The organism is Tritonibacter multivorans (assembly GCF_001458415.1).
GTDB classification, from domain to species: Bacteria; Pseudomonadota; Alphaproteobacteria; order Rhodobacterales; family Rhodobacteraceae; genus Epibacterium; species Epibacterium multivorans.
Genome location: NZ_CYSD01000043.1, coordinates 1 through 114431 on the forward strand (window position 1 = coordinate 1; position 114431 = coordinate 114431).

The 114431-nt window shown below is 59.1% G+C and carries 103 protein-coding genes, 4 tRNA genes and 1 other RNA gene (1 of these 108 running past the window's edge); 60 read left to right on the plus strand and 48 right to left on the minus strand.

What is annotated here, in order from left to right; genetic code table 11:
- Positions 1-437, minus strand: a 437-nt coding sequence (locus tag TRM7557_RS18120) for an IS110 family RNA-guided transposase (RefSeq protein WP_110620099.1), incomplete at its 3' end; no start/stop codon positions are given.
- Positions 438-794: 357 nt separating this feature from the next.
- A complete protein-coding gene (locus tag TRM7557_RS18125) occupies positions 795-1820 on the minus strand; it encodes an AAA family ATPase (protein WP_131727573.1) in 1026 nt (341 codons plus the stop codon).
- A gap of 207 nt (positions 1821-2027) precedes the next feature.
- Between TRM7557_RS18125 and TRM7557_RS19675 the strand changes: the two genes are divergently transcribed.
- The 3 genes from TRM7557_RS19675 (at position 2028) to TRM7557_RS18140 (ending at position 3619) form a co-directional block, all read left to right on the plus strand.
- Positions 2028-2195: a helix-turn-helix domain-containing protein gene (locus tag TRM7557_RS19675; protein ID WP_082626654.1), complete on the plus strand. Its 168-nt coding sequence runs from the start codon at positions 2028-2030 to the stop codon at positions 2193-2195.
- Between the two features lie 302 nt (positions 2196-2497).
- On the plus strand, positions 2498-2815 hold the full coding sequence (locus TRM7557_RS18135; RefSeq protein WP_058291652.1) for a hypothetical protein: 318 nt from the start codon (positions 2498-2500) through the stop codon (positions 2813-2815).
- A gap of 138 nt (positions 2816-2953) precedes the next feature.
- Complete coding sequence (locus TRM7557_RS18140; RefSeq protein WP_074941925.1) at positions 2954-3619, plus strand: hypothetical protein; 666 nt, start codon at positions 2954-2956, stop codon at positions 3617-3619.
- A gap of 350 nt (positions 3620-3969) precedes the next feature.
- Here TRM7557_RS18140 and TRM7557_RS18145 read toward each other — a convergent pair whose 3' ends face one another.
- Positions 3970-5298, minus strand: coding sequence for an ATP-binding protein (locus tag TRM7557_RS18145; RefSeq protein ID WP_058291654.1), 1329 nt, complete (start codon positions 5296-5298; stop codon positions 3970-3972).
- 93 nt (positions 5299-5391) lie between these two features.
- Between TRM7557_RS18145 and TRM7557_RS18150 the strand changes: the two genes are divergently transcribed.
- Together TRM7557_RS18150 and TRM7557_RS18155 are read left to right on the plus strand one after the other, a co-directional pair.
- Entirely contained in the window at positions 5392-6294 is a 903-nt protein-coding gene (locus TRM7557_RS18150; protein WP_058291887.1) for an MBL fold metallo-hydrolase, read from the plus strand.
- Positions 6295-6363: 69 nt separating this feature from the next.
- A tRNA-Asn gene (locus TRM7557_RS18155) sits at positions 6364-6438 on the plus strand.
- Positions 6439-6688: 250 nt separating this feature from the next.
- On the opposite strand, the gene TRM7557_RS18160 is transcribed toward TRM7557_RS18155, so the two are convergent.
- Both TRM7557_RS18160 and TRM7557_RS18165 read right to left on the minus strand, forming a co-directional pair.
- Entirely contained in the window at positions 6689-7018 is a 330-nt protein-coding gene (locus TRM7557_RS18160) for a DUF2322 family protein (protein ID WP_058291888.1), read from the minus strand.
- A gap of 383 nt (positions 7019-7401) precedes the next feature.
- On the minus strand, positions 7402-9090 hold the full coding sequence (locus tag TRM7557_RS18165) for a peroxidase family protein (protein WP_074941927.1): 1689 nt from the start codon (positions 9088-9090) through the stop codon (positions 7402-7404).
- A 393-nt stretch (positions 9091-9483) separates the two neighbouring features.
- Between TRM7557_RS18165 and TRM7557_RS18170 the strand changes: the two genes are divergently transcribed.
- Positions 9484-9954 carry a hypothetical protein gene (locus TRM7557_RS18170; protein ID WP_131727574.1) on the plus strand — a complete coding sequence of 157 codons (471 nt, stop codon included), beginning with the start codon at positions 9484-9486 and terminating at the stop codon, positions 9952-9954.
- Between the two features lie 36 nt (positions 9955-9990).
- On the opposite strand, the gene TRM7557_RS18175 is transcribed toward TRM7557_RS18170, so the two are convergent.
- Positions 9991-11898: a S8/S53 family peptidase gene (locus TRM7557_RS18175; protein WP_058291657.1), complete on the minus strand. Its 1908-nt coding sequence runs from the start codon at positions 11896-11898 to the stop codon at positions 9991-9993.
- 23 nt (positions 11899-11921) lie between these two features.
- Positions 11922-12998, minus strand: a complete 1077-nt coding sequence (locus tag TRM7557_RS20205) for a phosphatase PAP2 family protein (protein ID WP_082626656.1) — start codon at positions 12996-12998, stop codon at positions 11922-11924.
- Positions 12999-13156: 158 nt separating this feature from the next.
- Here TRM7557_RS20205 and TRM7557_RS18185 point away from each other — a divergent pair, with 158 nt between their 5' ends.
- Both TRM7557_RS18185 and TRM7557_RS18190 read left to right on the plus strand, forming a co-directional pair.
- The gene (locus TRM7557_RS18185; protein WP_058291659.1) at positions 13157-14794 is read left to right on the plus strand and encodes a hypothetical protein; all 1638 of its coding nucleotides are present in this window, start codon (positions 13157-13159) and stop codon (positions 14792-14794) included.
- Positions 14795-15040: 246 nt separating this feature from the next.
- Positions 15041-15853 (plus strand): hypothetical protein, encoded by an 813-nt coding sequence (locus TRM7557_RS18190; RefSeq protein ID WP_165592480.1) that lies wholly within the window; start codon positions 15041-15043, stop codon positions 15851-15853.
- Here the strand turns inward: TRM7557_RS18190 and TRM7557_RS18195 are convergent.
- On the minus strand, positions 15845-16759 hold the full coding sequence (locus tag TRM7557_RS18195) for a DUF5666 domain-containing protein (protein WP_058291661.1): 915 nt from the start codon (positions 16757-16759) through the stop codon (positions 15845-15847). The two genes, TRM7557_RS18190 and TRM7557_RS18195, sit on opposite strands and share 9 nt — an antisense overlap.
- A gap of 7 nt (positions 16760-16766) precedes the next feature.
- Positions 16767-17510, minus strand: coding sequence for a DUF6502 family protein (locus TRM7557_RS18200; protein WP_165592481.1), 744 nt, complete (start codon positions 17508-17510; stop codon positions 16767-16769).
- 207 nt (positions 17511-17717) lie between these two features.
- Here TRM7557_RS18200 and TRM7557_RS18205 point away from each other — a divergent pair, with 207 nt between their 5' ends.
- Positions 17718-19742 carry a fasciclin domain-containing protein gene (locus TRM7557_RS18205; protein ID WP_058291663.1) on the plus strand — a complete coding sequence of 675 codons (2025 nt, stop codon included), beginning with the start codon at positions 17718-17720 and terminating at the stop codon, positions 19740-19742.
- Between the two features lie 108 nt (positions 19743-19850).
- On the opposite strand, the gene TRM7557_RS18210 is transcribed toward TRM7557_RS18205, so the two are convergent.
- From TRM7557_RS18210 to TRM7557_RS18220, 3 genes are read right to left on the minus strand one after another with little or no spacing between them, the layout of a single operon-like run.
- Positions 19851-20903, minus strand: a complete 1053-nt coding sequence (locus tag TRM7557_RS18210; RefSeq protein WP_058291664.1) for a YeeE/YedE family protein — start codon at positions 20901-20903, stop codon at positions 19851-19853.
- Between the two features lie 50 nt (positions 20904-20953).
- Entirely contained in the window at positions 20954-21325 is a 372-nt protein-coding gene (locus TRM7557_RS18215; RefSeq protein WP_082626668.1) for an ArsR/SmtB family transcription factor, read from the minus strand.
- A gap of 18 nt (positions 21326-21343) precedes the next feature.
- A complete protein-coding gene (locus TRM7557_RS18220; protein ID WP_058291666.1) occupies positions 21344-21706 on the minus strand; it encodes a thioredoxin domain-containing protein in 363 nt (120 codons plus the stop codon).
- Positions 21707-21790: 84 nt separating this feature from the next.
- Here TRM7557_RS18220 and TRM7557_RS18225 point away from each other — a divergent pair, with 84 nt between their 5' ends.
- The 12 genes from TRM7557_RS18225 to TRM7557_RS18280 all read left to right on the plus strand — a co-directional run bounded on the left by TRM7557_RS18225 (position 21791) and on the right by TRM7557_RS18280 (position 32354).
- Positions 21791-22531, plus strand: a complete 741-nt coding sequence (locus TRM7557_RS18225; RefSeq protein WP_058291667.1) for a cytochrome c biogenesis CcdA family protein — start codon at positions 21791-21793, stop codon at positions 22529-22531.
- 22 nt (positions 22532-22553) lie between these two features.
- A complete protein-coding gene (locus tag TRM7557_RS18230; RefSeq protein WP_058291668.1) occupies positions 22554-23132 on the plus strand; it encodes a thioredoxin family protein in 579 nt (192 codons plus the stop codon).
- Positions 23133-23282: 150 nt separating this feature from the next.
- Positions 23283-23759 carry a sulfur oxidation c-type cytochrome SoxX gene (gene soxX, locus TRM7557_RS18235; RefSeq protein WP_058291669.1) on the plus strand — a complete coding sequence of 159 codons (477 nt, stop codon included), beginning with the start codon at positions 23283-23285 and terminating at the stop codon, positions 23757-23759.
- A 23-nt stretch (positions 23760-23782) separates the two neighbouring features.
- A complete protein-coding gene (gene soxY / locus TRM7557_RS18240; RefSeq protein ID WP_058291670.1) occupies positions 23783-24205 on the plus strand; it encodes a thiosulfate oxidation carrier protein SoxY in 423 nt (140 codons plus the stop codon).
- A gap of 26 nt (positions 24206-24231) precedes the next feature.
- Entirely contained in the window at positions 24232-24561 is a 330-nt protein-coding gene (soxZ, locus tag TRM7557_RS18245) for a thiosulfate oxidation carrier complex protein SoxZ (RefSeq protein WP_058291671.1), read from the plus strand.
- Between the two features lie 111 nt (positions 24562-24672).
- Positions 24673-25476 carry a sulfur oxidation c-type cytochrome SoxA gene (soxA, locus tag TRM7557_RS18250; RefSeq protein ID WP_058291889.1) on the plus strand — a complete coding sequence of 268 codons (804 nt, stop codon included), beginning with the start codon at positions 24673-24675 and terminating at the stop codon, positions 25474-25476.
- Between the two features lie 85 nt (positions 25477-25561).
- On the plus strand, positions 25562-27259 hold the full coding sequence (gene soxB / locus TRM7557_RS18255) for a thiosulfohydrolase SoxB (RefSeq protein ID WP_058291672.1): 1698 nt from the start codon (positions 25562-25564) through the stop codon (positions 27257-27259).
- A gap of 21 nt (positions 27260-27280) precedes the next feature.
- Positions 27281-28543: a sulfite dehydrogenase gene (gene soxC, locus TRM7557_RS18260; RefSeq protein ID WP_058291673.1), complete on the plus strand. Its 1263-nt coding sequence runs from the start codon at positions 27281-27283 to the stop codon at positions 28541-28543.
- Positions 28527-29852: a c-type cytochrome gene (locus tag TRM7557_RS18265; protein WP_058291674.1), complete on the plus strand. Its 1326-nt coding sequence runs from the start codon at positions 28527-28529 to the stop codon at positions 29850-29852. Before soxC ends, TRM7557_RS18265 begins: the two co-directional genes overlap by 17 nt.
- Positions 29853-29855: 3 nt before the next feature.
- Entirely contained in the window at positions 29856-30566 is a 711-nt protein-coding gene (locus TRM7557_RS18270) for a c-type cytochrome (protein WP_058291675.1), read from the plus strand.
- Positions 30567-30585: 19 nt separating this feature from the next.
- Entirely contained in the window at positions 30586-31845 is a 1260-nt protein-coding gene (locus TRM7557_RS18275; protein ID WP_058291676.1) for an NAD(P)/FAD-dependent oxidoreductase, read from the plus strand.
- 104 nt (positions 31846-31949) lie between these two features.
- A complete protein-coding gene (locus TRM7557_RS18280; RefSeq protein ID WP_165592482.1) occupies positions 31950-32354 on the plus strand; it encodes a methyltransferase family protein in 405 nt (134 codons plus the stop codon).
- On the opposite strand, the gene TRM7557_RS18285 is transcribed toward TRM7557_RS18280, so the two are convergent.
- The 4 genes from TRM7557_RS18285 to TRM7557_RS18300 form a co-directional block, all read right to left on the minus strand.
- Complete coding sequence (locus TRM7557_RS18285) at positions 32338-33375, minus strand: YeeE/YedE thiosulfate transporter family protein (protein WP_058291678.1); 1038 nt, start codon at positions 33373-33375, stop codon at positions 32338-32340. The two genes, TRM7557_RS18280 and TRM7557_RS18285, sit on opposite strands and share 17 nt — an antisense overlap.
- Positions 33376-33584: 209 nt before the next feature.
- The gene (locus tag TRM7557_RS18290; RefSeq protein WP_058291890.1) at positions 33585-34538 is read right to left on the minus strand and encodes an MBL fold metallo-hydrolase; all 954 of its coding nucleotides are present in this window, start codon (positions 34536-34538) and stop codon (positions 33585-33587) included.
- 2 nt (positions 34539-34540) lie between these two features.
- Positions 34541-35290 carry an MBL fold metallo-hydrolase gene (locus TRM7557_RS18295; protein WP_235811513.1) on the minus strand — a complete coding sequence of 250 codons (750 nt, stop codon included), beginning with the start codon at positions 35288-35290 and terminating at the stop codon, positions 34541-34543.
- 396 nt (positions 35291-35686) lie between these two features.
- A tRNA-Ile gene (locus TRM7557_RS18300) sits at positions 35687-35762 on the minus strand.
- Between the two features lie 221 nt (positions 35763-35983).
- Between TRM7557_RS18300 and purM the strand changes: the two genes are divergently transcribed.
- The 3 genes from purM (at position 35984) to rnd (ending at position 38886) form a co-directional block, all read left to right on the plus strand.
- Positions 35984-37030 carry a phosphoribosylformylglycinamidine cyclo-ligase gene (gene purM, locus TRM7557_RS18305; protein ID WP_058291680.1) on the plus strand — a complete coding sequence of 349 codons (1047 nt, stop codon included), beginning with the start codon at positions 35984-35986 and terminating at the stop codon, positions 37028-37030.
- Entirely contained in the window at positions 37027-37623 is a 597-nt protein-coding gene (gene purN / locus TRM7557_RS18310) for a phosphoribosylglycinamide formyltransferase (RefSeq protein ID WP_058291681.1), read from the plus strand. The genes purM and purN overlap by 4 nt, the downstream gene beginning before the upstream one ends.
- A 102-nt stretch (positions 37624-37725) precedes the next feature.
- Positions 37726-38886, plus strand: coding sequence for a ribonuclease D (rnd, locus tag TRM7557_RS18315; protein WP_058291682.1), 1161 nt, complete (start codon positions 37726-37728; stop codon positions 38884-38886).
- Positions 38887-38974: 88 nt separating this feature from the next.
- Here rnd and TRM7557_RS18320 read toward each other — a convergent pair whose 3' ends face one another.
- Complete coding sequence (locus TRM7557_RS18320) at positions 38975-39505, minus strand: hypothetical protein (RefSeq protein ID WP_058291683.1); 531 nt, start codon at positions 39503-39505, stop codon at positions 38975-38977.
- Between the two features lie 151 nt (positions 39506-39656).
- On the opposite strand from TRM7557_RS18320, the gene TRM7557_RS18325 reads away from it, so the two are divergent.
- Positions 39657-40067, plus strand: a complete 411-nt coding sequence (locus TRM7557_RS18325) for a SufE family protein (protein ID WP_058291684.1) — start codon at positions 39657-39659, stop codon at positions 40065-40067.
- A gap of 80 nt (positions 40068-40147) precedes the next feature.
- Here TRM7557_RS18325 and TRM7557_RS18330 read toward each other — a convergent pair whose 3' ends face one another.
- Both TRM7557_RS18330 and TRM7557_RS18335 read right to left on the minus strand, forming a co-directional pair.
- Positions 40148-40882 (minus strand): DUF1638 domain-containing protein, encoded by a 735-nt coding sequence (locus TRM7557_RS18330; RefSeq protein WP_058291685.1) that lies wholly within the window; start codon positions 40880-40882, stop codon positions 40148-40150.
- Between the two features lies 1 nt (position 40883).
- Entirely contained in the window at positions 40884-41582 is a 699-nt protein-coding gene (locus tag TRM7557_RS18335) for a corrinoid protein (protein ID WP_058291686.1), read from the minus strand.
- A 227-nt stretch (positions 41583-41809) separates the two neighbouring features.
- On the opposite strand from TRM7557_RS18335, the gene TRM7557_RS18340 reads away from it, so the two are divergent.
- A complete protein-coding gene (locus TRM7557_RS18340; RefSeq protein WP_413081167.1) occupies positions 41810-42877 on the plus strand; it encodes a PA0069 family radical SAM protein in 1068 nt (355 codons plus the stop codon).
- Between the two features lie 65 nt (positions 42878-42942).
- Here the strand turns inward: TRM7557_RS18340 and bmt are convergent, their stop codons facing one another.
- From bmt to TRM7557_RS18355, 3 genes are all read right to left on the minus strand, one after another.
- Positions 42943-43983, minus strand: coding sequence for a betaine--homocysteine S-methyltransferase (gene bmt, locus TRM7557_RS18345; protein ID WP_058291688.1), 1041 nt, complete (start codon positions 43981-43983; stop codon positions 42943-42945).
- 70 nt (positions 43984-44053) lie between these two features.
- Positions 44054-45991: a phosphatidylglycerol lysyltransferase domain-containing protein gene (locus TRM7557_RS18350; protein WP_074941949.1), complete on the minus strand. Its 1938-nt coding sequence runs from the start codon at positions 45989-45991 to the stop codon at positions 44054-44056.
- A 114-nt stretch (positions 45992-46105) separates the two neighbouring features.
- Positions 46106-46423 carry a DUF1476 domain-containing protein gene (locus TRM7557_RS18355; RefSeq protein ID WP_058291689.1) on the minus strand — a complete coding sequence of 106 codons (318 nt, stop codon included), beginning with the start codon at positions 46421-46423 and terminating at the stop codon, positions 46106-46108.
- Between the two features lie 379 nt (positions 46424-46802).
- Here TRM7557_RS18355 and purC point away from each other — a divergent pair, with 379 nt between their 5' ends.
- From purC to TRM7557_RS18385, 6 genes are all read left to right on the plus strand, one after another.
- Entirely contained in the window at positions 46803-47564 is a 762-nt protein-coding gene (purC, locus tag TRM7557_RS18360) for a phosphoribosylaminoimidazolesuccinocarboxamide synthase (RefSeq protein ID WP_058291690.1), read from the plus strand.
- A gap of 109 nt (positions 47565-47673) precedes the next feature.
- The gene (gene purS, locus TRM7557_RS18365) at positions 47674-47904 is read left to right on the plus strand and encodes a phosphoribosylformylglycinamidine synthase subunit PurS (protein ID WP_058291691.1); all 231 of its coding nucleotides are present in this window, start codon (positions 47674-47676) and stop codon (positions 47902-47904) included.
- Positions 47904-48572, plus strand: coding sequence for a phosphoribosylformylglycinamidine synthase subunit PurQ (purQ, locus tag TRM7557_RS18370; RefSeq protein WP_058291891.1), 669 nt, complete (start codon positions 47904-47906; stop codon positions 48570-48572). The genes purS and purQ overlap by 1 nt, the downstream gene beginning before the upstream one ends.
- A gap of 180 nt (positions 48573-48752) precedes the next feature.
- Entirely contained in the window at positions 48753-50432 is a 1680-nt protein-coding gene (locus tag TRM7557_RS18375; protein WP_413081168.1) for a sensor histidine kinase, read from the plus strand.
- 25 nt (positions 50433-50457) lie between these two features.
- A complete protein-coding gene (locus TRM7557_RS18380) occupies positions 50458-51795 on the plus strand; it encodes a sigma-54-dependent transcriptional regulator (RefSeq protein WP_058291693.1) in 1338 nt (445 codons plus the stop codon).
- A 559-nt stretch (positions 51796-52354) separates the two neighbouring features.
- Entirely contained in the window at positions 52355-55450 is a 3096-nt protein-coding gene (locus tag TRM7557_RS18385) for an Rne/Rng family ribonuclease (protein ID WP_058291694.1), read from the plus strand.
- 79 nt (positions 55451-55529) lie between these two features.
- On the opposite strand, the gene TRM7557_RS18390 is transcribed toward TRM7557_RS18385, so the two are convergent.
- The gene (locus tag TRM7557_RS18390) at positions 55530-55763 is read right to left on the minus strand and encodes a sulfurtransferase TusA family protein (RefSeq protein WP_058291695.1); all 234 of its coding nucleotides are present in this window, start codon (positions 55761-55763) and stop codon (positions 55530-55532) included.
- Between the two features lie 95 nt (positions 55764-55858).
- On the opposite strand from TRM7557_RS18390, the gene TRM7557_RS18395 reads away from it, so the two are divergent.
- From TRM7557_RS18395 to TRM7557_RS18405, 3 genes are all read left to right on the plus strand, one after another.
- Positions 55859-56611 (plus strand): cytochrome c biogenesis CcdA family protein, encoded by a 753-nt coding sequence (locus TRM7557_RS18395; RefSeq protein WP_058291696.1) that lies wholly within the window; start codon positions 55859-55861, stop codon positions 56609-56611.
- A gap of 91 nt (positions 56612-56702) precedes the next feature.
- On the plus strand, positions 56703-57941 hold the full coding sequence (locus TRM7557_RS18400; RefSeq protein WP_058291697.1) for a hypothetical protein: 1239 nt from the start codon (positions 56703-56705) through the stop codon (positions 57939-57941).
- Positions 57938-59290 carry a cytochrome P450 gene (locus tag TRM7557_RS18405; protein ID WP_058291698.1) on the plus strand — a complete coding sequence of 451 codons (1353 nt, stop codon included), beginning with the start codon at positions 57938-57940 and terminating at the stop codon, positions 59288-59290. Before TRM7557_RS18400 ends, TRM7557_RS18405 begins: the two co-directional genes overlap by 4 nt.
- Here TRM7557_RS18405 and TRM7557_RS18410 read toward each other — a convergent pair.
- From TRM7557_RS18410 to fumC, 3 genes are all read right to left on the minus strand, one after another.
- Positions 59277-59510 carry a ribbon-helix-helix domain-containing protein gene (locus TRM7557_RS18410; RefSeq protein ID WP_058291699.1) on the minus strand — a complete coding sequence of 78 codons (234 nt, stop codon included), beginning with the start codon at positions 59508-59510 and terminating at the stop codon, positions 59277-59279. The two genes, TRM7557_RS18405 and TRM7557_RS18410, sit on opposite strands and share 14 nt — an antisense overlap.
- On the minus strand, positions 59510-59686 hold the full coding sequence (locus TRM7557_RS18415) for a DUF4169 family protein (RefSeq protein ID WP_058291700.1): 177 nt from the start codon (positions 59684-59686) through the stop codon (positions 59510-59512). The genes TRM7557_RS18410 and TRM7557_RS18415 overlap by 1 nt, the downstream gene beginning before the upstream one ends.
- Before the next feature lie 115 nt (positions 59687-59801).
- On the minus strand, positions 59802-61196 hold the full coding sequence (gene fumC / locus TRM7557_RS18420) for a class II fumarate hydratase (protein WP_058291701.1): 1395 nt from the start codon (positions 61194-61196) through the stop codon (positions 59802-59804).
- A gap of 245 nt (positions 61197-61441) precedes the next feature.
- Between fumC and TRM7557_RS18425 the strand changes: the two genes are divergently transcribed.
- A complete protein-coding gene (locus TRM7557_RS18425) occupies positions 61442-62044 on the plus strand; it encodes a hypothetical protein (RefSeq protein WP_074941932.1) in 603 nt (200 codons plus the stop codon).
- 78 nt (positions 62045-62122) lie between these two features.
- Here the strand turns inward: TRM7557_RS18425 and TRM7557_RS18430 are convergent, their stop codons facing one another.
- The 5 genes from TRM7557_RS18430 to TRM7557_RS18445 all read right to left on the minus strand — a co-directional run bounded on the left by TRM7557_RS18430 (position 62123) and on the right by TRM7557_RS18445 (position 65951).
- Positions 62123-62602 (minus strand): SspB family protein, encoded by a 480-nt coding sequence (locus tag TRM7557_RS18430; protein ID WP_058291702.1) that lies wholly within the window; start codon positions 62600-62602, stop codon positions 62123-62125.
- Between the two features lie 124 nt (positions 62603-62726).
- Entirely contained in the window at positions 62727-63953 is a 1227-nt protein-coding gene (gene chrA / locus TRM7557_RS18435; RefSeq protein WP_082626669.1) for a chromate efflux transporter, read from the minus strand.
- Positions 63954-64114: 161 nt separating this feature from the next.
- Positions 64115-64549 carry an ester cyclase gene (locus TRM7557_RS18440; RefSeq protein ID WP_058291704.1) on the minus strand — a complete coding sequence of 145 codons (435 nt, stop codon included), beginning with the start codon at positions 64547-64549 and terminating at the stop codon, positions 64115-64117.
- Between the two features lie 230 nt (positions 64550-64779).
- Positions 64780-65132, minus strand: a transfer-messenger RNA (tmRNA) gene (ssrA, locus tag TRM7557_RS19680).
- Positions 65133-65213: 81 nt separating this feature from the next.
- Entirely contained in the window at positions 65214-65951 is a 738-nt protein-coding gene (locus TRM7557_RS18445) for a FadR/GntR family transcriptional regulator (protein WP_058291893.1), read from the minus strand.
- A 198-nt stretch (positions 65952-66149) separates the two neighbouring features.
- Here TRM7557_RS18445 and TRM7557_RS18450 point away from each other — a divergent pair, with 198 nt between their 5' ends.
- The 8 genes from TRM7557_RS18450 (at position 66150) to TRM7557_RS18485 (ending at position 74554) form a co-directional block, all read left to right on the plus strand.
- A complete protein-coding gene (locus TRM7557_RS18450; protein WP_058291705.1) occupies positions 66150-67145 on the plus strand; it encodes an MDR family oxidoreductase in 996 nt (331 codons plus the stop codon).
- A gap of 109 nt (positions 67146-67254) precedes the next feature.
- Positions 67255-68697: a cryptochrome/photolyase family protein gene (locus TRM7557_RS18455; RefSeq protein WP_058291706.1), complete on the plus strand. Its 1443-nt coding sequence runs from the start codon at positions 67255-67257 to the stop codon at positions 68695-68697.
- Positions 68698-68809: 112 nt separating this feature from the next.
- Positions 68810-69250, plus strand: coding sequence for a TrgA family protein (locus TRM7557_RS18460; RefSeq protein WP_058291707.1), 441 nt, complete (start codon positions 68810-68812; stop codon positions 69248-69250).
- Positions 69251-69290: 40 nt separating this feature from the next.
- On the plus strand, positions 69291-70388 hold the full coding sequence (locus TRM7557_RS20445; protein ID WP_058291708.1) for an NUDIX domain-containing protein: 1098 nt from the start codon (positions 69291-69293) through the stop codon (positions 70386-70388).
- 80 nt (positions 70389-70468) lie between these two features.
- The gene (locus TRM7557_RS18470; RefSeq protein ID WP_058291709.1) at positions 70469-71503 is read left to right on the plus strand and encodes a cysteine synthase A; all 1035 of its coding nucleotides are present in this window, start codon (positions 70469-70471) and stop codon (positions 71501-71503) included.
- Positions 71504-71709: 206 nt separating this feature from the next.
- Positions 71710-74001, plus strand: coding sequence for a DUF3772 domain-containing protein (locus TRM7557_RS18475; protein WP_082626671.1), 2292 nt, complete (start codon positions 71710-71712; stop codon positions 73999-74001).
- A 182-nt stretch (positions 74002-74183) separates the two neighbouring features.
- A tRNA-Ser gene (locus TRM7557_RS18480) sits at positions 74184-74273 on the plus strand.
- A gap of 191 nt (positions 74274-74464) precedes the next feature.
- A tRNA-Ser gene (locus tag TRM7557_RS18485) sits at positions 74465-74554 on the plus strand.
- A gap of 42 nt (positions 74555-74596) precedes the next feature.
- Here TRM7557_RS18485 and pdxR read toward each other — a convergent pair.
- Positions 74597-76009, minus strand: coding sequence for a MocR-like pyridoxine biosynthesis transcription factor PdxR (gene pdxR / locus TRM7557_RS18490; RefSeq protein ID WP_058291711.1), 1413 nt, complete (start codon positions 76007-76009; stop codon positions 74597-74599).
- Positions 76010-76194: 185 nt separating this feature from the next.
- Entirely contained in the window at positions 76195-76980 is a 786-nt protein-coding gene (locus TRM7557_RS18495; protein ID WP_058291712.1) for a helix-turn-helix transcriptional regulator, read from the minus strand.
- A gap of 958 nt (positions 76981-77938) precedes the next feature.
- On the opposite strand from TRM7557_RS18495, the gene TRM7557_RS18500 reads away from it, so the two are divergent.
- The 3 genes from TRM7557_RS18500 (at position 77939) to TRM7557_RS18510 (ending at position 81089) form a co-directional block, all read left to right on the plus strand.
- Positions 77939-78916 (plus strand): helix-turn-helix transcriptional regulator, encoded by a 978-nt coding sequence (locus TRM7557_RS18500; protein ID WP_165592483.1) that lies wholly within the window; start codon positions 77939-77941, stop codon positions 78914-78916.
- 205 nt (positions 78917-79121) lie between these two features.
- Positions 79122-79946, plus strand: a complete 825-nt coding sequence (locus TRM7557_RS18505) for an inositol monophosphatase family protein (RefSeq protein WP_058291714.1) — start codon at positions 79122-79124, stop codon at positions 79944-79946.
- 486 nt (positions 79947-80432) lie between these two features.
- Entirely contained in the window at positions 80433-81089 is a 657-nt protein-coding gene (locus TRM7557_RS18510; RefSeq protein WP_058291894.1) for a Hint domain-containing protein, read from the plus strand.
- 16 nt (positions 81090-81105) lie between these two features.
- Here TRM7557_RS18510 and TRM7557_RS18515 read toward each other — a convergent pair whose 3' ends face one another.
- From TRM7557_RS18515 to TRM7557_RS20130, 7 genes are all read right to left on the minus strand, one after another.
- Positions 81106-82002, minus strand: coding sequence for a nucleotidyltransferase family protein (locus TRM7557_RS18515; protein ID WP_328586558.1), 897 nt, complete (start codon positions 82000-82002; stop codon positions 81106-81108).
- A gap of 6 nt (positions 82003-82008) precedes the next feature.
- Positions 82009-84423, minus strand: coding sequence for a GcvT family protein (locus tag TRM7557_RS18520; protein WP_058291715.1), 2415 nt, complete (start codon positions 84421-84423; stop codon positions 82009-82011).
- Positions 84424-84520: 97 nt separating this feature from the next.
- Complete coding sequence (locus tag TRM7557_RS18525; protein WP_082626661.1) at positions 84521-85282, minus strand: substrate-binding periplasmic protein; 762 nt, start codon at positions 85280-85282, stop codon at positions 84521-84523.
- 387 nt (positions 85283-85669) lie between these two features.
- Positions 85670-86980, minus strand: a complete 1311-nt coding sequence (locus TRM7557_RS18530) for an HlyC/CorC family transporter (protein ID WP_058291717.1) — start codon at positions 86978-86980, stop codon at positions 85670-85672.
- Between the two features lie 108 nt (positions 86981-87088).
- A complete protein-coding gene (locus TRM7557_RS18535; protein ID WP_058291718.1) occupies positions 87089-88051 on the minus strand; it encodes a site-specific tyrosine recombinase XerD in 963 nt (320 codons plus the stop codon).
- 1 nt (position 88052) lies between these two features.
- Positions 88053-89519 (minus strand): hypothetical protein, encoded by a 1467-nt coding sequence (locus TRM7557_RS18540; RefSeq protein WP_058291896.1) that lies wholly within the window; start codon positions 89517-89519, stop codon positions 88053-88055.
- Positions 89520-89655: 136 nt separating this feature from the next.
- On the minus strand, positions 89656-89805 hold the full coding sequence (locus TRM7557_RS20130; RefSeq protein WP_165592485.1) for a hypothetical protein: 150 nt from the start codon (positions 89803-89805) through the stop codon (positions 89656-89658).
- Positions 89806-89887: 82 nt separating this feature from the next.
- Here TRM7557_RS20130 and TRM7557_RS18545 point away from each other — a divergent pair, with 82 nt between their 5' ends.
- A complete protein-coding gene (locus TRM7557_RS18545) occupies positions 89888-90523 on the plus strand; it encodes a shikimate kinase (RefSeq protein ID WP_074941935.1) in 636 nt (211 codons plus the stop codon).
- Entirely contained in the window at positions 90523-91629 is a 1107-nt protein-coding gene (gene aroB / locus TRM7557_RS18550; protein WP_058291719.1) for a 3-dehydroquinate synthase, read from the plus strand. Before TRM7557_RS18545 ends, aroB begins: the two co-directional genes overlap by 1 nt.
- A gap of 78 nt (positions 91630-91707) precedes the next feature.
- On the opposite strand, the gene TRM7557_RS18555 is transcribed toward aroB, so the two are convergent.
- Both TRM7557_RS18555 and ssb read right to left on the minus strand, forming a co-directional pair.
- Positions 91708-93846, minus strand: coding sequence for a methyl-accepting chemotaxis protein (locus TRM7557_RS18555; RefSeq protein WP_058291720.1), 2139 nt, complete (start codon positions 93844-93846; stop codon positions 91708-91710).
- Between the two features lie 241 nt (positions 93847-94087).
- Complete coding sequence (gene ssb / locus TRM7557_RS18560; protein WP_058291721.1) at positions 94088-94630, minus strand: single-stranded DNA-binding protein; 543 nt, start codon at positions 94628-94630, stop codon at positions 94088-94090.
- A gap of 268 nt (positions 94631-94898) precedes the next feature.
- Between ssb and TRM7557_RS18565 the strand changes: the two genes are divergently transcribed.
- The 3 genes from TRM7557_RS18565 (at position 94899) to TRM7557_RS18575 (ending at position 97611) form a co-directional block, all read left to right on the plus strand.
- Positions 94899-95513 (plus strand): lytic transglycosylase domain-containing protein, encoded by a 615-nt coding sequence (locus TRM7557_RS18565; protein ID WP_082626662.1) that lies wholly within the window; start codon positions 94899-94901, stop codon positions 95511-95513.
- 115 nt (positions 95514-95628) lie between these two features.
- The gene (locus tag TRM7557_RS18570; protein WP_074941936.1) at positions 95629-95997 is read left to right on the plus strand and encodes a hypothetical protein; all 369 of its coding nucleotides are present in this window, start codon (positions 95629-95631) and stop codon (positions 95995-95997) included.
- Positions 95998-96171: 174 nt separating this feature from the next.
- Entirely contained in the window at positions 96172-97611 is a 1440-nt protein-coding gene (locus TRM7557_RS18575; RefSeq protein WP_058291723.1) for a tetratricopeptide repeat-containing sulfotransferase family protein, read from the plus strand.
- A 215-nt stretch (positions 97612-97826) separates the two neighbouring features.
- On the opposite strand, the gene TRM7557_RS18580 is transcribed toward TRM7557_RS18575, so the two are convergent.
- From TRM7557_RS18580 to miaA, 6 genes are all read right to left on the minus strand, one after another.
- Complete coding sequence (locus TRM7557_RS18580) at positions 97827-99914, minus strand: dipeptide ABC transporter ATP-binding protein (protein ID WP_058291724.1); 2088 nt, start codon at positions 99912-99914, stop codon at positions 97827-97829.
- 102 nt (positions 99915-100016) lie between these two features.
- Entirely contained in the window at positions 100017-101453 is a 1437-nt protein-coding gene (locus tag TRM7557_RS18585) for an ABC transporter permease (RefSeq protein WP_058291725.1), read from the minus strand.
- 15 nt (positions 101454-101468) lie between these two features.
- Complete coding sequence (locus tag TRM7557_RS18590; RefSeq protein ID WP_058291726.1) at positions 101469-102521, minus strand: ABC transporter permease; 1053 nt, start codon at positions 102519-102521, stop codon at positions 101469-101471.
- A 158-nt stretch (positions 102522-102679) separates the two neighbouring features.
- A complete protein-coding gene (locus TRM7557_RS18595; RefSeq protein WP_058291727.1) occupies positions 102680-104347 on the minus strand; it encodes an ABC transporter substrate-binding protein in 1668 nt (555 codons plus the stop codon).
- Between the two features lie 354 nt (positions 104348-104701).
- The gene (locus TRM7557_RS18600; RefSeq protein ID WP_058291728.1) at positions 104702-105514 is read right to left on the minus strand and encodes a helix-turn-helix transcriptional regulator; all 813 of its coding nucleotides are present in this window, start codon (positions 105512-105514) and stop codon (positions 104702-104704) included.
- Between the two features lie 147 nt (positions 105515-105661).
- Complete coding sequence (gene miaA / locus TRM7557_RS18605; protein WP_058291729.1) at positions 105662-106522, minus strand: tRNA (adenosine(37)-N6)-dimethylallyltransferase MiaA; 861 nt, start codon at positions 106520-106522, stop codon at positions 105662-105664.
- A 149-nt stretch (positions 106523-106671) separates the two neighbouring features.
- On the opposite strand from miaA, the gene pyrH reads away from it, so the two are divergent.
- The 8 genes from pyrH to bamA form a co-directional block, all read left to right on the plus strand.
- Complete coding sequence (pyrH, locus tag TRM7557_RS18610; RefSeq protein WP_058291730.1) at positions 106672-107421, plus strand: UMP kinase; 750 nt, start codon at positions 106672-106674, stop codon at positions 107419-107421.
- A gap of 203 nt (positions 107422-107624) precedes the next feature.
- Positions 107625-108188 carry a ribosome recycling factor gene (frr, locus tag TRM7557_RS18615; protein WP_058291731.1) on the plus strand — a complete coding sequence of 188 codons (564 nt, stop codon included), beginning with the start codon at positions 107625-107627 and terminating at the stop codon, positions 108186-108188.
- A gap of 9 nt (positions 108189-108197) precedes the next feature.
- The gene (locus TRM7557_RS18620) at positions 108198-108950 is read left to right on the plus strand and encodes an isoprenyl transferase (RefSeq protein ID WP_058291732.1); all 753 of its coding nucleotides are present in this window, start codon (positions 108198-108200) and stop codon (positions 108948-108950) included.
- Positions 108947-109729: a phosphatidate cytidylyltransferase gene (locus TRM7557_RS18625; RefSeq protein WP_058291733.1), complete on the plus strand. Its 783-nt coding sequence runs from the start codon at positions 108947-108949 to the stop codon at positions 109727-109729. Before TRM7557_RS18620 ends, TRM7557_RS18625 begins: the two co-directional genes overlap by 4 nt.
- A 34-nt stretch (positions 109730-109763) precedes the next feature.
- Entirely contained in the window at positions 109764-110936 is a 1173-nt protein-coding gene (gene dxr / locus TRM7557_RS18630) for a 1-deoxy-D-xylulose-5-phosphate reductoisomerase (RefSeq protein ID WP_058291734.1), read from the plus strand.
- Between the two features lie 46 nt (positions 110937-110982).
- A complete protein-coding gene (gene rseP / locus TRM7557_RS18635; RefSeq protein WP_058291735.1) occupies positions 110983-112332 on the plus strand; it encodes an RIP metalloprotease RseP in 1350 nt (449 codons plus the stop codon).
- A 139-nt stretch (positions 112333-112471) separates the two neighbouring features.
- The gene (locus tag TRM7557_RS20135; protein WP_165592486.1) at positions 112472-112612 is read left to right on the plus strand and encodes a hypothetical protein; all 141 of its coding nucleotides are present in this window, start codon (positions 112472-112474) and stop codon (positions 112610-112612) included.
- Positions 112613-112788: 176 nt separating this feature from the next.
- Positions 112789-114431, plus strand: partial view of an outer membrane protein assembly factor BamA gene (gene bamA, locus TRM7557_RS18640; protein ID WP_058291736.1) — the 5' portion only. It continues 742 nt past the right edge of the window; the window shows 1643 of its 2385 coding nt (coding positions 1-1643); it begins with the start codon at positions 112789-112791; its stop codon lies off the right edge, out of view.

Consider the following 114431-nt stretch of genomic DNA (forward strand, 5'->3'; position numbering starts at 1 on the left):
AACTCACGCAGAAGACCACGGATCACATTCAACATCTGGGTCTTCTGGCGAACGACAAGCTGGCGCACCCGGTGGATGGTCAGTAGGGCCTGCTGCTCTTTCGACTTCACAGCGACAAACCGCATCGTTGGTCGTGTGACGGCCTCGCAAATCGCCTCAGCATCAACGGCGTCTGTCTTGCCGCGTTTAACATACGGCTTAACGTAGGTGGCAGGCATCAACCGTACATCATGACCGATCGCAGTCAACTCACTTGCCCAATGATGCGCAGATCCGCAGGCTTCAATACCAACCAGACAACGCGGCAACGCTTCGAAGAACTTGAGCAATTGTCGCCGCCGGATCGAACGATTGAAGGCAACCGTGCCGTCAGCTGTGACACCGTGAACTTGGAAAACGTCCTTCCCAAGATCCAATCCTATTGTCGTAACTTCCATGATGGGGCTCCTTTCCTGACAGAAGATGACTTCTGCAGTGTGCCGCAAAATGCGACGCTTGGTGCAGACGCCATCCACCCCATCCGCACCTTTCTCATTCGGAGATGAGTGACCAGTGCTCGTATGACGAAGGGCGACTTCTACCACGCGCACGTTCAGCATGGCTTTTGCTGTGCTGCTGGATGCCTGAGCCACGAAAAACTCGCTCCATGTGCGTGGGGCATGTCGGGATGCTGCGCTGGGGTTTGAAAACCGCAGTGTCCAAATACAGGCCTGGATGGGCCTGTGAGGCTTGGGGCTACTTACTAGCGAGCTCAAGCTTAACACCCGGCCTCAATTATTTGAGGCCGGTTCTATTCAATGCACTCGCGGTTTTGTTTGCATGGCCGCGGCGCGCTCTAAAATCCGATCTACGGATCGTAAATCGAACCTTCTGCCATCGGACCACAGTCTTTCCACCACGTCTTTCACGGAGTGTTTTGCGGGGGTGGACAGCTGGCGGGCTTGGGCTTGGCGGTCGATGAACGTCAGGAGTTGGCTTTTCGACAGCCCGGAAAGCGCGATGACCTTGCAACGACTAAGCAAGGGGGCTGGAAGTGTGTCCAGGCTGTTGGCGGTGAGGACCCAGTTCACGCGTGAGGTATCAAATTGCACCTGAAAGTACGGACACTGCCACTCAGCAGCTGTCGCAGGCTCCAACAAGGGAAGGAGCGAATTTGAGAGGTTGTATTGCGTGCCGGTGTTGCTGCGGCTGTCCCCGGCTTTTTCGACCTCGTCAATGATGACCAAAGGATCTGCTCTTTGGTGGGCGAGAATTCCGTTCATCAATTTGCCGGGCTGCGCGGATGACCAGCCCTTTTGCGAACCCACAAGGGCGAAACTGGCGGGCTCGCCTGTTGCGTCAATCGGGATTTTTGGCGCGCCAATAAGTTTGGCGAGAAGGCGCGCCCAATGGCTTTTCCCTATCCCGCGTGGGCCCACGAGAAGGACTGGGGGAATGGACATGCCTGTTCCCCCGCAGTTTTGCCTTGAGCGAAGCGCGTTCCAGACGTGCTCCGTCGCGTCTGCCATCCAAGGCATCTCCTGATGAAGCGCTGCGGCGATTTCATCCGCCTCGTGGTCATTGACCAATCGGGCAGTCTTGATGCCGCCTTCCAAAACAGCCAGCTTTTGCTGATCTTCTTCGCTCAGATGCGCCATGCCAGACGACGCCTTGTGGCGTTCGCAGAACAAAATTGCCCGGCGCCTGATTTTCAGAAGGTCTCTGTCCTGCAGGTATTTCAGATTGTAGGCAGGGTGAAATTCGGTGTCTGAGGCTGCGTCACTGCGTGCAAAACGCCGTTGAGCCAGAAACGTCTCCAGTCTCTTTTCAATCGTGCGCACGTTCGGCGTTGGGCCCAGAAACTTGATTGAGCGAGTGATTCTAACGGGGTGAAGCTGTGGCACGCGGACCTCGGGTATGAAGCTGGGGAAATGACGTGTTCGAGGGGTGCTCTCACACGTGCATTTCCGCTTTTATCAGAGGGCTACGCGTACAGAGGCGTCGATGATTTCCGCGCGTGGTCTTGACGTTTCCCATTCGGAAACTGTGTGCAAAAGGCGGCCTCACGTCTTGGCTGTCAGCAGTCCTTGGTCGCACGTATTGAATCCGGGCAGCGTCGCGTTGATGTTGTGGAGGTGATCCGGTGGGCCCGTGCGTTGGGCTGCGACCCTCACACGTATGTAGGCGTGGTCATGGAGGCAGAGGCCAACCCGTAAGCCAGGTCTCCAGTTGAGGGTCGCCGTAACGGAATGAACACTGGATCCAGCTGCCTGACTTCATCAAAAAATATGGTCGCACTTTAACTGGGTTTCCAAAGGGGCGTCGCGCCCTTGGCTTGGGGTTTCAAAAGGGGGCAGCGCAGCCCCTTTGCCGGAGAGCCGTAACCATCCCCCACGGAGTGGCGGGGTGGTTACGGCTAGTAGGTTACAAATCGAAAAATTATGATCGTATAAAACCGATTTTCGATTTTCACGAACCAGGCGGACAATGGGGGCACCCATAAAACAGAAGCCCAACCATGTCCGCCACAGAGCCGTCCAAAGCGATTTCCATCCGCGTCAAACACGCGCATCGATCCAGATATAAGACCCAGCGCCGCCACGATCTGCGAATTGGCCATCAACCGGGATATGTGGATGCGGGGCGTCTGGATCTAAACCGCGTGATTGTCGATCTTCCGATGCCCGTGCGGATCACACAACGGGCCAAGGCATTGCGAGAAAGGACCAAACCCAGCCGCGCGATGCGCGCGGATGCCGCTGTGGCAACGATCGGGATCATCACCTTTGGCCATGCGGCGCAGCCGATTTTTGAGGCGTTGACACCCGCCCAATAAGACACCGCTTATCTGGAGGTCGCCGAGCGCATCGCAGAGGAATACGGCACAACCCTGCGCGGGTTGGTTGTCCATGCCGACGAGACCGCGCCCCACGCCCATGTGGTTTGGGACTGCCGCGATCACCAGGGCACCCCAATGTCGCGCGTTATGAAGGGATCCCGGTTACAGGATATTGCCGCCGAGGTGATCGCAAAACACGCGCCCGAGATTGTGCGTGGCATGCGCAAATCCGACCGGATCGCACGCGGTGACACACCTAGCCAGATCTACAATCGTTCGGTCCAGCAACTGCATCAAGCTCTGCCTGCTGAGATTGCAGCCAAAGCGCAAGAGTTGGAAATGCTGACGGACAGGGTGGACGAAATGCAAGCCCGTGTCGCGAAACTGGAGGCAAAGGAGGAATTGAACGTCAAAGAAACCAAACGCTTGGCGACCTACCGCAATCGCCTTGCTGCGCGGGTGAAGGACTATAACGAAGCCAAGGCCGCGCTCGATGCGAAGGCGCAGAAAACCGCGCAGCACGAGGCTGTTCTGGAGGTTAAGGAGCAGGCTCTCAAATCCGCCGTGGACCAGCTTGAGGAGCAAGCAGGCCGTCTGAGCCGTCGAGGTGAGGAACTGCACCAACGAGAACAGGACGTAAGCCGCCGCGAAAGAATTCTGGACCGGCTTGCTGAGGACATTGGAAAAATGGTCAGCGAAATTGCAGAACGCCTTGGAGTTGCCAATTCGCTCCGGGCGATCCGAGATCGCCTGAAATCGGCACGCGAAGAACTGCGCGATGATGGGCCGTCGTTTGGGTAGGCAGTTGCCCAATCATGGAGCCGCCATCTTGTTTGTGACCCAGCCCTACCGTTCCGAGCGATCAGCCGTAAGGTTATCGAGCATAGGAATAGGCTTGAGCAAGGCCCCGCGCTGCCATAAAGTTGTGGCACCAGACTGTGACACCACCACAGGATGGGCGCTTTGATAAGCCTTGTAGAACATGGACTTATGAGATGCAGATAGATGGCTCCGATCCCTGCCGCCGGAGCCAACCTCCCTCTAAGGGGTTGGATATAAAGACAAAAAGCGCTCCTTTTCGGGGGCGTTTTTGTTTTTCCTGAGGAGCCTGTGCCACCCCGTTGGAAGGGGCAGCCAGGGCGTTTGGTTCCTTAGAGCGCGATAATAATGTCAGCGCAGAGACCGCCCAGCTCGTGACTTGTGCCAAGACGCAATGTGCCTCCATGCGCGCGTGCGATGTCCGCGACAATGGCCAGGCCCAGACCAACGCCAGACCCCTTGTCCTGATTGCGGGCGGGGTCCAGGCGGACAAAGGGCCGAAGGGCATCACCGCGCATGTCCGCAGGAATCCCGGGCCCGTCGTCTTCGACGCGGATTCGCAGGGATTTCTGTTTGATGACCAACGATACCTTTGCCCGCGTCCCATAGCGCACTGCATTGGAAATCAGGTTGTCGACCCCGCGCTGGACCGCGGCTTTGCGCAGCATTACGGCGCGATTGCCTTCGGGTTCGGCCAAAGCGACGTGTTTTCCCTGACGTCGCCAACGCTGGACAATGTCGTCCAGCATGGTCTGCACGTCACAGGATTCTGAATCCGCCGTGGCAACCCCACGCGAGAAATCGAGGAACGAGTCGACCAGATCCTCCATTTCTTTCACATCCCGCAGCATATCTTCTGCGCCTTCGTCCTCCGAAAGCGATAGTCCCAGTTTAAGCCGCGTGAGAGGGGTGCGCAGGTCATGGCTGACACCTGACAACATCAAGGTACGCTGTTCGATCTGCCGCTCGATCCGGGCCCGCATACTGACAAAGGCGCTGCCTGCTGCGCGTACTTCGGTCGCGCCGCGCGGCGTATAAGGGATCATCCGCCCCCGGCCAAAGGCCTCGGCCGCTTCGGCGAGGCGTTTGATCGGACGGAGCTGATTGCGCATGTAGACGGTTGAAACGCCGATCACCAGAAAGCCTGACAGCACCAGCGTGACGATCAATTGGTGGGGCGTCGCCGGAGAGACCCGACGGCGGCTAAAGGAGACCTCTGTGGGGCCAAAAGCGCTTTCGAACACCACAATGGCTTGTTTGTTGGTGGGCAGCTGCAAAGACAGAAACGACGGGAAATACTGCCGGATCCGCGCGCGAACCACGTAACCGGTCAATTCACTCCAGCGCAGGTGATCTTCGGGGATGGCGGCGTCTTCGGGCAGGATACGGAGGGTCATGTTCAGCGGTTCCAGAAAGGGAGCCAGCCGCGTCTGCGCCTCTGCGAGGCTGCTGGCCCTGTCTAGCTCTGTGTTGATCAGCTGTAGTTCGCGGACCATGGTGATGGTCATCTGTGTGGTGATGTCTTCCAGGTCACGCTGGATGAAGATGACCGACACCAAAAGCTGGAGGAAAACCACAGGCAGAATCAGGATCAGAGCAGCCCGGCCATAAAGACCGCGCGGCAGCAGTGGCATATAGTGTTTGAGGCGATTGCGTTTCATGGGCTAAGCCTAAACCGGTGGCCGGCAATATAAAACCGGTCCCGACAACGGAGGTGAAACTTGGTGGACAATTCCAGTCGCAAGGTCGCAGACATGCCGCGCGCAGGCGAAGCCCGGACGCTGGAGCCCGGTGTGCGCGTCATCCTCGCCCCCAACCCGTCCCCGATGACATTCTGGGGCACCAATACCTATCTTGTGGGGCAGGGACGGGACGTGGCGGTGATTGACCCCGGTCCCGCGCAAGAGGCGCATCTGGCGGCTATTCTCGCCGCGCTCGCCCCGGGACAGCGGGTCAGCCACATTGTTGTCACCCACAGTCATCTTGACCACTCACCGTTGGCGCGGCAGCTGGCGCAACAGACCGGGGCGCCGGTGCTGGCCTTTGGGGCCTCCGATGCCGGAAAGAGCCCGGTCATGCAGGCCTTGTCGGACGCCGGGCTTGCCGGTGGGGGCGAAGGCGTGGATGCTGGGTTCACCTGTGACCAAACCCTGTCGCATCAAGACACCCTGGCGGGCGAGGGCTGGACGCTGAGGTGCCTGCATACGCCGGGTCATATGGGCAATCACATTTGCCTTGCTTTGGGCGATGCAGTGTTCAGCGGCGATCATGTTATGGGATGGGCCAGCTCGCTGGTGTCGCCGCCGGATGGTGATCTGACCGATTTCATGGCCTCCTGTCGGCTTTTGCAGCGCGACACATGGCGCGTCTTCTACCCGGCCCATGGGGCCCCGATCTCGGCCCCCAACGAACGGCTTGCGTGGTTGATCGACCACCGGCTGTCCCGCGAGGCTGAGATTTTGGCCGCAACCCAAGCCGGTGCGCCCACCGTCGAGGAGATCACCAAAGTGGTCTATCAGGACACGCCCACAGCCCTGCTACCCGCGGCAGAGCGCAATGTCTTTGCTCACCTGGTGGATCTGGTTGGACGCGGTCGCATTCAGGCCATGCCACGTCTCGAACTGAACGCGAAATTCACTGTGATACCGGGAGCATAACTTTTTTCCCTTCTTGATGCATTTTCCTCTGGACGCCCCCGAACACTCAGCCTATACGACGCCTCACATTCCGGCGTAGCTCAGCGGTAGAGCAGTTGACTGTTAATCAATTGGTCGTAGGTTCGATCCCTACCGCCGGAGCCAACCTCCCTTCAAGAGGTTGGAAAGAATGTCAAAGCGCTCCTTTTGGGGCGCTTTTGTCGTTTTGGGTGTGCGGTTTGCAAGACCGTTCTGCTGCGTCCCGGTGACGGTTCAGCTTTGACTGTCTGCAGCTAATTTCGCCCACAGAGAACGCTGTGTGCGCTGTTCATTTCTGGCTCGGACGAAAAGACGCGGCCCCATGTGAGACTGCGCCTAAGGTGGGCTGCGAAACAGCGAAAGGCAAAATAGCGCCTCAGGCGGGCTGCAGGCGGATCTCCAGCGGGGCGGCACCGTCGACGATTTCGAGCAGGCGATCGATATTGGGATGCGCGCCGGGGCGGTTCTTGGCGTCTTCGGTGTGTTCAGCAAAAACCAAAAGCGCATGGGCTGCGGCCTTCGCGTCCAAGGCACCGAAGGACTGCTGCAGGTATTGATAGACAGCCAAAGACCCCTGTTTGCCGGGTTGGTTTTCGATGGTCGCAACCGCGGCGCCTGCGGCATCGATCAGGTCGATGCGGGCAAGGCCTTCGATGGAGGGAAGTAGCTGCAGGTTTTCTTTGAAAGAGGCGGTGGGCTGGATCATGGCCAAATCCTTTTGGTGTGGCAGATTTTGCCGCTCTTTAGCAGGATCAAAGGAGCGCAGCCAAGATGGGAAAGCGGCCTCTTCCCAGCCATCCGCCATTTCACGAGGGTGCCCTATTCACAAAAAAGCGCCCCCGCCCGAGCACCAGCCTCGGACGGGAGCACATCCGGGCCATCCGAGAGATACCCGGCACGGTCACACCAAAGGGTCGTCCAGGGGACCCTATTGGCTTGGACCGCGTCCTGATCTTTGGCGGCAGGACCACCAACACATCCTGCATGTGACGTTCTCCGGTCCCCACTGCGGCAGAACACACACGCCGCCGATGCTGAAGAGGAAGCAAAGAAACAAAGGGAAAGGAAAACGTCAGGTCGCACCATCGATCAGGATTCCAACAATAAGGCTGCGCGAAACAGGTTGGGCAGGCTGTCGACCAGTTGCCCCGATGCACGAACGCCATCCACGGGGTGCCAGCGACCTTCGTGAGAGCCTTCGGTGTTCCAGTATGACTGCGGGTCGTGGAGGATCAGCCCAGCGATTGTGCCTGCTACAATATGTGTCCCAAACGCGCCCAACCGTTGCCCGGCCTGGCGGGTCTCGGCTTCTTTGAGCACATAGAACCAGATCGGCGTATTCGCGGTATAGTCCGCTTTCTGCAAGGCATCACCGGTGCGGCCGCTGGTCAGTTCAGTCTGGGTCAGGGGGCGCAGATCAAACCCATAGGCGGCGTTGAGCGCATCAATGGACGGCTGCGCGCCCGGCACATTCATCCGCACACCGCGCTTCAGATTGCGCGCGGCGAGGTTGTTTTCGTCAAACTTGGCGGGTTCGTTCAGCATGGTCTTGAGGGGCAGCGCGACATTGGTGTCGATCCGCCGGGTGCTGCGAATGGCGAACTCGGAATTTGGCATGGCCGTGCGGCGCCAATCGATCACCCAACGGGCAGGCAGGGCGGACTCGGACTTCGGCAATTGCGAGCCATTGCCGGTAAAGTCAAACAGGTTCTTGAACTCTGTCCGGGTGAAGGCGTCATTCCAGTCGTAGGCGCCGCGCACCATGGAGTGCCCAAAGCGAAAGGCGGCGACCACAAATTCAATGGGCATGGGGAAGGGTTTGCCGGGCACGTAGTGACAGGCCGCCAGAAAATCCTTGTAAAGCTGCGCGCCACCACCGGTTACCTGCTGCAGGGCAACGGGGTCGCAAATCGCCGGAAGATAGACATTCATCACCAGCCATTGGTAGTGCAGGGTGACCTGCCGCCGGGCGCGGGCAAAGATCTCGTCCTCGGTGCCGGTGACTCCGTCGGCGCGCAGGGCATCGACCATTGTGTTGTGATACCGCAGGAACGCCATGTGGAGCTGCGCAACAAAGAGGTTCTCGTCATTGCGCGGGTCCCCAATGACAGCTGCCGCGAGATTTGGTTCCTGGTCTTTGGAGAAGGCTTTCTTGACCTCATCCGGAAGCGCGTCAAAGTCTGCGGGCGTGAACAAGGGCGCGCCGGTGGGCGGCGCCATCAAACGGTGCAGGCGCAGTAGATCCGCAGCCGGATCTTCGGGCAGACCGCCGGGAAAGCCGCCTTCGGCACCGGCAGGCACCCCTAGCCACATCTTGGCGCGATCTTCGGGGAAACGCATCAACCCAATGAGCTTGTCCAACGCTGGATTGCCGGTCGGCACTTTGGGGCCATACAGGCTATCCAGATCAAATCGCCCGGTGCGAACATTGAAGATCGCCTGAGTCACCGCATCCCGGTGACTGGGATCAAAATTGCCGTCAGGTTTAAAAATGTCCACGATGCGACGGGCGTCTTCGTCCACGAGCCCCTGATTGGTAATGTCGTGGTCAATGAATTGCCCCAGATAGGTGAAGACCGGCGGCAGGGCCGAGTTGTTGAGGTCATCCGGGTCGCCATGGTCGTAGATCGCTTTTTGCAGCGCCGTGAGATGCGCTGGCGTGTCATCCGTGTAGAGGGGGCTTTCGGCATCGGGAAAGAAATAGTCGAAACGACCGCATTTCCGTCTTTCGGTTTCCGTGGCCACACGCGGTGCGCCGTGAGGTCCTGTTCCAATCATTGTAGTCTCCATGAGCTGAAAAGCCGCGCTCAGATGCGGTTTTGAGCCGAGGATCGGGGAAGGGCGTATGGCTGGCGGGAAAGTAGCGTGAAGGCGACGTTATTTTCGTCCGTATGGTTAAAAAATGAGCAGTCGATCCCAGCGTGTCTCTGGGGCCTGCAAATGCCGAGCTTGTGTGCGCCCCCTCTGGTTGATGCTTGGGGTTAGACGCCAAAGTGCCGCTTGTCAGGGACTTCTTTGGGGCGGTGTCATGTTCCCGGCAAAAATTTGCTTGACGCAGGGTAAGCCTTCGGAGTTGCAAACTTTTCACGACAGCAGCGCTGCCTTCTCACGCCCTATTCACGCTGCCGCCGCATATTTTGAGGGCAACCTTAAGATGTGAGGCGTGGAAACTTGAAGAACCCGTCATTGGAGTGGCGCAACTACGCGTCCTTCGGAGTTGAGATTACCGCGATGGAGAAAAGCACGGCGGTCGCGGAAATCCTGTCTGGGATCGTCTGCCGGTGGGGCTACCCGATCAACTCTGTGATTGGCGCACGTGTGCGGTCTTTGCCGTTGCGTGTGTTGCCGAATGAAACCGGAAGTTCTGAGGATCTGGATCTTGTTTTCGAGTTCAAGGGGCAGGATTTTCTGGAGGTGATTGCGCGGGATCGTTCTGGATTCCCAACCTATGGTGGCTGGCTGGTCCGCGGGGGCGGCATGAGCCTTGGGCCGCCCGAAACCAACGGGTTTAAAACACTTCATACTTTTGATGTCGCGGGGGGCAGTGTTGTCCACCGCTATCGGAAGAATGTTGGGTATTGCCCAGAACCGGGCCAAGCTCTGCCTGAACCGGCCTTGGCGCGGCTTCGCCAGCAAGGGTAGGGGCCCTGCCGGAGCCTGTTGTGGGGCAAGTGGCGGTCACACAATCCAGCGAAAGAGTTCTCGGCTGCCATAGAACTGCGCGGTGTGCGTCCCCTTGCTGTCCGCCTCCAGCTCATCAGCGCGCCGACGTGTAACCAGGGCCGACGCCGCGCTGGTGCCGCTGATTGGGGCAACCGAACCGCTGCGTCGTCCCGTTGCCAGAACGCCGCGCGAAAAGATCTTCTGATCCACAACAGCGAGGGCGCTTTTAGGTTTTTCGCTGTGCCCCGAATATTCAGCATCAAAGGGTCCGTCTACCCGGTCGCGCTGGGCTGCAACCAAGGTCGTGTAGCGCCCGGTCGCCATTGCAGAGCCTGTATCGTGTCGGGTTATGACACTGGATGAGGAGCCATCCTTCAAAGGTCGCCTGCCATCGGTGTCATATTTTTCGTAGGGCACATCGGCGAAACGGGACTGGCGCCCCCGGCTTCGGAATCCCGGCAGGGTTTCATCCCGCTGGATCCAAAGATCCGGGCTCAGATCGGTCCCGCCTGCCTGTTGAAGGCCAATCTTCCATGCGCCCGAGCGGGCTGCCGTTGCGTCCGGCAGGACCTGTTCTGTGGCCTGCACTCCGATCACGATCCGCTCAAAGAAACCGTTGCGGCCAATATGGCGCGAAAAGAAAACATTGGCCTGCGGATCGCCCCCCTGCTGAAGGATACGCATTTCGCCCGGCGCCGTGGGGGCAGTAAAAGCGGTCTGTGTCCCGCCAGGGGGTGTGAGCTGGACCTGAAGCAGGCAATGTTGCGCCTCATATTGCGCCTTGTCGATCGGCAGCCAGACCTCGGTGAAACTCGCGGTCCGGTCGTCGGGGTAAATCTCCCAATCGACAAAGGCCTGCGGGGTTTTGTTGGTCAGATGCATTTTTGCATGCAAACGGTCCTGCCGGTGGTTGCCTGCGGGCATGAAAACCTCGATCAGGCGACCATATTGCCTGCGCTCTTCCTCGATCAGACGATCCAATGTGACCTCAAGCGGATGGGAGCCATCATGGGGGCCTGCGGTAATCGCGAGGCTGATGTTCAGCGCAAGGGGCAGAATATCACCGTTTTGGTCAGTAAGGCCGCGCGACTGATCGAAAATTTCCTCAACAGCGTCAACCAGGTGGCCCTGCACACGCGCACCGGAGGTATCAGCAACGGCCAGTGTTGGCAGCTCTACCGCCAATATCGGGCGATTGTTGACCTGCATTTCAGCGGGATATCCGGCGGCAAGATCCAAGATCTGTGTGCCATGCGGGAATGCAAAATCATGTTCCGCCCGCGGTCGCATGCCGGCATCGATTTTCAGGACCTCAATGTCTTGATAGATGCGGTCCTCGTCCACCAGACCCGTCGCGGGATCATAATGAGCGGCAAACCAGGCATCGAGCTGGCTTTTGCGGATCTTCTGAGACCCATCCGCCGCATGTTTTCGCCCCATGAGCCACAGAAACTCGATCCGACTTTTGTCCGGATCCGTGCCTTTGGCTTTGGTCCGAAACCGCGCGTTCGCAAAGCTCATCCCACTGTCCACAACCCCAATGGCGACGGCGCCAACCGGATAGGCAGAACTGGATTTTGACGCGCTGGGCGGGGCGCTGTTTGCTGTGCTTTCCGGAACTGGGGCCAGCCCGCCGATGAACAGCGAGTATTGATTGCTAACGTCCAACGGCGCGCTGCGGGGCTGCGCCGTGGATTTTGCAAACAGATCATCAATTGCCTTGATTGAACTCAGCGTTGAGCGGGCGGGCGTATCGCCGAATTCTTGCACCAGAACGCCAATGTTCGCTGCAGCCGTCTGGTTCGGGCTGTCTTCCAGAGGCAGGCCCGCGGCAAGGAACTGCGCGCGGTCATTAACATAAAAATAGGGGTACTCGTAATCCCAGTACGGGTAGGCTTGCGGATCGCTCCAATCGTACTTCATAATTTTTAACTCCCCTATACTGGTTAATTCCATTCCTGCTCGGCTTTGTTCCAGATCCAGTTCAGCGCGTTGTTGGAAAGGTCATCGGTCACTGGCAAGGTCACATCAGAGGCCGTCCAAAGGCCGTTTACCCCTGCGAGGGAGAAGTTTCGGTCAGTAGCTGTCGCCGCGTCAAAACTGACAGAGACGGCGGCTGTTTTAGGCGTGCTGCTGGCCTGCGAAATGGTGCAATAATACGTGCCGAGACTGCGTCCCAGAAGGGCCCCGGCAAAATTGTCGATCGGGTAGTGGACGCCCGCCACAGTGCGGTTCTGTGCAATCCGGGCTGCGTGGCGTTCCAATGCGCCGCCAAAGTCTGAACCGGCCAGCCGCCCTAGGACGGTCGACACACAAAACGCTTCGGTTGCGTGACCGCTGGGAAAGGCGCTGTGCGACGGGGTTTGAATAATCGGCACGATCTCGGGGCTGAGATCGACCGGGCGCGCCAGTTTGAGCGCATGTTTGAACTGAATATGGATCGCAACAGAGGCATCAATGACCGCGTCCAGCAGAACCATGGTCCAGGGTTTGCGGGTAAAGCCAAGGTGAACGCTGGTGCCAAAGAACGACAGAATGTCGCCCTGCTGGACAAAGATCTCTTCAAAGCGGTCGGGCCGCAGGTCGCTGGCCAGAAACACATGGCGCAGTTGCTCGGTCAGGTCCGCCTGATCTGTTGGCAGCTTCAGTTCCACCAGCGGTTTTTCGGTTTTTGAATTGTCCAAGCACGTGACATGCGCGGTCCGAGGGGCGTTGGCATAAAACGAAAGGTCGCGGTTCAGCGCCGCGCTGAGCAGCTTGCCACGATGGGCAGGATGCATTTTCTCCAGATCGGTTCCTGCTTGCGCCTCCGGGATCTGCCCGCTCAGCGTGAAATTGGGAACCGTGCCAGTGACGCCTTCGCCTGCCTTTGCCAGTGCGGCTGACAACAGACTCGATGGGGATGACCCCGCAGTGGCCTGGTCTCCGCCGGAATGGTTGGAGTGGTTCGAATGGTTTGAATGGTTCGAGTGATTGGAATGGTTTGAATGATTGGAGTGGTTCGAATGATTGGCAAGGGTCATTGGCGTCTCCTTTCTGTTCCTACCAACCGTAAAGTCACCGGCAATGCCACGAAACGGGGCAAAATGGATTTCACATTTTTTTCACAGCGCGCAGAATTGTTTCGCGAAATGATTTTTTGATTTAAGGTTAATGCATCAAGTGAATTCGGGGGCGACCCATGCTGACGATAAATCTTTTTGGCCCCTTAGAGTTGCGCGGCCCGGATGGGCAGGACCTGTTGCCAAGAGGTCGCAAGTCGCAGGCCGTCTTAGCGCTGTTGGCGGCATCGCCACGCCACTGCCGCCCGCGCAGCTGGCTGCAGGACAAGCTGTGGAGCGACCGTGCCCAGGATCAGGGTGCGGGCAGTCTGCGCCAATGCCTGTCCGAGATCAGGCGCGCCTTGGGGGATTTTCGCGACGTTCTGATTTCCGACAACCGTTTTGTCACCTTGGACCCGGCCCTGCTGACAATTGTGACCCAGCGCACCGGCGGTGTGGAGGCACAGGAGGCTTTTGAAGGGCTGGATGTCCGGGATCCGGAATTTGAACATTGGATCCGTGAATTTCGGGCGGCTGCAGCTGGGGATTATCCGGCGGGCGGCGCACCAGAGGTCACGCCGGATGTGTCAGAGGGGCAGGTTGTAGATGCGGAATGTCTCTCCAATGTTGCTTACCCCCCCAAAGAGGTGGTGCTGGGTCTGCCGGACCCAGACCCCGTGCTGTATTTTGAACGGGCAAAGGCCTCTTCTGAACTGATTGAACTTTTTAACGAAGAGTTCTGCAGTCAAATTGCCATTGCTTTGCGTGATATTGGTGGCATTCGGGCAATGGATCCGGTGCTCAACGAGGCTAAGCCGCAAAATGGTTTCATTTTACGGTGCAAGACCAATACCTTTGATACGACTTTCCTGCAGCGGGTCGAATTGTATTCTGCGGAAGATCGCAAACTGATCTGGAACGCCTCGCGGAACTTCAAATGCACTGGCAGCCTGCCGCTGGAGCAGCTGGAAACCCGGGAATTGTGCCAGCACTCGGTGACATCTGTCCTCAGCTGGCTCAGCGCAGAGCGGCGAGGTGACAGTTCCAAACACCTTCTGGCTCGGGCGCTGAAACTGCTGTTTTCCCTAGATCCGGCCAATTTGGATGCGGCGGAAGATCTGTTGATTGCCGCCTACGAGATGGACCCGCAGGCGATCTGTCTCGCGTGGCGGGCTTTTCTGAAAATGACCCAGGTCCTGGAACATCGCCCGACCGAAGCGCAGCGCTTGTGCGCGGAGGCATCGGAGCTGGTGGACCAGGCGTATCGTGATGATCCAAACAACGCGGTGGTTCAGGCCATTGCAGCGCAGGTGCGCCTGCTGGTCGATGATGACCCGAAATCCGCGCTGTTCTTTGCCAAGCGTGCGGTTGAACTGGATGGCAGCAACCCTTTTGCGTGGGGGTATTACGCCCTGTCCATGGCGCATCTGGGGAAGCCCGAAACCGCACATCTCAACGCAAAACGGGCGCGTTTTTTGGCCAAGTCTTCGCCTTATGTCTATTGGTGGGACATGTTGTGCTGCCTGACGGCCTGCAGCGCCGAAAACCTGGAAGAAGCAACTATCTTTGCCGAAAACGTGCGCGCGGTGAAGCCGACTTATCGTCCGGCGCTGCGGTATTTGTACCCGCTTTATCGTTCGCAGAACAAACTCACGTCTTCGCAGAAGGTTCTGTCGCAGATGCAGGTGTTGGAGCCCGGGTTTCAGCCGACCATGCTGGCGGGGGACAGCTATCCTTCGGCCACGCTGCGCAAGACGCGTCTGGTGGAACATATTTAGGGCGATTTCGCACCCGAGTTGCGGATGTCTCACGCGCGGTTCACGCGCCTGCCTTACGCTCAACCTCAGAGAGTTCAACGGCACCTCTGTTGCGGCAGCGCCAGCAAATGGCCTGCGGCAGCCGATGGGGCTGAACCAAGATGTGAGGTTGCAATGTCTGAGTTCTTAAATACCTACCGAAAAATCCAGGAGCCATTTGTCCCGGCCGCGCGGACGCCTTCGGAAAAGCTGTTCAATCAACAGAGATTGGCACAATTCGTGGGGCTTGCGGCAATTGGCCTGCCGGTTTCCATGTTTTTGGGGGCGCAATTTGGTCTGAGCTGTTTTCACACCTCAATTAGCCATTTCTACTATTCCCAGAATTTGGGCACGGTGTTCGTGGGCCTTCTGTTTGCGGTGTTTGCTGTGGTGTTGGGGTATCAGGGGCAAACGCGGCTGGAGACATTTTTTGCAAAACTCGTGGCTGTCGCGGCCTTGGGTGTTGCGCTTTTCCCGACCTCCGAAGCCGGCTGTACGGACGACCGGTTTTCGGTGCGTGCGTTTGCTGAATACGGGCTGAGCACGGGGCAGGATGATACCGATGGCACGCCACAATTGCTCAGGGGGGATGCGCTGTGCCCGCCGCAGACGGGACTGGAAAACACCCAGGGGACGGAAGCGAACTGTGTCGCTCAGAACCCGCGACTGGTGTTGAATGCGTCCTCGCAGGCCTTGCACATTGGGTCCGCTATTGCGTTGTTTGCCTTGCTGATCTTTCACACGCTGGTGATCTTTCCCCGTCTGGATTGGCCCGCCTATGGGGCGACGATCCCAGCGGAAAAACTTGCGCGCAACCGCATTTACTACGGGCTTGGGGCAGGGATGGTTTGTGCCGGTGCGGTCCTTCTTTTGGGCAAGGTGACCAACTTGGACAATACCGCGTGGTGGGATGCCTATCGGATCACCTTCTGGATGGAAGGCGCTGTTTTGATCCTGTTTGGGATCAGTTGGGGCATCAAAGGCAAGTTCGGATATTTGCCAAAGTCAATCTTTGAGCCCACTTCGCAAGTGTCACAATGAGATCCGACGCAAGAGGCGTCTGCGGGCGGCGGGGTCTGTGGGCAGGCGGACGGCAGCGTCGGCTGCAAATCGACCCGTGTATGGCCCGGTGAACAGCATTCGGCTGTTTGCAAAGGCGCCAAGGTCAAGGTTGCGTTCAAAACTGTGCCCCAGGCCGGCAATCCGGTAGCCGGGGGCGGTCTTTGTGGGTTCCAGCCAGCCTTCGATGGCCAATGTGGTCAATGTGCCAGCGGCGCCGGTAAAGCGGTCAAGTGTTGTGCGTTCGGCCCGCATCACGCCGGTGCCCACGTCAAAGCGTCCGGCCACAGTTGCAAAACGGCCAGCTGTGGTCAGGGACACAGCGCTTCTGCGGATCGGAACGCCACCGACCGTGCGTCGTCCTGTGGTGCCGGACACCAGATCCAGAAGGCTGGGCGCGGTAGAGATACGGCTGGCAACAACGCTTCTGCCGCGCCAGAGCCCCGAAACGGCAACACGGTCGCCAATCCGCCAGCCGCGCAATCCGCGTTCCGACGCGACGTCTACCCCGTTTACAACGCAGCGGTTGCGCTCAAAGTCCAAGGCCGTGATTGCACCTACCAGCGGGTAAGTCACCTCGATCCTGCGGGCGATCAGCCTGCCATCGGCGACGCGTGTGGCCTCTACTGTTAAACTGTCCCCCACTTGGAGAAGGCGCAGCGGAACCGGACCAAAATATGTGCTGGCCTGCGTTGAGGCGTCCGTTTCCACCGCTTGACCCGAAAGGCGCAGCACGCCTGTGTCCACCAAAACCCCAACAATGCCGGTGCCACCAAGACCGCCTTCGACGTCTTTGTCGCGGGATTGCGATCGGCCCGCCACGGGAAGCACGGTCGCGCACAGGCTGGCGGCAATAAAGAAGCGGCGATTGGGGAACACAGATGTCATCTAACACTCACTCTTCTTCGTCTTCACGATAGAAATACATACCAAATCTGAAGCGATGGGTCGCCGCAGCTGTTTTGCGGTCCTGATCCTGACGCTCTGCGGCCTCGCGGGCGATGTGGCGGAGGGCTTTCATTCCTATGTCTCGGGCGTCGGCCTCTAGGTCGTCTACGGACTGCACCGTCAGGTAGTTATAGAAGGTCGCCCGTTCAAAACGGGGCGGGGTCTGTGCCAACAGGTTGTCGACAGCCGCTTCCATGTGATCGCCAAGGTTATGTGCGAAGAAATCTAACTTCTGATCCAGATCTTCGGGGCCAAAGACCCCTTCAGGATCAAGCCGAAGCGCCCCGTCTGAAGCGGTAACCAACCCCTGACGTTGCAATTCGTCCAAAAGGGTTTTGGGTCGGATATCCCGATTGATCTGTGACACCAGTTGATCGAACTCTGCCCGTGTCAGCGTTTTGGGGTGACCATCCGTGTTGGTCAATTGCGGTGTGCTCATCCAACGCCCGACAACGGTTGCGAGCGTCGAGACACGCCGCCGCACCGGCGCAACGGCGCTTGGGTCCGCGCTGCGCAGGGATTTCACATCGCGCCGGTGCACACCGGTCATAACGCTGACCCGGCTGTCGGTCGCTTTGTCCCCCAGTTCCGCCAGCGCGGTTTCAACATAGCTTTGTTTTACAAGTCGATAGAGCTGCGGCGCAGTCACCCCTTGGGCAATCAGGGCACGGGTCAGCGGACGCAGAAGCATCTTGATTGTCTGTTCAAACAATATGGATTTCGTGAGGGGGCCGTCTTTGCGCATGTCTCAAAGATACGGGCGCGTGTGAAAAAATTCCACAATTTTGCGGGGTGTTTTTGATCCAAGGCAGAAAGCCCTGCGTATCTGTGTGCAAAAATCACACAAAAAGGAGTCGCAAGTTTTCGATTTAACGAGTTGTCAATGGGAGGACACAACATGACGACGTTCAGCTTCACAGCTTATGAGAATTCGGATCTGTTTGGACACGGGCGCATAATGGAGCATGCGCAGTTTACCGTGCCCGATGGGCCAACGGTGGACGTGTCGTTGACCGATGATGACCATTTCCTGTCTGGGGATGCGTGGTGCAATGAATTTGGCGACGACAAATCCGGGCAGACTGGAACGCTGACACGGGTGGCTGACGGGGGCTCTGTCGGGATCAACGGGCGTATCTATGCGGAAAACGTCTGGACGGTCACAGGGGACAATGGCCAGTCTTACCTTTTGGTCGAAGTGGAGCAGCCAGGATTGTTACCTGACAGTTTCACCTTCCTCGGGGATGTGCCACCTGCCGGAACCGAGCTCACCGTTGGGCATCGGGCAAATGTGACAGGCAAGGGGCTGTCTTATGATCAGCTTGGTGCAGGTGCAGTGGCTGACCCTGACCCCAATATTGTGGACATTGCCGCGGGCTCGGATGATTTCAATATTCTGGTTCTGGCGCTGCAGACCGCTGGGCTTGACGGTGTGGTTCGGGATGCAGACGACATTACGGTCTTTGCGCCAACAGATGCGGCTTTTACCCAGTTGGCGGTCGATTTGGGCTTTGACGGGGATATTACCGACGAAGGCGCGATCTTTGGGTTTATCGCTGATGCGCTGGCTGGGCTGGCCACGGATGGCGATCCGATCCCGCTGTTGCAAAACATCCTGTCCTATCACGTCTCACCGGGGTCGAAGACAGCCGCTGAAGTCGATGCCTTGGATCAGGTTGCAACCCTGCTGGAGGGGGCTTCGTTTGGATCTGAAGGCACGGAGCTGGTCGACAATGACCCCGATATTGACAACCCCAATATCGTGATCCCGGATATCGCGGCCTCCAATGGCACACTTCAGGTGATCGACCGGGTTCTGTTGCCGATTGATGTTCCGGGCACGCCACCGGCTGACCCGGCCCCGGCAGAGCCAACACTGGCCGGGATCGTTGCGGCAAGCGGCGGGGTGTTTGATGAGGACGCAACCGACTTCGACATTCTGCTGAACGCAGTGCAGGCGGCCGGTCTCGCTGAGGCGTTGGATGATCCTGAAGCAAGCCTAACCGTATTCGCCCCCACAGATGGCGCCTTTGTCGGACTAAGTCAGGCCCTTGGCTTTGAGGGGGATGATGAAGAGGGGGCATTTGCCTTTCTGGTCGAAGCGCTTGCGCTGCTCAATGACGGAGACGCCATTGGCTTGTTGCAAAGCGTTCTGCTCTATCACGTGGCACCGGGAGCGCTGGATTCGACCGCCGTTCTGGGGGCGACCTCTATTCCCACGCTGTTGACCGGGGCCTCCCTTGGTGTGGATGGGGCGCGTTTGGTGGATGCAGAGCCGGACGTGGCCAATCCCAACCTGATTGCGACAGATATCCCGGCCAGCAATGGCATTGCCCATGTGCTGGATGGGGTTCTTTTGCCTGCGGACCTGCTGCAATCTGACGGCTCTAATGAGGTCGATTTCATTATTGGCGACGACACGGCCGAATACATCCGGACCGGCCACGACAATGATTTCGTCGACGGAAATGGTGGCGCAGACAAAATTCTACTGGGGCGCGGCAATGATGTCGGCTTTGGCGGGGACGGCGCCGACTATATGCAGGGCGGTCGCGGAAATGACACCCTTCGGGGGGACGACGGCGACGACAAGCTGCGCGGCGGATCGGGAGATGACCTGATTGACGGCGGTCTTGGGGATGACAACCTGATGGGGAACAGTGGCTTTGATACCTTTGTCTTCAATACAGGGGATGGTCATGACACGATCCGAGGGTTCCAGCAGGGCGAAGACCTCATCGACCTGTCTGCCATGGGCATTTCGGATTTTGACCTGCTGCTGGAAAATGCCATTGTGCGGGGCTCTGGCGTGCAGATCAACATTTCAGAGGACCAGAGCATTCTTGTGCGTGGCCCTCATCTGGATCTGATGGAAACCGATTTTATTCTGGCCCTGGATCCTGCGGCTGACAGTTTGCTGTGATCACCTGTGTCTCACATTGCTGCGCGGGCTTCGGTGCGCGCAGCGCCCCCCAAGAAAGCCTTCAGCGGCCGCTCTCGGTACTGCGTACCAAGCCGTCCCGTTGATCCCCTATTCTGCGGCGGCAAAGCCCGTGATGAGTTGTTTCAGCCCAAGTGCTGCGCCCGCAAAGATCGCAGCCAAGGCAACCGGCGCGCTATAGGAGAGGACGGAAAACGCGGCAATTCCCTGACCGACACTGCAGCCCACGGCAAGTATTGCGCCCGGACCCATCAGGGTCGCGCCAAAGATCTGGCGGCGCAGTTCCCGTGGGTCCTCGCAGGCCTCCCAGCGGAAATGACCCTTGGCGCAAGAGCCAAGCACTGATCCCACAATCACACCGCAGACAGAGCCGACGCTGAAGGACAGCGCATTGCCCGAGGCCGTCATGCTGTAAAAGATCGTATCCCCAATGGGCGCGGCAAAGGTGTGGGTTTCAATCGGTTCGGCTTCAAAACCAGTCATCGCCACCCAATAGGTGCCAAGCCATCCCGAACAGACCGTAAGGCCGACCAAAGCGCCCCAGAACACATGGTGGGGCGCGCTTCGCATCTGGCGATGGGACAGCGACCAGATAATTAACGCCGATCCAATGGCGGCGCCAATCACGGTCATGGGGAGACCGATCTGCTGCGCCAATTGTGAAAACCCTTGTGGCGTATCAGCGCCTGTTTCAACCGGAAACAACCAGACCCGCGCATGGGCGAGGGGGCCTGACATGACAAAATAGGCCGAAAGCCCCATCACCAGCACGATGACAAAGGCCCGAAGGTCGCCGCCGCCAAGCCGCGCCAAAGCACCGTAGCCACAGTTGCCGCTCAGCGCCATGCCATAGCCAAACATCAGCCCGCCAATGATCGTGCCAAAGGGGTTCCACACGCGGTCAAGATAGGCGGATTGTGACAGGTCAAACAGGCCAGACGCTGCGGCCAGATGTGTGCCAAGGATTGCGGTTCCGATCGCAATGCCCCACATGCGCAAACGCCTGTCGTCATCGCCATACAGAAAGTCCTCGATTGCACCCAAAGTGCAAAATCGTCCCACGCGCGCGGCCAGACCCAGGGCAATCCCCCCGATCAGGCCAATCAGCGCAGCGGTGTTCGCCTCGCCCAAAGCTTCCAGCACTGTAATCCTCCCCGTCGCGACCCTCAGGCCAACACCGCACGGGGCGCTGGTCAGTCCTCCCTACAGAACAGGTCGTAGACAACTTCCATGATTTGCTTGGGCCGGTCGTCTGTCAAGCGGTAGTAGATAGCCTTGCCATCCCGGCGCGGGGTGACCAGACCTTCGAGGCGCAATCGCGACAGCTGTTGCGAGACCGCCGCTTGGCGTGCGGACAGAAGCTCTTCCAGTTCGGTCACCGATTTCTCACCCGATGCCAGATGGCACAGGATCATCAGGCGGCCTTCGTGGCTAATCGCCTTGAGAAAGTTGGAGGCGCGCTGGGCGTTCTCCATCATGCGGTCCATGTCCTCGGCGCACATAGTCGCATCAAAGACAGGCAAGCGAGACGGGCGTTCAGACGGTGTCGGTGTTTCGGTGGTCATATTCCGTTCCATAATCGCTCAGCTGCCCTGATCCAAGGAAATACCGGCGCGGGAGAACAGCTCTCCCAAGAGGGGCCAGAAGAAATCTTCACCCGGGTAACCTTCGATCCGGCCGACCTCTTTGCCATTTTCGATCAACAGAAACGTCGGGGTGAAGGCCACGCGTTTGGAAAATTGATAATCCGGCTGCGGGCCGCGAAGGTCGAACCGCTCCAGCGGCGCGGTGCGGCCCTCGGCGGTTTTGGGATAGATATGAGAGATTTCCGCATCCCATTTGGCGCACCAATAACAGCCGTCTTCCTCGGCCATGAGGAGACGTGTGTCGGCCAAAGCCGATACTGGAAATGCCGTTGCGGCCATGAAAAAGAATGCTCTGAGCATTCGTAGCTGCCCCTTTGTTGACGTGTGCTGTCACTTAATCATAATCTAATTTGTGAATATCTTAAAGCAAGGTTTCGCGCGCGCATGTTAGATGTCACTGTTTTAGGGGCTTTGACGGCTGGATTGCTGTCTTTTTTATCGCCCTGCATCCTGCCGATGGTCCCGTTCTACCTCAGCTATCTTGCCGGGGTCGGGATGAATCAGATCACCGCCGAGGCCAAGGTCACGGGGGCGGTGCGGTTGCGTGCTGTTCTTGCGGCTGGTTGTTTTGCCCTCGGGGTGATCACTGTCTTTGTTGGGCTTGGTGCCAGTGCGACAGTGTTTGGGGCGCTCTTGCGGGACTACTTCGACGTGCTGCGCTGGGCGGCGGCGGGGGTGATTGTTCTTATGGGGCTGCATTTCCTTGGGGTGATCCGAATAGGAATCCTGTACCGGCAACTGCGCGCGGATGCCGGCGATGTGTCAAAGGGGGGGCTGCTTGGCGCCTATGTCATCGGTCTGGCTTTTGCCTTTGGGTGGACACCCTGCGTGGGGCCAGTTCTGGCGGCGATCCTATTCACCGCCGCCGGACAGGAGACAGCCGGGCAGGGCGCGTGGTTGTTGCTGATGTACGGGGCGGGTATGACGTTGCCCTTTGTGCTGGCGGCTTTGTTCATCGGTCCCTTCATGCGCTGGATGGCCGGGTTTCGCCGCCACCTGGGAACCGTTGAAAAACTGATGGGCGGGGTGTTGATCCTGTTTGGCCTGCTGATCGCAACCAATTCGGTCAATCTGATTGCCGTCTGGATGCTGGAACATATCCCCTGGTTTGCCCAGTTGGGCTGAGTTTGTTTTGGGAGGGACAAGGATGAGACATGTTTTTTTGGGGCTATCGGCCCTTATCACGGCCACTTGCATCACTGCGACGGGCCTGACCGCCGCAGAGCTGGGGGATGATGGTCTGCACAAAGCGCCCTGGATGCGGGACACGTTCAAAGATCTGGGTGAAGACCTTGCCGAAGCCAATGCCGAAGGCAAACGCCTGATGATCTTGATCGAACAGCGGGGCTGCATCTATTGCAAGAAAATGCACGAAGAGGTGTTCGTGGTGCCCGAAATCGCCCAAACCCTCGAGGATCATTTCTTCGTGGTGCAGATCAATATGTTCGGCGATGTGGAGGTGACCGATTTTGATGGCACCGTTTTGGCCGAGAAGGATCTGGTCAAACGCTGGGGCGCGCTTTTTACGCCCAATCTCTATTTCTTTCCCGAAGCGGTTGCCCCGGATCAAACAGGCGCTGAGGCGGCGGTTGTCACAATGCCCGGCGCCTTTGGTCGCTGGACGACGCTGAACCTTCTGCATTGGGTGCTGGAGCAGGGCTATGTCAGCGATGAACCCTTCCAAAAGTACCACGCGCGCAAATTCGAACAGCAGAAGGGTCAATAGGGTTAGGGGCGCGCAATACTTTTGCGCAAAATGCTGCACTTGCGAACACATTAAAAAATTCACGTAGTTGAATTTGTTGTTGCGTCAGCGAAATTGTGTGCCGTAGAGTACTGTTTACCCAAGGAGAGGAATCGAACCCAGGGAGGGCGCATGAGAACCGCTTTTGGAGCCACTGCTGCCATTTTGCTGACTGTCAGCACCGGATGGAGTGAAGTCGTTAAGCCTCAGGATGTGACCTATGTGGAGGGCGCGGTAGAGACCTCGCTCAGCGGTGCGCCCGGCGACCCGATATTGGGCGCAGAGGTCATGAACAAAGGCGCAGGCAACTGTATTGCCTGCCATCAAGTCACCGCGCTGAACCACCTGCCATTTCATGGTGAGATCGGACCGATGCTGGACGGGGTTGCGGACCGCTGGACAGAGGCAGAGCTGCGCGGGATCGTGGCCAATGCCAAGGTCATGTTTGAGGGCAGTATGATGCCCTCGTTCTACCGCACCGACGGATTTATCCGCCTTGGCGATGCCTACACTGGCGACGCGCATGGCGACGGTGAGGTCCAGCCTCTGCTGACCGCCCAGCAGGTCGAAGACGTGGTCGCCTATCTAATGACGCTGAAAGAAGAGTGATCTTTCAGAGGGAGGACGAACTTATGAAACTCACACGACGAACCCTTCTCGCGCTTGGTTCTGGGACCAGTGTTTATGCGATGGTTGCAGGGCTACCGGCTTTTGCGAGCCTCACTGATGATGCGATTTCAGCCTTTACGGGTGGGGCCGCGACCGGGGAAGGGGCGATCAGCCTGACCGCTCCCGAGATTGCGGAGAACGGCAATACGGTGCCGATCTCGGTCGATGCGCCGGGGGCGGCAGAGATTACGATTTTTGCTGATGGAAACCCCGTGCCCAATGTGGCGACCTTCAAATTCGGCCCCCTAAGTGCCTCGCGCAGTGCATCGACGCGGATCCGTCTGGCCAAGACCCAGAACGTGGTCGCGGTGGCCAAAATGGAGGACGGTTCGTTCCAGATGGTCAAGGCAAACGTCAAAGTCACCATTGGCGGCTGCGGCGGCTGATCCGGATCACATAAAGGAGAGACATCATGGCATCTGGTGCAAAACCCCGGGTCAAAGTTCCCAAAACCGCAGCGGCGGGTGATACGATCACAATCAAGACGCTGATCAGCCATAAAATGGAAAGTGGTCAGCGCAAGGACGATGATGGAAACATCATTCCGCGGTCGATCATCAACCGTTTCACCGCAGATTTTAATGGGCAGAACGTCATTGACGTGACCCTTGAACCTGCGATTTCAACCAACCCCTATTTTCAGTTCGACGCGGTTGTGCCGGAAAGTGGGGAGTTCACGTTCACTTGGTACGACGACGATGGCTCTGTTTATGACACGGCCAAGAAAATCACAGTGAGCTGACGACCCGGAGGAGGGGCCGTCGCATCACCGGAGCACGAGAGGGAGGATGACGTGACACAACGGATCAAGGCAACCTGCGCAGCCCTGGCTGTGGCCTGTGTCCCGGGGCTCATGCCTGGGATTGCAGTGGGTGACCCAGATGACGACAGCCTGACCATCAATGGCGAAATCGCGATTGTAACCGAGGCCGCAGCACCTGCGCATACCGAAAACCTCGACACGATCTATTCAGGCTGGAGGTTTCGCACGGACGAAACCCAAGCCGTGCAAATGGATGACTTTGATAATCCCGGCATGATTGGCGTCGAAAACGCGATGGTCGACTGGGCCACGGCGGATGGGGCGGCGGGGAAATCCTGCGCTGATTGCCATGGCGCAGCAGAGAACATGGCAGGGGTGAGAGCCGTATACCCCAAATGGAACGAAGAGCAGGGCCGCGTGACTACCCTCGAGATGGAGGTCAACAATTGCCGCGAAAACCGCATGGACGCCAAGAAGTGGAAATACACCGGCGGCGACATGACGGATATGATCGCGCTGATTTCCTCTGTCTCGCGGGGCATGCCGGTGAATGTGGCGATTGACGGTCCGGCGCAATCCACTTGGGAGCAGGGCAAAGAGCTCTATTACACCCGGACGGGTCAGTTGGAGTTGTCCTGTGCAAACTGTCACGAGGACAGCTATGGCATGATGATCCGCGCGGATCACCTAAGTCAGGGGCATATCAACGGCTTTCCGACCTACCGCTTGAAGAACACCAAGCTGAATTCGGTTCATGCCCGCTTCAAAGGCTGCGTGCGCGATACCCGCGCGCATACCTATAAGCCGGGATCTGACGAATTCATCGCACTCGAGCTATATGTCGCGTCCCGCGGCAATGGGCTGAGTGTGGAAGGCCCGTCTGTTCGCAACTAAATCACAGAAGGCCCTGCCGAAAACGTGGGGCCTTTGATTTACAAGCCACATTCACGTATATGAATGTATATGGAGTAAGCCGCACATGATCTCGCGACGCGATTTTCTTCAGGTCAGCATGGCCGCCTCTGCGCTTTATGGGGCGTCGGGCTTTGGCAACTGGGCGCGGCTGGCCGCACAGCAACAGCTGACACAGGACCAGCTGCTGCAGTTTGACACCTTTGGTAATGTCTCGCTGATCCATATCACCGACATCCACGGGCAACTGACACCGCTCTATTTCCGTGAACCGTCGATCAATATCGGCGTCGGCGGCAATAAGGGCGCGGTGCCTCATGTGACTGGCGCGGATTTTCGTAAACTGTATGGCATCAAAGATGGCAGCCCCAGCCACTATGCGCTGAGTTCGGGTGACTTCGCCGCCCTGGCGCAGGGCTATGGCCGGGTGGGCGGTTTGGACCGTGTGGCGATGGTGATCAACGCCATTCGCGCAGACCGTCCGGATGCGATCCTTCTGGATGGCGGGGACACCTGGCATGGGTCTTATACCTGCTACAAGACCCAAGGCCAGGACATGGTCAATGTGATGAACGCGCTGAAACCGGACGCGATGACCTTCCATTGGGAGTTTACACTGGGCAGCGACCGTGTGGCCGAATTGGTCGAAGCGCTGCCCTTTGCCGCCCTTGGGCAGAACATTTTTGATGCGGAATGGGATGAACCCACCGATCTTTTCCCGCCCTATAAGATGTTCGAACGTGGCGGCACAAAGATCGCGGTGATCGGGCAGGCCTTTCCCTATATGCCCATCGCGAACCCGCGCTGGATGTTCCCGGAATATTCCTTCGGTATTCGCGATGAAAACATGGCCGCCATGGTCGAAGAGGTCCGCAGCCAAGGCGCGGAATGTGTTGTTGTCCTCAGCCACAATGGCTTTGACGTGGACAAGAAGATGGCGGGTGTGGTGCCGGGGATTGATGTGATCCTGTCGGGCCACACCCATGACGCGCTGCCCGAACCGGTGGTGGTGGGTGACACGATCATCGTGCCTTCGGGGTCGAACGGGAAATTCGTCAGCCGCGTGGATCTGGACATTCGCGACGGGCGGATGATGGGCTATCGCCACAAGCTGATCCCGATCTTCTCTGATGTGATTGCGCCCGACCCGAAGGTCGCCGCCCTGATCAAGGCGGAGCGCGCGCCCTATCTGGCTGAGATGGCCGAGGTGATCGGCCGCACCGAAAGCACGCTCTATCGACGCGGCAACTTCAATGGCACCTGGGATGATGTGATCTGTGACGCGTTGCTGAGCGAACGCGAGGCCGAAATCGCGCTCAGCCCCGGTGTGCGCTGGGGGCCATCGGTGATCCCCGGACAGGACATCACGCGCGAAGATATCTTTGGCGTCACCTCCATGACCTATGGCGAGGCTTACCGCACCGAAATGACCGGTGAATTCCTGAAAGTGGTGTTGGAAGATGTGGCAGACAACATCTTTAACCCCGATCCCTACTACCAGCAGGGCGGCGACATGGTGCGCACAGGTGGGCTTGGCTATCGGATTGATGTGTCCAAACCGCAGGGCGAGCGGATCTCCAATATGACCCTGCTGACGTCGGGTGAACCGATTGATGCCGGTAAGTCCTATGTCGTGGCGGGCTGGGCCAGCGTGAACGAAGGCACCGAAGGCCCGCAGATCTGGGACGTGGTGGAAAACCACATTCGCAAGCTGGGCACCGTGACCGTTCAAGAGAACAACAGCGTCGAAGTCATTGGCGTGTAAGGAAAATGGAGCATTCGACCCATGGATGAGATGTTCAAACCCTCCCGTCGGGCCTTCCTGCGTGGCAGTGCGGCGGTCGCCGCCGGTACCGTGGCCGGAGGTGCAGCAGCGCAAGTCCCTGATCCGCTGATCACCGAGCTTCAGGACTGGGCCTCCTATACCGGCGCAGGCGTCGACGAGACGCCTTATGGCATGCCGATCTCCTATGAATCCCATGTGATCCGGCGCAATGTGGAATGGCTCACGGCCTCGCCGATATCCTCCATCAACTTCACGCCGATCCATGCGCTGGAGGGCACGATCACCCCACAGGGCTGTGCCTTTGAGCGTCACCACTCCGGCGCCATCGAACTGCGCAAAGAAGATTACCGGCTTATGATCAACGGTTTGGTCGAAAAACCTCTGGTGTTCACTTATGAGGATCTGGAACGGTTCCCCCGCGAAAACCATGTCTACTTTTGCGAATGCGCGGCCAACACCGGCATGGAATGGGCAGGCGCGCAGCTGAATGGCGCGCAGTTTACCCATGGGATGATCCACAATATGGAATACACCGGAGTGCCGCTGCGGACCCTGCTGGTCGAGGCAGGGGCGGATCTGGATCAGGACAAATGGGTTTACGTGGAGGGGGCCGATGCCTCTTCCAACGGGCGCTCTATCCCGATGGAGAAGGCGCTGGACGATGTGCTCGTGGCTTTCAAGGCCAACGGCGAGGCTTTGCGTATGGAGCACGGGTATCCAGTTCGCCTCGTCGTCCCCGGCTGGGAAGGCAATATGTGGGTCAAATGGCTGCGCCGGATCGAGGTCGTGGACCGCGCGGTGGAAAGCCGGGAAGAGACCTCCAAATACACGGATGTTTACGAGGACGGCACCGCACGAAAGTGGACGTGGGTCATGGATGCGAAATCTGTCATCACGTCGCCCAGCCCGCAGATGCCAATCCCCCATGGCCCCGGTCCGCTGGTGATCTCGGGGCTGGCTTGGTCGGGTCATGGCCAGATCACACGGGTGGATGTGTCGCGCGATGGTGGCATCACCTGGGAGACCGCGCGCCTCGGCAAGCAGGGCGACACCAAGGCCCTGACGCGCTTCTACCTTGATATCAATTGGGACGGGGCGCCGATGCTCTTGCAGGCGCGGGCGATGGACGAGACCGGCTATGTCCAACCCACAAAGTCACAGCTGCGCGCACAGCGCGGTGAAAACGCCGTCTACCACAACAACTGCATCCAGACCTGGTATGTGAACGAGAAAGGGGTCGCTGAGAATGTCGAAGTCTCCTAATATCCTCATTCCGGCCATGGGTGGCACCGCTTTGGTGCTTGGGCTTGCGTTCGGTATTTCTTCCCGAGAGTATGGCGCAGCCAAAATTGACAGTCTGGAAACCCGTGTGGCGCAGGTGGAGGCGCATGCCTCGTCCGCCGGTCAAAAAGCCAAATCGGAGGCCGCGCGTGCCGCGGCGCTCGAAGCCCAAATCGCCGAGGTTCAGGCCGCCGCTGCCGCAAATCCAAAGACCTTGACCATGCCAGCTCCGCAGTCTGACGGGGCCTATGGTCTGGGGCGCAGCGCCTTGGCGGAAGAAATCGCCGCCTGGGACGTCGATGTGCTGCCGGATGGGCGCGGCCTTCCCGAAGGGTCAGGTGATGCCTTTGACGGTGAAGAGGTTTTTGCCGATAAATGCGCGTCGTGCCATGGTGATTTTGCCGAAGGGGTCGACAATTGGCCCGTTCTTGCCGGCGGGTTTGACACGCTGGCCGATAAGGATCCGGTGAAAACCGTGGGCTCCTACTGGCCCTATCTGTCGACGGTTTGGGACTATATCCATCGCTCTATGCCCTTTGGGGAAGCAGGCACGCTTACGGCAGATGAAACCTATGCTATTGTCGCCTACATCCTTTATTCCAACGATCTGGTGGAGGATGATTTCGTGCTGAGCCACGAAAACTTTGCAGCCTTTGATATGCATAACAAAGGTGGATTTGTCGTCGATGACCGACCAGAGCTGGAATACGCCTCATGGCGGGCAGAGCCCTGCATGTCCGATTGCAAGGGCGAAGTCAAAGTCACCATGCGGTCGGTCTTTTTGGTGGAAACACCCGAGGTCGGGACAGTGTCTGTCATGAACCATGGCACGCTTGATGGGGTGCCGTCGTTCACGGCGGATGGTCCGTCGTTCATCCCTGTGTCCACCTCGCCCGCACCGCAAGCAGAGCCTGAACCAGCGACACAGCCTGTCCCGAAACCAGTTGAAGCGGCGGCTTCTCCGGGCGAAGATGCGTTGGTGGCGGCAGGCGAGAAGGTTTTTAAAAAATGCAAGGCCTGCCATCAGGTTGGTGCCGGGGCCAAAAACCGCTCTGGTCCGCAGCTCAATGGGCTGATCGGGCGCACGATGGGATCTGTGGACGGGTTCCGCTACTCCAAAGTCTTTGCGCAGGCGCTGGAAGAGGGGCGTGTGTGGGACGAGGAGTCGTTGGTTGCGTTTCTGACGAAGCCTAAAACCTACATGAAAGGGACGAAGATGAGTTTTGCGGGTCTCAAGAAGGACGCTGACCTCGATGCCATCACGGCCTATTTGAAATCTGTAGGGGAGTAGGGAATGCGCCTCATCCTTCAACGCATGCTGGCTGTTGTGGGGCTGATCGTGGCCACGGCGTCAACGGCAGATGAGTTTGGCGACCCTAAGGCAGGAAAGAAAGTCTACCGCAAATGCAGCGGCTGCCATCAGGTGGGCGAGGGCGCGCGACACCGGGTTGGCCCGCATCTGAATGGGATTTTCGGGCGCAAAGCTGCCAGTCACGAGGGGTTCAAATACTCTAAGGCGATGGTTCGGGCGGGCGACAATGGGCTGGAATGGCACGCGGATACGCTTGATAGCTTTGTGGAGAACCCGCGGGCCCTGACCAGTGGTACAAGGATGAGCTTTCCGGGGCTGCGCAAGCAGAAAGACCGCCTCGACCTGATCGCCTATCTTCGGCAGTTCTCCGACGATCCGGCCAATATCCCCGAAGCGGATCCAACGGCCTCCCCTGTGGATCATGATCTGGATCCGGCAATTCTCGCGCTCGAAGGGGACCCGGAATACGGCGAGTATCTGAGCAGCGAATGCAAAACCTGCCACCAGTCAAGCGGCGGTGACGATGGCATCCCGTCGATCATTCTGTGGCCGGAGGAAGATTTTGTGATCGCCATGCACGCTTACAAAAACAAGAAGCGCCCACATCCTGTGATGCAGATGATGGCAGGGCGCCTGAATGAGGAGGAAATTGCAGCGCTGGCCGCCTATTTCGCCACGCTGGACAACGAATAAGGTTAAGGGAGGAGAAGATATGACTTTCAACAGACGTGCCTTTATCGGCACCAGCGCGGCATTGGCCGCAACGCTTGCAGCCCCGATGGTGCGCGGACAAGGCAAACCCCGTGTTGTTGTGATCGGCGGCGGGGCAGGCGGGGCTACTGCGGCACGCTACATTGCCAAGGACAGCAAAGGCGCCATTGACGTCACGCTGATTGAACCAACCCGCCGATACTATACCTGCTTTTTCTCCAACCTTTATCTGGGTGGGTTCAAGCAGATGGAAGACCTGGGCCACAGCTATGGCGGGCTCGCCGCAGGTGGGGTCAATGTGGTGCATGACTGGGCTGTTGGCGTGGATCGCGCAGCTAAAAGCGTCTCGCTCGCTGGGGGCGGGTCTGTGCCTTATGATAAACTGATTCTCAGCCCCGGCATCGATTTTGTCGAAGGCGCAGTAGAGGGTTGGGACCTGTCGGCACAGAACGCCATGCCACATGCCTATAAAGCGGGCTCGCAGACCGAACTTCTGAAAGCGCAGCTGATGGCCATGCCCGAAGGCGGCACCTTTGCCATGGTCGCGCCGCCGAACCCCTATCGCTGCCCGCCGGGACCTTACGAGCGTGTCTCTATGGTGGCGCATTTCCTCAAGGCGAACAATCCAACCGCCAAGATCATTGTTGCGGATCCAAAACCGAAGTTTTCCAAGATGGGCCTGTTCCAGGAAGGCTGGGCGGATCATTACGAGGGCATGGTCGATTGGATCGGCGAAGACTTTGGCGGCGGCAACGTGTCGGTCGATCCCGGTGCCATGACCGTTACAATTGATGGTGAGGTGACCAAGGTCGATGTGGCCAATGTCATCCCGGCGATGAAAGCGGGCCGTATTGCTGAACTTGCAGGTGTCACGGATGGCAATTGGGCGCCGGTGAACGCGGCCGATATGTCCACGAAAGCCGATGCGGATGTCTATGTGCTGGGCGATGCCTCCAGCCAGGGGGATATGCCAAAATCGGGCTTCTCGGCCAATTCCCAGGCCAAGGTCTGCGCCAATGCGGTACGCGGCGCGCTGACGGGCTCCAAGATCTTCCCGGCGAAATTCTCCAACACCTGCTGGTCGTTGATCGCCACCAACGATGGCGTCAAGGTCGGCGCTACTTACGAGGCGACACCAGAAAAAATCGCCAAGGTGGATGGGTTCATCTCGCAGACCGGCGAAAGCGCGGATCTGCGCAAGGCGACTTACGAGGAATCTGAGGGCTGGTATAGCGGCATCACCTCGGACATGCTGGGCTAAACCAAAACAATCGCCCCAGCTGGTCATTGGCTGGGGCGCGCATTTGTAAGGGCGCGCATGTGAAGGGGTTTCCAGATATTCCGCCGATATGGTGGGCGGGCAGTGTGGCAGTGATCTACGCGGCCCACTGGGCCTTGCCCACGTTGCATGTGAGCTCGGCCGCGTTGGATTGGGCGTCGCGTGCCTGTTTGTGGATTGCCCTTGCTGGCATCGCCTGGTCGGCATTGTGGTTCTGGCGCAAGCGCACCCCAATTGAACCGCACCACACGCCCCAAGCGTTGATTGTCGAAGGCCCCTATAAGGTCTCGCGCAATCCGATCTATCTGGCTTTGGTGCTGCTCACGCTGTCCGTGGCCCTTGGCAAAGGGTCCGTGATCGGCCTTGGCGTGACTGTTGCGCTTTGGTGGGTGCTGGATCGCCGCTTTGCCCGCGTCGAGGAGGAGCTGCTGCGCAGGACCTTTCCGGACACAGCTGAAGAGTACATCGCCCGCACTAGGCGCTGGCTGTAACGCCTGCACGCGGACGCAGCAGGGCGCGCATCAGCACCGCCCCACCGACGATAGAGGCCAGCGCCAGCAAAGCTGAAACACTGAGCGCAGCACCGCCGCCAAGACCTGCACCCACGGTGCAGCCACCGGCCAGCACCCCGCCGAGGCCCATCAGCGCGCCGCCTGCACCATATCGCAGCATCTGATGCGGGGTTTCAAACCCTTGCAGGTCCAGCTCGCCGCGCGCAGCCGCACTCAGAAAACTGCCACCCAGAACGCCGCCGATAAAACCGACCTCAAACCCGGCCGGGAGCGCGGTCGAGGCCATTGTCCAAAACAGGCTGTCGCCCCAGGGCTGGGTAAAGGCCACGGACTGCACCGGGATGGGGTCGAATTCATCCATCAGCAGAAAGCCGGTTGTGATCCAACCTGCCACGGCCACAAGGCCAATCACCGAACCCAGCACAATGTGCAACCAATTCGCTTTGCTGTCGCGCGCCAGATACAGGGCGACAGCGATCAGACCCAAGCCAATCGCCGGGGAGAAGCCAGGCAGGGCGGCCAGAGTTCCGATCGGGGACACAACCGTGATCTCGCTCAGGGTGCTGCGCAGCGGCGCAAGCACGCCCTTCATTGCGGCATGGGCCACAACGGCAAAGACGGCCAGAACGCTCAGCGCGCGCAGATTGCCCGTGGCCGAAAGCACCGTCAGCCGCGAGGCGCAGCCGCGTGTCAGCACCATGCCCGCACCAAAGGCCAAGCCGCCCAGCACGATCGCGGCCAGCGGGATATCGGTGGTCAGGTAGCGGTGTTCACTCAGGTCAATCAGACCTGCACTCTGTGCCACAGCAAAGCCAGCGATGGCCACACCAAGGGCCATGATCCAAACCGCACGTGCCGAGGCATCGCCGCCGTCTTCGCCCGCAACCGCGCGGCGCAGGCAGAAGCGCGACATCTGCGCGGCCACGCCAAAGGCAAGCCCAAGCGCGAAGCCAAAGAGCAATTGCAGGTTTAGGTCGGTTTCCACAAATTCGTAGAGCATCACGCTGTCCTCAGAAGATCAGACAGCATATCGGCCCTACATTCGGAAATGTCAAAGTGGAGTGGCAGAACGTCCATGCGGGTTTGTCATGCGCTTTGGAACGTTGTTCTGATAGGCCGATTTTGGACTATACGGGGTTTGTGCCATTGCGTGCGGTCAGATCCCAGTGTTCTTAATTCCACCAATCAATGCGCAAGGGCGAATGCGGATCACTCGAACTCCATCTGCTCATACACCCGACCGGCATTGCGTGTTGCAAGTTCTTCAAATGTATCCAGATGCGCAAAGGGCGACTGATCCACATAATAAGCCTCTGCCAGATCCCCGCCCGCATCCAGATGCTCGCCCACTTTCTGACGCAGATACAGCAGGTAGTCTCGTGTGTATCGGCGCACTTGGGCCATATTGGTCGGCGTGCCGTGACCGGGGATCACGTAAGTGGCGTCCAAGGCTTCAAAGCCCGTCTCCCAGGTCTCGATCCAATCTGCGACGATCGTGTCCTCAAAAATCGGCAGCATGCGCTGATGAAAAGCCATATCACCTGCGATCACGAGGCCTTGGTCCGGCAACCAGACCTGGGTGTCACCTGGCCCGTGCGCAGGGCCGAGATGGAGCACTTCAATACGAAAATCACCCATCTTTATGGTGTGTTTGTCTTCAAAGGTCTGGGTCGGCGGCGCAACAAAGGTTCCGGCGGCTTTGTCCCGGTTATAGCGTTTCATGCCTTCAAGTATGCGGTTGCCACGGTCCTTGATCTCATCGGCGGCGTCCACATGAGCCAGGATCGGCACCGCTTGTTCGGCCCAATAGGAATTGCCCAGCATGGCGTGGCCCTGACCGTTTTCATTGATCACCAACCTTACCGGTTGGTCAGTGATGGTCCGTATTTCCTGATGCAGAGCCTCGGCCAGAACATAGGCCGCGCCGCCATTGATGACGATGACCCCGTCGCCGGTCACAATGAAGCTGAGGTTGTTGTTGTGACCTGTGTTCTCATAGGTCGGTGGCGCCGTGGCGCCGATCGCCGACCACACATGCGGGATGACTTCAATCGGTTTAGAATAGAGCGGCGAGCCAGGGTATTGGTCGGCAATATCCTCGGACGCCACCAGCGGCGAAGCAGCAAGGCACAGGCCCAGAAACGGGGGGAGAGACCGGCGCATGGTCATGCCGTGATAAACTGGTAGCCGCTGCTGCCATCGCGGGCCACCCGCCCCATGCCGCCATCGGGCAGGTGGAAACCAATCACCGGAATGTGTTCCGCAGCCAACCGGTCCAGCAGCATTTTTCGGGACTTTACGGCCAAGGGGCCATCCTGATCAGATCCACTTTGCCAGTCGGGTCTGCGAAAAGCCACGTGGTGGTTGCCAATGGCATCGCCAACAATCAGCGCGGCATTGTTGCCTTGACGGAGCTCAAACGCCATATGCCCCGGGGTATGACCGGGCGTCGACAGGGCTGCAACGCCGGGCAGAATCTCTTGCCCGTCCTCGAACAGTTCCACCGCGCCCTCAATAGCCATCATGCGCCGCTTTGCCCCAACCGCAAATGCCGCGCGGGCCTCGCCAATCGATTGAACCGTCTCTGGGTTCCACCAATAATCCCACTCCTTGCGCCCCATAAAATAGGTCGCGTTGTAAAACAGCGGCTCATCAAACTCATCCAAGAGCCCCCAGATATGGTCGGGATGGGCATGGGTGAAAATCACATGCGTGATGTCGTCAGGCGCGAGTCCCACTGCGGCCAGACTGTCGACCACGGTGCCCGCCGTCGGCATGAAGTCCGGGCCAGAGCCGACATCGAACAGCACCGTATTCTGCCCGTCGCGATACAGCGCGAGATTGCATTCCGGGGTCAGGCGATCCGGTGAAACTGCAAATTCGGTGAGGATTTTCGACAGATCCGACTTGGGCATTGGGTCAAAAATGAAACTGCCTGGCAGAACCAGTTGACCATCACTTACGGTGGTCAGGCTGGCCGTCCCGAGGTTTAAGTCAGCCCGCGCGACAGAGGGGAGGGCCCCAAGGGTTGGGGCAAGGGCAAGCCCGTTCAAGAAACTCCGCCGTGTCAAAGTCATATCGAACCTCACTCATTCTCAAATATGAATATGATGTGATGTCATCCGAAAATCAATACGCACCTGCCTTTGCTGGCGCTCGGGGCGGTGTGGCTGACTATTGCAGTAGAAAACGGTCTGTCTGCGGGGAGAGGTGGCAACCGGAAGAACGTGACCAGAAAAAGCTGTTTTGGAACCCGCAGAGGCATCGACCCGCAAAGAGGGTCGCTTTTTCGCACGAAATCATTGATTTATTGGTAGGCCCGGCAGGATTTGAACCCGCAACCAAAGCGTTATGAGCGCTCTGCTCTAACCGTTGAGCTACAGGCCCACCTTGAGGTCTTGGTTAGGAAATGCGCTGGCGAAGGTCAAGGCGGGATTTCCACGCCTTTCTGATCCCTTAGCACGCGAAACCAAATTGTCCTTGGCGCGTGCGCGTGCTGCCCCAAAATATGCGAAGTCGCATCCATGTCGAAGAAGGCGTCATTCCCTTGTTTCATTTGTTAGTCCTTTAGGCTAAAGGCTGCGAAACAGACATTCAGGAGCCAAGCAATGACCACCGGGAAAAACGGCCTTACCTATGCGGATGCGGGCGTGGATATTGATGCGGGCAATGCGCTCGTGGACCGGATTAAACCAGCAGCCAAGCGGACGAACCGTCCCGGCGTGATGAGCGGGCTGGGCGGTTTTGGTGCGTTGTTTGACCTTAAAGGCGCAGGCTATCAGGATCCGATCCTCGTGGGGGCAACCGACGGTGTGGGCACCAAGCTGCGCATTGCGATCGACACGGGCGTTGTCGATGGTGTGGGCATCGATCTGGTTGCGATGTGCGTCAATGATCTGGTGTGTCAGGGGGCAGAGCCGCTGTTTTTCCTTGATTATTTTGCGACCGGCAAGCTGGAAACAGATGTCGCCGCGCGCATCATCGAAGGCATTGCCGAAGGCTGCGTACGCTCTGGCTGCGCGCTGATTGGTGGTGAAACCGCCGAGATGCCGGGCATGTACCCGGAAGGTGATTTTGACCTTGCTGGTTTTGCGGTGGGTGCCATGGAACGCGGCACTGCGCTGCCCGAGGGTGTGTCCGAAGGCGACGTTCTGCTGGGGCTGGCGTCTGACGGCGTGCACTCCAACGGTTACTCGCTGGTGCGCAAGCTGGTTGAAGTGTCTGGCCTGACATGGGATGCGGAGTGCCCCTTCGCAGAGGGCACATTGGGTGAGGCCCTGCTGACGCCCACGCGTCTTTACGTCAAGCAATCGCTGGCGGCGGTCCGCGCAGGTGGCGTTCATGCGCTGGCGCATATCACAGGCGGTGGTCTGACCGAAAACCTGCCGCGCGTTCTGCCCGAAGGGCTGGGGGCCGACATTGATCTGAACACATGGGAATTGCCGCCGGTGTTCAAATGGATGGCTGAGGTTGGTGGTATTTCCGAGGCGGAAATGCTCAAGACCTTCAACTGCGGCATTGGCATGATCCTGTCTGTGTCGGCAGATGAGGCCGACAAGCTGGTCGCCGTGCTGGAAGACGAGGGCGAGACCGTCACGCGTTTGGGCACCGTGACCGCAGGTGCGGGCATGCGCTACACAGGCAGCCTGCTGTGACGCAGAAGAAAGTCGCGATTCTGATTTCCGGCGGGGGGTCCAATATGGTGACCCTCGTCGACAGCATGACCGGCAACCACCCGGCGCGGCCCTGTTTGGTTCTGTCCAACAATGCGGATGCCGGAGGGCTGACAAAAGCGGCCGATCGCGGGATCGCAACCGCTGTGGTGGACCACCGACCTTTCGGTAAAGATCGCGAAGCTTTTGAGGCGGAGCTGGTGAAGCCGATCCTTGCGTCTGGTGCGGACATCGTCTGTCTTGCGGGCTTCATGCGCGTGCTGACTGCCGGGTTTGTGTCGCAGTTTGAAGGCCGTATGCTGAATATCCACCCTTCGCTTCTGCCCAAATACAAGGGGCTTCATACCCATGCGCGGGCGCTGGAGGCGGGCGACGCTCGCCATGGCTGTACCGTTCACGAGGTGACACCGCTTCTGGACGATGGCCCGGTTCTTGGCCAGGCCGAGGTGCCGGTCTTGCCCGGCGACACACCGGATGTATTGGCAGCCCGCGTGCTGGAGCAGGAACACCGGCTTTATCCGGCAGTTTTGGAGCGCTATGCGGCAGGGGACCGGACACCGGTTCTTTTGGCCTGAGGTCAATTGCGGCTTTATTTGCAACCCGGCGCGATCCCGCGTATCTATCGTGGACAGTTTTAAACAAACCCGCACATTCAAAGCAAAGCGAACCAGTCCCTGATGAAGACCATCACCTCTACCGACGACCTGCGCCTCTTTTGCGAAGCGGCAGCACAATATCCTTATGTGACGGTCGACACCGAGTTCCTGCGTGAACGCACCTATTATTCCAAACTGTGTCTGATCCAGATCGCCTTTGCAGGCGATGGCAAGACGGACGCGGTCCTGGTGGACCCGCTGGCGAGCGGCCTGTCGCTCGAGCCGCTATATGATCTGTTCCGCAATGAAAATGTGGTCAAAGTGTTCCATGCTGCGCGGCAGGATCTGGAGATCTTCTGGGTGGATGCGGGTGTGTTTCCCACGCCGCTGTTTGACACCCAGGTCGCCGCGATGGTCTGCGGCTTTGGTGAACAGGTCGGCTACGAGACACTGGTGCGTAAGATCTGTAAGCAGGGGCTTGATAAAACCTCGCGCTTTACCGACTGGTCGCGCCGCCCGCTGAGCGATGCGCAAAAGACCTATGCGCTGGCGGATGTGACCCATCTGCGCAAGATCTACGAACATCTGAACGCAGAGCTTGAGAAATCCGGTCGCAGCCATTGGGTCAGCGAAGAGCTGAAGGTTCTCACCGATCCGGCGACCTATTCGATCGAACCGCAGGAGGCCTGGCGCCGGGTGAAAACCCGCACCTCTTCGGGCCGGTTTCTGGCCGTGGTGCGCGAACTTGCTGCTTTCCGCGAGGGCTACGCACAGACAAACAATGTGCCGCGCAATCGAGTGTTCAAGGATGACGCGCTGGTGGAGCTGGCCTCGACCAAGCCGAAAACAGGTTCGGATCTGGGCGGGTCGCGCCTGCTGTTGCGCGAGGCGCGCAAGGGTGCCATTGCCGAAGGTATTCTGAAAGCGGTCGCCAAGGGGGTGAACTGCCCCGCAGACGAGCTGCCCAAGCCGCCCAAAACGCGCGGGGACAATGCGCAGGTGAACCCTGCGCTGGCGGATCTGCTGCGTGTGCTGCTGAAGGCCAAAACCGAAACGGCAGGGGTCGCAGCAAAGCTGATCGCGCCCTCGGCCGATCTGGACGCCATTGCTTCGGGCGAACGGGACGTCCCCGCCCTGAGCGGCTGGCGTCACGAGGTATTTGGTGAAGATGCGCTGCGTCTGTGTGATGGTGAGATTGCGCTGGCTGCAAAAGGCTCTCAGGTCAAAGTCGTAGAGCTGTGACCGCCCCTGCGCGGGCAGAGCGGACAAGGAAAAGAAACCCCCGGATCTATGGATCACGGGGGTTTTTCTTTTGCCGGGGCGGTAGGGGTTAGCGGCGGCTTTCCCGCGCATTTGTCGCGCCCTCAACGCGGATGGTCTTCACACTGCGCAGTTCCTGTTGTGTCAGGTTGACGGCGGCGCGAATGGTGCGGGTTGCCTCATTGCCTTTATAGGTCGCGGCCTCGGGGTAGGCGACTTCGAAGGTATAGGTGAGCGTAGCGCCTGTTTCGGTCTCCACGGGCACCAGTTTTGCGTCATAGGCCCCCTGACGTTTGGCGATGCCGGTGGCCACAACAATGGCGCCGGTGGTTGTGCGGTCAATGCGCAGGTCTGCGATTTCGGTGATCGGCTCTGTTGGCACATCGACGTCTTCGTCATTGCGGCCCACCCGAATCCGGGTGCGTTCTTCCTCGATCGGGATCAGTGGATTGACGTATTCTTCTGGTGCGACAATGGCCTCTTCGGAAGAGCCGAACCAGTTGCGCGGATTGACGCGGGAGTCGCGCCAGCCGCCACAGGCCGACAGGGTCAGTGATCCAAGAAGTAGCGCACCAATTGCGTGTCGGCGGGAAAAATGCATGAAACCTGCTGCCTGTTCTGTCAAAACCTTTGTCTAAGGGATTGGTTACCTGATCAAACCCGCCTTGAAAAGCTGTTGAAAACGCGCAGTAGCTGACATAGGTGCAGGCAAGCCCCAAGACCGGGACATAAGACGCAGAAACGAGGACACCATGGCCACTGAAGCCTTTGAGGAAATTGTCGAGGATTTCGAGTTCATCGAGGATTGGGAAGACCGGTATCGCCATGTGATCGAGCTTGGCAAAGCTATGGATCCGCTGGATGACGCGCTGAAGGTGCCTGCGACCAAAGTCGATGGCTGCGCAAGCCAGGTCTGGCTGCATGTGCAGATTGACGGCGGCGTGTTCCGCTTTGACGGCGATAGCGATGCAATGATCGTCAAAGGCCTGATTGCGGTGCTGCAGAAGCTGTATAACGGTCTGGCTGTGGCCGAGGTCCTGAAAGTTGATGCCCGCGCAGAGATGGAGCGTCTGGGGCTGAACGAACATCTGTCTTCGCAACGGTCAAATGGGTTGCGCGCGATGATCGAACGCATTCGCGAAACGGCGGCGGCGAGCATCTGATCGCAACGGGGGCCAGTTCAGGCTGGGGCTTTGCCCCTCTTGGCCGCAACAGGTTGCGGCCAATTCACCCCAGAGTATTTTTAGCCAAAAGAAGAGGCAGACCAGTGTTTGAGGCTGGCCTCAAGATCGCCATATCCTGTGTGGCGATGTTCAAACGCGAGCCCCATCCGTGCGGCGCAGTCGCGGGCTTTGTCCATCAGAGCGGGATCTTCGATCTGTGATTGATAGACCAGCGTGGTGTAGTTGCCAAAGATCATGCCGCGGAGTTCAGGGTTCTGGTCGAGGCCCATTGGGCGCCAGACAAAGGCGTCGAACTGTTTGACCAGAAAATCCGTGAGGTAGAAGGCGGTGATTTCGCCTGCCTCGGTTATTTTCTCGAACCGGTCGTTGCCTTCAAAGAAACTGTAGCAATGGGGCCCCGGGATCATTTCGACCCCCAGATCGCGGCATTTCGCCTCGAGAAGCCCGCCCGTGCCGCAATCGGCATAGACCACGTAAATCTGATCGTAGGTGGCGCTGTGCCGTTGAACCGCGATTTCGACCTGTTCGGTGATTTGATCTGGATAGAGGTGCAGCTTTGCGGGCAGGCAGGTCAAATCCAGATGGTCGAGCCCGTTTGCAGCCTTGATGTCGAGGATTTCACGGGCCAGCGCGCCACATGCAATCAGGAGGATGCGGCCGGTTTTCTTTTCTGGTGGCTCCAGCCCCATTTCCGTAAGCCGCTCTTCGCTGAGTGCGGGCAGGCTTGCAGATGGTGTTGCGGCCCGGGCATTCAGCCGGGCCGCACGTCCGCGTCGGGGACGCGGAGACGACATATTAAGCGCCCAGTTGGTTGTGCTTGCGCGCTACGAAGTCTTTGGCCATTTCCACAGCAACAGCTGCATCCCGGCAGTAGCCGTCTGCGCCGATTGCCTTGCCGAATTCTTCGTTCAGCGGTGCGCCGCCGACCAGCACGACATAATCATCGCGCTTGCCCTGTTCGACCATCGTGTCGATCACAACCTTCATGTAAGGCATGGTGGTGGTCAGTAGAGCGGACATGCCGAGGATGTCGGGTTTGTGCTCTTCCAGTGCTTCGAGGTAGTTCTCGACCGGGTTGTTGATGCCAATGTCGACAACTTCAAAGCCTGCGCCTTCCATCATCATGGCAACGAGGTTTTTGCCAATGTCGTGGATGTCGCCTTTTACAGTGCCGATGACCATAGAACCCATACGCGGGGCACCGGTCTCTGCCAGCAGCGGCTTGAGGATGGACATGCCGCCCTTCATCGCGTTTGCGGCCAGCAGCACTTCGGGCACAAACAGGATGCCGTCGCGGAAGTCAGCGCCCACAATGGTCATGCCACCCACCAGAGCTTTGGTCAGAATGTCGTAGGGCGCCCATTTGCGTTCGAGCAGAATGTTCACGGCTTCTTCGATTTCCTCTTTGAGGCCATCGTAGAGGTCGTCAAACATTTGTTGGACCAGTTCCTCGTCATCGAGTTCAGAGAGGATGATGTCTTCTTCGTCCGACATGGTGCATTCCTTAACTGGCGGGAGAATCCCGAAGTGGTGTTTTATCCATTGAGCTCAAAACAGGGTTTGAGAACTGTTTCGATTGCGACGCGACGTCGCTTTGTTCCGACCTATATGTTGTTTTCGTGACATTGAAAAATGGTCTTTTTGCATGTTTTTTATCGCATTTCCTCATTTGTTCTTTATTTGTTCCCTTGGTGCGGTATATCTGGGACATGCAGGACACTATGTTTCAAGAGATACGCCAACGCCGTGCGCGTGGTGCACTGTCCAATGCGCCTGGGCGCTTTGAGTCGGACCGGGTTTGCGTCGATGATGGCTGGACCCCCGAGGCGCTCGAACATGCAGTGGAAACCACCATTCGGGAGGAACATGCCCGCAGTCTGATCACGTATAATCGGTCGCCGGATCTGCCATTTGATCGGTCGATTAACCCCTATCGCGGCTGCGAACACGGCTGTGTTTACTGTTTTGCGCGCCCCAGTCATGCCTATTTGGGGCTGTCACCGGGGCTCGATTTTGAGACCCAGCTGATTGCACGGCCAAATGCGGCCGAGATCCTGCGCAAGGAATTGTCTGCCAGGTCGTACAAGGTTGCGACTTTGGCGATTGGGACCAACACCGATCCCTACCAGCCCTGCGAGCGCGACTATGGTATTATGCGAGACTGTTTGGCGGTGCTGAAGGATTTCAATCATCCGGTCGCAATTGTGACCAAGGGCGCTTTGGTCGAGCGTGATATTGATGTTCTGGCACCGATGGCGGAACAGGGGCTGCTGCGCGTTGGGGTTTCGCTGACGACACTGGATGCGGAGCTCTCGCGCAGGATGGAGCCACGCGCGCCCAGTCCGCGGCGTCGACTGGCTGCTGTCCATCGCCTGACCCAGGCGGGCATTCCCGTGCGCATCATGGCCGCGCCATTGGTGCCGGGCCTCACCGATCCTGAGCTGGAGGCGCTGCTGGCCGCCGGGGCTGAAGCTGGCGCGGATGCCGCGAGCTGGATCATGCTGCGCCTGCCCAGAGAGGTGTCTGGTCTTTGGCAGGAATGGCTGGCGGCACATTATCCGGGGCGCGCGGCCAAAGTGATGGCGCGGTTGCGGGAAATGCATGGGGGGCGGGACTATGATCCGCGCTGGGGTCAGCGCATGCGCGGTGAAGGCGAATATGCGGATATGATTGGTCGCAGGTTCAAACTGGCCTGCAAGCGGCTGGAGTTAAACGAAAAGACGGCGGCGCTTCGGACCGATCTTTTCGCACGCCCGCCGCAGGCCGGGGATCAATTGGCCCTGTTCTGAAAGAGAAGTTCTGAATGAAAACGGGGCCGTAAAAACGACCCCGTTTCATGTTTTGAAAATGTGGCTCAGCCGCGACGGCGACCCCGGCGGCCGCGCGCCGGTTTTTCGTCGCCACCGCAGCCGCTGCAGCAGCCGGATGTTTCAGTGCCATCGCTTTCAGAGCTAAAGGCGCCCATGGCTTTGACAACGCCTTCAAGTGTCGGCGCTTCGCCGCGTGGGGTGCTGTCCAGCATCTCGCGCATTTTGTGCAGGTGGTCGGGCATGGTGCCGCAGCAGCCGCCGATCACTTTGGCGCCAGCATCCCGAGCCATGACAGCATATTCGCCCATCAGCTCGGGGTTGCCGTCATAGTGGATTTTACCGTCGAGGTATTTGGGAATGCCGGCATTGCCTTTGGAAATGATCGGAATGCCTGTGTCCTGAGAGGAAAAGCCCAGAACGGTACGCAGCATATCCGCCGGGCCGGTGCCGCAGTTGGCGCCAAAAGCCAGCGGTGCATTTTCATAGTCGGTGACCAGTTTTGCCATCTGGTGCGAGGTCACGCCCATCATGGTGCGACCAGCTGTGTCAAAGCTCATGGTGCCGCACCAGGGCATATCCGCCAGTTTGAAGGCTTCAACAGCGGCGGAAAACTCTTCCGGAGCGGAAATGGTTTCCAGCCAGATGATGTCGACGCCACCGTCTTTCAGGGCGTCGGCCTGTTCGTGGAACATTTCGACCGCCAGCGCGTGGCTCAGTTCACCAACAGGTTCCATGATCTCGCCGGTGGGGCCGACAGAGCCTGCGACGATCACGGCGCGGTCCATTTTGTCGGCAACTTCGCGGCCCAGCTCTGCGCCAATGCGGTTCAGCTCGCCAACGCGGGATTGCGCGTCATGCAGCTTCAGGCGGGCGGCAGTGCCCCCAAAAGTATTGGTGAGGAACATGTCGCTGCCCGCATCAATAAAGCCTTGGTAAAGCGCCTTGATGTTTTCGGGTTTGTCGGTGTTCCAAAGTTCCGGCGCATCGCCAGACTGAAGGCCCATCGCAAACAGGTTGGTGCCAGTTGCGCCATCGGCGAGCAGCACGTCGCGGCTCTCCAGAAGTTCGGTGAAACGGTTGGTCATTATGTATTCCCGTAGATCGTGCAGTTTTGGCGCGTCGGGGACACAGTGCGCCCTTGATCAGGACCCTGTGTCACGCCGTGCGACGAAGTGCAATCGCATTTTCTTCATGATCAATATGAGGCACAGCGTCGTCAGAAGACGACTGCGCCGCGTTTTCTTGTGTGGGCTGACCCGACATCGCCAAAGCTGACACCGGGGCAACGGGCGCGGGGCGGTGGATCAAGCGGACCAGTTCCGCAAGGGCCAAGGCCAGGGCGCTCCAGGACGGGGCCGCGATATAGCGCGGTTCCCAACGGGGGGCAAAGCAGGTTTTAAACCGGCGCAAGCCGCCGTCCAGTCGATGGGCAAACCGATGATCGGCAACCGCTGACAGCGACAGGCGATCAAGCCCGGCTTCTTTTGCCGCGTCGATGGCTTTTCGGATCATCAGATGGCCCGTGCCATCAGGCGCACCGGGCACCATCCGCACCAAATCCAGCGCCCATTCGTTCGCGCAGCGATGAAAACTGACAAACGCGATCAGGCGACCGTTCTGGCGGGCAAGAAACACAAGCTGCTGGCTCAGGTAGGTGCCTTCAAATTGTCCCATGGACGTCCCAAGCGCGCGACCGTGTTGGGCGACCCAGGTGGCATCAACCTCTGCCATCTCCTGAAGGGGCAGCTCCCCCCATTGTGCCTCGACACTCAGCCCGGCCTTTTCGGCGTGGCGCAGTTTGCGGCGCAATTGGCGATGGGAGGATCCGGCATCGGTATAGGTTTGCGGGTTCACAATCGCATCGGCGGCAATGCGCAAGACCTTCCAGCCTTGTTTGCGCGTCGCCAGCGCCATGGTTGCGGAACATTTGTAGAAACAGGGCACTGTGTTGTGCTGCTGGGCATGGCGGGCAAGGGCGCTCGGCACCTCTTCATTCTGACCCAATAGCGGATCAAAGAAAGCCACCGAAACCTGCGGGCTGTCCAGCACCGCCAGCTTGTTCAAACCAGCGGCGAGAACGTGACCGCCGTTTTGCAGGATAATGCCGCTCTCCGCTTGAGGACGTTCAAACCGCAGGGACGTGGCAGGGCGATCCTGTTCGCCAAGATAGTCGGGCGTCTGCGCCTTCAGGCCAAAGCTCAGTCTGTCAGGCCACAGCAGAACCAGCCCGGCAAGTGTGGCGGGAAGCGCATAGTAGATGATGCGAAAGGCCAGCAGACCGGCAACCAGCGTGGCCGGTTCAATTGCAGGCAAAAGCGCCAAAAGGGCCAGCTCAAGCGGCCCTGCGCCACCGGGGGAAGACGACACAATGGCCAGACCCAGCGCGATGAAATAGGCGGGCAGAAGATCCAGCAGCGACAGACCATGGCCGACAGGCAGCAAAAGCCACAGCGCGGTGCCTGCGGCGGCAATGTCCACAAAGGTCCAAATGCTCAGCGCGCCAAGGGCACGCAGCGACGGCAGGCGCACTGTCCTCTTGCCGATCTGCCAGTTGGGAAACCGGAAACATAGGGCGGCAAACGCCAGCAGAGTGATCGGGATGAGCGCGCCAAGGAGGGCTGTATTGGCGGATTTCGCTGTCAGAACCATCGCGATGCCACAGATCAGCGCAAGAGAAGAAAGAAACGTGACCCCGACAAACCCGGTAAGCTGTGCCGCTTGCAGCGGTGACAGACCGGGAAGCAGCCGCCAGCGCGCAAAGGCGCCAGTGAAAATGCCAAATCCCACGGTTTGCGAAAAGGCGATAGAGGCGATGCCCGCACGGCTTGTGAGACGATCGTCAAACCCGGTGCGCAAATGGCGGTGAGCGACGGCATCATACCGCCCCAGTGACCAGAAGCTCAGTGCAGTTGCCAGGACAGCGCCAATCCAATTCAAAACGGGGATCTGACTGGTCAGCGCCCAAAGCTCTGCCACGGGGGGCAGGGCAACTTTATGCGCCAAAATGACCAAACAGACCGCAGTAATGGCCAATGGGGCCACGATGCGGAACAGTTTTGATGCAGAAAGGGTGTTGACCAGCTTGCGTGTCATATATCGGGCGCCTGCCATTGGGGTTATGGCAGCCGCTTATAAGGCAGTGCCGCACTGGGTAACAAGGAGATTGCGAGGGCCGCACGGACTCCCGGCCGGCGGCCCTTTGACGCGTTATCTTTCGAGGCCCGCTATTTCAGCAGTGGCCTGCTCCAAAAATTCTGCCATCTTATCCTTGATGGCGGATTGATCGACCAGTCCAGACAGATCTTTGGAGAGCTTCTCCAGAACGTCCTGGTCGCCGGGTTGTTCAAGATCCGCAGTGATCACGGATCGCGCATAGTCCTCGGCCTTGTCTTTGGTCAGGCCAAGCCTTTCGGCAGCCCAGAGCCCCAGCAGGCTGTCACGCCGGGCCTCGATCTTGAATTTTAGTTCGGCATCATGCGCGAATTTGTTCTCGAACGCTTTTTCGCGGTCGTCGAATGTGGTCATGACGGTTCCTCCTGTCATGTTGCACCTAAGAGAAGACTATCAGAAATGCCCGATTTTTGGACGATAAACTGAAAGTTGCGGTCTGCCATTCTGGGCCGGGTCCGCGGTGCAATCCACTGGTCCCACCACGCGAAGGCGATGACAGAAGTCATCTGCGGGGTTGCCTCCACCCTAGCCAGAGGTGCTAAACAAAGAGTAACGCGAATTGGTATCCCAAGGGTGCGAATGCGTGTGATTTTAGCAAAAACGAGAAAGGTCTTCTCCTTTCTTGCGGGGTTTACACTTTGTGACAGTCGTGCTTGCGGCAAGCTTTCCCTTGCCGTAATAGGTGCGCACGCACGGGTGCAGATTCCCATCCCCCTTTTCGGAAAGGCTTTCCATGGCGCGTCGCAAAAAGATTTACGAAGGCAAGGCAAAAACCCTCTATGAAGGGCCCGAGCCCGGAACCATCGTCCAGTACTTCAAGGATGATGCTACCGCCTTCAACGCGGAGAAACATGACGTCATCGAGGGCAAAGGTGTTCTGAACAACATCCTGAGCGAATTCTTCATGCTGGGTCTCGCCCAGATCGGTGTGCCGACTCATTTCCTGAAGCGTTTGAACATGCGCGAACAGCTGGTCCGCAGCTGCGAAATCGTGCCGCTGGAAGTGATCGTGCGCAATTATGCTGCGGGATCCATGTGCAAACGCCTGGGTCTGGAAGAGGGCACACAGCTGCCCCGTCCGATCGTGGAATACTGCTACAAAGATGACGCGCTGGGTGATCCGCTGGTCACCGAAGAACATATTGCCGCTTTTGGCTGGGCCAGCCAGCAGGACATGGATGATATCCTAAGCCTCGCGCTGCGTGTGAATGACTTTATGTCCGGGATCTTCCTGGCGGTTGGCATTCGCCTGGTGGACTTCAAGATTGAAATCGGCCGCATTTATGATGGTGATTTCCAGCGTTTGGTCATTGCCGATGAAATCAGCCCTGACAGCTGCCGTCTGTGGGACATTGAAACGGGCCAGAAGCTCGACAAGGATGTGTTCCGCCGTGACCTTGGCAGCCTGACGGATGCCTACAGCGAAGTGGCGCGGCGTCTGGGCGTGATGCCCAACAACCCGCCGGCGCCCAGCAAGCCGACATTGGTGAACTAAAAGAAGACCCGCCGCGCGCCCTTGCGAGGCGGGTTTTTGCATTTTCGACTACGAACGCGCTGCTGTCCCATGGGGCAGGGCGCAACACGCCGACCAGAGGAAGACAGGTATGAAGGCACGTGTGCATGTGATGTTGAAGAACGGGGTTCTGGATCCGCAGGGCGAGGCCGTGCGCCACGCGCTCGGCGCTCTGGGCTTTGACAAGGTCGAAGGCGTGCGTCAGGGCAAGGTGATCGATCTCGATCTGGCCGAAGGCGCAACCGAGGCTGATGTGACCGAGATGTGCGAAAAGCTGCTCGCCAACACCGTGATCGAATCCTACAGCATCGAGATGGCATGATGAAGGCGGCGGTTGTTGTCTTTCCGGGTTCGAACTGTGACCGCGACCTTGCGGTTGCGTTTGAACAGGCCGGTTTCGAGGTTTCCATGGTCTGGCACAAAGACAGCGCCCTGCCGGAAGGCGTGGACATTGTTGGCGTGCCCGGTGGGTTCTCTTATGGCGATTACCTGCGCTGCGGTGCAATTGCGGCCCAGTCCCCGATCTGTCAGGCGGTGGTCGAGCACACCAAACGTGGCGGCTACGCTCTTGGGGTGTGCAACGGCTTCCAGATCCTGACAGAGACCGGCATTCTGCCCGGTGCGCTGTTGCGCAATGCGGGGCTGAAATACATCTGCCGCACTGTGGATCTGAAAGTGGCAACCGCAGACAGCGCCTTCACGCAGGGCTATTCGGTTGGCGACGAGATCGGCATCCCAATCGCGCACCACGATGGCAATTATTTTGCCGATGCAGAGACTGTAAAAATGCTGCAGGATCAAGATCGTATCGCTTTTACCTATGCTGAAAACCCGAACGGGTCGGTGGCGGATATCGCAGGCATCCTGTCTGAAAACCGCCGTGTGCTGGGCATGATGCCGCACCCCGAGCGGGCGGCGGATGACGGCCATGGTGGCACCGATGGCACGGCAATGTTCCGCGCATTGTCCGGTATCTTTGCAAACGCCTAAACCGCGCTGCTTGTTCCTATTGGACGGGGCACTTAGAGTGTTAACATGAGTGCCCCTTCCGATCAGTTGCCGTCATCACCCAAAGTTTCGGGTTCGCCCTCTTCGAAACGAAAGAAACGCGCCCGTGCACCGGTGTCGCGCACGATCTCTTGGCGTGTGCGCCTTGCACTTGTCGCCTTTATGATCGCGGCGGGGGCGATTGTTTGGTTTACCAATAAAACCTTAACGCACAGCTTTACGGAAACCACCCGTAACCGGGCGGAGCTGCGCCTTGCGCTTTATTCCGGGAACCTGGTCAGCGAATTGCGCCGTCACGCAATCGTACCGCAGCTTTTGGCCCGAGATCAGGCACTGATCTCTGCCTTGCAGAGCCAGGATTTTTCGCTTTCCACCCAGCGGTTGATTTCCTTTGTGGACGAGATAGGCGCGGCCTCCATCAGTCTGATGGACAAGGACGGGCGCACCGTGGCGGCGACAAACCGCAACAAGCTTGGTGAAACGCATCGCAATGAGGCCTATTTCGTCGATGCGGTCCGGGCCGAGCGCACTGTGTTCTCAGTGATCCCCCGCGAGGTCTCGGGCTATCTGTTTACATACTCCCGCAAGCTGGTGGACAGCTCTGGCACGCTGGGCGTGATCATGGTGGAGGTCGACCTTCAGAAGTTCGAACGCGCCTGGGCGGGCATCTCTGATGCGGTGATGGTCACCAACAGCGAAGGTGTTGTGGTGCTCGCCACCGAGGCGCGCTGGCGCGGTGTGTCGGAAAAAGAGGCCCTGCGCCATCAGACGCCGATTGGCGCCATTCAGCGGGCCATCCGCGCGACCGCCGATTGGACCGCGCTGCCGCCCGATGCCTATCTGCAGGGCGAGGCGGTGATGCGGCTGGAGACCCGCGTGCCGTTTCAGGGCTGGCGCATGATGTCCTACACCACCTATGCCTCGATCCGCGAGCAGGTGAACGCAGTCATCGCCTTGGAAATCATGGGATTCGCGATCCTTCTGGCGCTGGCGTTCTATGCGCTGAGCCGAAAAACCGCCCTGCGCATGGCGCTGTTCCAGCGGGAGTCGGCGGAGCTTCGCGTATTGAATGCGCGGCTGCAGCGGGAAATCGCCGAACGGGAACGGGTCGAAAAGACCCTTCAAGTGGCGGAACAAAGCCTTGCGCAGAGCTCCAAACTGGCGGCTTTGGGCGAGATGTCAGCAGCGGTGAGCCACGAGCTGAACCAGCCGCTGGCAGCGATGAAAACCTACCTTGCGGGCGCGCGGCTTCTGCTCAATCGCAACCGCCCCGAAGAGGCGCTTTCCTCGTTCGGGCGCATTGATGATCTGATTGAACGCATGGGGGCAATTACCCGCCAGCTGAAATCCTATGCGCGCAAGGGCGGAGATGACTTTGCCCCAGTAAACATTGGCGATGCGCTGGGGTCGTCCCTTGCGATGATGGAACCACAGCTGCGCCAGCGACACGTCAAAATCACCCGCCTTCTGCCCGAAGAACCAGTGCTTGTCATGGCCGACCGTATGCGGCTTGAACAGGTGATGGTGAACCTCTTGCGCAATGCCTTGGATGCCACCAAATCTGTGGAAGAACCCGAGGTGGAAATCCTTGTTGCCGCGGGGGAAACCGCGACCCTTTCCGTGCGCGACAATGGCGACGGAATTACCGATTTCGACAATCTGTTCGAACCGTTCTACACTACCAAGCAGCCGGGCGATGGCGTGGGCTTGGGGCTTGCCATCTCCTCAGGGATCGTGAACGACCTAGGGGGACGGCTCACCGCCCGCAATGGCGCGGCAGGAGGGGCTGTGTTTGAAATGCAATTGCCGATCCTGGTCGATGGGATCGAAGCCGCGGAATAAGCGGCATCTAAAACGGAGTTGAACAATGGCTCAGGCGATGAAGATTGCGATCGTGGACGACGAGCAGGACATGCGCCAGTCCATCAGCCAATGGCTGGCACTGTCCGGCTATGACACCGAAACCTTTGGCAGCGCCGAAGACGCGCTGAAGGCGCTGGGGCCGGATTACCCTGGCATTGTCATCTCGGATATTAAAATGCCGGGCATGGACGGGATGCAGTTCCTGAAAAAACTGATGGGCACCGACAGCGCCCTGCCGGTGATTATGATCACCGGTCACGGCGATGTGCCCATGGCGGTCGAAGCCATGCGGGTCGGGGCGTTTGATTTCCTTGAAAAACCCTTCAACCCGGACCGCATGTCAGAACTGGCCAAGCGCGCATCCAACGCGCGGCGTCTGACGCTGGACAATCGGGCGCTGCGCCGCGAGCTGTCCGATGGTAGCCAGCTGATGAAAAAACTCATCGGCTCTAGCCCGGCCATGGTGCGGCTGCGCGAAGAGATCCTCGATCTGGGGCAGGCCGATGGTCATGTGCTGATTGATGGCGAAACCGGCACCGGCAAGACCCTTGTGGCCCATGCGCTCCATGCGGTGGGCAGCCGGGCGGGCAAGAAGTTTGTGTTGGTGTCCTGTGCGGCGCTGGAAGAGGACGCGCTGGCCAAACGCCTGTTTGGTCCGATGCTGCCGGAAGACAGCCAGCTGCCTGCGGTCGAAGCCGCGCGAGGTGGTACTTTGGTTCTGGAAGATGTCGAAGCGCTGAGCGAGAGCCTGCAGGCCAAGCTGCTGAGTTTCATCAACGAACAGGGCATCCCCGGCGAGACGCGGATCATTGCGATTTCGAACCTTCAGGAGGCTGGCAAAACCTCTGAAGACGTGCTGCGGCCGGATCTGTTTTATCGTTTGGCTGCGCTGAAAATCACCGTGCCGCCGCTGCGCCAGCGGGGCGAGGATATTCTGACCCTGTTCACCCGTCTGGCCGAGCAGTTTTCCGAGGAATACGGCTGTGATGCACCAGCGGTTGCCGCCCAGGAGGCCGCGCAACTGTTGCAGGCCCCTTGGCCGGGCAATGTGCGCCAGCTGATCAATGTGGCAGAACGCGCGGTGCTGCAGTCGCGTCGGGGATCGGGCACCATTGCGTCGCTGCTGATGTCGGACCACGACGAGATGCAGCCGGTGATGACCACAGAAGGCAAGCCGCTGAAGGAATATGTGGAAGCGTTCGAGCGTATGCTGATCGACAATACAATGCGTCGGCACCGGGGCTCTATTGCCAGTGTGATGGATGAACTCTGCCTTCCGCGCCGCACCCTGAACGAGAAAATGGCCAAATATGGCCTGCAGCGTTCGGACTATCTGGTCTGATGACTTCCGAGGCGGCCAAATTGGCCGCCTCCCTGTCAAAATTCCTGTAATTTACACAATTTATTAGGCTTTTTGCGTCTTGGGTGGGCGAAAGGTCGAAATAAAGGCATGGCTCACCGAATGACCATTGTCTTTACCTATCCACAGGCCTTATGTTCAAAAGACGGGCAGGCGAAACAGTCATGTCCGATGATGAGATTTACAGTTTCAGGATTTTGTCCGGCCTTCGCCGAGAAATCCGAAACGGTACAGTTCGCTGCTTTACCCAAGGCAGCAAGTGACACCTGTCCCGGCTAAAGCCGGGTAGGAAATAACGGGCAGGGTTCGGGACATCCCACCTGTCGGAGAAGAAACGCGATGATACGCGCGACAGACTTGAGCATGGCGGCAGTGAGCCCGGATATTTTATCCGGCAAGGCCCCGTGCACCGCGCGCTCTCCCATCGCCCTGACAAGACACCCCTTGAACCGTATGTTTGATGCCGGGCCGCCAGGCAGCAGCGCTGTCTCGCGCCCTGCGTCCCATACGCGTGCGCAAGGTTGGTGCATCCCAAGGACTAATGGCAAAAAAGATGCTTATCGATGCCACACACGCGGAAGAAACCCGCGTTGTAGTGGTAGATGGAAACAAAGTTGAGGAATTTGACTTTGAATCTGAAAACAAACGCCAGCTGGCTGGCAACATTTATCTGGCAAAAGTAACCCGGGTCGAACCGTCCCTTCAGGCTGCTTTTGTTGATTACGGCGGAAACCGTCACGGGTTTTTGGCGTTCTCTGAAATCCACCCGGACTACTATCAGATCCCGGTCGCGGATCGCGAAGCGCTGATGGAAGAAGAACGCGCTTATGCGGAAGCGATGCGCGCCCGTGACGACGAAGAAGACGAAAAGAAACCGCGCAAGTCTCGCTCGCGCGGTCGTGGTCGTTCGCGTGGTGACAGATCTGAAACCAAAGCGGCCCGCGTTGAAAACGACGATCTGGTGGAAACCAAAGAAGTCGAAATCCCGGCTGAGGACGGCGCGCAAATATCGAAGGCCGAAATCTCTGGTATGGAGACCATCGACCTGACCGAAGATCAGGCCGATGTGGAGGGTGATCTGGCTGAGGTTCCCGAAGGGTCCTCGCCCATGGAAACCGTGGCGGAAACCCCGGTTGAAGAACCCACCGATGCAGAAGCCACTGCTGCAAATGCCACCGCGGAAGAGAGCTCTGATGCCCCCGTCGAGGCAGAGACGGCTGAAGGCGAAGCTGACAGCACAGAGGTGATCGCCGAAGCAACGGCCCCCACCGAAGATGCGGTCGCCGCGTCTGACGAGGGTGCCGCGGAAGAGGCAAACGCAGACGCTGCTGACGCACCTGCGGCAGAGACAGCTGAAAACACATCGGAAGAGACGTCCGAAGATGTCTCTGAGGACGACGCCAAAGAAGCCTCTCCTGAAGAGGGTGACGAGGCTGACGACAAAGACGATGGTGACAAAGAAGCAGCAGACGCCGCATCCAAAGACGACAGCATCGAATCCGTTGCGGATGAAGACGACAGCGAGGACATTCGCCCGGTGCGCAAACCGCGTCCGCGTCGGTACAAGATCCAAGAGGTTATCAAGGTCCGTCAGGTCCTTCTGGTTCAGGTTGTCAAAGAAGAGCGCGGCAACAAAGGCGCGGCTCTGACCACCTATCTGTCGCTGGCAGGTCGCTACTGCGTGCTGATGCCCAACACCGCACGTGGCGGTGGCATCTCTCGCAAAATCACCAATGCTGTCGACCGTAAGAAACTGAAAGAAATCGCAACCGAGATGGACGTGCCGACCGGCGCGGGCCTGATCGTGCGCACCGCCGGTGCCAAGCGCACCAAATCCGAGATCAAGCGCGACTATGAATACCTGCAGCGTATGTGGGAGCAAATCCGCGAACTGACGCTGAAATCCATTGCGCCCGCAAAGATCTACGAAGAAGGCGATCTGATCAAACGCTCGATCCGCGATCTTTACTCGCGCGAGATTGATGAGGTTCTGGTCGAAGGCGAGCGCGGCTACCGGAACGCCAAGGACTTCATGAAAATGATCATGCCGTCCCATGCCAAGAACGTTCAAAACTATCAGGACCAGCTGCCGCTTTTTGCGCGCTATCAGGTGGAAACCTACCTTGGCGGCATGTTCAATCCGACCGTGCAGCTGAAGTCTGGTGGCTACATCGTGATCGGCGTGACCGAGGCGCTGGTGGCAATCGACGTGAACTCTGGTCGTGCAACCAAAGAGGGCTCGATCGAAGAAACCGCGCTGAAGACCAATCTGGAAGCCGCCGATGAGGTGGCCCGCCAGCTGCGTCTGCGCGACCTTGCTGGTCTGATTGTCATCGACTTCATCGACATGGACGAGCGTAAGAACAACGCCGCCGTCGAAAAGCGGATGAAGGACAAGCTGAAGACCGACCGCGCCCGCATTCAGGTGGGCCGTATCTCGGGCTTTGGTCTGATGGAAATGTCCCGTCAGCGTCTGCGTCCCGGCATGATCGAGGCCACAACCCAGCCGTGCCCGCATTGTCATGGCACCGGCTTGATCCGTTCAGACGACAGCATGGCGCTGTCTATCCTGCGCCAGATCGAGGAAGAGGGCACCCGCCGTCGTTCCCGTGAAGTGCTGGTGAAATGCCCGGTCGATATTGCCAACTATCTGATGAACCAGAAGCGCGAACACATCGCCCAGATCGAAGCGCGTTATGGCATGTCCGTGCGCATCGAAGGCGACCCGCATCTGGTCAGCCCGGACTTCACACTCGAGAAGTTCAAGACCGCGTCTCGCAAGGTTCAGGCGGCTCCGGCTGCTGTGGTCTCTGTTGATGCATCTCTGATGGATCAGGTGGACGCAGAAGAGCTCGAGGCGGAAGAGGTCCCCGAGGAAGAAATCCAGACCGCTGAGGTTGTGGACACACCCGAAGGTGAGGAAGAGGGCGACAAGAAAAAACGCCGTCGTCGTCGCCGTCGTCGCCGCAAGAACGGCAATGGTGAAAACGGCGAGTCCGGTGAAAACGGCGAGACCTCTGGCGAAGAGGCTGATGCTGCGACCGAGAGCTCCGAGGCGGAGACTGCCGCCGAGGATGAGGGCGAGGCGAAGCCAGTAGAAGGGGCCGAGGACGAAGCGCCGAAAAAGCGCAAACGCACCCGCACCCGCAGCCGGTCCCGCAAGAAAGCCCCCGAAGCAGAGGCAACCGAAGCACAGGCTGAAGACGCCGCAGCAGAGGGTGCGCAATCTGCCGACGCAGAAACCGAGCAACCTGTTGAGGCCGAAACGTCAGAGGCAGACACGCCTGACACAGCTGAAACAACAGAAGCCGAAGCCACGGATACATCCGCGACAGAGGCCGATGCAGAGGCTGCGCCGGTTGAAGAGGTCGCTGAGGCAGAAGTGGTGGAAGACGCGGTTGCAGAAGTCGAACAGGTTGCTGAGGCTCCAGTAGAACCCGTTGCTGAGGCGACCGCCGAGGCTGTGGAAGCTCCGGCAGAAGAGGTCAAAGTCGAAGAACCGGCGTTGGTTTCTTCGGATGCTGCGCCTGAGGCCGTGGAAGAGATTGCTGAAGTGGCAGCCGAAGCTCCGGCAAAGCCGGACGTCGAAGAAGCGCCAAAGCCCAAGCGCCGCGGTTGGTGGTCAGCTGGCCGTTAATCGACGGCCCAACCCAAAAGAAAAAAGGCGGGTCCCGAGGGCCCGCCTTTTTTAATGTCGCGTGCAAAGGCGAAACGCCTCAGCCGCCCTTGCGGATCAAGTAGCTTTGGTGGCCGCCTTCTTCGCTCAGGCCCAGAAACCCATGGCTGGCTTCATTGCAGAAATGCGGGATGTCGACGATGGCCGCCGGGTCATCCGCCAGCACCTTGAGCACAGCACCGTCCGGCAACGCCTTCAGGCGTTTGCGGGCCTTTAGGACGGGCAGGGGGCACAGCAGCCCCAAAGCGTCCAATGTTTCAGCAATATCTGTCATAAGAAATGTGATAGGGCAGGATGTTACAGCCTGTCCACAAGGATGTGACATCGCGTGCGGGTGACCTTTTGGCGCGGCTGGCTTAGGTAGGGATCATGTTTGGAATCGAGATCATCGACGCAAGCCTTGTGCCTGCCATGTTTGTCGCCCTTTTGGGTGGAATTATCAGCTTTCTTTCGCCTTGTGTGCTGCCCATTGTGCCGCCCTATCTGGCCTATATGAGCGGCGTCTCGATCGGTGAGATCCAGGGCACTTCGGCTGCGCGGCGCAAGGCCATTCTGGCAGCCAGTTTCTTTGTGCTGGGTCTGTCGACGGTGTTTCTGATCCTTGGCTTCACCGCCTCGGCGTTTGGCGCGTTTGTGCTGCAGAATCAGGAATGGTTTGCGCGGATTTCTGGCGTTGTGGTGATTGTCTTTGGCCTTCATTTCCTGTCGGTGTTTCGCATTCCGCTGTTGGATCGCGAGGCGCGCATGGACACGGGCGACACAGGGGGCTCTGCGCTTGGTGCTTATGTTCTGGGTCTTGCCTTTGCCTTTGGCTGGACGCCCTGCATTGGCCCGCAGCTGGGCGCGATCCTGTCGCTGGCGGCGTCTGAGGCCTCTGTGGTGCGGGGGACGCTGTTGTTGGGGATCTATGCGCTGGGGCTGGGTGTGCCTTTCCTGCTGGCCGCTGTCTTCCTGACCCGCTCCATGGCCATTATGAACCGCCTGAAACGCCACATGAGCCTCATTGAGAAGATCATGGGCGGGCTGCTGCTGGTGGTTGGGCTTGCGCTGGTCACGGGGCTGTTCACCACATTCTCTTTCTGGCTGTTGGAAACCTTCCCGGCGCTTGCGACCTTCGGCTGATCTGGCGTTCACCATTGCGGGTCTTACTCTTGCCCAAAAGCCGCGCTAGGGTTTGGGCAAGATCAACCAGTCCCGGCAGTCACAGCACGGCATGAACAACCAGACCCCCATACGACCGGTGCGCAGGCGCTGCGTCTTCTATATTCCCGGATACGATCCATTCCATCCGCGGCGCTACCGCGAGCTGTACCGCAAGGAGGCAGCGGCTCAGGCCGCGCTCTTGGGGTACGAGATCGCCTTGCGACCGCGCGGTGGGCAGGGGGCCTATGGTTGGGATGTCAGCGCTGTGACGGATGGGGCAGAGACCGAAACAGAGATCGAGGTGCTGGTCTGGCATGACATTGTCAAAAACAGCATGTCGACCTCGATCACTGCGACCTATGTGCAATTGGTAAGCACGGCCTGGCGGTACATCGCATCTGGTGCGCTGGCCTGTTTGATGCGGCTGCGCAAAGGGCCTGTTATTGCCGCGCTTTACCCGGTGGTGTTTCTTCTGGGGCAATTGCTGATCGCGCTTGGGCTTGGCTGGGGCGTTGGCCGGGCTGCGGGCGCTGTGCTGAGTGCGGCGGGCCTGTCCACAGCGGCCCCCTTTGCAATGGGTCTGCTGCCTGTGGTGGCCTACGGTGTCCTGCGCTGGTTTCAGGCCCATGATCGCCGTGTGTTTGCCTATTATCTGATGCATGACTATGCGCATTCGGCGCAGCTGTCGGGGGCCTACCCGCCAGAGCTCGAGGCGCGCTTGGCAGAGTTTAAAACCCGGATCGCAGCAGCCCTTCGTGAAGACGTGGATGAGGTTCTGGTCGTCGGCCATTCCTCGGGCGCTTATCTGGGGGTCACGGTTCTGGCGGATCTGATCCGCGACGGTGTGCCCGCCGGTGGCCCGGCGCTGTCCTATCTGTCGCTGGGGCAGGTGGTGCCGATGGTCTCGTTTCTGCCGCGGGCTGACCGTTTGCGCGGCGATCTGCAATTTCTGTCAGAAAGCGACGCGCTGACCTGGGTTGATGTAACCGCGCCGGGAGATGGCTGTTCTTTTGCGCTGTGCGATCCGGTCGCGGTGACAGGCGTCGCGCGGGCGGGGCAGAAATGGCCGATTGTGATTTCTGCAGCCTTCACCCAAACGCTGAGCCCTGAACGTTGGGCAGAGCTGCGCTGGCGGTTTTTCCGGCTGCATTTCCAATACTTGTGTTCGTTTGACCGACCCGGCGACTATGATTATTTCCAGATCACGGGCGGTCCGCTGACCTTGGGGGATCGGTTCAAAGACCGGGCGCATTCCCGATCGCGCAAGGTCGACGCGCTGTCGAAATATACCTCTGTGCGGGTACAATGAACGACCTTCCCCCGAAACCCCCTGCGCGGCCGGATCGCGTGTCGCTCTGGCGCTATATGAAACTGTTTCGCCAGGACATTCTGTCCGCCCAGCCCGCGCGGCTTTATCGCGCCAAAATGGCCGAGTTCCGCACGCCGTTTTTTCGGTCTTACCTGCTCAATCAACCTGATCTGGTGGACGAAGTCCTGAAAACGCGCCCTCGGGATTTCCCGAAATCAAACCGTATCGGCGAAGGGTTGAGACCCTTGCTTGGGAATTCAGTCTTTTTGACTAATGGCGCCACATGGGAACGTCAGAGACGGATCATTGACCCGGCCTTTGAGGGCGGGCGTCTGAAGGACAGTTTTAACGCGATGCTTCAATCTGCCGAAGCGGGCAGGGCGCGGCTGCGCGCCGATGGCGCACCGCTGGAGATCGAAGCCGTGACCTCGCATATTGCGGCGGATGTGGTCTTTCGCACCCTGTTTTCAATCCCGATTGAACATGAGGTTGCGGCCGAAGTGTTCAGCCGGTTTCGCGCCTACCAAGAGGCGCAGCCAATCCTGAACCTGGCGGCTTTTCTGCCGCTACCGCGCTGGATGCCAAGGTTTTACCCCAAAGGCACCAAGGACAACGCCGCCCGCATTCGCAGGCTGATCACCGGCCTGACGACCGAAAGGATGCAAGCCATACAGGCCGGAACTGCGCCGCAGGATCTGGCGACCAAGATCATGACCACCAAGGATCCCGAAACCGGCGAGGGCTTTAGCACCGAGGAAATGGTCGATCAGGTTGCTATCTTTTTTCTGGCTGGGCACGAAACATCAGCCTCGGCGCTGGCGTGGACGCTTTATCTGCTGGCGCGGGATCCGGATTGGCAGGAGAAACTGGCCGCCGAGGCCGCTGAGGTTCCGGTGCCAACATTCAACGATCTGTCCAAGCTGCGCCTGACGCGGGATGTGTTCCGCGAGGCGCTGCGGCTTTATCCGCCGGTGCCAATGATGGTGCGCGAGGCGACACAAGGCGAACGCTTCCGCGACCGCGACATCCCCAAAGGGGCGCAAATGGTGCTGAGCCCTTGGCATCAGCAGCGCCACGAAACCTATTGGGATAACCCCGATGCCTTTGACCCCGGCCGCTGGCAGACAGAGGCCGGAAAGGCGAGCGCGCGCTGTGCCTATATGCCGTTCTCGGCCGGACCTCGGGTCTGTACGGGGGCGGGGTTTGCCATGCTGGAAGGGGTGCTGATCCTCGCGACCCTTTTACGAGATTACCGGTTTGAAACCGTGCCGGGGAAAGAGCCCGAACCCGTGGCCCATCTGACGGTTCGGTCCCGCAACGGGATCTGGTTGCGGGTTAGCCCTCGCTAAGGCGGTCGTTCAATTCGTGAAGGACAAACAGCCGAATGGCAGACGCAAGCCCGCAGTCCTCTCCGCGCATGGCGTCAATTTCAGCGGCTAAGTCGTTGATGGGCCGGTCCATTTCGTCGGCGATCTGGCGGAAAGCGAGCCAGAAATCATCCTCCAAAGACACCGAGGTTCGGTGCCCCTTGAGGGTCAGCGAATGTTTCTGAGGGCGCTGAAACTCCATCAGTCGTCGAGCTGATGCCCGTCGTGATCCCGGTGCAGTTTTTCGACCTTGGCCTTTTCAAGCTGCTTGTCTGATTTGCTGCGCCCAAATTTCACCGTGTTCTGCTCTGCGTCGCGCTTTTTATCAGCGCGCGCCTTGGCTTTGCGGAATTTATTCAGGTTTACGATCTCTGCCATGGGTCAAACATAGCGGATGCTCGGGCGATTGCCACCCCCGCGCGTGGCAACGAAAAGTGGCAACGAAAAAACGCCCGGAGTTTCCTCCGGGCGTCTTCCATCGGTGTGCACATGATCAGGCTTTGGGGCCGATCATCTGTTCCGGGCGAACCACGGCGTCAAAAGTTTCGGCGTCCACAAAGCCAAGTGCGATCGCCTCTTCTTTCAGGGTGGTGCCGTTCTTATGCGCGGTCTTTGCAACGGTGGTTGCATTGTCATAGCCAATGGTCGGCGCCAGCGCGGTGACCAGCATCAGCGATTCTTTCATCAGCTTGTCGATGCGCGGCTCATTGGCTTTGATGCCGTTGAGCATACGTTCAGTGAAGCTGTCGGCGACGTCGCCCAACAGCTGCATGGATTGCAGCAGGTTGTAGGACATCATCGGGTTGTAGACGTTCAGTTCAAAGTGACCCTGAGAGCCTGCAAACTTCATCGCCGCGTCATTGCCCATGACGTGGGCTGCAACCTGGGTCATCGCTTCGGCCTGTGTCGGGTTCACTTTACCCGGCATGATCGAAGAGCCCGGCTCGTTTTCCGGCAGGATCAGTTCACCCAGACCAGAGCGGGGGCCAGAGCCGAGGAACCGGATGTCATTGGCGATTTTATACATTGCACCGGCAACAGAGGCGAGCGCGCCGGACATGAACACCATGGCGTCATGGGCGGCGAGGGCTTCGAACTTGTTCGGGGCAGTGACAAAGGGCAGGCCGGTGATGTCGGCCATGTTTTTCGCCACGGTTTCGCTCCAGCCCGGGGCGGTGTTCAGGCCGGTGCCTACGGCGGTGCCGCCTTGGGCCAGCTCGTAGATGCCGGGCAGGGCGGTCTCAATACGCTGGATGCCCATGCGGATCTGGTGGGCATAGCCGCCAAATTCCTGACCCAGGGTCAGCGGGGTCGCATCCTGAGTGTGGGTGCGGCCGATTTTGATGATGTCTTTGAACTCTTCCGACTTTGCCTCAAGACCTGCCAGCAGCTTGTTCAGGCCGGGCAGCAGCACGTCTCGCACGGTCATGGCAGCGGCAATGTGCATCGCGGTCGGGAACGTGTCGTTCGAGGACTGACCCATATTGCAGTGGTCGTTCGGGTGAACCGGATCCTTGGAGCCGATCACACCGCCGAGGATTTCAATCGCGCGGTTGGCGATGACCTCGTTGGAGTTCATGTTGGACTGGGTGCCAGAGCCGGTCTGCCAGACGACCAGCGGGAAGTTGTCGTCGAACTTGCCTTCGAACACTTCACCCGCGGCCTGGATCACGGCATCGGCGATCTTCGCGTCCATCTTGCCGTTTTCTTTGTTGGCCATGGCGCAGGCTTTTTTGATCACGCCCAGCGCGCGCACGATGGCGACGGGCTGTTTTTCCCAACCAATGGGGAAGTTCATGATCGAGCGCTGGGTCTGCGCGCCCCAATATTTATCTGTAGGGACCTCGAGCGGGCCAAAGCTGTCGGTTTCGGTGCGGGTGTTCGACATTGTGTCTGTCTCCGTCGCTAGAGCAACTGTTTAGTATACCGGTGTATGCCGTTTAGCCTTTGCGAGCGCGATATGCAATTCCCCTGAGGCAAGAGCGATCCAAGAGGCAGCGCGCTGTTGGCTGGAACTAGGCGTTGTATAAGCCTGTCTTGATTAAAGTGCCATTGTTCACCTCGCCTTAGCGCTCTAGATTGTAGTCAAATCACTCTTCTTTTTTGCAGTTTGTCCCAAAGGTGACGCCCCACATGACTACGTTTGCGATAACATCTCTGCGCGACCGGCTGGCGCGTCTGGCGTCACGGCTACACAGCGGGCTTGTGGGGTCTGCGCTTGCGGTGGCCGTGCTGGTGTCGGCCACAGAATCGCAGGCGGGCAATGCAGAGATTTCGCAGTTTGTCGGCCACTATGAGGGCGATGCAGAGGTCAAACAGCTCGATGGTCAGACCGAACTGCGCAATATGGATGTCTGGATCAAAGAAACAGCCGACGGTTTCTTTGTGGAATGGCACACGGCGATCTCGCGTCCGGACGGCAAACGGAAGAAGAAGACCTATAAGATCAATTTCCAGCCGTCAGAGCGCCCCGGCGTCTTTGCGGCGGCAATGACCACAAATGTTTTTGGTCACACCGTTCAGATGAACCCGATGAAAGGGGAACCCTTTGTCTGGGCGCGTGTCATCGGAGAGACGCTGACGGTTTTCTCGCTCTATGTCGCGGAAAACGGCGACTACCTGATGCAGCAGTATGATCGAACCCTGGCGGAGGGTGGGCTGGAGCTCAAATTCTCTCTGCACCGAAACGGGTTGCCGTCCCATTCCGTCATCACATACCTCAAGCGCAGCCGCTAAAGCGCGCAAATGTCAAAACAAAAGCGCCTCTGACAACCTGTCAGAGGCGCTTTGATTTAGGGTTTGTCTTGGGCGAGCTTACTTGCGGAAGCTGTCCAGCGACACCACGTCAGCGTCTTTTTTGGCGTCGGCAGCTGGGGCTTCTTCCTCTTCCTCGTCGAAATCGGGCAGGGTTTCGGTGGCGATAATGTCTTCGTCTTCTTCCAGCGCGTTTTCAAACCGCAGGCCGAATTCAACGGACGGATCGACAAAGGTCTTGATCGCGTCATAAGGGATATAGAGCGGTTCCGGGCTGTCACCGAAGTTCAGCGTGACGGCAAAACCGTCTTCACCAATATCAAGGTTGTCATACCAGTGCTGCATCACCACGGTCATTTCGCCGGGGTAGCGGTCTGACAGCCAGTCGGCCAGTTCCGCGTCCGGGTGGGCAGTGTCAAAGGTGATGAAGAAGTGATGAGTGCCGGGCAGGCCATTGGCCGCAACATCTTCAAGCACGGTGCGGATCAGGCCACGCATGGCACGATGCATTAGGTTACCGTAGTCGATTTGCCGGGACATATTTGTCTACCCTCTTGTCGTTGCTTCAAGCATAGGACTTTTTTGTGTTGGAACGAAAGCCTTTGCATCTGCCTTTTGGAACTATTTTCCCGCATATGCAATGATGGTAAACGAAGACTGAACACTATCTAAAGGCGCCCGTCAAAACTCCAACAGTTGCCATAACGATGAGCAAAAGCACCAGTTTCCCGCCACATAGGCGATGAACCAGTGGCGCCAGCCCCACCAGCACCAAGGCATGTGTGTCCAGACTGGACCACACCGGCAAATTTACGCCGAAAGAGGTCGGTGCCAGTTCCCTGAACAGAAGATGCAGGGTGAACCACAGGGAAAGGTTCAGCATCATGCCCGCCACCGCAGCAGTGATCGCGCTGAGCGCACCTTGGAGGCGGGGCAGGCGGGTGAGGTGCTCCAGATAGGGGGCCGCGGCAAAAATCCACAGGAAACAGGGCGCAAATGTCGCCCAGAGCGCAACCACGCCTGCGGCCACGGCCAGCCCAACCCCGCCTTGACCATGCCCGGCCAGCATGGCGACAAACTGCGTCACCAGCACCAAGGGTCCCGGTGTGGTTTCGGCCAATCCCAGCGCGTCGATCATCTGGCCCGTTGTGATCCAGCCCTGGTCGCTGACAACAGTCTGGGTGACATAGGCCAAAACGGCATAGGCGCCGCCAAAGGTCACCACGGCCAGTTTGGCAAAGAACCAGCCAAGCGTGGCCAGAAACTCAGCCCCGATCCATGTCAGACCCGCCAAAGGCACCAGCCAGAGCGCCGCCCACAACGCCACATTGCGCCAATGGCCCCGGCCCACATGCACCACGGTTTCGGCTTCGGGCGTGGTCATTTCAGGGCGCAGGAGCAAGCCCAGCCCGGCGGCCAGTGCCACCACCAGCGGAAAGGGTAAATTCAACAGGAACACCGCAAGAAAACCCGCAATGGCAACGGCTTGCCCGGTACGATCCTTCAGCGCTTTGCGTCCGATTCGGGCAAGCGCCTGAACGACAATGACGATAACAGCGGCTTTGATGCCCAGAAAACCGGCCTGCACCAAAGGCAGCGCGCCAAACAGCGTATAGAGCCAGACCAGTGCGGCAATCACGACGGCCCCCGGGCCGACAAACAACAGACCCGCCAACAGCCCGCCGGCAATACCCCGCAAGCGCCATCCGGCATAGGTGGCCAACTGCATGGCCTCTGGCCCCGGCAGCAGCATGCAGAACGACAGCGCGCGCAGAAAATCCTCTTCCGAGAGCCAGTTTTTGGTCTCCACCAGCTCTTTGTGCATGAGCGCGATTTGTGCCGCCGGGCCGCCAAAAGACAGGCAGCCGATCCGGCCAAAGGTGCGCGTCATATCTGCAAAAGACGTCATAGTGCCCCCGTGTCATTGCCGGGGTTGATTCGCACCGGTCGCGCGCAGATGGCCTCAACCTGGGGGGCTCAGGCAAGTGTCGACGCCGCTTTGCGGCGCTGTTTTACAAAAACTTCACCCTAAAGCTCTGGGAGATGGTGCATTCAGTCCGCCCAGATCAGCTTTTCACCTGTCAGGCAAATTGGCATTGCATCTTCCGGCAACTGGCCCAGCTGCGCATACATCTGGAAATAGTTGAAGTCCGACAGAAATTCGACAAAGCGGCCATCTTTGACGCGAACGGTGAGCTGTCCGGTGATGTTGACGTCGAAATGGCGCGAATTCTGCTTGCGGCGCACAGACACACGACAGGAGGCAAGATCATCCTGTTCCAGCGCATGGGTGATTTCGACATACATGTCCGGGATCAGCGCCTTGAACGCCTGAATGACCTCGGCGTAGTCGTCGCGGTATTGAACCAAGCTTCGCACGGGCCCGCTAAAGCATATCTCGGGGTCCAGCATCTCTTCGATGACAGCGTAGTTGCCCTTATTCCAGATCTCTTCGTACCAGCGGCGGAGTAGATCAACGTGGCTCATAGTTCACTCTGTGTTTAGTTAACACGACATTGCCTTTTGGCAGGTATTGCGACAACGGTGCGCTGTCGAGCAAATGTGGCGCATTAATAATAAAATCATCGTTAAAGCGACATATGGGATACAGGATTTGATACAGGCGACAAACCGCAATTCGCTCTTGGTCAACAGAGTGTCGCTTTTTGTCACTGCGAAGGTTTTGTCGCCGTGAAGATTTTGTCACTGTGAAGGGAAGTGCAGGTTTCTGTTGCCAGGTACCTGCGAACCCCGCCTTACACGGCTAGGCGTAAGGGCTTAAGTTTCGGCGACATTTACAGCTTACGCTGCAACTGCCATTGCCGGAGCACGATTGTCATTTGCAATTGTACAAGTTTCGCCGATAACGGTGGCAGACAGCCGAGACAAAGCTAACCTCTTTAGACGTCCGTCGATCCTATTTCGTCCCCTTGATCCCCAAATGAAGGATGTTTGGTGGAGACGCCGGGTACCGCCCCCGGGTCCGATCCGTTTATTACAAGCGCGTTTATGTCCATAGTCCCGAAGGACAAGAGACAATATATGCGCGCAACCGACGGAGTTGAAGGGCAAAAAACACCAAAAGCGAATATTCCCTCTGTGCCCCGGTGAAGTGCTCTGGTGCTGCGGACCTGAGAGCGTCAGGCCGCCGTTACGTCCGGGGCAGAGAGGCGCGTTGGGCCATGGCCTTGCGGCTGAGTGCCATTGTTTCGCTTTGGAGGTCGTCCAGACAGGCCACCACGCGGTTTGCATCCTGCCGCTCCATGGCGTCAGCGATACGCATATGCAGGGCGATCAAGGTTTCGCGGTAGGGGGCTTTGAAGGTGATCATATTCATCAGCGGCTGCATGGCCTCCACCGCTCCGGCGAGCTGATAACTCAGCACTGGGTTCATGGCGGCATCCACCAGCGCCCGGTGAAAGGCCACATCCGAGGCGCAGAAATCGCTGTCGGTCAGGTCGGGTTCCTGCTGGCGGGCAATTTCGCTGTGCATGCGGGCCAGATGTTCGGCCTCGCGCCGGGTGGCGGCCAACGGGGCGCAGGCGCGCTCCATCGTATAACGCGCCTCGCAGGCGGTTTCAAAATCGACCTCGTTCATCGACAGCAGAAGCGTCGAGGTGGTGATCTGCTGGCGGTAGGCCTCGGCATAGCTGAGCCGGTTTACAAAAGCCCCGCCCGTCGCGCCGCGTTGGGTGCGGATCAGGGATTGGGCGGCCAGACGTTTCAGGGCTTCGCGAACCGTAGGGCGCGAGACGCCGAATTGCGCCGACAGCTCTGCTTCTGACGGTAGGCGGGCGTCCACGATCAGCTCTCCGGACACAATCGCGTCGCGGATGGCGGCGGCAATCTGAGCGGACAGGTCGGCGCTGGTTTTCTGCCGTCTGGTCACGGGTCTGGTGTCGGTGCGGGTCTCGGGGCGGGCCACTGGACGGGTCACGGGGCGAAGGATCCTTGTTGACAGGGTCTTAATTGTCAGACAATTAATTGTAAGACATTTGATGGTCTGCGCGCAGTCTCGGCAATTCGCGGCTGCAATGCAAGGTCCGCATGTGGTGCTTTACAGGCTTCCAAAGGGGGGGAGAAAACGATGTTCAAGGCATTTCTGCTGGAGAAGGACGACGACAGTGGTTTGGCTGCAGGGCAGATCACCGATCTGTCTGAAGACCAGCTGCCCGAGGGCGAGGTGACCGTTGCGGTGGCGTTCAGCACCGTGAACTACAAGGATGGCCTGTGCCTGAGCGCCAAGGGCGGTGGCCTGGTGCGCACTTACCCCCATGTGCCGGGCATCGATTTTGCCGGAACGGTCGAGGCCTCGTCCGACGACCGCTACAAACCCGGCGATCGCGTGGTGTTGACCGGCTGGCGCGTGGGCGAGGTCCACTGGGGCGGCTATGCGCAAAAGGCACGGGTCAAGGCAGATTGGCTGGTGCCGCTACCCGATGGCATCACAGCACGTCAGGCCATGGCTGTTGGCACGGCGGGCTTTACCGCGATGCTGGCGGTTATGGCGCTGGAGGATCACGGTCTGGCACCGGGCCAGGGGCCGGTTCTGGTCACCGGTGCGGCCGGGGGCGTGGGATCGGTTGCCTGCGCAATCCTTGCGACCCTTGGCTATGAGGTTGCGGGCGTCACCGGACGGCCAGAGACCGAAGGCTATCTGCGGGATCTGGGCGTGAGCCAGATTGTGGCTCGCGAAGAGATCAATGAAACGGTGAAAGCGCCGCTCGAACGGGAATCCTGGGCGGGCTGTGTGGATGCGGTGGGCGGTGACATGCTCGCGCGTGTTCTTGGGCAGATGCGCTATGGTGCGTCGGTTGCGGCGGTCGGTCTGGCTGGCGGGGCCAAGCTGCCCGCCAGCGTCATTCCCTTCCTTCTGCGCGGGGTGAACCTGCTGGGGATCGATTCGGTGATGCAGCCCTATGACAACCGCCTGCGGGCCTGGGAGCGGGTTGCCCGGGATCTGCCGCTGGACAAACTGGAAGCCATGGTGCAGCCCGCGAGCCTTGGTGACCTGCCGCAACTGGGCGAGGACATCCTTGCAGGACGTATCAAGGGACGCGTGGTCGTGGACGTAAACACCTAAGGTCAGGGCCTTGTATTGAAACACCAAAAAAGGTCAGGCCTGTTGACGGGCCTGACGGCCAGCCTAAGTAGAGGCTCCGTTCAATAAAAACTCTACGGGGCACAAGCAGATGGCAAACCAAGGACCAGTGATCTGGTGGATACGGCGCGATCTTCGGTTGCGGGACAATCCTGCGCTGGCGCAGGCCATTGCGCTGGCAAAAGGCGCGGGGGTGATCCCGGTCTATATCCTGGACCCGCTGGATATGGCGATGGGGGCTGCTCCGCAGCTTCGGCTTGGCCTTGGGCTTGGGAAATTTGCTGAAACATTAAAGGCTTGCGGGTCGAAGTTGGTCTTGCGTCGCGGGTCCGCGCTGGCGGTTCTGAAGGAGATCTGCACTGAAGTCGGGGCGCAGGCCGTCGTTTGGTCGCGCGCCTATGATCCGGACGCGATTGCGCGGGACAGCGAGGTCAAAGCCGCCCTCAAAGACCTTGGGATCGAAGCCAAATCTACCGGTGGTCGGGTGCTCTTTGAACCCTGGACCGTAGCCACCGGTGCGGGGGGCATGTTCAAGGTCTATACGCCCTTCTGGAAAGCTGTCCGCGAATGCGATCCGGGTGGCGTTTTGGCGGCCCCGAGCGCTCTGCCAAGGCCGGGCCAGTGGCCCGCGACGCTCGAACTTGAGGAGCTGGGTCTGGGGCGTGCCATGAACCGGGGCGCAGATATTGTTGCAGCCCATTGCCACGTCGGAGAGGACGCCGCGCAGGCCCGTTTGGATCAGTTCCTTGAACGGGCCGTGATCGCATATAAAACGGATCGCGACGCGCCGGCGGTGCAGGGCTGTTCGGGCCTGTCTGAGAACCTTGCCTGGGGGGAAATCAGCCCGCATCGGATCTGGCATGCGGGCATGGCGGTCTGGCATACGGGCATGGCGCAGGCGGGGGCTGAGACCTTTCTCAAGGAACTGTGCTGGCGCGAGTTTGCCTATCACCTGATGTATCATTCGCCCCAGATCCTGACACGCAATTGGCGGCCACAATGGGATGCGTTTCCCTGGGAAGCGGAGCCGAACCCGCAGGTGCTGACTTGGCAGCAGGGGCGCACGGGGTACACGCTGGTCGATGCCGCAATGCGAGAGCTTTATGTCACCGGGCGTATGCACAATCGGGCACGGATGGTTGTGGCAAGCTTCCTGTGCAAGCATCTGATGATCCATTGGAAACTTGGAATGCGCTGGTTCGAGGACTGTCTTGTTGACTGGGACCCGGCGGCCAATGCAATGGGCTGGCAATGGGTTGCAGGTTCTGGCCCTGATGCGGCGCCATTTTTCAGGATTTTCAACCCGGACACCCAGGCGCAAACCCATGACCCGCAGCGTGCTTACCGCGATCTGTGGCTGGCCGAAGGCAAGCGCGCGCCGTCGCCGCAGGCACTGTCTTTTTTCGACGCGGTCCCGCGCCATTGGGCCTTGCGCCCGGACATGGGGCCGGCGCTGCCTGTGGTGGATCTTAAAGTCGGGCGCGCGCGGGCACTGGAGGCGCATGCGGCGCTGAAGTCTCAGTCCGCGGGGTAAGTCGCAATCAAGGTAAACTTTGCCTTGTTATGGCCACCTTTGGTGCCAATAGTCGGGTCATTTCCGACACTTGGTCGTGTAACTGGTACCCCGATCGAAGGACGCAGAGCCGATGCCTACCGCCGCCCGCCTTGTTGCTGCCCTGTCTTTGGCGGCATTGGCCTATGTGGTCACAATGCTTCTCCCGCCATTGCTGCCTGAGGGCACGAATTTCTCCAAGGTGACTTGGGTCAATGTGGGGCTCGGCGTGATCTGGGGCTGGTGGCTCATGGGGACACGGATCGGGCGGGGATTTGTTGCTGCGGTCAACAATGGTGTAACGGGGGCTGCGGTTCTGATGCTGTCGGGGCTATTTGTGCAGGGTGCTGCCAAAATGTTCAATCAGGCGCATCGACGTATCTATGATGATCCCTTTGAGGCGCTGGCGGATATTTTTGTTCTGGCGCTGGACTATTTCTTTGTCATCGCGGTGCCACATGTGCTTATCACACTGTTGATCGGCGGCGTGCTGTCCGGACTTTTGACGGAAAATGCGGGCCGTCGCTGGCGCTAGGGCGCAACGGTTTTCACAAGCGATATGAAAGGCCATTGGTGTGGCATTGCTTTTCTTAGGTGGCGCTTTGCGCCATGACGCGGTCCTGTCCAGTGTTCTGGGCCGGACAGATCCATTGAACACCCGTCCCGCACTGGCCCAAGGTCTGCGCGAGCGCGTTCAGAACCCGGCAGCGCATCCTGTGTTGGTTGAGGCACCTGCCGATCAGGCCGAGGGGCTGTTGATCGAGGTGTCTGACGAAGAGGCGGCCCGCCTTGCGCATTACGCAGGCTGTTTTGGCGCTGCGCGGGCCAATGTTGTTGCAGGTCCGCGCAATGGACCTTTGACAGACGTGCCAAGCTTTGTTGCGCAAGCCACTGAAGAGTATTCGGAGTTTGACCCGCAATGGATCCCGGTCTGGGCGCGGATGGCCGACGAAATCATGGCCTACTATGGCCGCAAGTCACCGGATCAGATCACCAAATCCCTCCACTCCATGCGCATTCGTGCAACCTCTTGGGTCGGGCTGCAAAGCCAAGCGGAGTCTCCCAATTGTACCCTGTCGCGGGATGTCGTTGTGCACGCCCACAAACGCGAATACATGAACTTTTTCGCGATGGAAGAAATGGATCTTCAGTTCCGGCGGTTTGATGGCTCCATGAGCCCGGTATTGAACCGCGGCGCGTCGATGGTGGGGCAGGCGGCGGTTGTTCTGCCCTATGACCCGCTGCGCGATGCGGTGCTGCTGATTGAACAATTCCGCTCTGCTCCGTTTTTTATGGGGGCCAAAAACCCTTGGATGTGGGAGCCGCCGGCGGGGTTGATTGACCCTGGTGAAACCCCAGAGCAAGCTGCGCGGCGCGAAGCCAAAGAAGAAGCGGGCCTGACAGTGGGTCATGTGGACTATGTGGGTGGGCTCTATTCCTCAAGCGGGGCTTTGGGGGAAATTGTTCATTGTTTTGTGGGTCTTGCGGATGTTTCTGAAATTGAGGGCGGCGGTGGCGTTCCCGGCGAAGGCGAAGATATTCGCAGTAAAGTCATGTCGTTCCACGAATTCATGGAAGCCGTAGACGGAAATACCTTTGTGGACATGCCACTTGTGACAACGGCGCTGTGGTTGGCGCGTCACCGGGACCGTCTTCGCGCGCTGGGGCAATAAGGACGGCGCTTTGCGCGTGTCGCGCCTTGAGATTGCGCGCCGAGATCGCTAAATCAGGGACAAAGAGCGAAAGGGATACCATGCGCATTGCACGCGATCTGGCCGATGCCATCGGCCATACGCCGCTGATCCGGCTGAACAAAGTCAGCGAGGAAACCGGTTGTGAAATCCTCGGCAAGGCCGAGTTCATGAACCCCGGCCAGTCCGTAAAGGACCGTGCGGCGCTGTATATTATCAAAGACGCCATCGCCCGCGGCGACCTGAAGCCCGGCGGCACCATTGTCGAAGGCACTGCCGGCAACACCGGGATTGGTCTGGCACTGGTCGGGGCGTCGATAGGCTTTAAGACAGTTATTGTCATCCCCGAGACCCAGTCCGAGGAAAAGAAAGACATGCTGCGTCTGGCCGGTGCACAGCTGGTGCAGGTGCCTGCGGCCCCGTACAAGAACCCCAATAACTACGTGCGCTATTCCCAGCGTTTGGCCGAGCAACTGGCCAAGACCGAACCCAATGGCGCGATCTGGGCCAACCAGTTCGACAATGTTGCCAACCGCCGCGCCCATGTGGAAACCACCGCGCCCGAGATTTGGGAGCAGACCGGTGGCAAGGTTGATGGCTTTATCTGTGCGGTTGGTTCGGGTGGCACCCTTGCCGGTGTGGCCGAAGTTCTTCAGCCAAAGGGCGTAAAAATCGGCCTCGCGGATCCGCTCGGCGCGGCGCTCTATTCCTTCTACACTGAAGGCGAGCTGAAATCTGAAGGGTCCTCCATTTCCGAAGGGATCGGTCAGGGCCGGATCACCAAGAACCTTGAAGGGTTCAAACCCGATCACAGCTATCAGATCCCGGACGCAGAGGCGCTGCCTTATGTGTTTGATCTGCTCCATGACGAAGGTCTGGTTTTGGGCGGGTCGTCGGCGATCAATATCGCGGGCGCTGTGCGTCTGGCCAAGGAAATGGGGCCGGGCCATACCATTGTGACCATCCTGTGTGACTATGGCACCCGCTATCAGTCCAAGCTGTTCAATCCGGAGTTCCTTCGCGAAAAAGGCCTGCCGGTTCCCGATTGGATGACCCACACTCCGGCGTCCATTCCGGGCGTGTTCGAGGACGTATAAATCACATGAAAAGCCCCAAGACAGATGGCGTATCTGTGCTGGGACACACCCTGAGGGCCGGCCTGTTTGGGCTGGCCCTTTGTGTGTCCGGCCCCTTTGCGGTGGCTCAGGAAACAGCCCCTGCGTCCGAGCCATTGCAGGCAGAACAGGCCGCAAGTGACGCGGAAGCCGCGCCCGGCAGTGCTCCGGTGGATGTGGACAGGCTGATGTCCCAACTGGCCGAAGACCCACGCCTTGCGTTTTTTAAGGATTGGCAGGCCACCGCGCGCCGGGCAGAAACGCTGATTGATGCCGCGCGGGCCTCGAATGCGGCCTTTGAAGCGCTGCGTCAGGAACTGGTGCAGTATCGCCAGCGCTTCCAGCTGGCGCGCAGCGAAAATGACGCGCGCATTGCCTCGCTGAATGCCCAGATCGAGGCGCTGGGGGCATCGCGTGATGGCGATGAACCTCTCACAATTACGGTCCTGCGCGGAGAGCTGCAGACGCAGCTGGATCAGCTGAAAGTGCCCCGCATTGTCGCGGAGCTGGCCCATAGCCGTGTTCAGGGGCTGATCGCTGAAATTGATCGGCTGGTGCGCGATCGTGCCACCCGGACGCTGCTGGAGCGCGGACCAAGCCCGCTGAACCCTGAATACTGGCCCGAGGCGCTGACGGATCTGAGTGACGCGTTTTTGGCCGTCGGCAAAGAAAGCACGGGCCGTCTGCAATCGCTGGCGGTGCAGCGCACATTGTGGAGCCGTGCGCCCGTTCTGGTTCTGCTGACCGGCATTGCGCTGGTGTTGCTGCTGCGGGGGCGTGCCTGGGCCCATTGGGCTGGGGCGCAGCTGCGTAAGCTCGGCGGTGAGGGGGCAGGCGTCTGGCGGTTTGTTGTTTCGCTGCTGCAGGTGCTGTTGCCCTATGTGGGCACGGTTCTTTTGGTGCGTGCGGTCAATCTGTCGGACATTGCCGGTCTGCGCGGGTCACTGCTTTTGGATGATGTCCCCATGTGGGTGTTCCTGCTGTATGCGGCCCATTGGCTAGGGGAACGTCTTGGGGTGTTCCAGATCCGGAATGAACTGGTGCCGGATGGCACCGAACGGGGCGGTCGTGTGGCATTGGCCACTTTGGCGACGCTGCTGGTGTTGCATATGCTGCTGGACCGGATTGCCGGGATCGAGAGCCTGGCCGAGGAGAGCTTTGTTGTTCTGGCATGGCCACTGATTTTGATCTCTGGGTTGGTTCTCTGGCAGTTTTTACGTCGCGCACGGCTGCGCAAGGCGGATGCCGCGGCCGCGCCGGACGCCGAAGAAGGGCTGGTTCCCGCAGCGGGCAATCGGGCACTGACACTGATGCGGCGTCTGGTTATGGGGCTGGCGCTGTTGGCGCCTGTGCTGGGGGCGTTGGGGTATGTGAATGCCGCGATGGGGGTGATCTATCCCACGGTTCTGACCGTTGGTGTGGTGCTGTTCCTGATGGTGGTGCAGCGCTTTGTCACCGAGATCTATGGCTGGCTGACACGCACAGGTCAGGCCGCACAGGACACGTTGTTTGCGGGGCTGGTTGGCATCATTCTGGTTCTGATGTCGCTCCCTGTGCTGGCGCTGATCTGGGGCGCACGGGTGGCGGATCTGACCGAGCTGTGGTCGCGGTTCCTGGAAGGGTTCACTCTGGGGGATACCCGGATTTCTCCGGCGGTGTTTCTGACCTTTGCGGTGATTTTTGCCGCCGGTTATGTGGTCACGCGCCTGGTGCAGGGCAGCCTGCGCAGCACGCTTCTGCCCAAGACCAAAATCGATCCCGGCGGGCAGAACGCCATTGTGGCGGGCACCGGGTATATCGGGATCTTCCTTGCGGCCTTGGTCGCCATCTCCATGGCGGGTTTGGACCTGTCGTCGCTGGCGATTGTTGCCGGTGCTTTGTCTGTGGGTATTGGTTTTGGCCTGCAGACCATCGTGTCGAACTTTGTCTCTGGCATTATCCTTCTGATCGAGCGGCCGATTTCAAAAGGCGACTGGATCGAGGTTGGTGGCCAGATGGGCTATGTGCGTGATATCTCCGTGCGCTCGACCCGGATTGAAACCTTTGACCGCACCGATGTGATTGTGCCGAACTCTGATCTGATCAGCGGCGCGGTGACAAACTACACCCGTGGTAATACGGTTGGGCGGGTCATCGTGCCGGTGGGCGTGGCCTATGGCACCGATCCGCGTCGCGTTGAGGCGATCTTGGGCGAGATTGCAAAAGCCCATCCAATGGTGCTGATGCGGCCTGCGCCCAGTGTGGTGTTCCAGGGCTTTGGAGCGGACAGCCTCGACTTTGAGATCCGCGCCATCCTGCGGGACGTGAACTGGGTTCTGTCGGTGAAATCGGACATGAATTTCGCCATTGCAAAACGGTTCGAGGAAGAGGGGATCGAAATTCCCTTTGCTCAGCGCGACATCTGGATCCGCAATGCTGAGGCTCTGCATGCGCCGAGCGCGTCAAGCAATACAGCAGGTGGTGCAGAAAACGAGGGCTAGCTGCCCCCGAACCATTTGTGAAACCTCGGCCGCGTGCTGCCTGATATCGGGCGGCGCGCGGTTCTTGTTTGAGCCTTCTAAACAGAGACTTAGTCCCATTTGGCAGGGGCGGATAAAAAGCGAATTTTTTGCTGTTTTCCCTCTTGCATTCCCTTTGGAAATACATCAGATATGCGCCTCACGGAGAGGTGGCCGAGTGGTCGAAGGCGCACGCCTGGAAAGTGTGTAGGCGGGAGACCGTCTCCAGGGTTCGAATCCCTGTCTCTCCGCCACTACCCCTTAAGTATCCTGAAAACATGTCAGTTTTGCTGCGACGACACGCTGTGTCCGCAGGTGCGATTTGGCGTTTCATTTCGTCCTTTTGCCGCGCTGAAGAGGCGGCAAGAAAAAATGCATATTTGGCATTTTCTTTGTGAATACCCCATTGCATTCCCCCGCAGAATACATCAGATATGCGCCTCACGGAGAGGTGGCCGAGTGGTCGAAGGCGCACGCCTGGAAAGTGTGTAGGCGGGAGACCGTCTCCAGGGTTCGAATCCCTGTCTCTCCGCCATTACCCCCTTAGATGATGTTTTTGATCCGCTGTCTCAGCGGTCTAACCTTGCGTTTCCGCGACAAAACAGCTGTGCAGCAGATCCAGCGCTGCCGTGATTTCATCTTCGTCAAACCCGCTGAACCCCAGCATCAACCCATTGCGCCCCTGTGCCTTGGCGCAGACCGCAGACAGGGGCGGGGTGCGCACGCCAAGACGCGCGGCTTTTGCCGCGATGTCGATGTCGTGGAAGGGTGGGTTCAGGTGAAACACCAGCTGCATGCCAGCCTGATGGTCTTGGAAATGCCCGAAGTCGGCAAAATCCTGACGCAGCCGGTCCAGAAGCAGCTTGCGTCGTTGGCCATAGATCCGCCGCACCCGACGCAGGTGCCGATAGAACGCACCTGAGCTGATGTAATCGGCAAGCGCCGCCTGTGGCATCAGGCTCGCTTTGGGGCGGAACCGGTCAAAGGTGTCGTGAAACTGCGGAACAAGCGGCTCTGGCAGAATGACATAGCCAAGGCGTAAGGTGTTTGAGAAGATCTTGGAGAAGCTGCCGACATAGATCGTGCGGCGTAGGTGGTCAAAACCGGCAAGTGCCGGTATGGGCCTTCCCGCATAGCGGAATTCGCTGTCGTAATCGTCTTCGACAATCCATCCGCCCCGGTCGTTGGCCCAGCGGATGAAGTCCAGCCGCCGGTTGGGCGACATAGACCCGCCAAGGGGGTATTGATGCGAGGGGGTCAGAACCACAAGGCTTGGGGTTTCGCCCCGCGCAGGCAGGCAAGCGCCCTGATCATCGACAGGCAGGTGAACCTTGGAAAGCCCCTGCGCCTGTGCAAAGGCCGAGGCAGGTAAATAGCCCGGATCCTCTAGCCCTATGGCGTCGCCGCGTTGGCTCAGCGTCCGCATGCACAGCTCCAGCGCATCAGAGGATCCCGCTGTGATCGCAATTTGGTCCGGCACAGCCGAAATGCCGCGCCATTCGGAGACATAGTCCGCAATAGCCCGCCGCAGCGCCAGATTTCCAAAGTCGGTGCCGCCGGTCAGCATCGACTCGGGCTGACTGCGGCAAACCTTTGCAACGGATTTGGCCCATTGCCGATGGGGAAACAGGCGCATGTCCGGTTGCCCGTATTCAAAGGGTTTTGGTGTGTTGGGCGCACGCGCAGGATCGGGTTTTGACGCGGCTTTGGGGGCGGCGGGCAGTTCGACCTCGCCCAAATCACATAGAAAATACCCCGAACCCACGCGGCTGCGCACATATCCTTCGGCGAGCAGCTGCTCATAAGCAGTAACCACGGTGGGACGAGACACCCCCAGCTGCGCGGCAAATTCGCGGCTTGCGGGCAGTTTGCTGCCTTCGGGCAAGTCCCCGGACACGGCCCGCGTTCGGATAAATGCGCAAATCTGTTCGAAAACAGGTGTCTTCGCAGACCGGTCAATTTCAAAAGCAAGCCAGGCGGTGTTTTTCATAGTCCTGTACAGTCAGGGCAGGGGCTGATCGCAGAGCAGGGTCGCATCCGCAACTTGGTGTCACATCTGCCGTACCATAGCCTGTGAAGGCGCGACCCGCATCCGGCGAATACCGGTTTCATCCGATCTTCGACCAGGTTCTTTTGAGCCTGCTTTTGGGCCTGTACTTGGGAGGGCGCGACCGGTCAGGATGGCGGCGGCGGGCCAAGCGCTTCGGTCGCCCAGATCGCCGCCTGTGTTCGGTTCTGAACCCCGATCTTGCGAAAACAGGTGCGCAGATGAACTTTGACCGTTGCCTCGCAGATCCCAAGATCATTGGCGATCGATTTATTGCTGGCGCCAAACATCAGACGTTGCAGGATTGTGCGCTCTCGCTGGGACAATTGGACGTCGTTCAGGCGGTGCTCGATGGGCTGTGCCGTGGGGGCGGCGGTCGGGATTTCCGCTGCCTGCTGACTATATGCGCCCGCGGCAGGGTTTGCGGCTGGCATTGCGGGGGCGGTGACTGCGGAGTCGTCGCTTAATGGAATTTCGGCGGCTCCGGGGGCAAAGGCGCGATAACCTGCCCCGACCACCCGCAACAGCGCCACCAGCGCGTCTGAAGGTTTGTTTTCCGGAAACACCGCATGGACCAATTGGGTCATGCGCGCTTCGGTTTGGGGGGTAAGGCTCTGATTTGTCACCAAAACGAGCGGTGATATTGGATTCTGAGCGCGAAACGTGTCAAGTTCCTCCACCATGCGCTCCTGATCTGCATTGCTGTAGAACAGGATCAGATCCTTGCCAGAGTTGGCCGGTTGACTGGCCAGAGCGTCAGGCTTTGCGCTGGTGCCCAAAGCGGCATCCAGGGCGGGTACGGGCAGATCGAGCAAGTTTTGAGCGCATTGGCTGACAGAAACATCTGCATCACGGCAGACGGCCAGAAACAACTCTCTGAGCAGCCGCGTTTCGGCTACGATTTGAACGGGCATTGTGCCTCTTCCTTTTTAAACACGCATTCGCCGCAAAAATCACACGTGGCGAATTTACCAAGTCTTCGGGTGAAAAAGTGACTCCTTCGGGTTTCGGTCTTTGGTGTCGTCAGGTTAAACGCCCAACATCCGCGACATACGCAGCGTTCACGCAGGGCTTGGGCCGAACCAGGCAGCCAAACAGGCAGTGCCAAGAAACATGGGGTTCAGCGGTTTCGGCAGTACAAATGCCGAAGGGCGTAAAAGTCCCGAACCAATTGATATGTTAATGACAGCAAACTCACCTGCCTGTCTTAATCATAGCGAATAAGGGTGGTTTAAGTAAGCCTTAAGTCTTCTGTTGATCTGAGCGGGGAGGGAGTGGATCGTATCGCAAGGTCGGCATTCGTCCATAGTGAATTGATTTTATTATTTTAAATCCACTTTTATCGCGGTTTTTTTGGAGTGTCTTGGTCTTCTGGGGTGTCCCATCTGCTCTGTTGAAAACGCGAAATGGATGTGCTTTGGGTGGGTGTGGAATCCTTAAGGTTGTGAAGAGTTCGAATCTCGGGAAAGACGTAATCCTTTCGGCCAGGCTGCGAAAAATGGCTGGGGAAAAGCGCTTCTGTGGCGGCTGAAACACCATCGCTTTTCGGACCGTAACAGCGCCACTGCGCGCCGGTTTGGCGATCGCTGCCGGGGCATCTTACCCTTTGGCGTACCACTTCAGTCCAATATGCGCCCCAGCATCGACGGTCTACGCTGGGGGTGTTGTTTGTTATGTGCCGGGGGGCAACGTATGCCTGTAGGTGGTTCTGCCGCGCGTTTTGCGGCTCAATTGAAGTGTTCAAATATTTTACAAAGACAGCTTTCACAGATTTCTTGGGAAGCTGTCGCAAAACTGGACGGAGACAAAGGGACAGCATTTCTGTGTACCGAACCGGTCTTTGATGCCCTTCATGGGGCAGAGGCGTTTAAGGTGTCCGACAATGATGCCCGTTGCTTGGTTCAAGATATTCACGCCATGGCCCACAGCTTTGGCACTTCGACGGCTGCAACGGCGGTGGCGGATAGGCTCTGCGCGATCAAAGTTGTCGACCCTTTCCCAAAAAGCGACGACCGTGCCGGATGGGTGGGCTATGACCTCTGTTTTGAAGGCGGTGCGCGCGACCGGCTTGTGTTGCGGCCCAAAGCCCATGTTCCGCAAGAAATGCTGCCTGTCTTGTTGCAGGCCATCTGGCCCGTCCTGCGCGAGGATCTTATGGCAGAAGAACAGGCCCGCGATCGCCCGCCAACAGAACAGGCCCTGCTGTGGACCATTGCCACCAAGACCGACAGTGCGGTGATGGTGCTGGACCTGAATGGTAAGCTTTTGGATTGCAACGAGGCCGGGCGCGAGTATCTGGACAGTGGCAAGTTGTTTCGCACCAATGCCAAGGGCCTTCTCCGCTGTAATCAAGACCTTGAAACGAGGTCGGTGAACGAGGCCATCCGGCGCTGTGTGGCGACAGATGGGACCGTTGCGCCGGGCGGCGACACAGAGCAGGCTGGGGTCACTGGGGACACTGGGGGGGGCACTGGCGCGACAGATGCCACCGAGGAATGCCTGCTGTTCCTGCGTGAACAGGATGGGGAGCAGGCCTTGCCTGTGAGTTTCACCCGTTATCAGGCCGCAGAGGGGGCAGAGCCGATGGTGGTCGTCATCCTGCCGCGGCAACCGCATCGCTCCCGTATTGAACTTGTGGCGCAGAAAATGGGTTTGTCCCCAACAGAGGCGCGGGTGGCCGCGCTTTTGCAGCTGGGTCTGACCAATCGCGAAGCGGCCTCGATTGCGGGGGTGAAGGAGCAGACCTTCAACACCTATGCAAAGCGCGTATTGTCCAAGATGAATGTTGGCTCGCGTTCGCAAGTGGCGCAGCGGCTCACCTGGCAGGCGGCTTGGGGCCGTATGGTCTGACCCCGGCGTAGCCTTGGCGCGCGGGTTATTTGTTAGTCAGTCCGTTGCCGCCTGCGGCAACACTGGCGCAGCTTGCGTGCGGTGCCGGAAGGAACTGCCGTGACGCGGTTACATTCTGCGGCTAGAAGGCGGTTAAACGGCCGGTGATGCAGTGAGGTAATCCTGTGTTTTCGGGCCGAACCAGTCCCGCCCAGGAGCCCATTGTATGACCCTTGATCTCAAAACTGAAAACGCGTTGATCCAGTTGGTGCGCGAGGCCGCCCAAGCGGAGATTATGCCGCGTTTCAGGAACCTGCCAGAGGCAGCGGTGAAAACAAAATCCTCTGAGATCGACATTGTAACCGAAGCTGACCTGCGGGCCGAAGCTTGGATTACTGCCGGGATCGACAGCATTCTGCCCGGCGCGCTGATTGTTGGCGAAGAGGCGGCCGCTGCGGACCCGTCTTGCGTGGATGGGCTGGCCGAGGCCGAGGTCGCAGTGATCATCGACCCGGTTGACGGCACCTGGAATTTTGCCAATGGCGTTGCGGCCTTTGGGGTCATTCTTGCGGTTTCCGTGCGGGGGCAGACAGTGTTTGGCCTGCTTTATGATCCGGTGCTGGATGACTGGGTGCTGGCCCGTCGCGGCGGTGGCACCTGGTTTGTGGCCAAAGACAAGGCGCCGCGGGCGCTGCAGGTTGCTGCGGAACGCAGCTATGCCGAGGCCTCGGGCTTTATCCCGCATTATCTCTTTTCAGCCGAAGAACAGGTCAAGCTGGCACCGGGTCTGATCTCGGCGCAGCGGGTCAGTGGTCTGTGCTGCTCGTGCCACGAGTTCCGCATGATGGCGATGGGCAATTGCGATTTCATCCAGACCCCAAAGATCAATCCATGGGATCACGCCGCAGGCGTGCTTGCGGTGGAAGAGGCCGGTGGCTTTGCTCAACTGGTCGATGGGCGCGCCTATGCGCCTGGGATCTGCGATGGCAAGCTGACCGTGACCACCGGTCCAACCTTGCACGCAGAAGTCATAAAAGCCTTCGGCCTTTGACCCCGACTTGGTGCGGGCACCCAACAAGGTCCTGAACATGGAACACAGGCGCGAGCTCCGGGCTTTCGATTCGGTGAAAGAGCGCCGTCGCCCCAAGGGCTGATAAACAGTGCAACACTGCCACGGGCATTGTTGCGGTCTGTTGATTGGTTGCGCAGGCGTTCGATCGGGCGGAACGGGGGTGAAAATCAGCTGTTCCTTTGGGAACATGCTGCAGGTTTCGTGAACCGCGAAACAGGGTTAGTCGCTTTATCTTTTGTTGTTAGTGAACTGTTATTGAACGTTAAAATTTCCACAATGGGCGGTGGGTCGTGTCCCGGTTCCCAGAAGGCTTTGCCACCAAAAGACGGTCCGGGGTGCGGGGTCTTCACAGTCTCCAGACCGGCGGAAATGTGCCTGAAATTGAACGCATCTTTCGAAATGCGACAGGTCGCTTTATCCCTAAGTCCGGGCACAGACGTCCGATTTTCAATGTTGGATTTCGCAATGACAAAGCGCGTTTCGCAAACCGGAAACTTGGACCAGCCCCATGCGCAGAGCGCCTCGATCCCCTCAACACCGTGTTTTACCCCCGGAACGCAGATCGCAACGCCACGTGGGCTGCGGTTGATTGAAAACCTGCGGATCGGCGACCCGGTGGTGACCCGTGACAATGGGATTCAGCACGTGCGATGGGCGGGGCTGCGCGGATTTGGGCCAGAGGATCTGGGCCGCGCGTCTCATCTGCAGCCCGTTTTGGTGCTGAAAAACAGCCTCGGCTCTGGCGTGCCGGAACGCGACATGCTGGTCAGCCCAAACCATCGTTTGCTGGTCAGCAATGACAAAGCGTTGGTTCACTTTGATGAACCAGAGGTGCTTGTCGCAGCAAAACACTTAACCGGGGTCAGAGGCGTGGATGCCGTTGAGACCACGGCAATCACCTATCTGCATCTGATGTTTGACCGCCACGAGGTTATTCTGGCCGATGGGGTCTGGACTGAAAGCTTCCAGCCCGAAGATGACACGCTTGCGGGGCTCGACAATGCCCGCCGCAGCGAAATTTTCGAGATTTTCCCGAAACTGCGGCTCTCTACAGGGCGTCACGACTTTGGCGCGGCGCGTCGGGTTCTGTCGATGCGCGAGGCGCTGAAAGTGGTGCAATAGGGCGCCGTGTCCAGCGCTAGCGCTGTGTCTTGCGCCATGCAGCCCAGGCCTCTGGCGTATCCAGATCAACCAGCGCGCGTTGGCCGGGCAGGGGACACAGATGCACGTCTTCGCGGCGCAGAAGGTCGCGAGCGCCCCTGTCACCTGTGAGTTGGCTCAATGCGTCAAAACAGCGGCGTGGAAACACAACCGGGTGCCCCGGGCGGTGGTCTTTGTCACAGGCGCGCAGAACCGGGCCGTCGGCGCCCTGAAACTGGGCTGTCAGGGTTTCGAAATCCGCTTGCGTCAGCTCTGGCATATCCGCTGGCAGGACCATTACACCCGCACAAGACGCGGGCAGCGAGGCCACGCCCGCCCGGATTGAGGCGCTCATCCCAAGGTCGCGATCCGGGACTGCAACACGGGACAGACGCCCCAGGTGGTCTTCGGCCTCAAGCGCCGACAGGACCCGGCTGCGCGGATGATCGAGGGCAGGCAGCGTGACCGTACACGCGCAGCCTGCGGTCAGGGCCTGGCGGGCCAAATGAACCAGAAGCGGCGCGCCAGCGATGGGCTCCAGCGTTTTGTCGCCGCCGCGCATGCGTGACGCGTGACCGGCGGCCAGAAGCAGAACTGTGATCTTGGGGTGTGTCATGGTCAGTGCATCAAACGCGAGCGTGGCGCTGGGGGCAAGGGCGGATGCCTCCGGCGGGGATATTTGGAAAAAGATGAAGTGAGGACCGTCCCGCGCAGCGGCAAACAGCGTGGGGCGCTGTTTGAGGTCCGAACGGGCGGAGCCCAGACCGTTCCGCGCAGCGACAAACAGCGTGGGGCGCTGTTTGAGGTCCGAACGGGCGGAGCCCAGACCGTCCCGCGCAGCGACAAACAGCGTGGGGCGTTTGCCTGGGCTGCCAGAAACCAGCGGCCCGGGCAAATTGGTTTAGCCGCGCATCCGTGCGCCATCTGCATCAAACAGCGGCGTGGTGATCAGGCGGGCCTTGTGCAGTTTGCCCAGGATCTCGATCTCAACCTCAAGGCCCGCGACCGCGCGGTCTGCGGGCACAAACCCCTGGGCGATGGATTTCTGGGCATAGTGGCTGTAGCCGCCAGAGGTGCAGAAGCCCACGACCGCGCCGTCGAGCCAGATCGGCTCATAGGCGACGACATCGGCATCATCAGCTTCGACCTCAAAGGCGCAGAGCTTGCGGGCGGTGCCTGCGTCCCGTTCGGCTTCGGCTGCGGAACGGCCAATGAAATCAACCTCTTTCTTGAAAGAGATAAACCGGTCCAGACCCGTCTCCGCCGCAGTATAATCGGGCGAGAACTCCGACAGCCAGGAGCCAAAGAACTTGTCCAGACGCAAGCTCATCATCGCGCGCATGCCAAAAGGCTTCATGCCGTGTTTTTGTCCCTCCGCCCAAAGTGCGTCCCAAAGGGCGCGCTGGCTGGGCAGGTCGCAGTAGATCTCATAGCCCAGATCACCGGTGTAGCTGACGCGCTGAACAATACAGTCGACCATGCCAATGGTCATGCGGCGCACGTCCATGAATTTCAGGTCCACCGGATCGCGGGTCACCGCTGCCAGCACCTCGCGCGCTTTGGGGCCTGCGATCTGGAAGCCGTTGACCTGATCCGAGACATTCTCGAGGCTGAGGCCTTCGTCCAGATGCTGCAGGAACCAGCGCATATGGTAGGCTTGCGCGCCGTAAGAGGCGGTCAGCTGGAAGTCATCTTCGGCCAGACAGGAAATGGTGAAATCGCCGATCAGGCGGCCCTTGGGCGACAGCATCGGGGTGAGGCTCAGGCGGCCCGGTTTCGGAATGCGGCCTGCCATGACCCGATCCAGCCACGCCCGCGCGCCTGCGCCTTTCAGGCGGTATTTGCCAAAGTTGTGGGTCTCGTTGATGCCAACGGCTTCGCGCACGGCTTTGACCTCGCGCGCGGTGGCGTCAAAGGCGTTGGAGCGGCGGAAGGACGGGGTTTCAAACCGGGGTTCGTCGCCTTCCGCGAAATAGTTGGCGACCTCCAGCCCATACTGATGGCCCCAGACCGCGCCCATGCTGTCAAAGATGTCGTACATCGGCGTGGTGCGGAAGGGACGCGCGGCGGGGAGTTCCTCGTTCGGGTAAGCGATGGAGAAGCGTTTTTGGTAGTTTTCGATCACCTTGGGGCGGGTGTAGCCCGGTGTGATCCAGTCGCCATAGCGCGCCACATCCATAGCTGAGGTGTCGCGTTCGCATTCCCCTTCGACCATCCATTGCGCCAGCATCAGGCCCACGCCGCCCCCTTGGGAGAAGCCTGCCATCACCGCGCAAGCCGACCAATAGTTCCGTACGCCCGGCACCGGGCCCACCAGCGGGTTGCCATCCGGGGCAAAGGTGAAGGGGCCGTGGATCACGGATTTCACGCCGCTTTCCGCCAGCGCGGGGAAGCGTTTATAGGCGAATTCAATACTGTCTTCGATCTTGTCAAAATCATCGGGCAGCAATTCGTGACCAAAGTCCCACGGCGTGCCATCGACGGCCCAGGGGCGGCAGGGCTGTTCGTAGAAACCGATGCACAGGCCTTTGCCTTCCTGACGCAGGTAGCTTTCGCCGGCCGGATCCATCACATGCGGGTGCTCGATGCCTTGGGACATCATTTCCTGGATCAGGGGCACCTCATCGGTGACAATGTATTGGTGCTCCATCGGGTGCAGGGGGAAGTAAATCCCCGCCATCGCGCCCACTTCGCGCGCCCAGAGACCACCTGCGTTGACCACATGTTCAGTGTGGATGCTGCCCTTGTCGGTGACCACATCCCAGGTGCCGTCGGGGCGCTGGTTGGTCTCGATCACCTTGGTGTGCGTTTCAATGGTTGCGCCGCCCATCCGCGCGGCCTTGGCATAGGCATGCGTTGTGCCAGAGGGGTCAAGGTGACCATCCAGCGGATCATAAAGCGCGCCAATAATGCCGTCGATATTGGTGACGGGGGCGATTTTCTTGATCTCTTCCGGGCCGACGATTTCGGTCTCAAGCCCCATAAAGCGGTGCTTGGCGCGCTCCGCTTTCAGCATGTCGAACCGCTCTTGGGTCTCTGCAAGGGTCACGCCGCCCACATGGTGCAGGCCACAGGACATGCCGGTGATCTCTTCCAGTTCCTTATAGAGCTTGATGGTATAGCCCTGAAGTGCTGCCATATTGGTGTCGCCATTGAGGGTGTGAAAGCCCCCGGCTGCGTGCCATGTGGACCCTGACGTCAGTTCAGAGCGTTCCAGCAGCATGACATCGGACCAGCCAAGCTTGGTCAGGTGGTAAAGCACAGAGCAGCCGACAACGCCGCCGCCGATCACGACCACACGGGTGGTGGTTTTCATGGGGGACCTCCTGGAATTTTTGGATCTTTGCTCTCTTCTTGCGGGACGCGCGGCAGGCGGTCCATCCCAAAAGCGACATCCCAGGCGACGTGTGTTGTCAGCTGCCGAGGTGGATCAGCTCCTTGGCGCGGGACATGAACAGCGCGTTTGCTTCACCGGACGCTTTGAGTGCCGCAAGCTCGGCGCTCACACGGGGAATGAGATGTGCGTGTTTGCGATGAATATAGTGATGCACGCTGGTGGTTTGCAGCACGACCGGTTCGGGCGAGATATTGCGAAATCCCCCCCTTTGGCTGGCAATCTGGCCCGAAATCTGCCCCATGATGACCGCGTCGACATCGCCGTTTTCCAAAGCCCTGAGCGCATGGGCGCGGGTGGGCATTGGCATCGCTTTGCGTGCGTATTGCCCCAGTCGTTTCGCAGAAACGATGCCGTCCAGATAGGCGATGGTATAGCGATGCAGGTCGTCGGGTTTCTCGATGCGAACCCAGCTGTTGCGACGTACAAAAGCTGCCGATTTCATATAGGCGACAGGCGGGTCCACCTGCAGCAGATCGGGATATTTTCGCGTCAGGCCGGAAATTCGCAATGTCTCACCTGCGAAATGGCCCATGCTCGACAATTGCAGCGACCGAAGACCGGGGGTTTCAACAAATCGCACGGGAAGGTCGAGGCGCCTATAAACCTCGCTCAGGACGTCTTCCGTGATGCAGCCCAATAGGGCGCCGCGCGTGCGGGAAAACACAAGGGTTTGTGGCGGAAACGGTAAGGGGCCGCTGAGGTCAGAGCAAAGTGACGGAAGCGCCTCAGTATCGGCAAAAGCCGATGTGCCAATGCAAAGCGCACCAGCTGAAAACATGAAATTTCGGCGCGAAAAATTCAAGTGTCACCACAAGTTAGTCAACTTACAATGTGGCGAACCGTCCCCCCTCGCGTCAATAATTAACTTCTTCCTTCCTACGTTTTTGGAGGGTGCTGCGGTTATTCTGGAGGTATTTTTGTCGGTTTCCGGCCATGCGATGCTGGGCGTTGCGAAACGGCAGCAAAACACCAAGAAGAGAAGCCTTAAGATTGGGCGTCCACCACAGGACGTGCGGCCAAGCCGTCCTCGGCCGACCCACTGTCACAGGCAAGATGCCAAAAGACCCAATCTCTGCGGGGCGCGCCCGCGCTGACCGGTTGGAAAGACGCGAAACGGCGGCCCCAGAAGGACCGCCAAACTGTTCGGTTGCGCGGCGCGATCAGGTTAATCCAGCGGTCGAATACGCAGACCCGTAATGCGGTTGCCTTCGCGGGTGGTGACTTCGAACCGGAAGCCGTGGAAGGAAAACACCTGACCTGTGGTCGGGATCATCTGCGCCTCGTGGATCACCAGACCGGCCACGGTATTGGCCTCTTCGTCGGGCAGGTTCCACTCCATCGCGCGGTTGAGATCCCGGATGGTCGTGGCGCCTTCGACCAGATAGTTGCCGTCCGGCTGTTTCTTGGCAAAGGTCTGCTCTGCGGGGTCAAACTCGTCGGTGATTTCGCCAACGATTTCTTCCAGAATATCCTCGAGCGTGATCAGCCCCTGCAGCGCGCCGTATTCATCTACCACCAAGGCAAAATGACTGCGCTGGCGCAGGAACTGGCGCATCTGATCATCCAGCGTGGTGGTTTCCGGGATGAAATAGGGCGGTTGGCAGACCTCGGTGATATTGAACTCTTTCAACGCGCTGGCGTCACCTTCGGCACCGCCGATGGCCGCATAGATATGGCGCAGCAGGTTCTTGGCGTGGACCACACCAATGATGTTTTCCGGCTCATCGCGGTAGACGGGCAAGCGGGTGTGCGGCGAGGTCAGACATTGTTCGACGATCGCTTGCGGATCGCCATTGGCGTCAATCATCTCGATATTCGAACGGTGCAGCATGATCTCTTCGACGAAGCGTTCCGCCAGATCCAGCGCGCCAAGGATTCGGTCGCGGTCTTCTTTTTCGACCACCCCTTCCGAATGGCCGATCTGCAGCGCACCGGCGATTTCTTCACGGACCGCCATAATATGGCTGTCGGGGTCGATCTGCACACCAAAGATGCGCAGCACAAGGCGCACAAAGAACCGCACGGCAGAAACAACCGGCGCCAGCACGGTGACCAGAAACCCAATGATCGGGGCCACAGCGGCGGCGGCTTTTTCCGCGTTGGAGATCGCATAGGTCTTTGGCAGGACCTCGGCAAAGACCAGAACCAAAAGGGTCATCACCAGCGTCGCCAGCGCCACGCCGCTTTCGCCAAAGGCGCGGGTGAACAGGGATGTGGCAAGCGAGGCTGCAAGAATGTTCACCAGGTTATTGCCCAACAGCACCGAGCCAATCAGCCGTTCGCTGTCTTCGGTTACCTTGAGGGCCCGCACGGCCCCGCGCGAGCCTTTGTCGGCCTGGCTGCGCAGCTTCCCGCGGGAGGCGGCAGTCAATGCGGTTTCAGACCCGGAAAAGAACCCCGACAGCACCAAAAGAAGCCCGATGCCCCCAGCGGTAAGCCAGAAAGCGCTGTCCAACACATTTGCGGTCGTGTCCATGAAGTGTCCGTCTTAAGTTCTGTTCAGGAAAATGGTTGCTTTGGTTATGGGGGGCAGCGCCCCTCCAATCAAGAGCGCGCGCTCAAAAGACCCTGCGATTGAAGCGCTTTACTGTGGGTCTTCGTCGCCCGCACCCTTTGCCAGCGGGTGGTGCTGATGCACCAGTTCCGCAAGCCGGGTTTCCAGCACATGGGTATAGATTTCGGTGGTGGCAATATCCGCATGGCCCAACAGGGTCTGGATGCTGCGCAGATCGGCGCCATTGGCCAGCAGATGCGTGGCAAAGGCATGGCGCAGCGTATGGGGCGACACCTGTGCGGGGGAAATCCCTGCTGTCGCGGCAAAATCCTTGACCAGAAGAAAGAAGCGGTTGCGGGTCAGATGGCCCGACTTGCCATGCGAGGGAAACAGAAATTTCGAGGGTCTGTCGCCTTTGGCTTCGCGCTTTTCTTCGACGTCGTCCCGATGGACAAGCCAATCCGACAGCGCCGCGCGGGCGGGGGGCGACAGGGGCACCATACGTTCCTTGCTGCCCTTGCCCATGACCATCAGCATGCGTGGATCACCGCGTGTGGCGGAAACCGGCAACGAAACCAGCTCGCTCACCCGCATCCCTGTGGCATAGAGAAGCTCGATCAGGCAGGCATTGCGCAGCCGGTCCCCAGCATTGCGCCCGGTTTCGCGCGCCGCCGCAAGCAACCGGTCCACGTCTTCTTCACTGAGCGTTTTGGGTAGGGATTTGGCCCGGCCCGGTCCCTTGATCTGCATTGCCGGATTGTCCGTGCGCCAGCCCTCTTCAAAGGCAAACCGATACAGCTGTTTGAGCGCCGACAGTCTGCGCGCGCGGGTCGCCCGGCTGAGCCCTTCGGCATCACAGGAAATCAAGTAGCTTTCCAGATCATCGCGAGTGGCCGCCGCAAAATCGAGCCCCCGATGGGTGGCCCATTGCGCCGCGTCTTTCAGGTCGCGCCCATAAGCCAAAAGCGTATTCTGTGCGGCGCCAAGCTCTGCGGCTTGCGCTTCGAGAAAGGTGGAAATCCACAGGTCGGTTGTGGCGGGGGGATGCGCCATCTCAGCGGTCCTCGAGCAGCAAGAGCTGAAGGGCGGCACGGCGCGCCGTGTCCTCGAGCCCGATCAGGCGCAGGGCGGCAATGGATTGTGTCAGCGCCGACAGATTGCCTTCGGAACCATGCGCAAAGCTCTCCATGGTGATCAGGATGGCCTCACCCAGTCGGTTCTCCGACAGCAGCAGCCCCTGCGCCATCGGCAATTCTACAGCGTCGGAAAATCCGCGAGCAATGGCAGCGGCTTGCTGAGAGGGGGCTTGATCGGCATCGGGAACACCTTGCGCAACTGCGCTGAGGAAAGCCCCATCTTTTGCGCCCTCGGGCGCGCGGGCAACCTCATACCCTGCGGACAGCAATTGCAGTTTCCAGGACAGAAGTGCCGCGTCTCCGGTCAGCGGCAGTTTGGCAAGAGCTGGGGCAAAAAGATCCGCCATTGCCAGCTCCAGCCCGGCATCGCGCGCGGCGGTCCACAGGGCGGGCAGGGCGCGGGCCACAGGGTCCGTCTTGCCACTGGCCGCAGTATTGCGCAGGGCGCTGTCCAGCGCCTGCACGGCTGCGACACGATCCCAGATGCCACCAGACGCCGCAGGGCGGCGTTGCGTAAACAAACCCAGCAACAAATTCGGGTTCATGGCTCCGCTGCGGGTCAGCCGTTCGGCGGCCTCCAGCTGGGCTTTCCATCCCGCAATATCGCGCAGGTCCGCATGGGCATAGGCACGGGGCAGGGCGGTTGTGGGGTGCGGTTCGCCAATGGCCTCATAAAGCCGCAGTGCCAGCGGGTCCGGGCGCTGTGGCGGCGGCAGACGGGTTGCTTCGTCCTCATAGAATTCTGGATTGACAAACCGGTCCAGAAGCTCCCGTTCGGTGTCGTCAAAAACACCAAGGGCCAGACCACTCTCCAAGATCAGCGACGCCGTGGGCCAGTCGCCCCGGCGTACCGCACAGTAAATACGCGCCCGATAATCCCGGTCCAGATAGGGCCGGGCGGTCAGCATGGCGCAGCTGCGGCTTTCCTCTCCGGTTAGCAAAGTGGCCTCGAACCAACGTTTAAACCGCTCCGGAGTCTTGCCGGGGCCCGCCTCCTGAACCAGCGCCAGGGCTGGGTCCACAGCGCCAATGTCCATCAGCCGGTCAAGACGGGCCAGCAGGATCTTGTCACCGGCCTGCGGCGCGGGGCGTGCGTCTGTCAGCAGGAGGGTCAGCAGCAGCGACTGCATCGCGGGCAGCCCCCGCGCAGGTGTCTGGCGCAACCGCGTGGCAAGCAGATCCGGCGGGCTGTTCTGCCACAGGTCAATCGGCAGACCGGTGACTGCGCTGGACACAAGTCCCAGCGGTGGCAGTTGCTGTTCCAGGGGCGTGACAGTGACCGACGGCCCCTGGCCGTTTTCAGTCACCGGAGGTTCCAGCAAGACGGTTGGTGGGATCACATTCGCGGGCGCAGCAGGCTCTTTCAGCCACTCGATCGCGCTCATCGGTTGGTCCACAGGCTGCGGTTGCTCCGCTGGCTGGGCATCGACGCCGACCGGGACAGCGCCAAGGGCACAGCCCAGCACGGCAGCGCCGGTCGTCGCCCGGCCAAACCCCGCCAGCCTGCGCCGGCCCAAAGGGCTAGTCCGCATTGAGCACCAGAGGCTTGCGCATCTCGGCGGTGGGGGCGGAGAAATCCGCGCCGAACCACGGGCCGACATAGGCATAGCCGACAAGCCCGATCGCCCCGAGAACGATGAGATAGACCAAGTATTTGACCAAACGCGCCATGGGTTGTGTCCTGCCTGCTTCTTTCTGTCTTTTCGTCGTTTATATATGGCCTTTTCCGCAATATCACGTCATTCACAGAAGAATGAGCGAAAAAGATCTAGACACTGGCGCTTTGGCAGAAAGCCGCGCGCAGGCAGCGCCTTCCGAGGCCGGTTTGGAACAGGGCGGTAACCCTCCGGGAACCCTGAAGAAAACCGTCGTTATGGTCGGCATGATGGGGGCAGGAAAAACCGCTGTAGGCCGCGCTTTGGCTGCGCGCCTTGGGGTGCCTTTCCTCGACAGCGATCACGAGATCGAAACAGCCGCCAATATGACCATCCCCGAAATCTTTGCCCGCGACGGCGAAGCCTTCTTTCGGGAAAAGGAACATCAGGTGATTTCGCGTCTTCTGGAAGAAGAATGCGGAATCCTGTCCACGGGCGGCGGCGCCTTTCTGGCCGAACGCAACCGTGCAGCGATTTCCAAGGCTGGCGTGGCTGTGTGCCTGAAGGCCGACCTCGGGGTGCTGTGGAAACGTGTGAAAGGGCGCGACACCCGGCCTTTGCTGCAGACCGATGACCCCTATCAGACCCTGTCCGAGATCTATGCCGCGCGCGTGCCGATTTATGAACAGGCCGAGATCAAAGTGCCCTCGGATGGCGAAACAACAATCGAAGTGATGGTGGATCGCGTGCTCGAGGCACTGGCGACCCGCCCGGACGTTTTGGAGACGACGTAATGGAACGTGTGGTGCATGTGCCCCTGGATGATCGGGCTTATGATGTGGTGATCGGCCCCGGATTGCTGGCCACCGCAGGCGCGCGGATCGCGCCGCTGCTGCGCCGCAAGAAAGTGGCGGTTCTGACGGATGAAACCGTGGCAGAGATTCACCTCGACACCCTGCGCGCAGGCTTGGCCGCCGAAGGGATCGAGATGGATGCGTTGGCGCTTCCGCCGGGGGAAAGCACCAAAGGCTGGCCGCAGTTCACCCGCGCGGTGGAATGGCTGCTGGAACAGAAAGTCGAACGCAATGACGTGGTTGTCGCCTTTGGCGGCGGCGTGATTGGGGACCTTGCGGGCTTTGCCGCATCCGTTCTGCGTCGTGGTGTGCGGTTTGTGCAGATCCCGACCTCGTTGCTGGCGCAGGTTGACAGTTCCGTGGGCGGTAAAACTGGCATCAATGCCCCGCAGGGAAAGAACCTGATCGGAGCGTTTCACCAGCCCTCGCTGGTGCTGGCGGATACCGAGGTGCTGGGCACGCTCACCGCCCGGGATTTCCTGGCGGGTTATGGCGAGGTGGTGAAATACGGCCTGCTGGGGGACGCGGCGTTCTTTGACTGGCTCGAAGAGCAAGGCCCGAAGCTGGCGGCTGGCGACATGGAGGCCCGGGTAGAGGCCGTGACCCGTTCGGTGCAGATGAAGGCCGATATCGTCGTGCGCGACGAGACAGAGCAGGGCGACCGCGCGCTGCTGAACCTTGGTCATACCTTCTGCCACGCGCTGGAAGCGGCGACCGGCTATAGCGATCGTCTGCTGCACGGTGAGGGCGTGGCCATTGGCTGTGCGCTGGCCTTTGAACTGTCTGCGCGCATGGGGCTGTGCTCTCAGGAAGACCCAAGCCGGGTGCGTGCGCATCTCAAGGCGATGGGCATGAAAACCGATGTCAAAGACATCCCCGGTGATCTTCCGGACGCCAACGGCCTGCTGGAGCTGATGGGGCAGGACAAAAAGGTGGTGGATGGCCAGCTGCGGTTTATCCTCGCCCGTGGGATCGGGTCAGCCTTTGTAACCGCAGAAGTCCCCCGCGACAAAGTTCTGGGCGTGCTGGAAGACGCGCTGGCCTAAGCCCCGATCAATAAATGGCAAAACACCCGCCGGGCAGGGCCGCGGCGGGTGTTTTTTGTTTTTGCTCAGAAATTTGCCTTAGGCGGCGTAGGCCGAATTGTGCTGCTCCAGCTTGTCATCAGCGTCGCTGCCGAGCTGGAATGCGGCAATTAGCGCGGTCAGCTGTGTTGCCAGACCATACAGCGACTGCGAGGCTGCGGCGGTTTCTTCGACCATTGCCACATTGTGCTGGGTCATGCCCTCCATCTCGCCAACGGCGCTGTTGACGTCCGACAGCTGTGCGGACTGATTGCCCAGAGCCTGCGAAATGCCCTGGATCAGCTCGCTTACGTCGCGCACCTGACCGGAAACCTTGGTCATGGCATCGCCTGCAGAGTTCGCCAGCTCAGAGCCGCGTTTCACTTCGCCTGCGCTGCGGCTGGTCAGCTCGTCAATCTGGGCCACCGCCGCAGAGGTCCGCTGCGCCAGCGACTGCACTTCGCCTGCGACCACGGCGAAACCACGGCCTGCTTCACCAGCACGGGCGGCTTCCACACCAGCGTTCAACGCCAGAAGGTTGGTCTGGAAGGCGATTTCTTCGATCACTTTGGCAATCTGGGAAATCTCCTTCGAGGAGGTCTCGATCGCGGTCATGGCCTTGGTGGTTTGGACGACCACTTCGGAACATTGCTCCACCTCGCTGAGCGTCTGCGACGACAGCCCTTCGGCCTCTGACGCGTGGTTTGCCGAAGAGCGCACGCTTTCGGTGATCTCGCGCAAAGCCGAGGTCGAACGCTCCAACGCATTGGCCTGAGATTCGGTGCGGTTGGACAGATCGCCCACATTGGCCGAGATCGACATCGCGCCTTCGCTGACAGACAGACCGGTTTCGCGTACCACCTGCATCGCCCCGTCCAGTTCGTTGGCAAGGGAGTTGAAGTCGAGACGCAGGGACTGGAAGCGTTCCGGGAAGTGTTCATGAATGCGGAAGGTCAGCGCTTTGCTTTGCAGCTGGGTCAGACCCGTGCCGATTTGCGCTTGCACAAAGGCTTGCTCTTCAGCGTTCTGGGCCAGTTCCTGATCCGCTGTGCGTTTTTCAATCGCATGCCCTCGCAGGGTTTCTGCCTCGCGGGCAATACGGCCGATTTCATCCTTGCGGGTCTGACCGGGCACAGCGCGGTCCAGCTTGTTCTGGCCAATTTCTTCCAGCGCTTCGGTCAGGTTGCGCAGGCCGCCAACCATGTCTTTGATCAGCTGCGCCGAGATGTAGAAGATCACCAGCATCAGCACACCAAAGCCGACAGATGCCGTCCACAGCGCGTTGCGGTTTGCCATGTCAAACGCGGTGTAGTCAGCGCTGAGGTTGGCAACGATCTTCTCTTCGACTTTTTTGATGCTGATAATCTTTTTGGTTGCCAGCTCGAACCACGCGCCTGGCTCCATGACAGGCACATTTTCGCCTTTCAGAACCGCATCGCGGATGGTCTGAAACTCCTGATAAACATCTGACTTCACGTGATCTTTATAAAGCGCATAGCTTTCGGCAGTGGTCAGCTCGTGGAACACGCGCAGGCGCTCTTTGGCCTGATTGGTCGACAGGGCAAGACGCACCATATTCGGCGTCGACCACCCTTCGGTAAAGCCAATGGCCCCCGCCGCGCGCTGGATGCCGTAGGCATCTTTTGCCATCTGGAAATAGGTCAGCGCCATGGAACGTTCCGCCAGAACGGTGTCTGGGATCAGAATTTCCAGCGCCAGCGCCGTTTCCAGAAGGTGCATGTTCAGCGCGGTGTAGAACCCAACGGCCTCATTTGGCGACATCGCACGTGCATTGACCTGTTCGCGGATCGCATGCACCGCTTCCAATTCGTGATGGGCTGCCTGCACAAACTCGATCGAGGTGCCATGCAGTGCGTCAAGGTCAATCAGGTCGAAGATTTCCAGCATATGGACGGATTTTGCATCGACCGTTTCGCGCTGCTTTACCAGCTTGTCAGGAATTGTTGTGGCATCAGAGGCGAGGAAGCCCGCTGTCACGCCGCGCTCGACCTGAATTTCATGTACCAGACTGCCAACCGTCAGCATGACGTCCTGGGTCAGTTCGGTGTCAAAACTCGCGCGCTTAGCAAGTGTGTAAATCTGGAAGCCCGCAATTGCGGTCAGGAAGGCCAGAGGAATCGCCACCAGCAAGAGAACCTTGCTGCGGATCGTTGTATTTCGGAAGGCACGTTGAAGCATTTTGGCTCACCCGGTACTCGTTGCAAATCCCGAGCACTTTGTGGGTAGACTTACTAATTTTCTCTTGCCCTTACGGTGGTTTTTCTGAGGGAAACACCTGAATTTGGCCGATAATACAATAAATTAGGGGCGACCAAGCGGTCGCCCCGGCAATTTAGGGTAGAGTATGTGTTTCTCATGGCCTTGCGCTGGCTTTGCGCATTGCCCGGAAATTTCGCGCTCTACAGCGGGCAATTTTGCCTTAGAACGGGATCTCGTCGTCGTCGATATTGGAGGAAGGTGCCCCCTGACCGCCGCCGAAGCCGCCGCCCTGATTGCCACCACCATAGCCGCCGCCTTGGTTGCCGCCGCCATAGCCGCCACCTTGGCTGCCACCGCCATAGTCAGCACCGCCCTGGCCGCCACCAAAGCCGCCGCCACCGCCGCCTTCACCGCGACCATCCAGCATGGTCAGGGTGGAGCCAAAGCCCTGCAACACAACTTCGGTGCTGTAACGGTCGGCACCGGACTGGTCCTGCCACTTGCGGGTCTGCAGCTGACCTTCGATGTAAACCTTGGAGCCTTTGCGCAGGAACTGCTCGCAGACACGCACCAGGCCTTCGCTGAAAACGGCAACAGAGTGCCATTCGGTTTTCTCGCGACGCTCGCCGGTGTTGCGGTCTTTCCAGGTTTCGGAGGTTGCAATGCGCAGGTTGCACACTTTGCCGCCATTGCCGAAGGTGCGGACCTCGGGGTCGCGGCCGAGGTTGCCGATGAGCATTACTTTGTTCAGTGAACCGGCCATGGGATCGGTGTCCTTTGTCTCTTGTCTTGTTGTCTGGTCTTGGCTGGGCAGTTCCAGCATCCGCTTTGGGGTGGAGCATTCTCCGAATCCCGTGCGGCCTGACGCCCACCCTAAACGCCGCAGCGCATTGAGGAAAGGGCAGGCAGGTCATTGCCAGCCTTCCTTTAGGGCGGGATACGCGCGACCGCTAGGGGGCTTTTCGTCAGAGATTAAATTTCTATATACTGAGGTGGATTGTGACGAGGAAGGGTGAGGGACCTGGGGCCTCATGAAGTGTGTTTGGATGCGTTTTTCCGTGGTCGGGCTTGCCGCTCGGTTTGGGATCGTTGGACTGTGCAGCGCCATTGCGGCGCCGACAGTGCAGGCGGACCCGCTTTTTCAGAACGGCAACAGTCGCAAGCTGTTTGCTGAGAAAACCCGTTTTTTGGACAAACGTGCAGCGACGCAGTATCGCGATTCTGAACGTCTGCGCCCGGAACGCTTCCTGCCCGAAGCCGCGCCGCGCTATGCCGGCACTTACAGAGGGCAGTATCTGGACCTCGCCCGGCAGGCGGCGCGCCAATATGGTATTCCCGAAGACCTATTCCTGCGCCTGATCCAGCAAGAGAGCAATTGGAACCCGCAGGCGAAATCGCACAAAGGGGCGCTGGGGCTGGCACAACTGATGCCGCAAACCGCAAAGAGCCTTGGCGTGAACCCGCATGTGCCCACAGAAAACCTGAGCGGCGGGGCAAAATACCTGGCCCAGCAATACCGCACCTTTGGCTCTTGGCGTCTGGCGCTTGCGGCCTATAACGCAGGTCCGCAGGCCGTGCGCAAATACGGTGGTATCCCCCCCTACAAAGAGACCCGCAATTACGTCCGTAAAATCCTCGGAAGCTAGGGCTGGGTCCGCCGCGTTAACCATATGCCCCCAATCCTTCGTTAACCGGTCATTAATCTGCCTTAATCAGAGGTGAATTTGACCGCGTGGTAGGGACTGAATTCGGGGGCTGGTGATGGGACATAGCACAATGACACAGCGCATGGATCGTCTGGCTTGGACGCCAGAGCAGGGGCCAAGCGCGGCACTTGTGGATCATATTCTGCAAGGTCAAGGCGCGCGCCCTGTGGTGCGTCTTGGTCTGAAATCGACCTTTGTGGTGTCTGGTCTTGGGGTGCTGAGCGGGCTGGGTGCGGGCCTTGCGCTGAAGTCCCAGATGGCCAGCGGTCTGGACGGTGCTGCGCTTCTGTTCAGCCCGGTTGGGCTTTATGCCTGCCTGATGTGTCTGACCGCGGCTGGAGCAGCGATGTCTGGCAAACTGCCGCGCCTGCGGGAATTTTCCTTCCTCAGCGCGGTGGCGATTGCGGCCACATTAATGAGCTAAAACAACAGGTTTCCAGTGGGTGGGACTGCGGGAACGCGCGCTCGGGTCACATAGGCCCGGGCGCAGTGATTTGGCATTTAAGAAGAAAAAGATGATATTTTTGCGGTTCTCTTAAGGGCTGGTTCACCAATTTCGCTCAATTCTGGCTTCGAGCTAGTCAGAAAGGCGAGACATATGCAGGTAGAACACAGCCATAATCTCGAGCAGCCCAGCGGCATTCCCGCAGCATTCTATGAAGACGTGGATGCGATGATCGCTGCCGGTGAATACTCCAATGCCCTTGAAAAAATGCTGCCCCAGGTTCAGGAAGCCACCATTGAAGTGGGTCTTCTGGAACGCAGCGCCGATTGCTTCTTTCACATCCGCGATATGCAGAATGCAATCGACGTGATGAAATACGCGGTCGATAAATGGCCGGATCAAGCCAGCAGCTGGGGGCGTCTGGGCCTGATGCTGCAGACCGTTGGCGACCTGAAAGGCGCAAGCGCGGCGTTTGAAAAGGTTCTGGAAATCGAACCGAACTCTGTCCCGGCGCTTTGCGCGCTGAACGGGATTGAAACCTTCAGCATCAAAAGCGCCTATGCATCGCGCCTCGAGGCGCTGGGGCGTCGCAGCGATCTGGATGTGCAGCTGCGGGTGCTGATCTTCAACGCGCTCGGCCAGATCTGCCACGCCGCAGGCCATCCCGAACTGGCACTGGCAATGTTTGACCAGTCCAAAAAGCTGAGCGGCGGCACCTTTGTGTCCGAGATTTTTGCTGACATGGTCGCAGAGCAGGAAACCTATTTTAAGCCGGTCACCATCGAACCGGGCACCGATGCGGCAGATGAGCTGAACATGGTGTTTGTCGGCGGCATGCCGGGGGCGGGATGTTCGCTGGTCGAACGGATCCTGGCGGCGCATAAGGATGTGACCTCTATCGGTGAAAATAGCGCTTTGTCAAAGACATATGGCGCGATGCGCATGCATCTTGCCCGCACCGATCGCGGGGCCGGTCACTGGGAAGCGATGAACTCCCTCACCGAGGAAGAGATCGAAATCTTCCGTCAGTTCTACTTCGAACGTGCACTTGGCGGTCAGAAGATGACCACCACGACACTGGTGGATGCCCGCCCGATGGGTGTGTTCGAATTTGCGCTGGCGCAGAAACTGTTCCCGAACGCCCGCTTTATCTGCCTGACCCGCAACCGCATGGATACGGTTCTGGCAAACCTCGCCAATGTCTTTGTCGGCGGCAATGCCTATGCAACAGAGCCGAGCGCGCTGGCCGAGATGATGGGTTTTGTGGCGCGCTCTGCGCTCGATTACAAAACCAAGATGGGCGACCAGATGCGTGTTCAGTCTTTTGAGGCGCTGGTGCAGACTCCGGAAAACCAGATCCCGGCCATGCTGGAACAGGTTGGCCTTGGCTTTGATGCATCCTGCATGACCCCGCCAATGCTGGCCGCGATGGAGCCGCTGCAAAACGGCCTCGGCAAGGAAGAGCTGTCGCCTGCGCTGGTTGGGCAATGGGAAGACTACAAAGAGGCGATCGGCCCAGTTGTCGCTGCGATGGATGAAGCGTCGCAAGCCGCTTGGAAATCGCTGAAAGACGCAGCCATCTCCGAGACCTGATTTCGTCGATAACAACAGGCCGAATTGAAACCGGTCGAGCAGAGCGCGCAGTGCACCAGCCGGTGCCTGCGCCTTTTTGTGTTTGGTCCCGATTTCGCCGGTCTGGGCAAGGGGCAAGACAAGCGCCGCAGACACTGCGCAGCCGGACAAAGAAAAACACCCCGGCCCACAGGCCGAGGTGTTGTGTAAAGCGATTTTCCTTTTGAGGGAAAAGCTTATTCGGCAGCGATCTTGATCACCGGGGTCATCGATTCCATGACATCATCGCCCAGGTGACATTTGATCTGGTGGCCACCTTCCAGGGTTTTGATCGGCGGAACTTCTTTTTCGCACAGTCCCCCGGCAACCTTGTCCTTCCAGCGGCAGCGCGTCTGGAACGGGCAGCCGGTTGGCGGGTTCATGGCCGAAGGAATATCGCCTTCGAGAACGATGTGCTCTTTCTCGATCGAGGTGTCGGCAATCGGCACCGCGGACAGAAGTGCTTCGGTATAGGGGTGATAGGGCGGGGAGAACACCTGTTCGGTGTCGCCCAGTTCCACCACGTGACCAAGGTACATGACCATCACGCGATCCGACAGGTAACGCACGATCGACAGGTCGTGACTGATGAACAGCAACGTGGTCTTCTCGTTGCGCTGAATTTCCATCAGCAGATCGGTCACAGCTGCCTGCACCGACACGTCAAGTGCCGACACCGGTTCGTCGGCCACCACAATGCGTGCATCACCAGCAAAGGCGCGTGCAATACCCACACGCTGTTTCTGACCACCGGACAGCTGACGCGGCATGCGGTCGGCAAAGGCGCGCGGCAGTTTCACCAGATCCAGAAGCTCCAGCATCCGCTGTTTGCGCTCTGCGTCCGAATTGCCAATGTCAAAGATCTCCAGCGCCCGGATGATCTGACGGCCCACGGTCATCGAGGGGTTCAGCGTGTCGAACGGGTTCTGGAACACCATCTGCACGTCGGCAATGGTGCCCGCATCCCGGTCGTTGATGCCAATTTTTTCGATGTTGCGGTTGTCGAGCAGGATCTGACCGTCGGTGGCGGTCTCCAGACCCATCAGAACCTTCGCAAAGGTCGACTTACCACAGCCGGATTCCCCTACAATCGCAAGGGTCTCGGACTCGCGGGCTTCAAAGCTGAGCGTCTCGTTGGCTTTGACAACTTTCTTGTCACCGCCGCCGAACAGGGCGTTGGCCGCAACCTCATAGTATTTTTTGAGGTTGTCCATTTTCAGAACGACCTTGCCCGGTTCGTTCTTTTCTTTCTGCTCGCCAACTTCCATCGGCGCGTCCCAGTCGATTTCCGCGAACTTCAGACAACGGGTCGCGTGACGGTCATTGCCGGGCACGTCTTCCATTGGAATGTCCTGCGCGTCACAGCGGCCGGCCTCGAAGTAATCGCAGCGCGGGCCAAAGTTACAGCCGTTCGGGCGTTCGTGGGGCAGGGGGAAGTTGCCGGGGATCGCACGCAGGGGGCGCGCGTTCTTGTCGGCACCCGGCAGCGGGATCGAACGGAACAGCGCCTGCGTATAGGGGTGCTGCATTTCGTCAAAGACATCTTTGATCGAGCCGCGCTCTACCGCCTCACCGGAATACATCACACACAGACGGTCACAGGTTTCCAGAACCAGACCCAGGTTGTGCGAAATGAACAGCATGGAGGTGCCGTATTTTTTGCCCAGATCTTTGACCAGCTCGACCACGGCGGCCTCAACGGTCACGTCCAGCGCAGTGGTCGGTTCGTCGAGGATCAGCAGCGAAGGTTTGGACATCAGCGCCATCGCAATCACGATCCGTTGCTGCTGACCACCGGACAGCTGGTGCGGGAAGCTGTCCAGCATGCGTTTGGGGTCGGGCAGTTTCACATCGGTGACCACCTCAAGCGCGCGTTTATACGCTTCTTCCGAGGAGACACCTTCGTGGATCATCGGCACTTCCATCAGCTGTTTGCCGATTTTCATCGCCGGGTTCAGCGATGCCATCGGCTCCTGATAGATCATCGCGATCTCATTGCCGCGCACGTCCCGCAGCTCTTCGGCGGACATATCCGCCAGATCGCGGCCTTTGAACTTGATCGAACCGCCAACAACGCGGCCGTTCTTGCCAAGGTCCTGCATCACGCCAAGCGCAACAGTGGATTTACCGCAGCCGGACTCGCCCACAAGGCCCACGGCCTCGCCGGGCATAACCGAGACGGAAAAATCCATCACAGCGGGGATTTCGCGAAGGCGGGTAAAGAAGGAAATGGACAGCTTGTCGATCTCAAGGATCGGGCCATCGTAGTCTTCAAGTTTGCTCATTTTGTTCTCCCTGGAAGGGCAGGAGAGCGGTGGCTCTGCGTCTGCCCCTGTTTTTCTGGGGTGAATTATGGGGCGGGGGCCGTGGCCCCCGCCAGAAGGGGCTTAGTCTTTCAGACTTTCTTCGCGCAGGCCGTCAGCCAGCAGGTTCAGACCCAGCACAAGGCTCATCAGGGCGAACGCAGGCGGCAGGGCCGGGTGCAGGTAGATCGACAGCAGTTTACGGCCATCATTGATCGTGGACCCCCAATCCGGGCTTTCCGGCGGCAGGCCAAGGCCAAAGAAACCAAGGGTGCCGAGCAGGATGATGGTGTAGCCAATGCGCAGGCAGAAATCGACGATCAGCGGACCACGCACGTTGGGCAGGATTTCCCAAAGCATGATGTACCAGGTGCTTTCACCACGGGTCTGCGCCGCTGCCACATAGTCGCGGGTCTTAATGTCGAGCGCGAGGCCACGGACAATCCGGAACACGGTGGGCGAGTTCACAAAGACCACGGACACAAACACCACCAGAACACCGCCGGGGATGTCGAAGAAGTCGAGCGGCCAGAAGTCGATCTTGGAGTCGGCACTGTTGATCAGCGACATGTACAGCAGGAACAGCGGCACCAGTACGATGGCGAGATAGGTCATGTTCTTCGACGGCTGTGTCTTGAAGCGGGAGTGCAGAAGCACCGCGCAGAAGATCAGCGGGAAGGAGAACAGCACAACAGCCATATACTGCGGCAGGCCGGTGTCGACGATCTCGGGAGTGACCAGCAGGTAGAACAGCAGGATAACCGGGAACGCCAGGATCAAGTTTGCGAGGAACGACAGGAACGTGTCCAGACGGCCACCGTAGTACCCGGCCGGCAGACCCAGCGTGATACCAACCATAAAGGCAAACAGGGTTGCCAGCGGCGCGTATTTCAGAACCTCGGTCGAACCTTTGACCATGCGCGAGAACACGTCACGGGCTAGGTTGTCACCGCCCAGCAGATACCAGTGATAATCGCCATCCTCAGCGCTGCGAAGCGGTGTGCCGGGGACTTTGTTCTTCATGCCGGAAACTTGGCTCAGCGCGTCGTGGGTTGCGATCATGTCCATCGCCGCAAAGATCGCGGTGAAAACCCAGAACATCACAATGCCAAAGCCGATCATGCCGATGGGGCTGTCAAACAGCTTACCATACAGGCCAAGCTTGCGCTTAAAGACGATCGACAGGGCAAACATCGCAACCAGTGCAATCCACACCGGGGTGAACTGTTGCGTCATGCCGCCGATGATGCCGGCATTGGTGCCCATGGCCAGACCCAGAAGGATATAAGCCAAGAGCACGGCTGCGGTGGCCAGGAAGGACAGGCGAACGCCCATACCAACCATAGCGGTGGGGTTTCCGGCCAGCGTGATGGTGCCATCGGCGCCGGTCACGGGGCGGGCACCTGCGGTAAACAGGCTGGTGACGACCCATGCGGCAACGGTGATGGCCAGCAGGCCAACGGTCACCATCAGGATCGGATTAAGAAAGGCGGCGGACCCAGTCCAGGTCAAAGCTTCCATGTCAGGTCTCCTGCCTTAAGAAATGCGAATGCGCGGGTTGAGGAAGACATAGCCAATGTCAGAGATCAGCTGGGTGAGCAGAACCACAACCACAGAGACCACGGAGATGGCGAGCAGGAGCTCGATGTCGTTATTGCCGGCAGCTTCCACGAGCGCCCAGCCGAAGCCTTTGTAGTTGAACAGCGATTCAACAATCACAACACCGTTCAGAAGCCATGGAATTTGCAGCAGAATAACCGTGAACGGGGCGATCAGCGCATTGCGCAGCGCGTGTTTGATCACGATGTTGGGGAAGCTCACACCCTTCAGACGGGCGGTCCGGATGTATTGTGCGGTCATCACCTCGGTCATCGATGCACGGGTCATACGGGCAATATAGCCCATGCCATAAAGGGCAATGGTCAGAACCGGCAGGAAGAAGTTCTCAAAGGTCGGGTTTTCCATCGCCGAGGTCGCGGTGCCTTTGAACCATTTCAGACCGACGGTCGAAGAGGTGAAAATCGCGATGAAGATAACGCCCGACACATATTCCGGTGTCGCGGTGGTGGCGATAGAGACGGTGGACAGAGAACGGTCCAGAACCGATCCTTCGCGCATCCCCGCAAGGATGCCGATAATCAGTGCTGAGGGAACCATCAGGATCAGAACCCACATCATCAGGAAACCAGTGTTTCCGAGGCGGGTTTCAATGATGGAGCCGACGTCTTTTTTGAAACGCGTGGAGTAGCCCCAATCCCCCTGCAGGATACCACAGAACTGCGGTGCTTCGGCGGCTTGTTCAGCGGTTGCAAAACCGGTGATGCAGCGGCCTTTGATGCCTTCTTCGGTCTCAAGGGTCCAACCCGGCAGCACACCAAGCCATTGGCCGTATTTCACCGGCGTTGGTTGGGCATAGCCGTTGCCGGCGAGCCAGCTTGCGACGGCCTCATCGGACATACGGAAGTTGCCTTGCGTTTTGGCAAGCTTCTCAAGGTTCGGGTAGAGGTTCGTCAAGACGAAGACGATGAATGTTAGACATAGAGCTGTGAGTAGCATCACAGCTGATCGGCGAAGTATGAAAAGTCCCATGTGGTCCTCTGCTGACTGGCGGTCGGCTGGCCGTTAGTGAACGTGCTGGCGCATTTTTTGCACCGGAAGTCAGGCCATTATTGTTATTTTATTATTGTAAACCCATAAATGACGCCCCCGCGTGGTGCGGAGGCGTCACATCATTGCTTGTTTGCGACTTAGGCTTTCCAGCCCCAAGCGTATTGGTGGTGCTCGAAGGACGCGTGCATTTCGGCGCCGACGATGCCGTCACGCATGTGGCGGAACAACGAACGCCAATAGGGTTGGATGGTCACGCCTTCATCTTGAATGAGGGCTTCCATCTTCGCCATCACTTCGCGGCGCTTGTCTGCGTCTGCGATAGCCAGTGCTTCGTCGAGCAGGGCGTCAAATTCAGCGTTTTCCCAGCCGAATTCGTTCCAAGCTTCGCCGGAACGATATGCCAGCGCGTGGATCTGAACGCCCAGCGGACGCGGGTTCCAGTTGGTGGAGCTGAACGGGTATTTGGTCCAGTCGTTCCAGAAGGTGGAACCCGGCAGAACGGTCCGCTTCACTTTGAAGCCCGCGTCGCGCAGCTGGGCTGCAACGGCGTCGGTGGTGTTCTTGCGCCAGTCGTCGTCAATGGAGTGGATTTCGTGCTCGAAGTCGAGCATGCCTGCTTCTTCCATCAGCGCCTTGGCTGCGGCCGGGTCATACTTCTGCTTGGGCAGTTCAGCATACTCCGGGTGCGCCGGGCCAACGTGGTGGTTTTCGGCAACCTGACCACGGTTGCTGTAGCCAAGCTCGAGGCAGATTTCGTTGTTGACGGCCATCTGGATCGCTTGACGCACGCGTTTGTCGGCGTAGGGCTTCTTGCCGTCAACTTCTGCCAGCTGGTTCGGACGCACAACGAGGGTCGCCATGGTCACAACTTCGGACTTGGCGTAGCCGAGGCTGTCCATCACGTCGATGAATTCACCAACGGATTCGTTCAGCATGTCGACTTCTTCAGATTCCAGAGCGGAAAGCCAAGAGGCCGGATCGGTGCCAAAGTCGATATATTCAATGCGGTCCAGAGCGGCGGCGCCGAACACTTCGTCGCCCCACCAGGTGTGGTTCTCCGCACGTTCCAGAACACATTTGGACCCCACTTCCAGCTCTACGATAGAGTAGGGGCCGGTGCCGATGTTCTGCAGGAAGTCGTTGGTCTGGAAGGAAGAGTGCACCATCTGCGCGGGGTAGTCTGCCATGCCCGGGATCAGGGAGATGTCGGACTTCGGCAGTTTCAGAACAACGGTGTGGCTGTCGGCTGCGGTGATTGCGCCTTCGATAGCCTGACCGGTTTCCTGATCAACAAGAGAGCTGAAACGACCGGCCATGGAGTTGCCTTCCATGCCTTTGTCACACCAGCCTTTGATATTGCGCACAACATCGTCAGCGGTGAAGTCATCGCCGTTCTGCCACTTTACGCCTTTGCGGACGTTCAGGGTGTATTCGGTGGCGTCGTCATTGATGCTCCAGCTTTCCAGCAGCATCGGGGTGATAGAGCCGTCGTTGTTGTACTGGACCAGATATTCCATGGTGCCGCGGGTTTGGTTGCCCAGCTGGGACCAGTCAAAGGTGCGCGGATCCTTGAGGCCGAACACTTCCATCTGAACGCGAACGGTGCCGCCTTTTTGTTTGTGGCCGTGCCCGTCCGCTTTTGCCGGGGCGCTGAGGCCGATCATGCCGTACGCGGCAGTTGCGGTCAGGCCAAGGGCAGTGGCACGGGTTAGAAATTCGCGACGGGACAGCTTGCCTGCTTTGTATTCTGCGGCATGCATCTCCGCAGCCCAGTGTTTCTGAGCTTCAGTTTTTTGGGTGGACATCGTCTTCTCCCTGATTATTGACCTTGTGGGTTATAAGCCACGTTTTTTCCGAAAGGATCAACCGCAGGGTCCGCCTTTCGGGATTTTTTGTTTCGTGGCCAAACCGCCGTGGCCGCTATTCGGCAATAGTTGTGCCTGTACGTCAATGCGCACTCTCGCCACCTGAGGGTCTGTTTGCGACATCAACCCTGTCGTTGACGGGATTCTTAAAAACAATACCGTCAGGGCGTCAGATTTTCGCCTGAAAGTGTCGGATTTATTTCATTGACACCGCACGCACAAGGCGAGCTTCGCTCTGCAAAACACAGAAAACGCAAGAATTTCTGCCCAAAAAACAAGCTTGATTTGGTTTTCTTAATTTTCTGCCGTCTGTGAGGTTTTGCGCAGCTGGCTTGGGGTGGTGCCTGTGTGTTGCGAAATGAAGCGCGTGAAGTAGGCCGGGCTGCCAAACCCAAGGTCCTGTGCAATCTCGCGCATGGGGCGGTTGCTGGCGCTCAGAAATTTGCGGGCTGCGTGCAATTGCCGTTCAGTCAGCAATGTTGCGGCCGTTTTTCCGGTTTCTGCTTTGCACACCCGCGTTAGATGGGTGGGGGTGACGTCCAGCGCGCTGGCGTGTTCGCCCATGTTCTGCTGGCAGGCTTCAAGGGTGACCAGACGCTGGCAGAATGCGCGGCTCAGCCGCTTGCCGGCGGCTTTGTCCGTCGTTTGGGCACGGCGATCCATTTGTCGGCGCAAGGTGATGCCGATCAGGTCTGTATAGCTGCGCAGGCCCCGATCCGAATGGTCATCGCCGCGCTGCTGTTCGCGCAGGGCGGCCTCAAACAGCGCGTTTATTTGCGCCTGTTCCTGCATGTCCGAAACGCGCAGCGCGCAGGGTGTTTCAGGCAGCGCGCAGGGCACGGTTTCTGGCACGCGCAGCACCTGACCAATACATTGACGCCCAAGTTCCAGCGCAAAAAGATGCCGTGCGGGAATATGCAGAACCGTGTGCGGCCCAAAGCCTTTCTGCGCGCCGTCCAGCAGCACCCGTCCTTGGCCGCGGGTGATCCAGAAAACCAGATGGCAGTCTCGCGCATGTGCAAGTTCCAACTGCCAACTGCCCTTGGCCATCAGGCTCAGGGCGGGAACGATGTCCAGGACTTCTGTGGTCTTCGGATCATATGGCATTGGCACAACAAGAGGTTTTGTGGAAACACGTCCGCAGACTGCCTCTAGGAATTTGATTCGCGCAAACCTTAACCTTCGCGAGGCGTAAAATTTGCGCAATTGCTGGCCGATAGTCGCTAAGTTCCCGCAGTTTTTAAGGAAAACGCGTCAAGGTGTGGCTTTTAACCAGTCTTTCATACGTCGCCTGAACCAGGTTCTTTGCCGTTTGGCATATTGACGTGTCGCAATTGCTGCATTCTCGGTTGCGTCGTCAAGGCTGCAGGTCCCGTCTAGGTGGTCCATGAGCTCGGGCACGCCAATGGCCTTGCACGACGGCAGGGCGGGGTCATAGCGGTCCTGCATCGCCCGCACTTCCTCCAGCGCGCCGAGCTCTAGCATTTTTGAAAACCGCAGACGAATGCGGGCTTCGAGCCACGCTTTGTCGTTTTCCATCACAATGGGGGTGCAGTCGGCCTTGGCCAATGTTGGGGGGGGCGTGTCATCCTGCCAATCCGCCAGCGGACGGCCGGTGGCGCGCAGCACCTCCCAGGCGCGTTGAACACGGGCGCGGTTCAGCGTGTCAATGCGCCCCAAGGTGCGGTCGTCCAGCCCTTTTCGCAATTGGTCCAGCGTCAGTGTGTCGGCCTCAGCCCGCACCTCGGGCGGGGTTGCGGGAATATCAGCCATGCCTTCTGTGAGGGTCAGAAAATACAGCCCCGTGCCACCGACAATAATGGGCCGTTCGCCCCCGGTCAGCAGCGGCTTCACCTCGCGCAGCCAATGGCCAGCGGAATAGGCCGCATCATAGGGCTGGTGGCCATACAAAAGATGCGGCGCCCGGGATTCTTCATCAGGGCTGGGGCGGGCGGTGATGACGCGCCAGCAGTCAAAAACCTGACTGGCATCTGCGTTCACAATCACGCCGCCCTGTGCTTCGGCAATGGCCAGCGCCAGCGAAGATTTGCCCGATGCGGTGGGTCCGGCAATCAGCACCGGTTTGTCATCGGGAATTTTTGTAATGTCGAACAAGGTCTTGCGCCGCCTTTATCCATCCCAAAGCCGCCGAAAAGGACGCCGGGGAAATTTGTTCCCGATTTCCGCCTTTTGGCGGATTGATCCCGGGAGCATTTTGCTTCATTTTGCGCCGAAATTAACCCCGACATAGACCGGAGCGCAATATGCCCCAAGATACCGACCTGACGGACGCCCAACCGGCGACGACCTATAATCGTGTCATGCTGAAAATCTCGGGCGAGGCCCTTATGGGGCCGCAGGGCTTTGGCCTGCACCCGCCGACCGTGCGTCGCATCGCCGAAGAGGTGAAATCGGTTCATGATCTCGGTGTCGAGATCTGCATGGTGATCGGGGGCGGCAATATCTTCCGCGGCCTGTCCGGCTCTGCCCAGGGGATGGAGCGCACCACCGCGGATTACATGGGGATGCTCGCAACCGTCATGAACGCGCTGGCGATGCAGTCCGCGCTGGAAGATCTGGGTGTCTTTACCCGCGTGATCTCGGCCATTCCGATGGATCAGGTTTGCGAACCCTACATCCGCCGCCGCGCCGTCCGTCACCTTGAGAAAAAGCGGGTCTGTATCTTTGCCGCAGGCACCGGCAACCCCTATTTCACCACCGACACCGCTGCGACCCTGCGCGCCAATGAGATGAGCTGCGAAGCGATCTTCATGGGCAAGAACGGCGTCGATGGCATTTACGACAAAGACCCCAAAGAGCACGCAGATGCGGTGCGCTATGACAATGTGACCTATGACGACGTGCTGGCAAAACGCCTGAAGGTCATGGATGCCTCGGCCATTGCGCTGGCACGGGACAACAAATTGCCACTGATCGTCTTTGCACTGGATGACGAAGGTGGCTTCCGTGGCATTCTGGCAGGCAAGGGCACCTATACCAAGGTGCAGGACTAACGCCTTCGCACTGCGAATTTGGCACAGAAAGGGCAGCCTTTGGACGGGCTGCCCTTTGTATTTGGGGTGATTTTTTCACTTCGGCGAATTGTGCGCAATCGCACGCCTCTTTAGTCTGTTTCCCGACAGAGGTCGCTATACAACGCGTGGTCAATGGCTTAAGAGCCTGTCCCAGACCACTCCAATCAATGGGAGAGAGCAGAATGTCTGAAGAATTTGAACTCGACACCGATGATCTGAAACGCCGCATGGATGGCGCAATGGCAAACCTGAAGACCGAATTCGGCAGTCTTCGGACCGGCCGCGCGTCGGGCTCCATGCTGGAGCCGGTGATGGTTGAAGCCTATGGCTCCATGACCCCGATCAACCAGGTTGGCACCGTCAACGTGCCCGAGCCCCGCATGGTCACCATCAACGTGTGGGACAAGGGTCTTGTCGGCAAAGTTGAAAAAGCCATCCGCGAAAGCGGCCTGGGCATCAACCCGCAGCTCAACGGCACCATCATTATGCTGCCGATCCCCGAGCTGAACGAGGAACGCCGCCGCGAGCTGGGCAAAGTGGCCGGCCAATACGCCGAAAGCGCCCGGGTTTCGATCCGGAATGTGCGCCGCGATGGCATGGATCAGATCAAGAAAGCCAAGAACGACGGCATGTCTGAAGACGACCAAAAACTTTGGGAAGCTGAGGTGCAGGAAATGACCGATGCGATGATCAAAGCTGTCGATGACGCGCTTGAAGTCAAGCAAGAAGAAATCATGCAGGTCTGATCTGCAGCGATGAAAACGGATACCGATATTGGGGACACCCGTCCGGCTGAAGGCGTGGAACGGGGCCCGCGCCATGTGGCGATCATTATGGATGGCAATGGCCGTTGGGCGCAGGCGCGGGGACGACCGCGTTTGTTTGGTCACCACGCCGGCGCACGCCGCGTGCGTGAAGTTGTGGAATGCTGCCCCAGTCTCGGTATCCGCTACCTCACGATCTTTGCGTTCTCCACCGAAAATTGGAAACGCACACAGGTCGAGGTGGCAGGGCTGATGAGCCTGTTCCGCCGCTACATCTCCAAAGAGATGAAAGCCCTGGCGGCCCAGAACGTGCGCGTCCGGTTTATTGGCGACCGTGTGCGGCTGGATAAAAAGCTGATTGCCCTTATGGATGCGCTGGAACGCGAAACCGAAGGCAACGAAGGCACGCAGCTGACCATCGCGCTGAACTATGGCGGCCGGGACGAGGTGGCGCGCGCCACCAAACGTCTGGCGCGCGATGTGGCGGATGGCAAGCTGGACCCGGCCGATGTGGACGAAGAAACGCTGCCCAAATACCTCGACACCTGCGTGCTGCCGGATCCGGATTTGGTGGTGCGCACCAGCGGCGAAGCGCGGATTTCCAACTTCCTGCTGTGGCAGTCTGCCTATTCGGAATATGAATTCATCGACACGCTTTGGCCGGATTTTACCGCCGAAGAGCTGGCCGCGCTGTGCCGGAGCTTTGGTGCGCGGGACCGCCGCTTTGGGGCGGTGAAAACATGAGCGCGGCGAAAAAGGGCGGCCGCTGGGCCGATCTGGGTCCACGCACCCTGTCCGCGGCCGTTTTGCTGGCCTTTGGGGGCAGTTCCATCCATCTGGGTGGCGTGGCTTTTGCCAGCTTTGTGTCGATTGCCACCGGGGCGGTGTTCTGGGAACTCCTGCGCATGTTCCGCAAGGATCAGGACATGGCGCCGCTGACTGCGGGCGGGCTTGCAGCGCTTGCGGTGTTTGTTGCTGCGCTGGTGCCGCTGTGGCTGGCGCCTGTGGTTCTGGCGGCCCCTCTGGCCTATGGCTATTCGGTTTTGCGGGGCGACCACCGCCTTTTTGCAGCCTATGGGGCCTGGGTGCTGTTGGGCGGCTTTGGCCTTGTCTGGTTGCGTGATGAATATTGGGCAGGATGGACCTGGTGGGTCATCTTTGCCGTGGTCGCAACAGATGTGGCGGGCTATTTCGTTGGCAAATACGTCGGCGGTCGCAAATTCTGGCCTGCGGTCAGCCCGAACAAAACCTGGTCGGGCACATCGGGGGGCTGGGCGGCTGCGGCCTTTATGGGGCTGCTGTTTGTGCTGCTGATCGGCATGCCGCCGGACATCATCTGGATTTCGGTCTTCGTGGCGATGTTCAGCCAGGCCGGAGACATGGCCGAAAGCGCGCTGAAACGGCGTATGGGCGTGAAGGATTCCAGCCAGTTGATCCCCGGCCACGGCGGTGTGTTTGACCGCTTTGATGGCATTCTTGGGGCAGGGGCTCTGGCCTTCCTTGTGGCCATCACCTGGGGGTGAACGCGGATCAGCGTCGCCTCTTAAAGGATTGGAAATGAAAAAGATCTCCATCTTCGGGGCCACTGGCTCCATCGGGCAGAACACCATCGATCTGATCCGTCGTGCGCCCGAAGACTATGATATTGTTGCGCTCAGCGGCGGGCGCAATATTGCGCGGCTGGCCGCAGATGCCCGTGACCTGCGCGCACAAGTGGCCGTGACAGCCTATCCCGAATTGCTGGACGATCTGCGCGCAGCACTTGCAGGCAGCGATGTTGAGGCCGCAGCAGGCCCGCAGGCGATTGCGGAGGCGGCAAACCGTCCGGCTGATTGGGTGATGTCGGCCATTGTGGGCGCAGCGGGTCTGGTGCCGGGGCTTCAGGCACTGAAGCAGGGGGCGACGCTGGCGCTCGCCAACAAAGAATCCCTGGTCTGTGCCGGCGATCTTCTGATGACCACAGCGCGGGCGCATAACGCGCGCATCCTGCCGGTGGACAGCGAACATTCCGCGATCTTTCAGGCCCTCATCGGCGAAGATATATCCGAGGTCGAGCGGATCATTATCACCGCCTCTGGCGGGGCGTTCCGCGATTGGCCGCTTGAAGATCTGCGCGACGCCACGGTTGCGCAGGCCTCGTCCCATCCCAATTGGGACATGGGGCAGCGCATTACCATCGACAGTGCGTCGATGTTCAATAAGGCCCTTGAGGTCATTGAAGCCAAAGAGTTTTTTGGTGTCTCTCCCGACCAAATCGAAGTGTTGGTTCATCCGCAGTCAATTGTGCATGCGCTGGTCGGCTTTCGCGATGGCGCCTTGATGTCGCATCTTGGCGCGCCTGACATGCGCCACGCCATTGGCTATGCGCTGCATTGGCCCAAGCGGCGCGACCTGCCGGTCGACCGGCTGGATCTGGCGGCGCTGGGTCAGCTGAGTTTTGTGGCGCCCGATCCTGCCCGCTACCCCGCGCTGGGGCTGGCTTGGGATGTGATGAACCGGGGCGGATTGGCTGGCGCGGTGTTCAACGGGGCAAAAGAACGCGCGCTGGATCATTTTATCGCGGGACGCATTGGCTTCCTTGATATGGCGCGCGTGGTAGAGCAGGCTCTGACCAGCGCAGACAGGCAGGCGGGGCTTCTGGATCAGGACATGACCCTTGAAACCGTGCTGGATGCGGACCATTTGGCCCGTCAGGAAACAGATCGCATTGTTGCGGCCGGCGTCGTGTGACGCGCCAGTCGAGGCACAAATTGAACAGCTAAACGCAGGTAGACCATTGGACGTAGCAGCTCTTATTCCGCAATTCGGCGGTCTCGCCTTTACCATCATCGCCTTTATCGGGGCCATCTCGGTCATCGTCGCGGTGCATGAATACGGCCACTATATCGTCGGCCGCTGGAGCGGGATTTTCCCCGAGGTCTTCTCACTGGGCTTTGGGCCGGTGTTGTGGAGCCGCATGGACAAGCGGGGCACCCGTTGGCAGATCGCGGCCATTCCCATGGGCGGCTTTGTGAAGTTTCTGGGCGATGCCGATGCGGCATCCGGCAAAGATATCGCGGCGATGGAGGCGGCAGAGGAAGATCCGGAGCGCCTGCGCAAAACCATGCATGGTGCGCCGCTTTGGGCGCGCGCGGCAACCGTTGCGGCAGGACCTGTGTTCAACTTTGTGCTGTCCGCGTTTATCTTTGCAGGTCTTTTCCTGTGGCAAGGTAAGCCTGTCGACGAAATGATTGTGGGGTCCCTCAAGCCGGTGCCCGGCGTGGAAAATGGCCTTGCGGTTGGCGATGAAATCCTCAGCGTGGGCGGTGTCGCGTTGCCCGCGCGCGAGGACCGGACCGCCTGGCAGGCGTTTGAAGCAACCCTGCCGGATGAAACCGTCCTGACCTATGTGGTCGATCGCGATGGGCAACAGCAGGAAGTGCGCGGCCCGCATTTCCGCCCGGCCTATGTGTCCCTGGTGACGCCGCGTGGGGCGGCTGACGATGTGGGCATGGCGCCGGGGGATTTCATCACCCATGTGGACGGCGCGCCGATTGCATCCTTTGATGCGCTGCGCGAAGCCGTTGTGGCCTCTGAAGGGCGTCCGCTGTTGCTGGATGTGCTGCGCGATGGGGAACCGCTCGAATTTGCGCTGACCGCGCGCCGCACGGATCTTCCGACCGCCGATGGTGGCTTTGAAACGCGCTGGCTGGTGGGGCTGCAAGGTGGGCTGATGTTTGACATCGCAACCGAGCCGATGTCGCCGTGGCGCGCGCTGAGCCTTGGCGCCAATAGCGTTTGGGCCACGATCGAAGGCACGTTCTCGGGCATTTCGCACATGATCACCGGCAAGATCAGCACCTGCAATATTTCCGGCCCCATTGGCATTGCCGAAACCTCGGGTTCGCTCGCGGGGCAAAGCCTGATGGATTACATCGGTCTGATTGCAGCGCTGTCGACGGCCATTGGCCTGATCAACCTGTTCCCGGTTCCGGTGCTGGATGGGGGCCACCTGATGTTCTTTGCCTATGAGGCGGTGACCGGGCGTCAGCCGAACCAGAAAGTCATGCAGGCGCTGATGATGCTGGGCGTAGCTATGGTGCTGTCGCTGATGGTCTTCTCCATTGGGAACGACCTTTTCTGCTAAGGTTGTTAACCAATTTTCAATAAAATGGCGGTGGGCGCGGTGCTGCGCCCATTTCCTGCCACAAAGTTTTTCTATTGCTCGCTTCGGTGAAGAATGACGCGCGCCCTGCGCAAAGGGCGTTAGCACCGAGGGGAAAACAATGGATATCTTGCGGCAATCCTATCAGGGCGCATCGGTTCTGTTCTGGCTGAACCTGGATCGGTTCCTGACAGTTCTGACCACGGCCAGCGCGCTTCTGGCGGGCGGGGCGCTGGCGTTGATGATGTTCTCTTTTGCCTGAATTGGGCGGCCTTTGAGACGGCAATCCAGCCGCGAAATAGGGCCCGGCTGATCGGCTGATCCTCCTGATGAAACCTTCGCTTCCCGCGTTGTTTCGCAGCGGTGTCGCTTGCTTTTGACAAGCGACTGTAAACCCGCTACGCAGTTCCCAAGTGTAAAAAAATTTGGGAACGACGGATGGTCCGGGGGAAACAGGGCACGCCTTCCAAAGCAGGGCAACGCTTTTCTATTAAATCTTACTCCACAATTTTGAACCGCACTGCGTCAGCGCTGGCTATGGTGGTGGCTTTGGGCCTCGCACCGCTGTCAGTGGAGGCGCAGTCCTATCGGTTCACGGATGTGAAAGTTGAAGGCAACCAGCGCATCCAGAGCTCTACGATTGTGGCTTACACAGGGCTGGAACGCGGGCAGGCCATCGATGGCGGCGAACTGAACGACGCCTACCGCGCGGTGTTTGACAGCGGCCTGTTCGAAACTGTCGAACTGGTGCCACAGGGCAATACGCTGGTGATCAAGGTCGTCGAGTTTCCCACCATCAGCCGCATCAATTTTGAGGGCAACCGCCGCTTGAAAGATGATGCGTTGGCCGAGGTCATCCAATCTGCACCGCGCCGCGTCTTTAGTGCCGCGCAAGCGGAGCAGGACGCCGCCAATATCGCTGAGGTCTATCGCGCGCAGGGGCGTTTGGCGTCTACCGTGACACCGCGCATTATCCGTCGCAGCGACAACCGCGTGGATCTGGTGTTCGAGATTGCCGAAGGGGACACCATCGAGGTCGAACGGATCTCTTTTGTCGGCAACAAAGCATATTCGGATCGCCGCCTGCGCCGGGTGCTCGAGACCAAGCAGGCCAATATCCTGCGCACCTTCATCAACAAAGACACGCTGATCGACGACCGTCTGCAGTTCGACCGTCAGGTGCTGCGCGATTTCTACCTGTCGCGCGGCTATGTGGACTTCCGCATCAATGGCGTGAATGCCGAGGTGACACAGGAACGCGATGCTGTGTTCCTGGTGATGGATGTGACCGAGGGCCAGAAGTTTGAGTTTGGCGACATTTCGGTGTCCAGCGAAATCGCCGATGCCGATCCGGATGAGTTCCAAGCCGAGTTGCGCCTGAAACCGGGCATTGTCTACTCTCCGCTGGCGATCGAGAACGCGATCACGACGCTGGAACAGCTTGCTGTGCGCAAGGGCATCGACTTCCTGCGGGTGGAGCCGCGGGTGACGCGCGATGACCGCAACCTGCGTCTGAATGTGGACTTCGCCCTGGTGCGCGGACCGCGCATTTTTGTGGAACGCATCGACATTGAAGGCAACACCACCACTCTGGACCGTGTTGTGCGGCAGCAGTTCAACATTGTTGAAGGCGATCCGTTGAACCCGCGCGAGATCCGCAACAGCGCCGAACGCATTCGCGCGCTTGGCTTTTTCTCAAATGCCAATGTGGATACCCGCGAGGGCAGCACGCCCAATCAGGTGGTTGTCGATGTCGACGTGGAAGAACAACCCACCGGCTCCCTGTCGCTGGGCGGTTCCTACTCTGTCAACAGTGGTATTGGTGTTGCGATCGGTATCAGCGAGGCGAACTTCCTTGGTCGGGGTCAACGCGTGGGGTTGAATATTTCGACCGCGCAGGACAGCGAAGAATACAATGTTTCCTTTACCGAACCCAAACTCCTGGGGCGGGATCTACAGTTCAGCCTGTCTGGTGGTCTGGCAGAGACCAACTCGAACTTTGCTGAATATGACACCAGCACCTTGTTCTTCCGCCCGTCGCTGACCTTTGACACAAGCGACGTGACTCGCCTCCAGCTGCG

Excerpts from the sequence above, each read along its gene's own strand:
- TRM7557_RS18395 (WP_058291696.1), top strand. The coding sequence starts at position 55,859 with ATGTTTGGAATCGAGATCATCGACGCAAGCCTTGTGCCTGCCATGTTT.
- TRM7557_RS18350 (WP_074941949.1), bottom strand. The coding sequence starts at position 45,991 with ATGACACGCAAGCTGGTCAACACCCTTTCTGCATCAAAACTGTTCCGC.
- soxZ (WP_058291671.1), top strand. The coding sequence starts at position 24,232 with ATGGCATCTGGTGCAAAACCCCGGGTCAAAGTTCCCAAAACCGCAGCG.
- purS (WP_058291691.1), top strand. The coding sequence starts at position 47,674 with ATGAAGGCACGTGTGCATGTGATGTTGAAGAACGGGGTTCTGGATCCG.
- TRM7557_RS18580 (WP_058291724.1), bottom strand. The coding sequence starts at position 99,914 with ATGAGCAAACTTGAAGACTACGATGGCCCGATCCTTGAGATCGACAAG.
- TRM7557_RS18415 (WP_058291700.1), bottom strand. The coding sequence starts at position 59,686 with ATGGCAGAGATCGTAAACCTGAATAAATTCCGCAAAGCCAAGGCGCGC.
- TRM7557_RS18150 (WP_058291887.1), top strand. The coding sequence starts at position 5,392 with ATGCCGCGCGCAGGCGAAGCCCGGACGCTGGAGCCCGGTGTGCGCGTC.
- TRM7557_RS18595 (WP_058291727.1), bottom strand. The coding sequence starts at position 104,347 with ATGTCCACCCAAAAAACTGAAGCTCAGAAACACTGGGCTGCGGAGATG.
- TRM7557_RS20205 (WP_082626656.1), bottom strand. The coding sequence starts at position 12,998 with ATGACCCTTGCCAATCATTCGAACCACTCCAATCATTCAAACCATTCC.
- TRM7557_RS18470 (WP_058291709.1), top strand. The coding sequence starts at position 70,469 with ATGCGCATTGCACGCGATCTGGCCGATGCCATCGGCCATACGCCGCTG.
- TRM7557_RS18530 (WP_058291717.1), bottom strand. The coding sequence starts at position 86,980 with ATGGACACGACCGCAAATGTGTTGGACAGCGCTTTCTGGCTTACCGCT.
- TRM7557_RS18540 (WP_058291896.1), bottom strand. The coding sequence starts at position 89,519 with ATGAGCGCGATCGAGTGGCTGAAAGAGCCTGCTGCGCCCGCGAATGTG.
- TRM7557_RS18450 (WP_058291705.1), top strand. The coding sequence starts at position 66,150 with ATGTTCAAGGCATTTCTGCTGGAGAAGGACGACGACAGTGGTTTGGCT.
- TRM7557_RS18620 (WP_058291732.1), top strand. The coding sequence starts at position 108,198 with ATGAAAACGGATACCGATATTGGGGACACCCGTCCGGCTGAAGGCGTG.
- TRM7557_RS18575 (WP_058291723.1), top strand. The coding sequence starts at position 96,172 with ATGCAGGTAGAACACAGCCATAATCTCGAGCAGCCCAGCGGCATTCCC.
- TRM7557_RS18505 (WP_058291714.1), top strand. The coding sequence starts at position 79,122 with ATGACCCTTGATCTCAAAACTGAAAACGCGTTGATCCAGTTGGTGCGC.
- rnd (WP_058291682.1), top strand. The coding sequence starts at position 37,726 with ATGAAGACCATCACCTCTACCGACGACCTGCGCCTCTTTTGCGAAGCG.
- TRM7557_RS18565 (WP_082626662.1), top strand. The coding sequence starts at position 94,899 with ATGAAGTGTGTTTGGATGCGTTTTTCCGTGGTCGGGCTTGCCGCTCGG.
- frr (WP_058291731.1), top strand. The coding sequence starts at position 107,625 with ATGTCTGAAGAATTTGAACTCGACACCGATGATCTGAAACGCCGCATG.
- soxY (WP_058291670.1), top strand. The coding sequence starts at position 23,783 with ATGAAACTCACACGACGAACCCTTCTCGCGCTTGGTTCTGGGACCAGT.
- TRM7557_RS18205 (WP_058291663.1), top strand. The coding sequence starts at position 17,718 with ATGACGACGTTCAGCTTCACAGCTTATGAGAATTCGGATCTGTTTGGA.
- TRM7557_RS18160 (WP_058291888.1), bottom strand. The coding sequence starts at position 7,018 with ATGATCCAGCCCACCGCCTCTTTCAAAGAAAACCTGCAGCTACTTCCC.
- TRM7557_RS18295 (WP_235811513.1), bottom strand. The coding sequence starts at position 35,290 with ATGCCCAAGTCGGATCTGTCGAAAATCCTCACCGAATTTGCAGTTTCA.
- TRM7557_RS18135 (WP_058291652.1), top strand. The coding sequence starts at position 2,498 with ATGTCCGCCACAGAGCCGTCCAAAGCGATTTCCATCCGCGTCAAACAC.
- TRM7557_RS18165 (WP_074941927.1), bottom strand. The coding sequence starts at position 9,090 with ATGATTGGAACAGGACCTCACGGCGCACCGCGTGTGGCCACGGAAACC.
- TRM7557_RS18410 (WP_058291699.1), bottom strand. The coding sequence starts at position 59,510 with ATGGAGTTTCAGCGCCCTCAGAAACATTCGCTGACCCTCAAGGGGCAC.
- TRM7557_RS18440 (WP_058291704.1), bottom strand. The coding sequence starts at position 64,549 with ATGAGCCACGTTGATCTACTCCGCCGCTGGTACGAAGAGATCTGGAAT.
- TRM7557_RS18535 (WP_058291718.1), bottom strand. The coding sequence starts at position 88,051 with ATGGCGCATCCCCCCGCCACAACCGACCTGTGGATTTCCACCTTTCTC.
- bmt (WP_058291688.1), bottom strand. The coding sequence starts at position 43,983 with ATGACCAACCGTTTCACCGAACTTCTGGAGAGCCGCGACGTGCTGCTC.
- TRM7557_RS18425 (WP_074941932.1), top strand. The coding sequence starts at position 61,442 with ATGACTACGTTTGCGATAACATCTCTGCGCGACCGGCTGGCGCGTCTG.
- TRM7557_RS18140 (WP_074941925.1), top strand. The coding sequence starts at position 2,954 with ATGTCGCGCGTTATGAAGGGATCCCGGTTACAGGATATTGCCGCCGAG.
- TRM7557_RS18585 (WP_058291725.1), bottom strand. The coding sequence starts at position 101,453 with ATGGAAGCTTTGACCTGGACTGGGTCCGCCGCCTTTCTTAATCCGATC.
- soxA (WP_058291889.1), top strand. The coding sequence starts at position 24,673 with ATGCCTGGGATTGCAGTGGGTGACCCAGATGACGACAGCCTGACCATC.
- TRM7557_RS18380 (WP_058291693.1), top strand. The coding sequence starts at position 50,458 with ATGGCTCAGGCGATGAAGATTGCGATCGTGGACGACGAGCAGGACATG.
- TRM7557_RS18475 (WP_082626671.1), top strand. The coding sequence starts at position 71,710 with ATGTCCCAACTGGCCGAAGACCCACGCCTTGCGTTTTTTAAGGATTGG.
- TRM7557_RS18185 (WP_058291659.1), top strand. The coding sequence starts at position 13,157 with ATGCTGACGATAAATCTTTTTGGCCCCTTAGAGTTGCGCGGCCCGGAT.
- TRM7557_RS18625 (WP_058291733.1), top strand. The coding sequence starts at position 108,947 with ATGAGCGCGGCGAAAAAGGGCGGCCGCTGGGCCGATCTGGGTCCACGC.
- TRM7557_RS18495 (WP_058291712.1), bottom strand. The coding sequence starts at position 76,980 with ATGCCCGTTCAAATCGTAGCCGAAACGCGGCTGCTCAGAGAGTTGTTT.
- TRM7557_RS18320 (WP_058291683.1), bottom strand. The coding sequence starts at position 39,505 with ATGCATTTTTCCCGCCGACACGCAATTGGTGCGCTACTTCTTGGATCA.
- TRM7557_RS18195 (WP_058291661.1), bottom strand. The coding sequence starts at position 16,759 with ATGACATCTGTGTTCCCCAATCGCCGCTTCTTTATTGCCGCCAGCCTG.
- TRM7557_RS18455 (WP_058291706.1), top strand. The coding sequence starts at position 67,255 with ATGGCAAACCAAGGACCAGTGATCTGGTGGATACGGCGCGATCTTCGG.
- TRM7557_RS18220 (WP_058291666.1), bottom strand. The coding sequence starts at position 21,706 with ATGCTCAGAGCATTCTTTTTCATGGCCGCAACGGCATTTCCAGTATCG.
- TRM7557_RS20135 (WP_165592486.1), top strand. The coding sequence starts at position 112,472 with ATGGATATCTTGCGGCAATCCTATCAGGGCGCATCGGTTCTGTTCTGG.
- TRM7557_RS20130 (WP_165592485.1), bottom strand. The coding sequence starts at position 89,805 with ATGGCGCGTTTGGTCAAATACTTGGTCTATCTCATCGTTCTCGGGGCG.
- soxX (WP_058291669.1), top strand. The coding sequence starts at position 23,283 with ATGAGAACCGCTTTTGGAGCCACTGCTGCCATTTTGCTGACTGTCAGC.
- TRM7557_RS18430 (WP_058291702.1), bottom strand. The coding sequence starts at position 62,602 with ATGTCCCGGCAAATCGACTACGGTAACCTAATGCATCGTGCCATGCGT.
- aroB (WP_058291719.1), top strand. The coding sequence starts at position 90,523 with ATGGAACGTGTGGTGCATGTGCCCCTGGATGATCGGGCTTATGATGTG.
- pdxR (WP_058291711.1), bottom strand. The coding sequence starts at position 76,009 with ATGAAAAACACCGCCTGGCTTGCTTTTGAAATTGACCGGTCTGCGAAG.
- chrA (WP_082626669.1), bottom strand. The coding sequence starts at position 63,953 with ATGACGCGCACCTTTGGCCGGATCGGCTGCCTGTCTTTTGGCGGCCCG.
- purQ (WP_058291891.1), top strand. The coding sequence starts at position 47,904 with ATGAAGGCGGCGGTTGTTGTCTTTCCGGGTTCGAACTGTGACCGCGAC.
- TRM7557_RS18230 (WP_058291668.1), top strand. The coding sequence starts at position 22,554 with ATGAGACATGTTTTTTTGGGGCTATCGGCCCTTATCACGGCCACTTGC.
- TRM7557_RS18385 (WP_058291694.1), top strand. The coding sequence starts at position 52,355 with ATGGCAAAAAAGATGCTTATCGATGCCACACACGCGGAAGAAACCCGC.
- TRM7557_RS18215 (WP_082626668.1), bottom strand. The coding sequence starts at position 21,325 with ATGACCACCGAAACACCGACACCGTCTGAACGCCCGTCTCGCTTGCCT.
- TRM7557_RS18355 (WP_058291689.1), bottom strand. The coding sequence starts at position 46,423 with ATGACCACATTCGACGACCGCGAAAAAGCGTTCGAGAACAAATTCGCG.
- TRM7557_RS18270 (WP_058291675.1), top strand. The coding sequence starts at position 29,856 with ATGCGCCTCATCCTTCAACGCATGCTGGCTGTTGTGGGGCTGATCGTG.
- pyrH (WP_058291730.1), top strand. The coding sequence starts at position 106,672 with ATGCCCCAAGATACCGACCTGACGGACGCCCAACCGGCGACGACCTAT.
- TRM7557_RS18590 (WP_058291726.1), bottom strand. The coding sequence starts at position 102,521 with ATGGGACTTTTCATACTTCGCCGATCAGCTGTGATGCTACTCACAGCT.
- TRM7557_RS18555 (WP_058291720.1), bottom strand. The coding sequence starts at position 93,846 with ATGCTTCAACGTGCCTTCCGAAATACAACGATCCGCAGCAAGGTTCTC.
- TRM7557_RS18510 (WP_058291894.1), top strand. The coding sequence starts at position 80,433 with ATGACAAAGCGCGTTTCGCAAACCGGAAACTTGGACCAGCCCCATGCG.
- TRM7557_RS18285 (WP_058291678.1), bottom strand. The coding sequence starts at position 33,375 with ATGCTCTACGAATTTGTGGAAACCGACCTAAACCTGCAATTGCTCTTT.
- TRM7557_RS18200 (WP_165592481.1), bottom strand. The coding sequence starts at position 17,510 with ATGCTTCTGCGTCCGCTGACCCGTGCCCTGATTGCCCAAGGGGTGACT.
- soxC (WP_058291673.1), top strand. The coding sequence starts at position 27,281 with ATGGATGAGATGTTCAAACCCTCCCGTCGGGCCTTCCTGCGTGGCAGT.
- TRM7557_RS18290 (WP_058291890.1), bottom strand. The coding sequence starts at position 34,538 with ATGCGCCGGTCTCTCCCCCCGTTTCTGGGCCTGTGCCTTGCTGCTTCG.
- fumC (WP_058291701.1), bottom strand. The coding sequence starts at position 61,196 with ATGTCGAACACCCGCACCGAAACCGACAGCTTTGGCCCGCTCGAGGTC.
- purM (WP_058291680.1), top strand. The coding sequence starts at position 35,984 with ATGACCACCGGGAAAAACGGCCTTACCTATGCGGATGCGGGCGTGGAT.
- dxr (WP_058291734.1), top strand. The coding sequence starts at position 109,764 with ATGAAAAAGATCTCCATCTTCGGGGCCACTGGCTCCATCGGGCAGAAC.
- TRM7557_RS18225 (WP_058291667.1), top strand. The coding sequence starts at position 21,791 with ATGTTAGATGTCACTGTTTTAGGGGCTTTGACGGCTGGATTGCTGTCT.
- TRM7557_RS18460 (WP_058291707.1), top strand. The coding sequence starts at position 68,810 with ATGCCTACCGCCGCCCGCCTTGTTGCTGCCCTGTCTTTGGCGGCATTG.
- TRM7557_RS18400 (WP_058291697.1), top strand. The coding sequence starts at position 56,703 with ATGAACAACCAGACCCCCATACGACCGGTGCGCAGGCGCTGCGTCTTC.
- TRM7557_RS18405 (WP_058291698.1), top strand. The coding sequence starts at position 57,938 with ATGAACGACCTTCCCCCGAAACCCCCTGCGCGGCCGGATCGCGTGTCG.
- TRM7557_RS18335 (WP_058291686.1), bottom strand. The coding sequence starts at position 41,582 with ATGTCGGACGAAGAAGACATCATCCTCTCTGAACTCGATGACGAGGAA.
- TRM7557_RS18520 (WP_058291715.1), bottom strand. The coding sequence starts at position 84,423 with ATGAAAACCACCACCCGTGTGGTCGTGATCGGCGGCGGCGTTGTCGGC.
- TRM7557_RS18600 (WP_058291728.1), bottom strand. The coding sequence starts at position 105,514 with ATGCCATATGATCCGAAGACCACAGAAGTCCTGGACATCGTTCCCGCC.
- TRM7557_RS18545 (WP_074941935.1), top strand. The coding sequence starts at position 89,888 with ATGAGCGAAAAAGATCTAGACACTGGCGCTTTGGCAGAAAGCCGCGCG.
- TRM7557_RS18275 (WP_058291676.1), top strand. The coding sequence starts at position 30,586 with ATGACTTTCAACAGACGTGCCTTTATCGGCACCAGCGCGGCATTGGCC.
- TRM7557_RS18175 (WP_058291657.1), bottom strand. The coding sequence starts at position 11,898 with ATGAAGTACGATTGGAGCGATCCGCAAGCCTACCCGTACTGGGATTAC.
- TRM7557_RS18145 (WP_058291654.1), bottom strand. The coding sequence starts at position 5,298 with ATGAAACGCAATCGCCTCAAACACTATATGCCACTGCTGCCGCGCGGT.
- TRM7557_RS18265 (WP_058291674.1), top strand. The coding sequence starts at position 28,527 with ATGTCGAAGTCTCCTAATATCCTCATTCCGGCCATGGGTGGCACCGCT.
- TRM7557_RS18525 (WP_082626661.1), bottom strand. The coding sequence starts at position 85,282 with ATGTTTTCAGCTGGTGCGCTTTGCATTGGCACATCGGCTTTTGCCGAT.
- TRM7557_RS18330 (WP_058291685.1), bottom strand. The coding sequence starts at position 40,882 with ATGTCGTCTCCGCGTCCCCGACGCGGACGTGCGGCCCGGCTGAATGCC.
- TRM7557_RS18570 (WP_074941936.1), top strand. The coding sequence starts at position 95,629 with ATGGGACATAGCACAATGACACAGCGCATGGATCGTCTGGCTTGGACG.
- TRM7557_RS18325 (WP_058291684.1), top strand. The coding sequence starts at position 39,657 with ATGGCCACTGAAGCCTTTGAGGAAATTGTCGAGGATTTCGAGTTCATC.
- TRM7557_RS18340 (WP_413081167.1), top strand. The coding sequence starts at position 41,810 with ATGTTTCAAGAGATACGCCAACGCCGTGCGCGTGGTGCACTGTCCAAT.
- ssb (WP_058291721.1), bottom strand. The coding sequence starts at position 94,630 with ATGGCCGGTTCACTGAACAAAGTAATGCTCATCGGCAACCTCGGCCGC.
- TRM7557_RS18390 (WP_058291695.1), bottom strand. The coding sequence starts at position 55,763 with ATGACAGATATTGCTGAAACATTGGACGCTTTGGGGCTGCTGTGCCCC.
- purC (WP_058291690.1), top strand. The coding sequence starts at position 46,803 with ATGGCGCGTCGCAAAAAGATTTACGAAGGCAAGGCAAAAACCCTCTAT.
- soxB (WP_058291672.1), top strand. The coding sequence starts at position 25,562 with ATGATCTCGCGACGCGATTTTCTTCAGGTCAGCATGGCCGCCTCTGCG.
- TRM7557_RS18375 (WP_413081168.1), top strand. The coding sequence starts at position 48,753 with ATGATCGCGGCGGGGGCGATTGTTTGGTTTACCAATAAAACCTTAACG.